General features: G+C 68.7%; 90 protein-coding genes (2 of these 90 only partly in view). 44 read left to right on the top strand and 46 right to left on the bottom strand.

Annotated elements, in window-relative coordinates:
• Both PFX91_RS07455 and PFX91_RS07450 read right to left on the bottom strand, forming a co-directional pair.
• A protein-coding gene (locus PFX91_RS07455) for an outer membrane protein assembly factor BamB family protein (RefSeq protein ID WP_285730418.1) crosses the window boundary here: on the bottom strand, positions 1-923 show its 5' portion. The gene continues 331 nt to the left of window position 1, outside the view; the window shows 923 of its 1,254 coding nt (coding positions 1-923); its start codon is at positions 921-923; its stop codon lies beyond the left edge, outside the window.
• A gap of 119 nt (positions 924-1,042) precedes the next feature.
• Complete coding sequence (locus tag PFX91_RS07450; RefSeq protein WP_285730416.1) at positions 1,043-1,171, bottom strand: hypothetical protein; 129 nt, start codon at positions 1,169-1,171, stop codon at positions 1,043-1,045.
• 248 nt (positions 1,172-1,419) lie between these two features.
• Between PFX91_RS07450 and PFX91_RS07445 the strand changes: the two genes are divergently transcribed.
• Together PFX91_RS07445 and PFX91_RS07440 are read left to right on the top strand one after the other, a co-directional pair.
• Entirely contained in the window at positions 1,420-1,683 is a 264-nt protein-coding gene (locus PFX91_RS07445; protein ID WP_285730414.1) for a hypothetical protein, read from the top strand.
• Positions 1,684-1,765: 82 nt separating this feature from the next.
• Positions 1,766-2,128, top strand: coding sequence for a nucleotide pyrophosphohydrolase (locus PFX91_RS07440; RefSeq protein ID WP_285730412.1), 363 nt, complete (start codon positions 1,766-1,768; stop codon positions 2,126-2,128).
• 139 nt (positions 2,129-2,267) lie between these two features.
• Here PFX91_RS07440 and PFX91_RS07435 read toward each other — a convergent pair whose 3' ends face one another.
• From PFX91_RS07435 to PFX91_RS07420, 4 genes are all read right to left on the bottom strand, one after another.
• A complete protein-coding gene (locus tag PFX91_RS07435) occupies positions 2,268-3,197 on the bottom strand; it encodes a type IV toxin-antitoxin system AbiEi family antitoxin domain-containing protein (protein WP_285730411.1) in 930 nt (309 codons plus the stop codon).
• Between the two features lie 180 nt (positions 3,198-3,377).
• Positions 3,378-7,664 (bottom strand): BREX system serine/threonine kinase PglW, encoded by a 4,287-nt coding sequence (pglW, locus tag PFX91_RS07430; protein ID WP_285730410.1) that lies wholly within the window; start codon positions 7,662-7,664, stop codon positions 3,378-3,380.
• Between the two features lie 110 nt (positions 7,665-7,774).
• Positions 7,775-9,751, bottom strand: a complete 1,977-nt coding sequence (locus tag PFX91_RS07425; RefSeq protein WP_285730409.1) for a UvrD-helicase domain-containing protein — start codon at positions 9,749-9,751, stop codon at positions 7,775-7,777.
• Positions 9,748-11,859 (bottom strand): ATP-dependent nuclease, encoded by a 2,112-nt coding sequence (locus PFX91_RS07420; protein ID WP_285730408.1) that lies wholly within the window; start codon positions 11,857-11,859, stop codon positions 9,748-9,750. The genes PFX91_RS07425 and PFX91_RS07420 overlap by 4 nt, the downstream gene beginning before the upstream one ends.
• Before the next feature lie 462 nt (positions 11,860-12,321).
• Between PFX91_RS07420 and PFX91_RS07415 the strand changes: the two genes are divergently transcribed.
• Positions 12,322-12,684 carry a nucleotide pyrophosphohydrolase gene (locus PFX91_RS07415; RefSeq protein ID WP_285730407.1) on the top strand — a complete coding sequence of 121 codons (363 nt, stop codon included), beginning with the start codon at positions 12,322-12,324 and terminating at the stop codon, positions 12,682-12,684.
• Between the two features lie 203 nt (positions 12,685-12,887).
• On the opposite strand, the gene PFX91_RS07410 is transcribed toward PFX91_RS07415, so the two are convergent.
• Positions 12,888-13,088, bottom strand: a complete 201-nt coding sequence (locus PFX91_RS07410) for a hypothetical protein (RefSeq protein ID WP_285730406.1) — start codon at positions 13,086-13,088, stop codon at positions 12,888-12,890.
• Positions 13,089-13,320: 232 nt separating this feature from the next.
• Between PFX91_RS07410 and PFX91_RS07405 the strand changes: the two genes are divergently transcribed.
• Entirely contained in the window at positions 13,321-14,475 is a 1,155-nt protein-coding gene (locus PFX91_RS07405; protein WP_285730405.1) for a hypothetical protein, read from the top strand.
• A 464-nt stretch (positions 14,476-14,939) separates the two neighbouring features.
• On the opposite strand, the gene PFX91_RS07400 is transcribed toward PFX91_RS07405, so the two are convergent.
• Positions 14,940-15,257 carry a TetR/AcrR family transcriptional regulator gene (locus tag PFX91_RS07400; RefSeq protein ID WP_502888272.1) on the bottom strand — a complete coding sequence of 106 codons (318 nt, stop codon included), beginning with the start codon at positions 15,255-15,257 and terminating at the stop codon, positions 14,940-14,942.
• Positions 15,258-15,502: 245 nt separating this feature from the next.
• On the opposite strand from PFX91_RS07400, the gene PFX91_RS07395 reads away from it, so the two are divergent.
• From PFX91_RS07395 to PFX91_RS23105, 3 genes are all read left to right on the top strand, one after another.
• Positions 15,503-16,963 (top strand): MFS transporter, encoded by a 1,461-nt coding sequence (locus tag PFX91_RS07395; RefSeq protein ID WP_285730404.1) that lies wholly within the window; start codon positions 15,503-15,505, stop codon positions 16,961-16,963.
• Complete coding sequence (locus PFX91_RS07390) at positions 16,960-17,532, top strand: TetR/AcrR family transcriptional regulator (RefSeq protein WP_285730402.1); 573 nt, start codon at positions 16,960-16,962, stop codon at positions 17,530-17,532. The genes PFX91_RS07395 and PFX91_RS07390 overlap by 4 nt, the downstream gene beginning before the upstream one ends.
• Positions 17,533-17,747: 215 nt before the next feature.
• The gene (locus PFX91_RS23105) at positions 17,748-17,909 is read left to right on the top strand and encodes a hypothetical protein (protein ID WP_352231637.1); all 162 of its coding nucleotides are present in this window, start codon (positions 17,748-17,750) and stop codon (positions 17,907-17,909) included.
• 533 nt (positions 17,910-18,442) lie between these two features.
• Here PFX91_RS23105 and PFX91_RS07380 read toward each other — a convergent pair.
• Positions 18,443-19,387, bottom strand: a complete 945-nt coding sequence (locus PFX91_RS07380) for a DUF1963 domain-containing protein (RefSeq protein ID WP_285730398.1) — start codon at positions 19,385-19,387, stop codon at positions 18,443-18,445.
• Positions 19,388-20,022: 635 nt separating this feature from the next.
• Positions 20,023-20,733 (bottom strand): DUF5710 domain-containing protein, encoded by a 711-nt coding sequence (locus PFX91_RS07375; RefSeq protein WP_285730397.1) that lies wholly within the window; start codon positions 20,731-20,733, stop codon positions 20,023-20,025.
• 542 nt (positions 20,734-21,275) lie between these two features.
• On the opposite strand from PFX91_RS07375, the gene PFX91_RS07370 reads away from it, so the two are divergent.
• Both PFX91_RS07370 and PFX91_RS07365 read left to right on the top strand, forming a co-directional pair.
• Positions 21,276-23,183, top strand: coding sequence for a DUF2075 domain-containing protein (locus PFX91_RS07370; RefSeq protein WP_285730395.1), 1,908 nt, complete (start codon positions 21,276-21,278; stop codon positions 23,181-23,183).
• Positions 23,184-24,070: 887 nt separating this feature from the next.
• The gene (locus tag PFX91_RS07365; RefSeq protein WP_285730393.1) at positions 24,071-24,769 is read left to right on the top strand and encodes a hypothetical protein; all 699 of its coding nucleotides are present in this window, start codon (positions 24,071-24,073) and stop codon (positions 24,767-24,769) included.
• Between the two features lie 150 nt (positions 24,770-24,919).
• Here PFX91_RS07365 and PFX91_RS07360 read toward each other — a convergent pair whose 3' ends face one another.
• Both PFX91_RS07360 and PFX91_RS07355 read right to left on the bottom strand, forming a co-directional pair.
• Positions 24,920-26,752, bottom strand: a complete 1,833-nt coding sequence (locus PFX91_RS07360) for a DNA/RNA helicase domain-containing protein (RefSeq protein WP_285730391.1) — start codon at positions 26,750-26,752, stop codon at positions 24,920-24,922.
• A 68-nt stretch (positions 26,753-26,820) separates the two neighbouring features.
• Complete coding sequence (locus PFX91_RS07355; protein WP_285730388.1) at positions 26,821-27,780, bottom strand: hypothetical protein; 960 nt, start codon at positions 27,778-27,780, stop codon at positions 26,821-26,823.
• Between the two features lie 201 nt (positions 27,781-27,981).
• Between PFX91_RS07355 and PFX91_RS07350 the strand changes: the two genes are divergently transcribed.
• A complete protein-coding gene (locus tag PFX91_RS07350) occupies positions 27,982-29,805 on the top strand; it encodes a DUF2075 domain-containing protein (RefSeq protein WP_285730387.1) in 1,824 nt (607 codons plus the stop codon).
• Positions 29,806-30,438: 633 nt separating this feature from the next.
• Positions 30,439-32,520: a plasmid pRiA4b ORF-3 family protein gene (locus PFX91_RS07345; protein WP_285730386.1), complete on the top strand. Its 2,082-nt coding sequence runs from the start codon at positions 30,439-30,441 to the stop codon at positions 32,518-32,520.
• Positions 32,521-32,731: 211 nt separating this feature from the next.
• Here the strand turns inward: PFX91_RS07345 and PFX91_RS07340 are convergent, their stop codons facing one another.
• Complete coding sequence (locus PFX91_RS07340; protein ID WP_285730385.1) at positions 32,732-33,313, bottom strand: hypothetical protein; 582 nt, start codon at positions 33,311-33,313, stop codon at positions 32,732-32,734.
• A gap of 137 nt (positions 33,314-33,450) precedes the next feature.
• Positions 33,451-36,558: a HelD family protein gene (locus tag PFX91_RS07335; protein ID WP_285730384.1), complete on the bottom strand. Its 3,108-nt coding sequence runs from the start codon at positions 36,556-36,558 to the stop codon at positions 33,451-33,453.
• 530 nt (positions 36,559-37,088) lie between these two features.
• Here PFX91_RS07335 and PFX91_RS07330 point away from each other — a divergent pair.
• Positions 37,089-37,532, top strand: coding sequence for a hypothetical protein (locus PFX91_RS07330; RefSeq protein ID WP_285730383.1), 444 nt, complete (start codon positions 37,089-37,091; stop codon positions 37,530-37,532).
• Positions 37,533-37,742: 210 nt separating this feature from the next.
• On the opposite strand, the gene PFX91_RS07325 is transcribed toward PFX91_RS07330, so the two are convergent.
• The 3 genes from PFX91_RS07325 to PFX91_RS07315 form a co-directional block, all read right to left on the bottom strand.
• Entirely contained in the window at positions 37,743-38,756 is a 1,014-nt protein-coding gene (locus PFX91_RS07325) for an alpha/beta hydrolase (RefSeq protein WP_285730382.1), read from the bottom strand.
• A gap of 281 nt (positions 38,757-39,037) precedes the next feature.
• Entirely contained in the window at positions 39,038-40,474 is a 1,437-nt protein-coding gene (locus PFX91_RS07320; protein WP_285730381.1) for an outer membrane protein assembly factor BamB family protein, read from the bottom strand.
• Between the two features lie 169 nt (positions 40,475-40,643).
• Positions 40,644-41,327 carry a hypothetical protein gene (locus PFX91_RS07315; protein ID WP_285730380.1) on the bottom strand — a complete coding sequence of 228 codons (684 nt, stop codon included), beginning with the start codon at positions 41,325-41,327 and terminating at the stop codon, positions 40,644-40,646.
• A 337-nt stretch (positions 41,328-41,664) separates the two neighbouring features.
• Between PFX91_RS07315 and PFX91_RS07310 the strand changes: the two genes are divergently transcribed.
• Together PFX91_RS07310 and PFX91_RS07305 are read left to right on the top strand one after the other, a co-directional pair.
• On the top strand, positions 41,665-42,564 hold the full coding sequence (locus PFX91_RS07310) for an alpha/beta hydrolase (protein ID WP_285730379.1): 900 nt from the start codon (positions 41,665-41,667) through the stop codon (positions 42,562-42,564).
• A 37-nt stretch (positions 42,565-42,601) separates the two neighbouring features.
• Positions 42,602-43,402, top strand: a complete 801-nt coding sequence (locus PFX91_RS07305; RefSeq protein ID WP_285730378.1) for an SDR family NAD(P)-dependent oxidoreductase — start codon at positions 42,602-42,604, stop codon at positions 43,400-43,402.
• A gap of 240 nt (positions 43,403-43,642) precedes the next feature.
• On the opposite strand, the gene PFX91_RS07300 is transcribed toward PFX91_RS07305, so the two are convergent.
• On the bottom strand, positions 43,643-44,446 hold the full coding sequence (locus PFX91_RS07300; protein ID WP_285730377.1) for a M23 family metallopeptidase: 804 nt from the start codon (positions 44,444-44,446) through the stop codon (positions 43,643-43,645).
• A 779-nt stretch (positions 44,447-45,225) separates the two neighbouring features.
• Here PFX91_RS07300 and PFX91_RS07295 point away from each other — a divergent pair.
• Complete coding sequence (locus PFX91_RS07295; protein ID WP_285730376.1) at positions 45,226-47,535, top strand: HelD family protein; 2,310 nt, start codon at positions 45,226-45,228, stop codon at positions 47,533-47,535.
• Between the two features lie 163 nt (positions 47,536-47,698).
• On the top strand, positions 47,699-48,697 hold the full coding sequence (locus tag PFX91_RS07290) for a formylglycine-generating enzyme family protein (RefSeq protein WP_285730375.1): 999 nt from the start codon (positions 47,699-47,701) through the stop codon (positions 48,695-48,697).
• A 37-nt stretch (positions 48,698-48,734) separates the two neighbouring features.
• Here PFX91_RS07290 and PFX91_RS07285 read toward each other — a convergent pair whose 3' ends face one another.
• Complete coding sequence (locus tag PFX91_RS07285; protein ID WP_285730374.1) at positions 48,735-50,996, bottom strand: hypothetical protein; 2,262 nt, start codon at positions 50,994-50,996, stop codon at positions 48,735-48,737.
• Positions 50,997-51,959: 963 nt separating this feature from the next.
• On the opposite strand from PFX91_RS07285, the gene PFX91_RS07280 reads away from it, so the two are divergent.
• The 5 genes from PFX91_RS07280 (at position 51,960) to PFX91_RS23095 (ending at position 58,606) form a co-directional block, all read left to right on the top strand.
• Entirely contained in the window at positions 51,960-53,687 is a 1,728-nt protein-coding gene (locus PFX91_RS07280; RefSeq protein WP_285730373.1) for an ABC transporter family substrate-binding protein, read from the top strand.
• Positions 53,688-53,836: 149 nt separating this feature from the next.
• Positions 53,837-55,348 carry an ABC transporter permease gene (locus PFX91_RS07275; RefSeq protein WP_285730372.1) on the top strand — a complete coding sequence of 504 codons (1,512 nt, stop codon included), beginning with the start codon at positions 53,837-53,839 and terminating at the stop codon, positions 55,346-55,348.
• Between the two features lie 17 nt (positions 55,349-55,365).
• Positions 55,366-56,388 (top strand): ABC transporter permease, encoded by a 1,023-nt coding sequence (locus PFX91_RS07270; RefSeq protein ID WP_285730371.1) that lies wholly within the window; start codon positions 55,366-55,368, stop codon positions 56,386-56,388.
• Entirely contained in the window at positions 56,388-57,596 is a 1,209-nt protein-coding gene (locus tag PFX91_RS23100) for an ABC transporter ATP-binding protein (protein WP_352231636.1), read from the top strand. Before PFX91_RS07270 ends, PFX91_RS23100 begins: the two co-directional genes overlap by 1 nt.
• Positions 57,593-58,606: an ABC transporter ATP-binding protein gene (locus tag PFX91_RS23095; RefSeq protein WP_352231635.1), complete on the top strand. Its 1,014-nt coding sequence runs from the start codon at positions 57,593-57,595 to the stop codon at positions 58,604-58,606. The genes PFX91_RS23100 and PFX91_RS23095 overlap by 4 nt, the downstream gene beginning before the upstream one ends.
• A gap of 148 nt (positions 58,607-58,754) precedes the next feature.
• On the opposite strand, the gene PFX91_RS07260 is transcribed toward PFX91_RS23095, so the two are convergent.
• Together PFX91_RS07260 and PFX91_RS07255 are read right to left on the bottom strand one after the other, a co-directional pair.
• Positions 58,755-59,432, bottom strand: a complete 678-nt coding sequence (locus PFX91_RS07260; RefSeq protein WP_285730370.1) for a TetR/AcrR family transcriptional regulator — start codon at positions 59,430-59,432, stop codon at positions 58,755-58,757.
• Between the two features lie 51 nt (positions 59,433-59,483).
• Entirely contained in the window at positions 59,484-60,266 is a 783-nt protein-coding gene (locus PFX91_RS07255; RefSeq protein WP_285730369.1) for a hypothetical protein, read from the bottom strand.
• Positions 60,267-60,606: 340 nt separating this feature from the next.
• Here PFX91_RS07255 and PFX91_RS07250 point away from each other — a divergent pair, with 340 nt between their 5' ends.
• Positions 60,607-62,412, top strand: a complete 1,806-nt coding sequence (locus tag PFX91_RS07250; protein WP_285730368.1) for a SpoIIE family protein phosphatase — start codon at positions 60,607-60,609, stop codon at positions 62,410-62,412.
• A 97-nt stretch (positions 62,413-62,509) separates the two neighbouring features.
• On the opposite strand, the gene PFX91_RS07245 is transcribed toward PFX91_RS07250, so the two are convergent.
• Together PFX91_RS07245 and PFX91_RS07240 are read right to left on the bottom strand one after the other, a co-directional pair.
• Positions 62,510-63,739, bottom strand: a complete 1,230-nt coding sequence (locus PFX91_RS07245) for an acyl-CoA dehydrogenase family protein (RefSeq protein ID WP_285730367.1) — start codon at positions 63,737-63,739, stop codon at positions 62,510-62,512.
• A gap of 141 nt (positions 63,740-63,880) precedes the next feature.
• Positions 63,881-65,320 carry an XRE family transcriptional regulator gene (locus PFX91_RS07240; RefSeq protein ID WP_285730366.1) on the bottom strand — a complete coding sequence of 480 codons (1,440 nt, stop codon included), beginning with the start codon at positions 65,318-65,320 and terminating at the stop codon, positions 63,881-63,883.
• Positions 65,321-65,534: 214 nt separating this feature from the next.
• Here PFX91_RS07240 and aceA point away from each other — a divergent pair, with 214 nt between their 5' ends.
• From aceA to PFX91_RS07225, 3 genes are all read left to right on the top strand, one after another.
• On the top strand, positions 65,535-66,833 hold the full coding sequence (aceA, locus tag PFX91_RS07235) for an isocitrate lyase (protein ID WP_285730365.1): 1,299 nt from the start codon (positions 65,535-65,537) through the stop codon (positions 66,831-66,833).
• A gap of 369 nt (positions 66,834-67,202) precedes the next feature.
• Positions 67,203-67,406: a hypothetical protein gene (locus PFX91_RS07230; RefSeq protein WP_285730363.1), complete on the top strand. Its 204-nt coding sequence runs from the start codon at positions 67,203-67,205 to the stop codon at positions 67,404-67,406.
• Positions 67,407-67,659: 253 nt separating this feature from the next.
• Complete coding sequence (locus PFX91_RS07225; RefSeq protein WP_285730362.1) at positions 67,660-68,478, top strand: CPBP family intramembrane glutamic endopeptidase; 819 nt, start codon at positions 67,660-67,662, stop codon at positions 68,476-68,478.
• Here the strand turns inward: PFX91_RS07225 and PFX91_RS07220 are convergent.
• Positions 68,447-69,733 carry a CynX/NimT family MFS transporter gene (locus PFX91_RS07220; RefSeq protein ID WP_502888271.1) on the bottom strand — a complete coding sequence of 429 codons (1,287 nt, stop codon included), beginning with the start codon at positions 69,731-69,733 and terminating at the stop codon, positions 68,447-68,449. The two genes, PFX91_RS07225 and PFX91_RS07220, sit on opposite strands and share 32 nt — an antisense overlap.
• Before the next feature lie 169 nt (positions 69,734-69,902).
• Between PFX91_RS07220 and PFX91_RS07215 the strand changes: the two genes are divergently transcribed.
• Positions 69,903-70,607 carry a FadR/GntR family transcriptional regulator gene (locus PFX91_RS07215; RefSeq protein ID WP_285730360.1) on the top strand — a complete coding sequence of 235 codons (705 nt, stop codon included), beginning with the start codon at positions 69,903-69,905 and terminating at the stop codon, positions 70,605-70,607.
• 73 nt (positions 70,608-70,680) lie between these two features.
• Here the strand turns inward: PFX91_RS07215 and PFX91_RS07210 are convergent, their stop codons facing one another.
• Together PFX91_RS07210 and PFX91_RS07205 are read right to left on the bottom strand one after the other, a co-directional pair.
• The gene (locus tag PFX91_RS07210) at positions 70,681-71,472 is read right to left on the bottom strand and encodes an RraA family protein (protein ID WP_285730359.1); all 792 of its coding nucleotides are present in this window, start codon (positions 71,470-71,472) and stop codon (positions 70,681-70,683) included.
• Between the two features lie 227 nt (positions 71,473-71,699).
• Entirely contained in the window at positions 71,700-72,608 is a 909-nt protein-coding gene (locus PFX91_RS07205; RefSeq protein ID WP_285730358.1) for an Lrp/AsnC family transcriptional regulator, read from the bottom strand.
• 487 nt (positions 72,609-73,095) lie between these two features.
• Here PFX91_RS07205 and PFX91_RS07200 point away from each other — a divergent pair, with 487 nt between their 5' ends.
• The 3 genes from PFX91_RS07200 to PFX91_RS07190 all read left to right on the top strand — a co-directional run bounded on the left by PFX91_RS07200 (position 73,096) and on the right by PFX91_RS07190 (position 76,437).
• Complete coding sequence (locus PFX91_RS07200; protein WP_285730357.1) at positions 73,096-74,646, top strand: LCP family protein; 1,551 nt, start codon at positions 73,096-73,098, stop codon at positions 74,644-74,646.
• A gap of 125 nt (positions 74,647-74,771) precedes the next feature.
• On the top strand, positions 74,772-75,509 hold the full coding sequence (locus PFX91_RS07195) for a cell wall anchor protein (protein WP_285730356.1): 738 nt from the start codon (positions 74,772-74,774) through the stop codon (positions 75,507-75,509).
• A gap of 139 nt (positions 75,510-75,648) precedes the next feature.
• Positions 75,649-76,437: a VldE C-terminal domain-containing protein gene (locus PFX91_RS07190; RefSeq protein ID WP_285730354.1), complete on the top strand. Its 789-nt coding sequence runs from the start codon at positions 75,649-75,651 to the stop codon at positions 76,435-76,437.
• An 85-nt stretch (positions 76,438-76,522) separates the two neighbouring features.
• Here PFX91_RS07190 and PFX91_RS07185 read toward each other — a convergent pair whose 3' ends face one another.
• Positions 76,523-76,732: a dodecin gene (locus PFX91_RS07185; RefSeq protein WP_285730353.1), complete on the bottom strand. Its 210-nt coding sequence runs from the start codon at positions 76,730-76,732 to the stop codon at positions 76,523-76,525.
• Between the two features lie 554 nt (positions 76,733-77,286).
• On the opposite strand from PFX91_RS07185, the gene PFX91_RS07180 reads away from it, so the two are divergent.
• Together PFX91_RS07180 and PFX91_RS07175 are read left to right on the top strand one after the other, a co-directional pair.
• A complete protein-coding gene (locus tag PFX91_RS07180) occupies positions 77,287-77,499 on the top strand; it encodes a hypothetical protein (protein WP_285730352.1) in 213 nt (70 codons plus the stop codon).
• Positions 77,500-77,795: 296 nt separating this feature from the next.
• Positions 77,796-78,278 carry a GNAT family N-acetyltransferase gene (locus tag PFX91_RS07175; RefSeq protein ID WP_285730351.1) on the top strand — a complete coding sequence of 161 codons (483 nt, stop codon included), beginning with the start codon at positions 77,796-77,798 and terminating at the stop codon, positions 78,276-78,278.
• An 80-nt stretch (positions 78,279-78,358) separates the two neighbouring features.
• Here PFX91_RS07175 and mobA read toward each other — a convergent pair whose 3' ends face one another.
• The 4 genes from mobA to moaA form a co-directional block, all read right to left on the bottom strand.
• Positions 78,359-79,039 carry a molybdenum cofactor guanylyltransferase gene (mobA, locus tag PFX91_RS07170; protein ID WP_502888270.1) on the bottom strand — a complete coding sequence of 227 codons (681 nt, stop codon included), beginning with the start codon at positions 79,037-79,039 and terminating at the stop codon, positions 78,359-78,361.
• A 3-nt stretch (positions 79,040-79,042) separates the two neighbouring features.
• Positions 79,043-79,480 (bottom strand): hypothetical protein, encoded by a 438-nt coding sequence (locus PFX91_RS07165; RefSeq protein WP_285730350.1) that lies wholly within the window; start codon positions 79,478-79,480, stop codon positions 79,043-79,045.
• A gap of 64 nt (positions 79,481-79,544) precedes the next feature.
• Positions 79,545-80,732, bottom strand: a complete 1,188-nt coding sequence (locus PFX91_RS07160) for an RtcB family protein (RefSeq protein ID WP_285730349.1) — start codon at positions 80,730-80,732, stop codon at positions 79,545-79,547.
• Positions 80,733-80,944: 212 nt separating this feature from the next.
• Complete coding sequence (moaA, locus tag PFX91_RS07155) at positions 80,945-81,952, bottom strand: GTP 3',8-cyclase MoaA (RefSeq protein WP_285730473.1); 1,008 nt, start codon at positions 81,950-81,952, stop codon at positions 80,945-80,947.
• Positions 81,953-82,317: 365 nt separating this feature from the next.
• On the opposite strand from moaA, the gene PFX91_RS07150 reads away from it, so the two are divergent.
• On the top strand, positions 82,318-83,172 hold the full coding sequence (locus PFX91_RS07150; RefSeq protein WP_285730348.1) for an alpha/beta hydrolase: 855 nt from the start codon (positions 82,318-82,320) through the stop codon (positions 83,170-83,172).
• Here PFX91_RS07150 and yczR read toward each other — a convergent pair.
• Entirely contained in the window at positions 83,163-84,629 is a 1,467-nt protein-coding gene (gene yczR, locus PFX91_RS07145) for a MocR-like transcription factor YczR (RefSeq protein WP_285730347.1), read from the bottom strand. The genes PFX91_RS07150 and yczR overlap by 10 nt on opposite strands.
• A 314-nt stretch (positions 84,630-84,943) precedes the next feature.
• Between yczR and yczE the strand changes: the two genes are divergently transcribed.
• The 4 genes from yczE (at position 84,944) to PFX91_RS07125 (ending at position 92,299) form a co-directional block, all read left to right on the top strand.
• Entirely contained in the window at positions 84,944-85,636 is a 693-nt protein-coding gene (gene yczE / locus PFX91_RS07140; protein WP_285730346.1) for a membrane protein YczE, read from the top strand.
• A 546-nt stretch (positions 85,637-86,182) separates the two neighbouring features.
• On the top strand, positions 86,183-87,973 hold the full coding sequence (locus PFX91_RS07135) for a glycoside hydrolase family 15 protein (RefSeq protein ID WP_285730345.1): 1,791 nt from the start codon (positions 86,183-86,185) through the stop codon (positions 87,971-87,973).
• A 219-nt stretch (positions 87,974-88,192) separates the two neighbouring features.
• Complete coding sequence (locus PFX91_RS07130; RefSeq protein WP_285730344.1) at positions 88,193-88,864, top strand: uracil-DNA glycosylase; 672 nt, start codon at positions 88,193-88,195, stop codon at positions 88,862-88,864.
• A gap of 144 nt (positions 88,865-89,008) precedes the next feature.
• On the top strand, positions 89,009-92,299 hold the full coding sequence (locus PFX91_RS07125; protein ID WP_285730343.1) for an NACHT domain-containing protein: 3,291 nt from the start codon (positions 89,009-89,011) through the stop codon (positions 92,297-92,299).
• Between the two features lie 317 nt (positions 92,300-92,616).
• Here the strand turns inward: PFX91_RS07125 and PFX91_RS07120 are convergent, their stop codons facing one another.
• Entirely contained in the window at positions 92,617-93,420 is an 804-nt protein-coding gene (locus PFX91_RS07120) for an SIR2 family NAD-dependent protein deacylase (protein WP_285730342.1), read from the bottom strand.
• A 191-nt stretch (positions 93,421-93,611) separates the two neighbouring features.
• Here PFX91_RS07120 and PFX91_RS07115 point away from each other — a divergent pair, with 191 nt between their 5' ends.
• The gene (locus PFX91_RS07115; RefSeq protein ID WP_285730341.1) at positions 93,612-94,496 is read left to right on the top strand and encodes a sulfotransferase; all 885 of its coding nucleotides are present in this window, start codon (positions 93,612-93,614) and stop codon (positions 94,494-94,496) included.
• 157 nt (positions 94,497-94,653) lie between these two features.
• Here PFX91_RS07115 and PFX91_RS07110 read toward each other — a convergent pair whose 3' ends face one another.
• On the bottom strand, positions 94,654-95,190 hold the full coding sequence (locus tag PFX91_RS07110) for a RidA family protein (protein ID WP_285730340.1): 537 nt from the start codon (positions 95,188-95,190) through the stop codon (positions 94,654-94,656).
• 83 nt (positions 95,191-95,273) lie between these two features.
• Here PFX91_RS07110 and PFX91_RS07105 point away from each other — a divergent pair, with 83 nt between their 5' ends.
• Positions 95,274-95,435, top strand: coding sequence for a hypothetical protein (locus PFX91_RS07105; RefSeq protein WP_285730338.1), 162 nt, complete (start codon positions 95,274-95,276; stop codon positions 95,433-95,435).
• 226 nt (positions 95,436-95,661) lie between these two features.
• Here the strand turns inward: PFX91_RS07105 and PFX91_RS07100 are convergent, their stop codons facing one another.
• The gene (locus PFX91_RS07100) at positions 95,662-96,489 is read right to left on the bottom strand and encodes an aldo/keto reductase (protein WP_285730472.1); all 828 of its coding nucleotides are present in this window, start codon (positions 96,487-96,489) and stop codon (positions 95,662-95,664) included.
• Positions 96,490-96,826: 337 nt separating this feature from the next.
• Between PFX91_RS07100 and PFX91_RS07095 the strand changes: the two genes are divergently transcribed.
• Together PFX91_RS07095 and PFX91_RS07090 are read left to right on the top strand one after the other, a co-directional pair.
• Complete coding sequence (locus tag PFX91_RS07095; protein WP_285730470.1) at positions 96,827-97,960, top strand: PucR family transcriptional regulator; 1,134 nt, start codon at positions 96,827-96,829, stop codon at positions 97,958-97,960.
• Between the two features lie 177 nt (positions 97,961-98,137).
• Positions 98,138-98,734, top strand: coding sequence for a Dps family protein (locus PFX91_RS07090; RefSeq protein WP_285730336.1), 597 nt, complete (start codon positions 98,138-98,140; stop codon positions 98,732-98,734).
• A 130-nt stretch (positions 98,735-98,864) separates the two neighbouring features.
• Here PFX91_RS07090 and PFX91_RS07085 read toward each other — a convergent pair whose 3' ends face one another.
• The 4 genes from PFX91_RS07085 to PFX91_RS07070 form a co-directional block, all read right to left on the bottom strand.
• Complete coding sequence (locus PFX91_RS07085) at positions 98,865-99,743, bottom strand: ABC transporter permease (RefSeq protein WP_285730334.1); 879 nt, start codon at positions 99,741-99,743, stop codon at positions 98,865-98,867.
• Entirely contained in the window at positions 99,733-100,509 is a 777-nt protein-coding gene (locus tag PFX91_RS07080) for an ABC transporter ATP-binding protein (protein WP_502888269.1), read from the bottom strand. The genes PFX91_RS07085 and PFX91_RS07080 overlap by 11 nt, the downstream gene beginning before the upstream one ends.
• Positions 100,510-100,514: 5 nt before the next feature.
• Positions 100,515-101,573, bottom strand: a complete 1,059-nt coding sequence (locus PFX91_RS07075) for an ABC transporter substrate-binding protein (protein ID WP_285730331.1) — start codon at positions 101,571-101,573, stop codon at positions 100,515-100,517.
• 259 nt (positions 101,574-101,832) lie between these two features.
• Positions 101,833-102,711 (bottom strand): MetQ/NlpA family ABC transporter substrate-binding protein, encoded by an 879-nt coding sequence (locus tag PFX91_RS07070; protein WP_285730330.1) that lies wholly within the window; start codon positions 102,709-102,711, stop codon positions 101,833-101,835.
• A 411-nt stretch (positions 102,712-103,122) separates the two neighbouring features.
• Here PFX91_RS07070 and xylB point away from each other — a divergent pair, with 411 nt between their 5' ends.
• Both xylB and PFX91_RS07060 read left to right on the top strand, forming a co-directional pair.
• The gene (gene xylB / locus PFX91_RS07065; RefSeq protein WP_285730329.1) at positions 103,123-104,508 is read left to right on the top strand and encodes a xylulokinase; all 1,386 of its coding nucleotides are present in this window, start codon (positions 103,123-103,125) and stop codon (positions 104,506-104,508) included.
• A 79-nt stretch (positions 104,509-104,587) separates the two neighbouring features.
• On the top strand, positions 104,588-105,547 hold the full coding sequence (locus tag PFX91_RS07060; protein ID WP_285730328.1) for an aldo/keto reductase: 960 nt from the start codon (positions 104,588-104,590) through the stop codon (positions 105,545-105,547).
• 64 nt (positions 105,548-105,611) lie between these two features.
• On the opposite strand, the gene metX is transcribed toward PFX91_RS07060, so the two are convergent.
• Both metX and PFX91_RS07050 read right to left on the bottom strand, forming a co-directional pair.
• A complete protein-coding gene (metX, locus tag PFX91_RS07055) occupies positions 105,612-106,748 on the bottom strand; it encodes a homoserine O-acetyltransferase MetX (protein ID WP_285730325.1) in 1,137 nt (378 codons plus the stop codon).
• On the bottom strand, positions 106,745-108,061 hold the full coding sequence (locus PFX91_RS07050; RefSeq protein WP_285730324.1) for a bifunctional o-acetylhomoserine/o-acetylserine sulfhydrylase: 1,317 nt from the start codon (positions 108,059-108,061) through the stop codon (positions 106,745-106,747). The genes metX and PFX91_RS07050 overlap by 4 nt, the downstream gene beginning before the upstream one ends.
• Before the next feature lie 427 nt (positions 108,062-108,488).
• Here PFX91_RS07050 and PFX91_RS07045 point away from each other — a divergent pair, with 427 nt between their 5' ends.
• Entirely contained in the window at positions 108,489-110,981 is a 2,493-nt protein-coding gene (locus PFX91_RS07045) for an ATP-dependent Clp protease ATP-binding subunit (protein WP_285730322.1), read from the top strand.
• Positions 110,982-111,494: 513 nt separating this feature from the next.
• Here PFX91_RS07045 and PFX91_RS07040 read toward each other — a convergent pair.
• The 5 genes from PFX91_RS07040 to PFX91_RS07020 form a co-directional block, all read right to left on the bottom strand.
• Entirely contained in the window at positions 111,495-111,671 is a 177-nt protein-coding gene (locus PFX91_RS07040; protein WP_285730321.1) for a hypothetical protein, read from the bottom strand.
• 55 nt (positions 111,672-111,726) lie between these two features.
• Entirely contained in the window at positions 111,727-112,692 is a 966-nt protein-coding gene (locus tag PFX91_RS07035) for a TIGR03557 family F420-dependent LLM class oxidoreductase (RefSeq protein ID WP_285730320.1), read from the bottom strand.
• Positions 112,693-112,754: 62 nt separating this feature from the next.
• Positions 112,755-113,900: an SDR family NAD(P)-dependent oxidoreductase gene (locus PFX91_RS07030; protein WP_285730318.1), complete on the bottom strand. Its 1,146-nt coding sequence runs from the start codon at positions 113,898-113,900 to the stop codon at positions 112,755-112,757.
• A 211-nt stretch (positions 113,901-114,111) separates the two neighbouring features.
• A complete protein-coding gene (locus PFX91_RS07025) occupies positions 114,112-114,516 on the bottom strand; it encodes a DUF2267 domain-containing protein (protein WP_285730317.1) in 405 nt (134 codons plus the stop codon).
• Between the two features lie 95 nt (positions 114,517-114,611).
• Positions 114,612-114,968 (bottom strand): DUF8129 domain-containing protein, encoded by a 357-nt coding sequence (locus PFX91_RS07020; protein WP_285730316.1) that lies wholly within the window; start codon positions 114,966-114,968, stop codon positions 114,612-114,614.
• Positions 114,969-115,262: 294 nt separating this feature from the next.
• Between PFX91_RS07020 and PFX91_RS07015 the strand changes: the two genes are divergently transcribed.
• On the top strand, positions 115,263-115,343 hold the beginning of the coding sequence (locus PFX91_RS07015) for an ATP-grasp domain-containing protein (protein WP_285730315.1). It continues 1,224 nt past the right edge of the window; only the first 81 of its 1,305 coding nucleotides appear in the window; it begins with the start codon at positions 115,263-115,265; the stop codon falls past the right edge of the window.

Genomic DNA, 115,343 nt, shown 5'->3' with positions numbered 1-115,343 from the left:
TACCAGGCCCGGACGCCCTCACCGGTACCCTCGGCACATCTGACGACGTAACCGTCAGAAAGCACGCGTACGGTGTCGGCCTCGCTCTCGCTCGGCAACGAGTCCGACAACACCCGTCCGGTGCGGGTGTCGATCACGACGCTGCCCCGCTCACGGGCAAGGTTCTGCAGGACCGCCACCCGTCCGACCACGGCGAACGTACCCGCATCCGAGCCCCCGTTCTCACTGAGATCGTCGGCGTAGTCCTCCTCCGGGATCAACCGCCACTGCTCCTCACCCGAGGAGGAATCCAGGCTCACCATGGCCGAGGAACCACCCGAACACCCGAAGATCACCACCACACCCGTGGGGGTGAGGAAACCGTCCTCGACACCGGTCCCCGCCGAACCGTCGCCACACAGCAGAGGACCCGCCGTCCAACCCCCACCCCCCTCACTCCAAGGACGCAGTGCCACCTCCAGGCCGGAACCGGCGTCCTCGGTGGCCGTCACCATGCCGGCGTCGGCCACCAGGCCCGCCCCCGACAGCTCCAGCCCTCCGCCACCGTCCGGGCCGTACTCTTCCCCAGTCGACTTCTCGCCCGTGGCCGAGTCCAGCAGCACCAGAGCCCCGTCCGCGCTCACCGCGACCACGGACCCGTCAGGGGAGACCGCCGCGTCGGTTTCCACCCCCGGAAGACGGAACGTCCACACCTCTTCGCCCGTCACCGGATCCAGGGCCACCACGCCATCGGTCAGACGCAGGACCGCACCCGTGGGAACGGGGAGGATCTCCTCCACCTCCACCATTCGCGGACTTTCCCATGTCCAGGCGGCCTCGGAAACGGTGTCCGGGACGGCACGCTCCTCCAGAGGGTGCTCGGCGACCTCGTGGGGCACCTCCGACTCCGGAAAGAGCCCGTCCCCCGTTCCGCTCCCTGACACGGAAGCACACCCGCTCACCACGGCGGTGAGAACAACAGCAACGGCAACGGCCGGAAGGGGCCTGCTGGTCACCGCAAACCACATCTTCACGGTTGGGACCGGAAAAAAACGCTCAGGCATCAGTCTTCCGAACCGGAAGCATCGTAGTTCTCGTCCATTCTTCCACGCTCGGTGTTGTAAGGCTCGGTGTCGGCGATGATGCCCGCCAGATGCCCGTCCAGGGTGGCGGGGCCTTGAGGTCCGCGCATGGGGCACAGCAGCCAAAGTCCGTGCGGGACACGGTCGGCCTCCCTCGCCTCTTGGACGAGACGGCCGAGCAGGGTACGGCCCGGTTCGTAACGGCCCAGAGGGTCGCCCGGTAGAGCACCACCACACCTTGACCGGTGAGTGAGTCCGCGCCGACGGCGCGTACCCGCTCGCCCAGGCGCTGGAAAGCCTCCTGGAGCATGGCCTCGAAGTGGCGGGGCCGGGGCCGGCTGTTGTCGGCCTTGGCCAGGTGGTCCCAGGTCGCCCCCCGCCCCTTGGCCGCCATGACCTCGTCCACGACCCGGACGAACTCCGTGGAGACGTCGAAGGGCACCGTGCCCGGCATACGGGTGAGCATCCGGGCCGAGCATTCGGTGCCGGGGCCGGGCAGGGCGTCGGAGTCGCCGAGATCGACCAGTGTGTCGGCCCGTTCACCGAGGAGTTCGTCGTAGTCGAAGAGGTCGCCTTCGACTGGGACGAGGGGGCGCGTGTGCCCCCGGTGAGCCTACGGTGACGGACAGGCGGGGTAAAGCCGTTGTGAAGGAAGCCTCCCACGTCCGGGTGGCGCGGTTTCAGGAAACTGATAAGGATCACGTATGGAAATCTCATCACTGCAGGCTGCGCTCGCCGCCTTCGCTGAAGAGCGGGACTGGCAACAGTTCCACACACCCAAGAACCTGGTCATGGCGTTGTCGGGCGAGGTCGGCGAGTTGGCTGCCGAGTTCCAGTGGCTGACCCCGGAACAGGCCGCCCAGGTCATGGACGATCCTGAGCGGGCGGAGGCGGTGCGCCATGAGCTGGCCGACGTGTTCTCCTACCTTCTGCGGCTGGCCGATGTCCTGGACGTGGACCTGGACGAGGCTCTGAGGGACAAGGTCCGCCTCAACCAGGAGCGCTACCCGGTGGCCAAGGCACGAGGAAACGCGCTGAAGTACACGGCACACCACGATGGGGTTTGAGGGAGGCCCATGCAAGAACCGGTGCCGGTATCAATACCCCGCGCCCCTTCCCTGTCCGACCCCGGGACCACCCCCGCCCGGGGCCACCTTCACCCGGTCCCGGTGGCCCCGGGTGGGGGAGCCTCACCGTCCTTCCTCGTCACCCCTCCCCACGTCCTCCCCCGGCCACCAGCGCCAGGATGTAGCCCGGCCTCCTCAGGTCCGCCCAGGTGAACCGGACGATGCGCACGTCCGGGTACAGCATCTGCAGGGCGTTTTGCCGCTCCCGGTCCCGGGTCAGGGCGCGCGGGGTACTGTGCGGTCCGAGCCCGTCCGCCTCTCCGATGAGCCGGGCCCCCTCCCACCAGAAGTCCACCACCGCCACGGTCCTGCCCTCCCGGTCGGTGAAGCGGCGCTGGAGTTCATCGGGAGGCAGACCCCCATCCCGGCAGATCAAACGGATCCGTGTCTCCAGCGGGCTCTGCGCCCGCCCGTCGGCCAGCTTCCACCACCGGCGCATGTCCACGCACCCCGCCCGCCCCCGCATCACACGGTTCATGGTCTCGATGTCCCGCTCTTTGAGCAGCCCCTGATTGAGGGCTGAATCCATCAGGCACACGGCGCTCTCGCGGTCCAGACCCGGGACGGTGTCGCGCAGGGTCCGTCCCGGGTCGGTGACCCTCAGCCCGCCGCCGAGCACGGCGACCTCCTCGGGGCGCACGTTCCAGCCGTGCAGGGCGACCCCGGCCAGTTTCCGTGGCCTCTTCAGGGCGGGGACGACAATGTGGACCCGGCGGCCGTCCCACCGCTCCAGGCCCCGCATGCCCCACAGCCTCGCCGCGGTCGCCCCGGCCGCGCACGCTCGCGGCCCCAACGCGAGCTGGGCGGCCATGACCAGGCAGCGCAACCGTTCGGGGGTGTCGGCCCCGGGCATGAGGCGGCGCACCACATAGACCTGAAGATGGGGGTGCAGCCACTCCCCGCGTCGGACCATCCGCCGAAGGTCGTACCTGTTCAACCCGCACTCGCGCGCCTGCGGCCAGGAGAGGACCCCGTACTGGCCGGCCGCGATCGCGACGGCCGCTTCCATGGGAGCCGGGCCGGGAGGGCTTGGCGGGCAGGAAGGCGGGAGGGCGGGACGTTGGGTGGGGCTCATTCCCCCACTATCCGCACGCCCCGCCCCTCACGCCATGGCCGGTTCGGCGCCTGTGGACAAGCCGCCCTTCGCCCCGTCTCCTCGGCCTCCCCCGTGTCTCGAACGGGCAGGGCCTCAGCCCACCAGGGACGCCTCCGGGGCGGTGAAGCCCCGGGGCAGCAGTACCTGTTCGGCGTCGGCGATGATGCCCGCCGGGCGCCCGTCCAGGGTGGCCGGACCCTGGGGTCCGCGCATGGGGCACAGCAGCCACAGCCCGTACGGGACGCGGTCGGCCTCCCTCGCCTCCTGGACGAGGCGGCCGAGCAGGGCGCGGCCCGGCTCGTAACGGGCCAGGGGGGTAGCCCGGTAGAGCACCACCACTCCCTGTCCGGTGGGCGAGTCCGCGCCGGCTGCGCGCACCCGATCGCCCAGGCGCTGGAACGCCTCCTGGAGCAGGGCCTCGAAGGGGCGGGGACGGGGCCGGCTGTTGTCGGCCTTGGCCAGGTGTTCCCAGGTCAAGCCCCGTCCCTTGGCCGCCATGACCTCGTCCACGACCCGGACGAACTCAGTGGAGACGTCGAAGGGCACGGTGCCCGGCATGCGGGTGAGCATCCGGGCGGAGCGCTCGGTGTCGGGCAGCCACGTCTTGAGTGCTCGGTATCCACCCCTTTGCACCGCCTGTTCCAGGCGTCGCCAGACCTGGAGGGAGGAGGCGTCCACCTGCTCGGACTCGGGGTGGTGTCCGGTGTGGGTAGAGGGCTGGTAGGTGGTGAGCTCCGGTTCCAGGTACCAGCAGACGGTGTCTGCGACCCGCTCCTCGCGGAGCTTGGGGTGGCGCTTCTTGAGCAGGTCGTGCAGCTGCTTGCGGCTGGGCTGCGCCAGCGCGGGGAAGCGTGAGCGGATCCTGTCCTGGATCTGTTCCGGGGTGATGCCGGGCCTGCCCAGGTAACCGATGGCCTGGGTGATGCGCAGGGCCCGCTCCAGGTCCAGGTCCAGGGGGTACAGCTCCAGGCGCGGGGTCGCCTCGGCCCGCGTCGAGGCGGCCGCGGCGATCTGCACCAGGGCGGTGTCGGAGAACGGTTCCATCCCCTCGGGCGCGGCCACACCGCGCAGTGCCTCGCGCACCGGGCCGGGGCCGGGCAGGGCGTCGGAGTCGCCGAGGTCGACCAGTGCGTCGGCCCGCTCACCGAGCAGTTCGGCGTAGTCGAAGAGGTCGCCCTCGACGGGGACGAGGGGGTCGTTGTCGATGACCTGGGCGACGATCACCTTGCGGGGGTAGCGGCGCGTGACGAACCGCTGTTCGGTGCGCTGTTCCTCGTACTCCACGACCGCGCGCACCGCGGCCAGGGCGTACACCGAGCGTTCCTCCGACTCCAGGGTGGAGCCGCGCAACGCGAGGAGCTCGGAGGCGATCTGGCGGACCTCGCGCACACGGCTGTTGCGCGCCAGGATGTCCACCACGTCCGCGCGGACCGAGCCGAGCAGGGAGGCCTTCTTGCTCCAGTGGGTGAAGGCCTCCTGTAGGGCTTGTTCCACCCGCTCCAGGGGCAGTTCCAGGCGCCGGGCCACCTCGCGGCGGGTGGGCCACCAGTCCAGGAGGCCCTTCCGGTCCTCGGGCAGGCCGAGGAGTTCGCGCACGACCCGGATCCACCAACGGTTGGCATCGGTGGTGTTGGGCAGGAACTGGCGGACCACCTGGTCGACGAGGGCGTTGCGCTTGGCCTCCTCGTCGGCTCCGCTGGGGAGCTGGGCCTTGGCGGGGACCGCGTACTCGGCCACGTCCAGGTGCTTGCGCCAGTAGGCGGTGGCGCTGCTCAGCTCGTTGCGGATGCTGCGAGTGCTGCCCCGCATGTGCGTGATGTCGCGGATCGGTGTGCGCAGCAGTTCCCCCACCGTCTCGCAGCGCAGGATCCGCTGGGCGGTGTCCACGGCCAGCGGGGTGAGCCCGGCCAGGTGGAGGGGGGTGTCCACCGTGGCGCTCTCCTGGTTGCGACGGCGGGTCTGCTCGTCCTCCACCGGGCTCTCGGCCGCCGGCCTGACGTGGAACGAGGCCTCCCAGGAGGTGCGCATGTCCGCCAGGGTGGCGAAGCGCTCCTCCACGCGCCGGTGCAGGGCCCGGTGGAAGAACTCCACCAGGGCCTCGCGGCTCTGCTTGGGAAAGGCCTCCTCGGCCAGGCGGGGCACGACCACGTCCTCAGCGAGGAACTCCGGGTCGACGCCCTCCTCGTCCCAGACCGGGAGTTCACCGGTGACCATCTCGTGCAGGGTGACGGCCAGCGCGTAGCGTTCGGCGAAGGCGTCGTAGGGGCGGTGCTCCCCCAGGAAGGGGTCCAGGTAGCCGCGGGTGCCCGCCGAGGTGTGGGTGAGCGGCGCCCTGGACAGGGAGAAGTCGAAGAGCATCAGGCTCCGGGCCTGCTTGGGGACCTCCCGCACACCCAGGTTGGCCGGTTTGATGTCCCGGTGCAGGACCTGCTTCTCCTCCAGGTACTCCAAGGCCTCGAACAGGTGCCGTCCGAAGGTGTTGAGTTCTCCGCTTGTGAGCGCGCCCTCCTCCCCGAGGAAGTCGGCGAGGGTCTTTTCTCCGGCCCGTTCCAGGACCAGGACGGTGCGGTCGCCGATCTCCTCGATCCCGGGGGCGGCGCCCTCCTCGGAGGAGGTCAGGGAGACGATACGCGGGTGCGCGCCCACTTCACGCAGGGTCTGGGCCTCACCTCGCAGGGCGGTGGCCGCCGAGTCGGTGTTCAGCGCCACCTTGTAGACGACCTCCCGACCGGTGCGGCTGTCGCGCATCAGCAGCGCCCGGGAGGTGGCGCCCTTGCCCAGGACCTTGCCGACCTTCCACCCCGAGGTGATCTCGTCCCCGGCACGGGCCTCGAGCGGGTCGGTGGTGACGTCGGGCAGGGTCAGGCGTTCCTCGACCTCGTCGAGCATGCGCAGGAACTCCCGCACCGTCGCCAACCGCTCACCCGGGGAACGCTGGGTGGCCTCGCGCACCAGCGTGTCCAACTGCGGCACGATGTCGTCGCTGACCGCGGCGGGGGTGAGGCAATCGTGTTCCTGGATGACCTGGCCCAGTTCGGCGCGGTCCTTGGCCGGCGGGCGTCCGGTGAAGATGAGGTAGGTGAGCGCGCCCAGCCCGAACAGGTCCTGGGCGGCGGCCCGACCGGTGTAGTCGGGGAACTCCGGGGCCAGGTAGGGCGCGGCGGCCTTCTCCACGTGGGCGGCCAGGGCGCGTCCGCCCAGGACGGCTTCCAGGTGTTCGGTGGCCCCGCTGCCGGAGGTGGTGTGGGAGGTGCGGTTGCCGCGCAGGCGCAGGCTCTCCCGGGAGGCCACCTGCCAGTCGGCGATGTACAGGCGGGGGTAGTTGCCGTCCATCTCCACCCACACGCTGCGGGCGGCCAGGGCCCGGTGGTAGAGCCGGTTGCGGTGGGCGTGGTTGACCGCCTCCGCCAGCTGGCGGACCATCTCCATCCGGGTGTCGACGTCCAGGCCCTCGCCGTGTTCGGCCATGAAGTGGTCCAGGCGCTTCCAGGACTTGTGGTGGCGGAAGGCGATGGCCGGGCCGAGGTCGGTTCCGCCCTCGTCGATAAGCCCGAAGTACTCGGCCTTGACGATGCCCTCGTGGGAGATCCCCTCCAGGGACATGTACTCGCGTTTGGCGGCTCGCTCCACCGAGCGGCGCTCGTCCTCGGTGGGTTTCTCGCCGTAGTGGTACAGGCGCACTCGGCTGACGCCGCCCAGCCGCCGATGCTCGGCCTCGAAGTCGGTCCAGGTGGGACCGCTGTCAAGGGAGCGCTTGTTCAGGGTGTACTCGCCCAGGTTCAGCGCCCGGTCCATGGGCGTGATGCCGATGGCCTCCATCAGGCGGCCGACGTGCCTGAGAAAGCCCGGGTCGATCCTGCTGTGCGGGGCGCCGAGCAGACCGTCCCACACCCCGGGAAGGCCGGTCTGCTTCTCCAGGCCGTCGCGACCGTAGACGTTGGCCTTCTGGACCTCGTCGAACCCGCACCGCAGGTCGGGGTCGGAGAGGAAGACGCCGGCCTCGATGAAGGGCACCCGAACATCGCGCAGGCCGAGGTGCTTGACCGCCCACTCCAGACGGTTCCTGAGTTCCTTGGCCTTGAGGTCGGTCAGGTGCAGGGGGTTGCTGATGGTCCTGCGTTGTCCGTGCCGGTCCGTGAAGGTCCAGTCGGATCCGCGGTTGGTGGCCTTCCCCGGATGGCTCTTGATCTCCACCAGGTAGGCGCCCGTGGGGGTGACGGCGAACAGGTCGCACTCGCGGATGCGCCGGCTGCGAGCGGTGAAGGTGAACCCGGCCCAGGCTCGGTAGTTGCCGGTCCTCGGGAACCGTTCCCGGATGTGTTCGAGGGCGGCTTGCTCCCAGGGGAATTCCGAGGGTCTTCCCCACCACCGGTTCGACATCCGATCCGCTCCCTGTCCAGCTTTGGCACCACACGGCTGCCCGCCCAGCATAGGACTTGTCCGCGACGAACGTGATGGCCCCGGAGGGACCGCCGGAACGCCGTGCGGTTTCAACCCACCAGGCCATACCCGGGGGGCCGCTGAGGTTCCAGATCATCGATCCCATGGACGTTCGCGGCAGGGAAGGGACTGTCCTTCCTCAGTGTCTCCAGCGCCTTCCGTGTGTCCTTGGTGAAGAGCACGACGGCGAGTGAACGCTCGGCACGTGAACAGGCCACGTAGAACAGCCTGCGGGTCCGTTCGAGTATGGTGTCCTCCCCCCGTTCCAGGTTCTCGATTTCCCTCTTGGTGGGCTCTTTGAGTCCGAAGAGCCTCTCGTAGGAGAACTGGTAGTGCTTGCTCCGGTCGTCCTCCAAGAGCACCAGGACCCTTTCGAATTCGGCCCCCTTGACCCCCTGGTGTGTCTGATAAGGCGTCCGGCCCGCGATGTAGTCCCGATAAGCCAGTACCTGTACCGCTGGACAGTCCAGATAGGCGACCATCGCCGCTTTCAGGTCTTCACCACTCCCCTCAGCCGGTTGTCCCGATCGCTCGTGTCCCATGTCGTCCTCCAGCACCTGCTCCACCTCAGGCCTTGCGACGACCGCACCCGCAGGGCCACGTCGTAGGTGGGAGGCGAGTCTCCTGTCGAAGCGGAGCAGACGACACTTCGTCACGTGTTCGAATACCTCACGTACGGTAGCCCGGCTCTCCTTCACCAACATGCCCGCCAGTTCCTCTGTGTCCTCCTTGAGACGAGGTAGGACCTCAGCGGACTCCGTTCCTCGTAGGAAGGGCTCCAGGCGCGGAGAGAACTCTCGCAAGAGTGCGAGTGCGGCGATGCCCTTCTTCTCATGGACCGCCTCGGCCAACGGGATGATCCTGGTCAGGAAGGATCTGAGACTCCAGTGATCACCCTCGACGAATCGCTCTGCCAGCCTGCGGTCCTTGCCGAACGCCTCGTGCAGTTCCTCGAAACCGAGCCTTCGAGCCGCGAGCCTGTGTTCCAGGACGAGCATCTTGACGTCCTGTTCTCCCACGCCGAGCCACGCGGGGTCGTTCTGTTCTCGGGAGAGGTGACCACGTACTCGCGCCAACTGCTCCTCTTCTTTTCCTTCCACGTCGAGAACGAAGAGGTCGGCGTTCCCGGAGATGTCCGGGGCTCCCGGGCCGCGCTCCTGCCGGGGTCCCCTGTCTCTGGGAGAACCGTCACGAATGTTGTTGACGACGTCCAGGACCCGCTGTGGACAGCGCCAGTTCTGTGGTTTGGGGATCTCCGACCAGGTGGGCTCCTTGTCGATGATCCCGACACCCGTGCCGTAGATCTGCTGCATGGGGTCGCCGAAGAAGCCGAGGCAGAACCGGCCGCGTTCGTGACGTTCGATGCTGGTGAGCGCTTCCACCACACGTGGAGCGGTGTCCTGGCTCTCGTCGACCAGCACGTAGGGGAAGGCCTGGGCCGTGATCACGGCGAGGTTGGGGTAACGCTCGATGAGGTCGGGGAACATCGCCACGACGTCGCTGTGGCCGAGGACCCCTTGGCCGTAGTCTTGAGCGGCTCCGTAGCGAAGACGGACGTCCGGCTCCTGCAGCTTCTCCAGGGCTTTCGTCAATTTGGCGACGGCACGCTCGTTCTCCACTCGCGTGGAATCATGGGTGCGTGGTTTGGCGTTGTGCTCCCGTTTCTCCTTCATCAGCTTTTCGATACGGCCCTGGGTCCACTGTCGCATCGCGTTCTGGAAGGGTTTGACCACCTCCCAGAGGAAACTGTGGATCGTGGAGACGTGAAAGAGATCGTCCCCACCGATGTCCTGTCGGATCTCTTCCACCGCGTTGTGCGTGTAGGTGATACAGGCGACCCGACGTCCCTCTCTCCGCAGACGGGCCCCGTGCCTGCGACCGATGTGGGCGAGGGCTTTGACGAGCGAGGTGGTTTTTCCCGACCCGGCACCGGCGATGACGACGAACCCTGATTTGATCGGGTGATCGAGCAACTCGCCGATTCGTTCGTCGGCCTCGGTGTTCTTCTGCTGAAGACGGTGACTCACAGGTTCGTCTCCTCCATCAGCTGGTCGTTGAGCCAGCGCAGCCCTCGTTTGATGTAACCGGGGGTTTCCCACGTGTCCAGGTCCAGCAACGTCAGGGCGAGATTCGTCTTTCCGCCTTTGGGTGAACGAACGAATTCATGGATCTGCCCCACCACCTCCTCATGGGTGGCGTCCGGATCAAGACTCAGAGCGATTTTTTCTCCGTGCTCTTTCACCCAGTCGAGGTTCTCCAACAGGAGGGCGTCTTCGAAGGTACGCCCTGCGACCTTGAGCTCATCATCGTTCCACACCGACCGCTCCCGAGCCTGATAGGCCACCCGCACGCGAGAGCGGGTCTCCCCTGATCCATAGACCTTCGTCTTGGCGTCCTCGGAAAGAGCGAGAAGTTTCTTGATCCTCTCTTCGCCCGGCAACCACTTCTTGAGCGTTTGGTTGCAAGTACGAGCCACGTCAACATCAGTTCTACATGCCCTCCACACCCTTTTCCCGCTTCTGTCCTCATCGGGACCCACACTGTCCAGGTCGGTGATGATCAGCGTGGGAAGGCCCAAGAACTCCACCAGCGGCCGGAAACGGAAGGCGTGGGAACCGCCGACCTCCAGGATCGAGACATGAGCGCGCTGGAGGTCTGTCAACCGAGGCATGTCCCGCTCGATCATCATCGGCAACAGTACCCGTTCGGCGTCCCCTTCCGCGAGCACCACCGCCTCGGAGAAGAAGAGGTGACAGTTCGTCAGTTTCAGGAACCGCCGCAGGAAACCACTGTTCCCACCCGTCTGGAGGTGAGACAGGTCCTTGATCTCAGTTGCTGGGACGCCGGACAGTCCCCCCAAGCGCCGGAAGTACCGGATGGGATTGAAGGAGGTGTTGTGGATGATGTGGGGCGAATGTGTGGTGACGACGAGTTGGGTGTGGAACCCGACCTCGGCCTTCTTCTCCACGTGCGAGCTCACCGCGTCGAGGAACGCCTGTTGAAGCTGGGGATGCATGTGCGCCTCCGGCTCCTCGATCATCACCAGGTGCAGCGCCGGACGTTCTGCCTCTTTCTTGGACCACTGCTCGTACATGTCGATGATCTCGATGAGCATGTAGAGCAGGTTCTTGTATCCCAGTCCGTTGTAGCGTTCGGGGAGTTCCCTCGGAATTCCGCTTTCCCCGGTCTCGGAGAATTCATAGTGAACGGAGGCACTGTCGGTGAGCAGCCCTTCGTTGTCGAAGCGGCTCCGCACGACCAATCTGGGCATGCTCTTCAGCCCCGGATAGGGAATGTCATGCACAGAGTCGAAGGTGTCCTTGAACGTCCGGTCCAAGTACTTCTCATAGCTGCGTTCTGACTCGTGCAACGCTTGCAGGGCATCGTGGTCGACCTCATCGGTATCGATGTTGCGCTGGTAGAACCGACGTAGGTGTCGAGACAGATCTCGTCCGTTCGATGTGGAGTCGTCGGACAGGAAGCGCTGAGCGTCCACCATGTCCACCCGAATCAATCGCTTGAGGAGGTTCTGTGCGGCGGTAGGTGAGTTCTCCAGCGGACCCACCACAACGCCGGGCTCCTCGTGGTGGAGCGAGCGGGGATCCAAAACGTGGTAACTCAACGCGTAGGATTCCTTGAGCATCTTGTCGAGGTAGTCCCACATGTTCTCGGGCCAGGGACTGTAAGGGCTCTTCTCCTTCGACCTGTCCAGGCCGGACTGCAAGGCCCGCCCACGCGCCTCCGCATACCTGGCCACAAGGGTGTCGTGATCCTCACGAGGGCCGAACTCCACACGTAGGGCGACTTCACCGATCTCCCGGTCCAGGTCTTGCAAAGTCATCAGTTGCACGACCCGATACCAGTCCTGCCGGTCAACTTCCAACAGAAGATCCAAGCGGATGACGGGAAAGGGGCACCCCTCACCCACCTGTTCGAACTCTTCCCAGCAGCCAGAGTTGAAGTCGTACAGCGTCAGGTCACTTCCCTTGTGCAGGAAGAAGGAGCGAAAGATATGCGTGATGGAGGTCTTACCGCTGTTGTTGGCACCAACACAGACGGTAGCTTTTTTGTCCAGGTCGATCTTGACCGAACGCAACCTGCGGAAGTTCTCGACGCGAACGGTCTTGATGCGCATGCACACCTCTGGGGGAAGGCCGCGCCCCGGGCACGGCGAAAGGGGACACCCGGATGAGTCACTCGGCTCCGGGCCGACACGAGTCGGATGAACGTTATACCGAGATCGGAGCCCGCACTCTGGTTTTGGAGAAAAAGGTCGTGGTAATCAGCGCCCTCTTCTGGCAACACGAGCCCCGCCCAGGATGAGCGGCGGGGCACCACGTACACCCCGGAGGGATCGCACTTCTCCAGGACGGCCGGGGTGCGGGGGTGATCGGGAACTCGGCCCGAGTTCTCTCAGGCGCTCGCCCAGCGTTCCGGACGGTGATGGGCAGGCGGGGTGAAGCCGCTGTCTCCTTCCGGTCACCCGCAACCCCGTACTCGGGATCCTCGTCACCGTGAAGGGACGGATCCCATCGGTGGTTCCTCGCGGGGATGTCTCAGGGCCGGCGCGGCTTCAGGAAACTGATAAGGATCACGTATGGAAATCTCATCACTGCAGGCTGCGCTCGCCGCCTTCGCTGAAGAGCGGGACTGGCAACAGTTCCACACACCCAAGAACCTGGTCATGGCGTTGTCGGGCGAGGTCGGCGAGTTGGCTGCCGAGTTCCAGTGGCTGACCCCGGAACAGGCCGCCCAGGTCATGGACGATCCTGAGCGGGCGGAGGCGGTGCGCCATGAGCTGGCCGACGTGTTCTCCTACCTTCTGCGGCTGGCCGATGTCCTGGACGTGGACCTGGACGAGGCTCTGAGGGACAAGGCCCGCCTCAATGAAGAGCGCTACCCGGTGGCCAAAGCACGAGGAAACGCACTGAAGTACACAGCACACCAAGACGGGACTTGAGGGCGAGCCGCGCGGAAACCGGTTCCGGTTCCCGGTCCGGCGAACACGCGCTGTTCCGCCGTTCCCCGGGACCACCCCCGCCCGGGGCCACTTTCACCTGCCTTCCGCGACCCCGGGCGGGGACCGTGACCGTCTTACGCGCAGGACGGTGGATCAGGTCGTCATCGCCTGGTCGGCGCGGAACGTAGTGGAACCCCACCTGGTCAGGAGCCTTGCGCACGATGCGCAACGTCGTGGCCACGAACCTCTCGGCCCCCAGGTGCCCAGGCCCCCAGGCGGGTGTCCGGGGAGGTGTGCCGGGCCAGTGCCTTGGCCGTGGCCTCCAGTGCCCGGCGTGCCTCCTCGCTGTCGGTGACGCTGCCTTCGCGGGCCATGTGTTCCATGAGTTCCTGGTAGACGATCATCGTTCCCCCTCGAATCGACTCCCCTCCTTTCCCTCACCTGCGGCTTTGCCACCAAGCCTCGGCCGGGACGGTGTTCGCGGATCGAGTACCACACGAAACCTCGACCCCCTTTTCATGAAAAATGGCACCTCTCCCCCACGGTCTTGTGAACACCGACCACCTCGTGTGCGTCTCCCTTGCGGGGGTTCACACGCTTTCAGGGAAATTACGCCCTCCAAAAAAGGAAACGTGAATGGGGCATGACGCGCACGCTCACCGCACACGACCCGGAAGGACACACCTCCTCGCGGCCGTGATGGCCGGGGTGGTGGGCATCTCCGGGGTGGCCTGCGCCGCCACCCCGGCCGTCCCGTCCGCCCCCGCCACCCCCACGCACACACGAACCACGTGGGACCGTCTGCGCGGCACGGAGCTGGAGGACGGTTTCCCCACTGCGGTCACGGCCACGGCCGCCGATGAGGTGTGGGTGTTCCACGGCTCCAGGTCCCAGGTCGGCTCGTCCTCGTGGCTCGTGCTCTGGGACGGCCGGGAATGGCGGCGGGAATCACTCCCGGACGCCCTGCGCTCGGCCCCCGTCCTCGCCGTCTCCGACGCCGACGGACGAGTCTGGGCCCTGGCCCACACCGTCAAGGAGGGCGCTTCGGCGATACACCACGACGGTGCGTCCTGGCGGATGTCCGAGATCGACCCCACCTGGGAGCCCACGGCGTTGGCCCCGGTGGGGGACGGCGGCGCCTGGATGCTGGGCCGCACCTCCTCCTTCGACACCTACGCGGCCCACTTCGACGGCCACGCGTGGAACCCCCGGCCGGCCCCGACCGTCACCTCGGGCCTGGATTCCTCCGAGGACGGGGAGGTCTTCGCCGTCGGTGACCGCAGCGGAGAACTGACCGTGGAACGCTGGGACGGTTCCGGCTGGGCCCCCGAGGAGATCCCCGAGGTGGACATCCCCGGGGGCGAACCCGGTGCGAGCTTCAACGACATACTCGTGCGCGCGTCCGACGACGTGTGGGCCGTGGGCGACATCAGTTGGAAGGACCCCGACGAACATAACCACCAGCGCCCGGTTCTGGCCCACTACGACGGCACCGAGTGGACCATCGAGGTCGGTGACGAAGAGGGGTCCTATGAGGCGGTCGCCGATGACGGTAGAGGCGGCCTGTACCTGGTCGACGGTCACTGGAACACGGTGATGGAACACCGCACGGCCGACGGAGAACGCACACGCCAGGAACTCGTCGCCACCGACCACGACATCGTCTTTCGCGGCTTGGCCGGTGTCCCCGACGGCGCGGGCGCGATCTTGGCGACCGTGGCCATGGACAAGGGCGACCCCGACGAACCGACCAGCCACGGCCGTGTGTACGGCACTGGAAGCTGGTACTGAACACCCCCGCGACCCCGGGCCCCGATGACCTCCCGGCCGGAAGAACCCTTCGGCCGGTTTCCTCGCCTCGGTTCACGCTCTGGCGAACCGGCACGAGGCACGCCCCGACAAGAGCGCCGGCACCAGTACGAGGGCCACGCGGGAGAGGAGACCCCGTTCGGCCGCGTCGGGCAAGCCGGCCGCGGGTGTGGGGGAAGGGTGCGGTTGTGGGCGTCCTCGTAGATCTCCCTCAAGCGGGGTCAGGCCTTGCCCCCTTCCGGGGCGGGTGGGGCGAACACCGACGGCAAGGGGCCGAACGGGCCGCGCGGCTACGACGAGACCGGCTTGCGTGCGCTCTGTCACGAACACCACTCCCAGCGCACCGTCACAGATCAGCAGGGAGGGTGGCACGCTGAGCAGCGTCACGGCGGAGCATGACAAGACCCCGGCCACACGCGGGGGCGTGGTCGAGGCCGGTGTCGGTTCTACTGCCGGCGGTTCTTCTCCGCCTGCTCGATCATGTGCGTTCGCTCCAGGGTGGCCCGGTGGATCCGTTCGACGGCGGAGCAGGAGTACAACCGTTCCCGGACCAGTTCCTCCAGCATCGGGTCGTACTCATCGCTCAATACCACGTCCTCCTTTGCGGGAAAGCAGCGGAAGAAGGTCATGTGTGACACACCGGCCTCCCGGGCGATCTGGACGACCGTGGTCGCCTCGTAGCCCTGTTGTTCGAAGAGCCGAAGTGCTGCCCGCTGGATGGCGGTCCTGTTGAGCCCTCTCCTCCGCGTTCGCCGATCCACCACGCCGACGCCCTCCCGGTTCCGCAGAGAAGAAGTGCCACTCGCTCACAGATGTGCGTCAACACCCTTTCCCCAGCGAGGAATCCCGCGAAGCCCCGCCGCTCCCGGGTCCGTCGGGAAGGCCCCCGCTGGGTGACGGGCGTTTGACGCAATGGGGTGAACAAGTGTTTACTCACAGGGATGAACACCTGTTCACCCCTTTTCTCATGGGCACACCCACCCTCGTTCGTCGCACTGGAGCTCAAAATATGTCCGTCCTGCGTGTGCCCTCCTGGGTCACCATGGGGATCCTCACCTTCTGCGGCATGGTCGTCTCACTGCAGCAGACACTCGTCATTCCCTTGCTGCCGGACCTTCCGAAGATCCTCGACGTGTCCGCCGACGACGCCTCCTGGTTGGTCACCGCGACCCTGCTCACCGCAGCCGTGGCCACCCCAATCGTCTCCCGCATGGCCGACATGTACGGCAAACGCCGCATGCTGCTGGTTTCCCTGGCGGTCATGACGGTGGGCTCGCTCATCGCCGCGATCGGCGGAACCTTCCTGTTCATGCTCGTCGGCCGCGCCATGCAGGGCTTCGGCGCCTCCCTGATCCCCGTGGGCATGGGCATCATGCGTGACCAACTGCCCCGGGAGAAACTCGCCGGGGGCATCGCCCTGATGAGCGCCACCCTCGGTATCGGCGGAGCCCTGGGGCTGCCGCTGTCCGGCGTGCTCTACAGCGCTTTCGGATGGACCTCGCTGTTCTGGACCACCGCGCTGGTCGGCACGTTCTTCCTCGTCGCCATCCCCCTGACCCTGAACGAGTCCACCGAGCGCTTCCCCGGACGCTTCGACATCGTCGGTGCGCTGCTGTTCACCGTCGTCCTGGTTTCCCTCCTGCTCCCTCTGTCCAAGGGGGCCACGTGGGGGTGGAGCAGCGGACAGGTCATCGGCCTGACCGTGCTCTCCCTCGTCTGCCTGGCGATCTGGATCCCCCTCCAACTGCGCGTGCGCGAACCCATGGTGAACCTGCGCACCGCGGTCCGCCGGCCCATCCTGTTCACCAACGTCTCCTCGTACTTCGTCGGCGTCGGCATGTTCCTGAACGGTCTGGTCACCACCCAGGAACTCCAGGTCCCCACCACGACCGGGTACGGCCTGGGCCTGACCGTGGCCGTGGCCGGGTTGGCGATGGTGCCCGGCGGCCTGATGATGCTCGCCTTCTCCCCCTTCTCCGCCCGCATGCTCAACCGCTGGGGCGGAAGGACCGTGCTGCTGATCGGTGGTGCGGTCATGGCCCTGACCTACCTGTGGCGGATGCTCAACAGCACCGCCCTGTGGGAGGTCGTGCTGGGCAACATGCTCGTCAGCGTCGGCAGCGCCATCGCGTTCGCCGCCATGCCCGCCCTGGTCATGGCGTCCTCGCCCCGCAACGAGACCGCGTCGGCCAACGGGATCAACGCCCTGGTCCGTTCGATGGGCACCTCCAGCGGCAGTGCCGTGGTGGCGCTGATCTTCGCCTCCCTGACCGTGACCGTGAACGGCGTGGTGCTCCCCTCCGCGCAGGCCATGTTCACCGCCCACCTCCTCGGCGCGGCCGTGTGCGTGGCCAGTGTGTTGTTCGCGCTCCTGGTCCCGGCACGGGGACGCGACGAGGAGGAAGGAATCGTCCCCGAACCCGCCCCCGCCACCAGGGCCACCCAAGATCAGGAGAAGATGAAGCCGTGAGCAGACCCGACAGTCGCAGCACCATCCTCGACGCGGCCCGAGAACTCTTCTCCGAACACGGGTATCAGGCGGTGACCATCCGCGACATCGCCACCTCGGCGGGGGTCTCCCCAGCCCTGGTGATGAAGCACTACCGGAGCAAGGCCGAACTGTTCAACGAGATGGGCCCCAACGACATCCCGTTGGCGGAACTGGACCTGCCCCGTTCCCAGCTGGGGCGCGCGTTGGTGCAGAAGATCCTCACCCGGAGGGAACACGGAGTTCCCGACCCCTTGCTGGTCGCCCTCTCCCACTCGCGCGAGTCGCCCGACCCCCAACGCACCCGCGAAGAGATTCGGGAACGACTTCTGCTCCGTGTCAGCGACCTGATCGGGGACACCACCCCCGACCGTCGGCACGCCAGTGCCGTGGCCTGTCAGATTCTCGGCCTGGCCGAAGGAGTCCGAGGCCTGGGCCTGTTTCCCGCAGAGTCGATCTCCCGCGACGAACTCCTGGACCTGTACGGTCCACTCGTCCAGCAGCAGATCGACGCCTGCCCACCCCCGGAGGAACCGCACCCCACGGACTGAGTGCCCTGCCCTTCCTCGGGGGAACAGGGCATGATCAGAGCATGGAACGCTGTGATTTCTGTGAACTCCCCATCGAGGGCGGCTGCGCGTGCTCACTCGTGAGCCGAGACCGCGGCCGATCCGGGCAAGGGCCCGAGACCACCTCCGAGGAGTCCCGTTTCCCTCGCGGCGCCATCCTCATCTCACCGAGGGGTATCGCCCACCGCCCGGGGTGCATGCACCAGTCCGACTCCGAGATCGCGGCACCGGCATGGGGCTGGATCAACGATCCCGACCCACTCCTGTGGCGCCGACTCAACGAGAGCTCCCCCGCCCGGGCCACGAAGGGCAACACCAAGCGGGTCGCCACCCGGCGTTGTCAAAGCTGCGACACCTGAGACACCGGTTCGCGGGCCCTCGTGAAGGGCCCGCGAACCACGGCGGGCTCGGTGGCCCACGAGCTGGGGGCGGCTCGTTCGCCCGGCGCCACGGTCCGAGTTATGCGGGGTTCCTCGCACGCTCCCCCACCCTCCCGCGCACGGCGTCGCCCCCGTGCGCACCGTCGCGGCCAGGCCCCGGCGGCCACGTCCGGTCGACCCGCCTCGGGCGAGCCCGCGACCGAGGGCTCCACGAGTGTGGGGGCGGCGTGCTCCTGGCCCGTCCCGGTATGGAGTCCCCACCCACGGCTGGAACGGCCCCGATCCCAGGTCACAACCCCGATCACCCAGCCGTGTTCTTACCCCTGGTAGCAAGCCCAGGACGGATGGCCGGTGGGCCGAGCCTCGCGGATCCTCTCGACGTACTCAGGAACCGACTCGGCCGGGACACCGCGGCCACCATCGCCGACAGGAGCCGAAGAGTGCCCAGCGCACCAACGTTCCTGCATTGCTCCACCTGGCCACAGCGACCCACCCGAAGACCGCAGCGAGAGTCATGGGGCATCGAAACCGGTGACGCTCAGCGCCTTGTCCCACCGAGCGGCGGCCAGGTCGTCGTGACGAATCATGAACTTCGTGTAGTGCTCCGCGTACACCCGTCCCTCATTGACGAGCGGTATCCAGTCGCAGGCCGACCGGAGCGCGTCCTCCTCCGGTAAAAAGGAAAACCGCCCTCCCCCGCCGAGGCTCTTCGCCGTGACGCCGTCCATCGTCACCTCGTCATCGGCGTACCCGCCGATGACGAGGTGGGCGCCGGACGACCAGAGGTCGTAGGCCAAAGACCGAAGTTCGTCCAGGTGCGGCAGTTCACGTTCCCTGTACCGGGCCAGCTGCTGTTGGAAGGAGGACATGTCGTCCCACTCGAGGTCCTCCCAGAATTCGTGCCAGTCCTCGTCACCCTCGTCCAACCACAGGGGGAGGTCGGCCCTGAGGTCGGCGTAGGCGTCGATCCGCCTGGTGACACACCCGGGGTCGGGTGGTTCCGCGATCGCGGTTTCGGTGCCGTCCGACACATACACGACTCGTGCGTACTGTCCCGAAGCGGCCCGGAATTCGTCGAAGTCCCTCTCTTTGTGAACAAAGAAGAGCAGCGTCCCGTCCGCTGGGAGATCGAATCCGTCGACCCTCGGCAGGGCCCCACAATTGACGGAGAGGAGCAACGGCAACGCGATGTCCCCGACGGAGGGCCACTTCATGCCCACCGGAAGTCGGGGCAGGCCACCGATATGCCCGACCGGAGGACCATCACCACGACCGGACAATCCGATCGCCAAACGAAGATACCGGCTGAACCTATTGATCTCGTCGTCCGGAATACCCGACTCAAGCGCTGCCCGACGAAACTTTCCTTGATGATCCATGCCCGAGAAGGTATCCCCTTTTCCACTTCGGCTGCGCCAACGGGGTGGTGGGTAGGGGCCGTACGTGGTGGATGCCAAGGGTCGATCATCGTGGCGCCTCCCAACGCTCCGTTACCGGGGAGTCGCGCATCTCCAGGGAAGGAGCGTTCGTCCTCTCCTGACACACGATCGGTTCTGCGTTCGAAGGGTCACCCATCGCGGGGGAAGGAATGGTGCGTCCCATGTCCGCTGGGCGCGGATCCCCCACGCTTGTCCGGGACCGTCACATACCTTTCCCAAAAGCGCCGGGTTCAGGCACCGTTCATCCACGGAAGCCCTTCACGAACTCCGTCAAAGAAACATCGCATTCGTCACCGCACCAACCGCGACCCGGGCTCGGTCGCATGCCTGCGGGGGAGATCTCGTGGGTGTGCGGCTGTTCCCGCCCACCGTCGAGGGTGCCCTCCGCGAGCACGCCGTGGCGACGCTCGTAGCCGCTCCTCGCACCCAGGTCACCGTGATCGCGCAGACGCAGGACCCCCCGGGGAAGCAGCCGTCACCGGCATCGCGTCCGCTGCACGAACAGCGATCTGGCGGATCGCCCACCCTTCGTCGTCGGCTTCGAGGAGAGCAGCGGACCCTCCTCGTCGTGGCCCCGGAACCAGCCGGTCATGCCGCCCTTCCCTCATGGCCGATCACTCGCCCCCTCCCCACGTCGCTCTTCCGTTCCTGGTTCACCACGACGCCTGGTGCCGTGTCAGCTCCCTCCGAGCTTCCTGGGCCCGCTCCCAGGCTTCAGGGGGCGGTTCGACGGTGACCCCCACATCCGTCAGCATGCTCAGGTCCAGTTCCCACACCACCCGCGACCGCCGCTCCCACAACGCGAACGCCTCATCGACGTGCTGCTGGGCCTGCGCGTGCGACGCTCCGGTGACCGCCACGAGATGGGCCATTGCCTCACTCGCCAGCCCGCGCACCTGGGCCAGACCGAAGTGGGTCACGGTGTGGCAGAGCGTGCAGACGCAGATCAACCGCCGCAGGATCTGGGTCCTGGTGTGCTCGTCGAAGACCCACCTCTCGTGCACCTCCAGCCAACGCCCGGCCTCACGGTCGGCGCTCGCCCCGCAGATCTCGCACACCTGGCCGGCCCGGTTCACGACCATGCGGCGCAACCGTTCCCAGTCCTGCTGGGACACGCACGAGCGCACGTTGGTGAACCAGCATGTCGTGGGGACCAGGTCGACGAACAACCCCGAGCCGAGCAAGCGGTCCTCCCCCGGCAGCGAGGTGGGGATGTCCGGCCGGGCCGCCCAGCGCTCCAGTCCCGCCATGCCTGGTCTGGGCGCGTACCACCGACGCGCTCGGGGGTCCCATCTCGCCCCTTCGGCCTTCGCCAGGTCCTTTTCCGCATAGGGGACGTCCAGCCAGATGCGTTCGGCAGGCACTGCACTCCTCGAGTAGGGGTGTGATGGCGCAGTGACTCTAGCGAGGGAAGCGACGGGAAGTCAGCCCGTGACGTGACCGGAAACGGCCACCCGCAAGGATTCCTCGAGGCCGCACGAGAGTCACCGCCTCCCCACGGCCTGGAGGGTCGGGGTTTCCCGGTGAGAACCCCGCCCACGGTCAGAATCCACCACTTTTTTGACCGTGGGAGGGGGTCTCGTCCGCCCTTGGAGCGGTCTCGCTCCCCACCGTGACGGCGTCGCCGGTTGCCGGGAACCGCTCCCGGATGTGTTCGAGGACGGTCCGCCCCAGTTCCGGGGACCCCGGCCACCGGCCCGACATGCGATCCGCCCCCGTCCAGTTCTTCGCGTGTCTCCCGTACCCCTACGCCTCACCGCCCAGCAGAGGACTCCAGTGAGAGGGGAGGGGCGGCAGTGGCTTATCAATCCGACTGCAGGAACTCAAAGCAGTGCCAAGGCGTCATAAGACCTGATTCAGGTTTTTGTCATGACATGACGCGTGAGAGATCCCTCAGGAGTCCTGCTTGTTCGCCCTTCGCCTGTCAGCCCACGAACTGTCTTCCCTCTCCGCCAACGAGATCGAGGAAAAGGTGTTCGAGGGTGTAAAACGAATGATTCTCCGGTCAACGGGACTTTCGGAGCGCAGGTCATGGGCGAACAGCCTCCCCGTGCTCGCCAACGATCTGATCCGAGCAGGGCTCGGTCAGGTCGAGGTGTTGATCGAGTACTCCATCCCTGGAAACAGTGAACGTGCCGACGCGGTCCTGGCGGGAGTCCATCCCGGTTCCGGCGAAGACAGCTTCTTGGTCGTGGAGTTGAAGCAGTGGCGCGAGGTACGACTCTTGCCCGACCGACCAAGGAAGGTCGATGTCACAGGTGTGCCAGGCAGAAAACGTGACCACCCCGGCCCCCAGGTGGAGAAATATTGCAAGAACATGAGAAAGAAGCTGGCTTGCTTGCACGAGGATCCAGAAAAACTACGCGGAATCCTCTATCTCCACAATGCCCCTCGTGAACAGATCGAGGATCTCTACAAGGAGGCCGACCAGCGGTACGGCATGGTCTTCAGTTCGAGCGAACGCGACCAGCTGACCGGCTACCTTCGCTCACGCTTCGCCTCCGTCTCGGGTGCGGCGAGCGCTGACAGGCTCCTCGGTTCCATGATCCGCCCCACACGGTCGACCACACAGCTCAGCGCACGCCAACTCGCCCGGAGAGGCCAGTTCGATCTGCTCCAAGAACAAGAGGAGGCCTATCTCCTTGCGTTGCGAACGGTCGAGGAGGCACGCGCCGACGACCATAAACGCATCGTGGTGGTCACCGGGGGCCCCGGCAGCGGCAAGAGCGCCGTAGCCTTGGAACTTCTGGGGGCCTTCATGCGCCGGGGGTACAACGTCCGACACGCGACCGGATCCTCCGCCTTCACCGAAACTCTCCGGACCGTGGTCGCGGGAGGCCCCGAGCAGAAGAGTCTCCGAGGGGTGTTCGACTACTTCTCAGGATACACCCGAGCACGCCGTAACGATATCGACGTACTCATCTGCGACGAGGCTCATCGTCTTCGGAAGACCTCTCATTCCTGGCGGACACGTAAGGACCTGCGTTCCGAACGCCCACAGATCGAGGAACTGGTGAACGCCGCCAGGGTTCCTGTGTTCCTTCTGGACGACCACCAGGTGATCCGCCCTACAGAAGTCGGTTCCTTGACCGAAATCCGGCGGTACGCGGACGAACGGGGTATCGAGGTACGTCATGTCCAGCTCAACGGTCTTTTCCGGTGTGGTGGGAGCATGGTCTACGACGAGTGGGTGAGGCGAACTCTTGGCATATCCCAAGATGAGTCGTTCAGGTGGGAGGACGACGGAGCCTTCATCCTTCGACTCGCCGAGTCACCGGCAGAGATGGAAGAGGTCCTCAGAGAACTCACCGAAAAGAGTCGGTCCGCACGTCTGACCGCGGGCTATTGCTGGCCATGGAGCGAGCCCGATGAGGACGGCACCCTACCCGACGACGTCCGCATCGGTGATTGGTCCATGCCCTGGAACAACAAACGGGACACGGTCCTCGGAGGCGCGCCACCGCGAACGCTTTGGGCCACCGACCCACGCGGGCTGGACCAAGTCGGGTGTATCTACACGGCACAGGGTTTCGAGTACGACTGGGCCGGGGTCATTCTCGGCCCCGACCTGAAGTTCCGTGACGGTGTGCTCACCACGGACAACCGGGAGAACAAGGACAGGAACCTTCCTCAGAGACTTCCCGCGGAGGAGGCGGGCACCTACATCCGCAACATCTACAAGGTGCTCCTGACCCGAGCGATGGAGGGCGCCGTCGTCTACGCCGTCGATCCCGAACTCCAAGAACATCTGAGACACCTGGTCCCCTCACTGTCGGACAGCCCCATCAAGGTCCCCGACAGGGCACGGAGTTGACACAGCGGACGTATCTGCGAAAGGAGACATCCGCCTTCCGTGGCCTTGGTCGGACACCTGAGATACCGGCCGATGGCCTCTCGGAAGGAGGAGAGGTGCGCACGGGACCGTGCTCGGGGAGGGCCGCCTCCTCCCCCGGGGAGGTACTTTCACCTTCACTCCCCACTACTCAGGAGTGCATGGAAGAACATGCGAAGGGTTCTGTTCCGCCTCAGGAGCCCGGGTTCCGACTCCAAGATCCCGTGGGGAACACCGAGACCACACGAGCAGCTGTAGTTGCTCACGTCAGCCTGTCGCGATGTGACCCTGCCACGTAGGCCTCAACCGCGCCCCATGGCTGTGCTCACTCGGGCAGCGACCCCTGCGCTCTTCCTCCCCAGAGGGAACCGCGCGGCCCACAGCGGTTCACCACGGTCCCTGAAAAGACCGGGGGCTTTCCACCACTATGTGTGCCTTCGTCGTGACTTTGGATCGAGTGACACACATCTATCCGAAAAGAAATATCATCCGACACCGCACTGCTGGTAGTCATATAAGCAAGAAGCTCGGCGGAGCCTCGAAAGCGAATCACTTATTGCGAATAATTACTTGCCATCGAAAAATCGAGGAGAACTAGAGCCCCACCTACGAAGTTGTCAGCCCCTGAAGCCGCTGACCTGACCGCATCGAGCAGGACCCTTCAGAAGAAGAACACCCTTGAATGAGGAGGCCGGTTGTCGGACGCACCTTTCACACCTCCCCGGCACAACGCAGCGTGCGAAACAGCTGAACAGGCGGACTGCCATTGTCACTGCCGTGGCGCCGGGCATCAGAGAGACCTCATCATACGAGCATCCAGTTGTTCCGACTCCGAGAAATACAGAACCCTTCGCGAATCTCTACAGAAAGTGTTCGGCGGGTTCCATGAGAACACGCGAGACACCATCACCAAAACACGATCCGCTCGCAACGTTCCCGACCGGAATGAGATAGAGTTCCTCTCTCTCAACAAAAAGAAAGGAGCCACCTGGTACGAGACACTCCTTGTCGACGAGGCACTTCATGCCGTCTTCATCAGGCAGGCGAAAGCGAGTATTTCCGGAACCACAGCACTGAGAGAAGAGCAGGAATGTTTTGTCGACAGAGTCACCCTGGGCGCCCGCGAGATAATTGAGTCCAAAGTCACCATAAAGAACGTTGTCGAGGCGCACGTCTGGTGCAGCATCGTCTCAGAATTTCTGGCCGGCTTGAGTCCGCACACGGCTTCGTCTCCAATCTCACCTGACTTCGCAGCCATCTGCTATCCACGAAAGACCAAGGCCAGGACTCCCACCTCCTTGGCAGAGGTGCGGGAACGAGGGCTCCAACACCTTTCCGTCACGTTCAGCACTACCCGGGACATCCCAGATACCGAGAAGCTCGCCCTCCTACGCCTCGTCGGGGCCGCCACCTGCCCCGACCTGTGGCGCCACGCCGCCGCTGTCCGTTACTGCCTCGCGCCCTTCGTCCAAGAGGAATCCTGGCCACCGGAGAACACCACGAAGGTCGCCGTACTACCGGATTTTCGTCAACTCCAGCTCAGGTGGAGCCGCAGGGGCCATTGGTGACAGAAGCAGAGCGCAGGCTCATGGAGTGGTTCGAGCTCACTTCTGCCGAAGGCGTCACGAGACGGATCTCGGGAGGAACTCTTTCCATGAGAGGAGGTCGCTCTCGTGCTCTGAGACGGGTGGTGGGCACATACGCCCACCACCCGGAGATCACCTTGAGGCCGACGGAACGAGGGAGGTCAGGAACTCCTGGGTCTCCTCGTCCGTGGAGTAGAGGCGACACGATCTCATACCCCGGGTCATGAGTACCCGGTAGATGTTCTTTGCGAGTGAGAGATACTCCCTGCTCTCCACCCCCCGCATCCCCCGATCCCGACTCTCCTCTGGGTGGGCCTCCCAACGGTCATCACGACGAACGAGGTCAGGGCCGAGGATGACGCCCGCGTCGTGGTACTCGAGCCCTTGAGCCGTGTAGACGCAGCCGATCTGGCGTTCACCTCCGGGGCCTGTGGCCCACAGCCAGCTCTCCGGTCCGACGAACTCCCCGTCAGCGGCGATCGTCTGGTCCTTGTGCAGGTTCCACGGGCGTTCCCACTTCCGGGTCTCTCCGTGAGACCCGTCCTCCCACTCGATGCTGACTCCGGGTAGTTTCTCGCCCAGTCGGACCTCCTCCCACCCCCAACAGAACCCGGCGCTGATCCGGGCGGTTCGCTCCTGTTCCAGAGACTCCTCCAACCACTGCTCCATCTCCGAGGGATCGAGGCTGACAGCCAGGTCGTAGTCGGTCCCGGTCCATGGTCGGGGCTGTTCGTAGAGGAGGTCGTCGACCCAGGAGTTGAACTCGCGAGAGCCGTTACAGCGGAAGTTTCCGTTGAGGTTGTGCGTGACGACGTTGATGGGCGGTGTGGCGTTCTGGGCGAAACCGCGGATCTCCCGTTCGGTCACGCCCTCCCTGGGACGGACTCTCTGGCGTTCGTCGAGGAAGAGCACCACTACCGGTACCTCGGCCAGGTTCTTGAGTACGTAGGTTCCTAGACCACCTCCGCCGCGGTGGTAGCGGTGGACCTCGTCGATGATCAGCAACCGTGAGTCCCTCACCTTGTTCTTGGGAAGCTGGAACAAGGGGTTCGAACCGGGGACCTCCAGGATCTCCCGCAGGTTACGTGTCAGTGCTCCGGAGGGGGTTCCGTAACGGGCACGAACAGCCGGGTTGTTCACGTACTCACCGAGCAGCCGCATGGCCAGCACGGTTTTTCCACTACCCGGTCCACCTTGGACGACGATGACGGTGCGTCGGCCACTGTCCAGCGCTTCCTGCACGCGGGCCCTGATGTCCAGCAATGCCGTCTGCTGATCTCCGACGAGCTTGAACGAGGGGGCTCCGTTCACCGCTGCGGCCACACTGTCCAGAAGCGGCTCACTCCCCCGCCACCTGGCCTCGGTGAAACTCGCGAGGTCACGCTCGTCGGGTCCTTGGAGGTCACCGCACTGGAAGAGTCCACGCAGTTCGGCCGGTCCCGAAGAGGCACGTGTGTCCTCACCGCTGACCACCGGTACCCGGTATCCGTGAGGGAGCACCCCGCTCTCCTGGACCCTGGCCGCTTGCGAGCGGGTCGCATTGTGGAGGAAGACGACACCGCGCGTCTCGAGGTCGACGGCGTCCGACTCGAACCATTGGTCCAGGAAGGCCATGTACCCGACGGTCTGAGCCAGCGGGTGCGTCCACAGCCGTTCGTCGCCCGGCAAACGCACCAGGTTCTTGGCCACGGGAACCGCCTCGGTCCACTGCTTCAACTCCACCACGGTGGCGGCGAGTTCACCGGAGCCACGTCGGCCGATAAGCAGGGCGTCGATACGGCTTTCGGTATCCAGGGTCGCGAACTCAAGGTAGATGTACAGATCCTCCAGTCCCGCGCTGACCAGCGCGTCGAGGAGTGGCGGCCAACTGTTCCGCCAGCTACGGATCTCGGACTCTTCGGGTTCACCGAACCCGGCCTCGCCGTACGCCAGGACGCAGCGCTCGACGAAGTCCGGCTTTCTCACGTCTTCGTCCGCGTCGCCGACCCGGCCGGCGTGGACGTACCGGAGTGGGTTGGGGGGTGTTTGCGGCATCATCTCTTTTTCACGTTGGCGATGTTCTCGCGGTGCCAGGCGAAGTAGTGGGCGTTCTTCTGCGAAAAGGCCGAGCAGCTGCCGCCCAGGCGCTCGACGGCCGTGGTGAGGGCATCGGTTCTGACCTGCTCCGAGGCGTGGATGTAACCGTCGACATCCACATACACGAAGCCGTGTTCGAAGAGGGAGTCGCAACCGAGCACGCAGGCGTTCATGACGTTGCCCAGGTCACCGCGCTCTTGAGGGGAGCTCGCGCTGCGGCGCTTGATGTGCGCGGTGTGCACCAGCCTCGTGGGCAGGACCATCTGGCACAGGTCGCAGGGCACCTCGGTCCTGCCTTCGAGCTTCTCGGCTCGCAGCCTTTTCTGCTCGGCTCTGGCGTAGACGTAGGCGGGACGGTCCAGGACCGGGGGAAGGTCGAGGTTCCTCTGGTCCGCGGGGTCCTCGGGATCCAGGAGGGTGGTGCCCTTGTGTGCCTCGATCGCTTCGTTCAGCAGCTGTTCCAGGACGGACTCGCGGTTCTCGGGGAGCTTGGGCCCGCCCTTGCCGCTGGCGGACTTGCGGAGAGCCTCGATCGCTTCGGGGCCGATGTCGTCTTTGGTGACGTCGTACCGGGTGCCCTCGACGGTGAGGGGCACCCGGTAGGGGTACACCTCGTCGTCCCAGACGTGTGATCCGTCTTCGTACAGGCCCCCGGTCAGCCGGGTGGTCACGAGCCTGGCCACGGTCCGGCTCTGGGCCTCCGGGCCGGGGATCCTGCCCAGTCCCAGGTGACCGAGGTGGAGAAGATCCCCTTTCTTCAGGGACGTGAGCACCTCATGGTGTTCTCTCTCCTCCGCTGTTTCGGTTTTCCACCCCCAGACCGACTTCTCGATCCCCCGGTCCAGATTCACCGCTCCCGCCTTGCCGACGTAGACGTAGACCTCGGTGGTGTCCTTCTTCCCCGCCGCGCCCTGCACAGCCCTCCCTCTGTTTTCCCCGTCTCCTCACGGGAACCTTCTTCCCGACCGCTGACTCTCGAGTGTCAGGCGTCCTTATGCTACGTAGAGTCGACGACATTCGGCGTATTTCTCGCAAACCTCCTGAGTACAGTCATTTCGGAGTGTGAATTGACGGCCTATCGCCGATCCGCAGCGTCCCTGTCCACGTACGGCTCCTCCTTGGAGGCAGAGCTCGGAAAACTCATCTCCGAACATGTGCGCCACACCTTCAAGTACACCCCCGGCCCCGCTGAGGTCCGCTCCTGGGAACGGAGCATCCCTACCCTCGCCAACGACCTGGTCGACGCCGGCCTGGGCGAGGTCGAGATGCTGATCGAGTACAAGCTGCCGATGTGCAGCAAGCGCGCGGACGTGGTTCTGGCCGGGCAGCACCCCGAGACCGACGAGCCCAGCTACGTCGTGGTCGAACTCAAGCAGTGGAGCGAGGCCGAGTCCTGGGAGGACGACCCCGCCATGGTGCTGGTCCCCAACCAGCCTGGAGGCCCCAAGCTCCACCCGCTACTGCAGGTCCGTGGCTACTGTGACCAGATCGGGGACTTCGTGGCCTCGATCGAGGATCCGGCGAAACAGCTGCGGGGTGCGGCCTACCTGCACAACGCCCACGAACCCGCCGTGCGCGACTTGTTCGACCTGCCCCCGGACGACCAGGGCAGGCTCTTCACCGCTCAACGCCGTGGAGACTTCCTGGACTTCCTCCGCAGCAGGTTGGCGCCCAGATCCGGTGCGGAGGCGGCGGACCGTCTGCTGTCCGGAAGAATCAGACCCAGTCGACAGCTGATGAAGGTGGCCGCGGCCGAGGTCAGGGAGCGTTCCCAGTTCACGCTGTTGGATGACCAAAAGGCGGCCTTCCAGACCGTCATGCACGCCGTCCAGCGCGCCCACGAGGACGACCGGAAGACCGCGGTGATCATCAGCGGAGGTCCTGGCAGCGGCAAGAGCGTCATCGCGCTGTCCCTGCTCGGTGAGCTGTCTCGCAACGGCACCAGCGCCCTGCACGCGACCGGTTCGAAGGCGTTCACCACGACGATGCGCCGGGTCGCGGGACACCGGCAGCCACGCGTCAAGAAGATGTTCCTGTACTTCAACAGCTTCATGACGAGCTCCCCGAACCAGTTCGATGTGCTGATCTGTGACGAGGCCCACCGGATCCGGGAAACCTCCGTGAACCGGTACACTAGGCGCGAACTACGCACGGACCGGCCACAGGTCGACGAGCTTCTCGCCGCAGCGAGGGTGCCGGTCTTCCTGCTGGACGAGCACCAGGTGGTGCGCCCCGGGGAGATGGGCACCGTGGAGACCATCCGCGAGCACGCCAGAGCCCGCGGGATGGAGGTACACGAGATCAGTCTGGCCGGACAGTTCCGCTGCGGTGGCAGCGCCCGCTACGAGGACTGGGTACTCCGGTTGTTGGGCTTGGCCCCTGACGGGCCCGTCCCCTGGGAGGGTGACGAGGCCTTCGAGTTGGGTGTGGCCTCCTCCCCCTCCGAGATGGAGGACCTCCTCCGTCCGGCCTTGGACCGGGGCGAGTCCGCCCGGCTGAGCGCCGGTTACTGCTGGCCGTGGAGCAAGGCCGACAAGAACGGACCGTTGGCCGACGACGTCCGTATCGGTGACTGGGCGCGCCCGTGGAACAGCCGCCTGGACACTTGGTTGCCCGACGCCCCTCCGAGCGCTCTGTGGGCCACCGAGGAGGGCGGATTCAATCAGGTCGGGTGCGTGTACACCGCCCAGGGGTTCGAGTACGACTGGTCCGGGGTGATCCTCGGCCCGGACCTGGTGTTCCGGGAGGGCCGTCTGGTGGTGGACCGCAAGGCCAGCCGCGACCCCGAACTCCTCAGGAAACCGACTGATCAGGAGGCCGACTCCCTGATCCGCAACACGTACAAGGTCCTGCTCACCCGGGGCATGCGCGGCACCCTTCTGTACTCCACCGATCCCGAGACCCAGGGGTTCCTCACCTCCCTCGTCCACGGAACAGGCTGAAAGTCTTCGCGCGGGCCGGGAGACGGAGGCCCACAACGCTCGCAGCGTCGTGAGCGCCCGTTGGCGACCCCTCCATGCCTTCGGGGACGGTCGGCATACACGGGTGCCCCTGCGGAGCGAAGGAACCAAGGCGCGATCGACAGGAGCCAGGGGCCGGCCCCGCTTGCCCCTGGTCCAGACGGCGATGCTTCTCGATAAGACTCTCTCCTGTGGACGGAATCGAGGGTGGGAGAAGGTCTCACCTGCTCCAGCGGGTGCCTTGTTCACCACAGCCACACGTTTCCACGGACGGAACCACATGGCTGCACATGGGCGACCACACCTTCCCTGTCCACGGTTCCGACGCCAACGTGATCCTCGCTCCTCAGGAGCGAGGGCTCCATCGGTAAGGAGACCGTCCGACAATCCGGAAAGAGCAGTCCACACTCCGGTTTCATCGACGCCGATCTTGTCCTTGTGATCACTGTCGGCGGAGTGCTGCCAACCGGTGAGTGCAAGTACAAGATCACAGAGAAAAGCGCGCGACCCCTACGCTTCTCTCGAAGCCGCTGATCTGAGCGAAACGGTCCCCCGCAACACCCCCAGGCGATAGGAAGTGAGTGCGCACACCACGACGGGAAGCAGGGAACGAAGATGGCACCCCGAGGTCTGGCACACCGGGCCCACCGGATCAGGATCGCTTTGGAAGGCACCCGGCCACAGGTCTGGCGCCGGGTCGAGGTGCCCGCCGTCACCCGGTTGGGCGATCTGCACACGCTCATCCAGGCCGTGATGGGGTGGGAGGACGCGCACCTGCACTCCTTCGAGTTCTCCGGACGGCGGTACAGCGAGAACGAGGGGCTCGGCCTCGGCCCTCCCGACCACGACGAGCACGGGACCAGGATCGGCGACGTCCTACGCCGCAGGAACGCCACTGGTACCTACACCTACGACTTCGGCGACGACTGGTCCCACACACTCACCGTGGAGGAGATCTTCGACGCCGAGCCCGGCGCCGTCTACCCCCGGCTTTCGGACGGTCACGGCTGCCCTCCTCCCGAGGGCTGCGGGGGCGTAGCGGGGTTCGAGCACCTGCGCCGCCTGCGCGACCACCCGGAGGAGATCACCGGCGGGTACTTCGGGGGCGCTGAGGAGGAGCGGTCCTGGGTGAAGCTTCTCGGCCCCGACAACCTCGACTTGGAGGAAGAGCGGCGGCGTCTGAGGAAGGTGTTCGGGCCGCTGCCCTGGGAGGAGAAGCCCGCCCCTCCGGAAGAATCCCTCACCCCGGCCCGCCCGGTGTCACTGCCCCCGGAGGAGGAGCTGGCGCGCACGGCCGTGGAGACCGCGCCGCTGCGCGACCTGCTGCGGTTGGCCCGGTGGTTCGGGCCGGGGAGGAAGCTGACCGGGACACGGGTGCCCCGCCCCGCCGACGTGCGCATCGCGGTCGAGGAACTCGGCCTGCTACCGCCCGCCTCCGGAAAGAAGGCCGCCGAACGGGCCGAGAGGTTGAGGCGGCTCCGTGCCGCCCGGGATCTGCCGGGCTTCCTCCCCCTGTGGAACTCGGCCGTGGGCCTGGGGCTGATCGAGGTCGGTCCCGGCGGAGCGCGCCTCGCTCCTGATGTCGTCGAGGGGCCGGCGCCGACGAGGATCCTGGAGTTGTGGACGGAACTGTTCGATGACGCGGTCAACGACGACTCGCTCGAAGGTGGGACGTCCGGTTTGGGCCGCCTTGAATCGGACCTGCTCCCACCGGCCCTGCGCATGCTCTATGAGGTGCCCGACGACACCGAGCCCTCCCTGGAGGACCTGGTGTCGGCACTGCTCGACCACGTCACCTTTGTGAGCGCCTCGGTCCCCGAGGAGTCCGCACAGTTTCGCGGATACCTCACCGCGGCCCTTTACCGGGTCCTATACCGCCTGGCGGGGACTGGTGGTGTCCACCTGGTGGACAACACCCCCGAGGAGGTCTCCGCGAAATATCGGGATGACCGCTTCGGGGCGCGGCTCCTGTTCGGGCTGGACCTCGACCTCGACCGGTTGGGGGCGGACATCGACTGTTCGGTCGCCCTCACCCCGCTGGGCCGGTACGGGGTCCGCCAGACCCTGCTCGGGGAAGGTGTGCCGGCTCCGCTCAGCGGACACCTGGCCGGTGTCGACGCCGCCGAACTCCTCGACGCGCTGGCGGTGACGCCTGCCGAGAACCACCTCGCCGAGATCACACCGTGGCTGGCCGGGCGCACGGCGAGCGAAGCGGTCAGGGAGGTCGTCGAGGTCGCCTCCTCGCCCACCGGGACCGGTGCCGTGCGGCGTGCCGTCGGCACGGCGATCCTGCACGAGGTGGGCGAGCAGGCACTGCCGGAACTGCGTGTGCTGCTCGGCTCGGACCGCCCCGAGGTGGCCGGCCTGGCCGCCGGTGTGCTGCTCTCCTCCAGGTCGCTCTCGGAGGAGGAGCACGGGCGGCTGCTCACCGAGTACGGCCCCTGGCTGGCCATCGATATGGTTGCCGGGCCGCTGGAACTGGGCGGAGACGAGCACCTCTCGTTCCTGCTCACGCTCGACGCCGACGAAGGCGCGGGCCGCATCGGACGGCTCGTGCTCGACAGCACCGACCGGCTGTGGAAGACCGGTCATCCCGCGACCCTGCCGGCCCTGGAGGCCCTAGGACGGCTGCACCCGGACAAGAAGGTCGCCAAGGCGGCTCGGCGGGCGGCCCACAAGGCGCGCAACCAGGGCTGACCAGCACGCGGCCGACCAGGACCGGGTCCCGTCTCCGATGCGCCAATCGGCCGGGTACTCCCCGGCGAGACCCCCTACCTACGGTCACCGTCGACCGCTTTTTCGACCATAGGAGGGGGTCTCGTCTGCTCGGGAGGTCCTGTCCCGACCGCCGGTGTCATGGCCGACCCGGCGGTCGACTCGGTTCACCGCAGCACGAAGGCTCTGCCGCTCACAACCAATGGACGTGCCTCAATGTCGGTACCACGCGGGTGACGGCGTACAGCGCGACGGGAGCCACATGACGATTCGGGTCGAACAGCGCCCGAAGTCCGTTCTTGGTGCGGTCGTTGTCCTCAGCACCCAGGAGTTCCGCTTTGGTCCCAAGGGAAACGATCCCTTGGGCGATCGCGGCTTCGACACGTTCCTTGCCGCAGATCTCGTGGAGACCCTCCAGCGACGGCGAGGTCCGTGACGGCCACTCGTCCTTTCCCGGCCGGACGGTGTCCACGGTCATCCAGGAAAGCTCCTGCCGATGAGAGACCTTGTAGATTCCGGCACGGCGCTTTCCGTGCAGGAGAGCAAGAGCGAGCGGGATATCGGCGGATCCGGGTTCCGGCATCATGGGGCGTAGATCTCGTTCCCCGTTTTCCCAGTGGGTGTCTCTGATGGTGAGACTCGCGTGACCCTCGATACCGAGGGTCCAGTCATGGGCCGACCCTGCCGAAAGTTTTTTCTGAGAGGTTTGGCCTTCCACCCGCACGGCCCGAGCGGGAGGGGCGAGGGTGAGGCCTTCACCGAGAACGACGGACAACAGCGGACCACTCTTTCCAAGAGATCTGTCAGGTCTTCGAAGATCCGGAGAAAGGGAAAGGAAACGGTATCCGGATCACGTCTCGAAACGGCATCGCTTCGAGCACGGCGAAAGGGCGTACATGTCGTTACCCGGTCTCAGCCGGCCGCGCTCCCCTGAAGAGAGCCGAGGGCATCACCCCGCCAGGTGCCCTCCTCCGGCCAGATGACCGCCACCCCGAGGGCCCCGGCGAGCGCCGCGGCCGCCCATTCCTCCTTCGGGGCGGCCGACAGGACCAGACACACCCGGTCGGCGTCCAGGCCCTGGGACCAACGCCTCTCCAACGCCTCCGTCGCGGCTTCGCGCAAGCGCCCGTAACCGGTGTCCGCGTCGGGCAGGATCCGGTACAGCACCGACCCGTCGGTCGAGACGCGGAGCACGTCGCCACCCTCCGGTTCGATCGGGAGGAATCCCGCCTTGTACAGGTCCGCCATGAGACTGTGGCGCAGGAAACCGGCCGCGCTCTGGTCGTGCGGCTCTCTTCGCTGTTCGATCTCGGACAGGAACGACGCCAGGTGTTCGGCGGCGGGGTCTTGAGGACCGCCTTGTGCTGGAACCGGTGGGGTGTGCGCGCTCATCCGCTGTTCTTCCGTTCCCTCGTCGGTGATTCTCGCGCGGGCGCCTGAGGAGGCCCTTGGGGCGACCCCGGCCTGGTGTTGAAGCCAACTGCGTTCGGCGTGCACGGTGTGGTAGTCGAGCACGCGAGTCGCTGCGCGGTCCAGGGTCAGCCGGTAACCCTCCTGGTCCACACACCAGAGGCCGTCCACGCGCCGTGTCTGACGTCCTTGGGCGAGGAAGTCCGTGAGCATGGCGCGGATCTCGGCTTGGGCGTCCCACGCGTCCGCCCTGTGCAGGACCGCGAAGCGGGCACGTGCCGAGGCGTCGACGGTGATCTGCTCCGCTCGCACGCCTTCCTCCAGACGGGCGGTGGTGTCCGCTCCGGGGGGCGTCTCCAAGGCGGAGGACGACGGTTGCGGAAGCGGGGGCCGTTCGGTGCGATAGCCGTCGCATCCCGGTTCCCCGCACCATCCGTCCAGGGAGTTCGTGCGGTTGCCGCACCGCCTGCCGTCGGCGTGGTGACGTGTGCAGGCCCGTTCTCCGTATCCGTCCGGGGCGTCGGGGTCGAACAGGCTCTCGGGCAGCGTCTCGGCGTACAGGACCGACAGTGTCTGGGTGCATCGGGTCAGCGCCACGTAGAGCCGCCCGTGCCCTCCGGGCCCTGAGCGGGTGATCTGGCGAGGTTCCACCAGCACCACGTGGTCGAACTCCAGACCGCTGACGGCGGACGCGCCGAGGACACGGACGTGGTCACCGGTGAGCGTGGGGTCGGCGTCCAATGCGCGGGCGATCGTTTCCCGGTGGGGAGAGGCGTCGTCGACGATGACGGCCACGGAACGCTCTCGCGCCTGGGCCGACAGCTCGTGTACGCGCCTTCGTACACGATCGACCAGGTCCTCCCGCCCCACCCGGGTCATGGTCACTTCCCCGTCCCGGGGTGCGCGAAGGGTGGTGGGGAAGGTCGTCAGGTCGGAGGCGGCCACGGCGGCGGGGACGGCGGTGTGCATCACCTGGCTGGGAATCCGGTATCCGAGGGTGAGTTCCTGCTGTTCCCAACCGTTGGGCAGGTCCAGGTGTTCGGTCAGTGTCGACCAGTCCGGATAGCGGTGTGCTCCGGTGGACTGCGCCAGGTCGCCCAGGAGGGTGAAGGAGCCGTTCGGGCAGCGACGGGCCAGGGCGCGCAACTGCATGGGGGTGAGGTTCTGCGCTTCGTCGACGACGATGTGTCGATAGCGTTCGGGGGTCTGCCCGCTGAGCAGGATGCGTAGCTCTTCCAGGCAGGGTAGGTCCGCGCGGGTCCAGGACTCCTGACTGGCCGGTCCGACCGCACGTCGGTGCAGGGCCGAGCGCTCGCGGTCGGTGAGAAGGCCTTCGGACACCCGGGCCAGCAGTTCGGTGTCGTCCAGGAGGCGGCGGTACAGGCGGCTCTCGGAGATCTTGGGCCAGGTGGCGTTGACGGGGCCCGCCAGCGAGGCCGTGATGCGCTGACGCAGTATCCGGCCTTGTCCGCGAGGGCGGTAAGGGAGCTGGTCGATCATGTGGTCGGCGAGCAGGTCGGTGAAGCGCTCGCGGCGGACGTCCAAGGGCTCGTCCAGGTCCCGCGCCTGCTCGAAGAACCGCTGGACCTGAGAGGTGTCCGCGGCCAGGGTGTCCCCATCGATCCGGACCACGAGCCGACCCTGGTCGAGGAACTTGGTCCAGGCTCCCTCGTTCACCGTGTCGTGGACGGCCCGGCGCAGGACCTGCGCCATGCGGATGTCGGACTTGATCCGATCCTGTTCGGTGGTGTCGTGGCCGCCGATCCGTCCCGGACACAGGTCGTCCACGCGCAGCGAGCTCACGCCGCGGGTGCCCAGGGAGGGCAGCACTTCGCTGACGTAGTCGAGAAAGTGCCTGGTGGGTCCGACGACGAGCATGTGCTGCGGCGTGAAGTGGTCGTTGTCCAGTAGCCAGGTGACGCGGTGGAGGCCGATGGCGGTCTTGCCCGTACCGGGTCCACCCTGAACCACCAGTGCGCCCGGCCTGTCGTGGCAGACCAGGTCGAGTTGGTCGCGGTGGATGGTCTCGACGATGTCGCGCATCAGTCCGTCGCGAGAGCGGTCGAGCTCCTCGTGGAGGAAGGGGTCCTCGGGCATGCCCGATTCCTGTTCCCTCCGGGCCTTGACGATGGCGGCCACTCGTGCGGGAGAAGGCCTGCCGTCGGCCGCGCCACCGACGTCGCGGACGAGTTCGTCGTGGTAGTCGACCACCCGTTCCCCGCGGCAACGCAGGCGTCGGCGCAAGGTCACCACGCCCTGGTCGCTTCCACGTTCGCGCCGCCAGCGCACGGCCGCGGGGTTGGTCCACTTGACGACGAAGACGTCCCCGTTCTCGTCGCGCACGGTCTTGCGTCCGATGTAGAAGGTCTCGGCCTCGCCCTTCTCGCTCAGATCGACCCGTTGGACGACGAGTTGGCGGCCGTCGAGCCGATACTGTTCCGCCCAGCGGGTGAACTCCGTGTGCTGAGCCACTCCGTCCTTGGCACTGGCCGCGGCGTTCGACTCGGCGAGCCGTTCGGTCTGCGCGCGTTGCCTCTCCAGGCATCGGTGGGCCCGATCCACCGATGCCTGCTCTTGTTCGATGATCCGCGCTCGGGCCGTACTCCCCATGCTGGCCTCCTTCGGCGAGGAAGATGCGCCGTGCGGCGCCACTGGGGGTCGGCGCCGTGCGGGGTCGAGGACCAGGGAACACGCCGGTGGTGTCACGTGCGTCCACTGATCACAGGATTCCTTGTCCACACTACAGCATGTCGAGTGTGAATATTGCCAACCATGATAAGTGTTCCTGGCGAGACCCCCTCCTGCGGTCACCATCAGCCGCTTTCTTGACCACAAGAGAGGGTCTCGCCCGCCTGGGAGATCTCTTCGGTCACCGTGGCCCCACTTTTCCCCCGGCCGGAACCACATGGCCGTGTGCGGGCGTCGGTTCTTCAGAGGAGGCATCGTCGTCCTCGTCCGCTCCCCCACCTTCGGGAGCGCAGACATCACCACGTCCCCCACGACACAAGCGAGGTCTTCATCCGATGTCACCCCAGGAATCCGCTCCGACCTCTCACCACATCCTCCCGACCACGGTTCGGGGGCCGACGTGTGCGGCGCTCGTCAGGAGAGCACGAAGGAGGACAGCGGCCACGACGCTCATGGCGGTCGCGGTGGGCGCCGCCACCACCGCGTGCTCCGTGCCCGGCCCGGGGACCGGCGAGGTCGCCGTCGTCGGGGAGGATCCCCGCATCATCGTCCACGATTTCTCCGCGGGGCCGGACATGGCACTGACCCTGGAACTGGAGTACCTGCCGGACGAGGGCTGCCTTGTGGCCCACTCCGGTGACGAGGACGCCGAAGAGGGCGTCATGACGATGGCTCCACTGTGGCCCAAGGAGGTCTCACCGCTGAACGAGGGCGGCATGGTCGGGGTCACCGTCGCCTCGGTCGGTCCCATCGTCAGCGGGGACACCTTCACCGCGGGTGGTGCGCCCTGGGACCTTCCCGATGGTGGACAGGAGATCGACCTGCCGCGGGCGTGTCTGCCGGAAGGCGGATTCGTCCTGGTGAACGAGGACTCCCTCAGCAGGGACACCGCCTGACGTGTGGCCCGCCCCTGAGAACCTCCCGGAGACGTGGGTCCTGTCCTCCTGACGCTGTCGGCACCACCTGGGGTCGCTCGGACGGAGCCGTAGGCGCGATGCCTGTCGACGGCAGTGATCACGGGACAAGACCCGGCCGGGCCCTCGCAACGGGCCCGGCCGGGTGCGCCACGGAAACCCTTCCGCGCGCAAGGCCTTACACGGACGCCTCTATCCGGCCGAGCGCAGACGGCCGATGATGCCGTCGAGGTCGCGCAGGAAGAGGTCGTGGCGGACGAAGTGGCCGCCTTCGGGCTCGTGCGCCTCGTAGGGGATGCCGGCGTGGTCCAGGGCGGCGCGGAACTCGCGCTGGCCGGCGAGCACCTCTCCCTCGTTGATGCTGTCGAACCAGTTGATCGGGTCGGGACTCCTGCCCGCCACCATGAAGATGCGCTTGCCGCGGTAACGCTCGATGTTCTCCACCGGGTTGTCGGCGCTCACCCGAGCCTCGGCCCACGGCACGCCGTAGACCGTGCCGCCGCCGAGCTCGAAGAGCGCGGAGGTGGCGTTGGCCCAGTGGGTGACCGCGCCGAAGTTGCGGCGTATGCTGGCCGGCCCCGAGTGGGAGCTCACCGAGGCGAAGTGGCCGTAGTACTTGGCCGTGTACTTGAGCGCGCCGAAACCGCCCATGGAGAAGCCGGACACGGCGCGGCCGTCGAACTCGGCGTACGTCCGGAAGTTGGCATCGACCCAGGGGATGAGCTGGTTCAGGTGGAAGTTCTCCCAGTTGCGGGGGCCGACGTTGGTGCTGACCGGGTTGCTGTACCACCCACAGGGTCCTCCGTCTGGCATGACGATGATGATCTGTTTGCCCGCGGAGAGATGGCGGATGCCCTCCCGGTCCCAACTGATGAAGTCCTGGCCGGGGCCACCGCCGTGGAGCAGGTACAGGACGGGGTAGGTACGCCCGTCGTTGCGGTAGCCCTCGGGGACCAGGACGTTGACGCCGGGGTTCCAGGCGATCTCGTCGGTCGCGAAACGGTAGTACCACATACGGGGGTCGTGCTCGTTGCGCTCCACGATGTCCAGCCCGAACCGGGTGGGGGCCGCGGAGTCGGGGGAGAGCTCGTCGGCGTGGGCCGGGGAGGTGGCGGCGAGGAGGCCGCCGGAGGCGGCGGCCAGGCCGAGGGAGAGACCGCCGACGCTCTTGAGGAGGGATCGTCGGCTGGGGGGGTACGAACTCACGTTGTCTCCTGGAGGAAGCGGGGGTATCACTCGCCAGACGCCGGGTCGCTCTCGTACCCGGGATCCAGGCCGCGGAGACAGAACACGGCTTTTCTCGCAAGTGTGGTCACTCCGTCGTGATCACCGGCCTAGTGAAACAGAAAATTACCGACTTCGAAACCCCCGTGATCGCACATAACCAACATAGGGCCCCGGACCTCGGAAGAACGGGCCTACCGGAGCGCGGGGAGGAAAGGAGAACCTTCCACCGGTGACGCCTCCGGCCGCCCCGCCTCTGCTCGCTAACCGGTGAAGCCCGAGATACGCGTCTGCGGACGCCCGTGCCGGTACTCGCGCAGCAGCACCGCGCCGGGTACCGCCACGAACGTCCCCGCGGGCCCCACCTCCATTTCCGCCTGCGTTCGTCCGGTCACCTCTCTGGTCTCCACCTTCACCTCGGTCGGGATGCGCGCGGTGGGTTCGCCCGTCCCGTCCCAGTCCAGGACCACCAGGTGGGGGTCGTCGGGGTCGGTCCAGTCCAGGCGGACGAGCGCGTCCTCCAAGGGCAGCAGCCCGTCGGCCTGGACGATCTTCGCGGGCACGGCCGCGCGCGCCCGTCCCGAGAAGTCGCGGAGCTCGTACCGGCCCCACTGTTCACCGTGCCTGGACAGTCCCGCTCCCGCGAGTGCCACGTATCCGTCGGACAGCACCCGCACGACGAAGTCGCTCTCCGTCGTGGCCATGAGGTGGGGAAGTTCGTCGGAGATCACCTCTCCGGCCACCGTGTCGATGACCAGGGTCCCCCTGTGCGGGGCGAGGTTCTGCCGCACGGCCACGCCGTCGAGCACCGCGAAGTGTCCGCCGTTGCCGGGGTTGTTCTCGTGGTGCTCGACCGTGAAGTCCTCCCCCGTCCTCAGACGCCAGAGCTCCTCGCCGTCGTTGGCGTCCAGGGCGACCAACTCCGACACCCCCGCGTCCTCGGCGGGATCGTCGGAACCCTTCGGCTCACCGCAGCCGTGCAGGAGCACCACGCCTCCAGGGAAGGCGAATCCGCCCTCGATCCTCGGCGGACTGATGCCCTCGTCGCACGCCCGGACCTCGGTGTGCCACCCCCGATCGTCGCCGTCGAACGCCCATGGGTCGAGGGTGACGTCGATGGCACCGATCTCCTGGGGTCGCGCGGACACCAGTCCGGCGTCCACCACCAGTCCCGCGGGGCCGTCGATCGCCAGGCGCGTGGGGCCGATCGTCCGCGGTCCGGGCTCGTACTCGTACACTCCGATCTCGGCTCCTGTAGCGGAGTCCAGCAGCACCACCGCTTCGTCGGCCACCACCGCCACCCTCCGCCGGTCCGGGGTGGGGGCGACGTCGGTGCGGATCCCGTGCTCCTGGAAGCGGAAGCTCCACACGGTCTCCCCGGTGGCGGTGTCCAGGCCGGCCACCCCGTCGTCCATGTGCACCACCGCGCCCGTGGGCACGGGGAGGATCCGCTGGATGTCGGAGCCTCCGGGAGACTTCCAGACCCAGGCGTGCGCGTCGACGGTCGTGGGAACGGCGGCTTCTTCGAGGGTCCGGTCCGCCGTCATGTGGAGGACCGGAAGACCGGCGACCTCGCGACGCTCTCCTTGGGCGAAGGGCCACGTGCATCCGGACACCAAGGCGAGGGCGAGCACGGCGGCGACCGCGCCGCCGTGGCGGACGGGCGGCATGGAACCGGTGAGGGGGACAGTACTGGACAAGGGGAACCTCCTGGGGTGTGAGACCCCTGAAGCGCCCGTCCTGTTCCACCTGATGCGGGGAAACGGCCTCAGCGTCCGAGCCGGTGGGGCACCGACGGCGACGTCGCTCCCCTGAAGCGGCCACGACCGAGGATCACGCGCACCTTCGTCCGAGCCTGGACCAGGGGCGTCAGGAGGGGGAGCCGCCCGGCCCGATCCGGCCCCTCCCCTCCTCCCCGCTCTCCGGCAGGGGTCGGTCGTCCTGTGCGGGACCTTCGGAGGTCAGCATCCACCGTGCGGCGTCGGCACGGAATCGGTCCCGCAGTCCGGGATCCTCGACCGTGTCGATGAAGGTGGTCACCTTCTTCCACCGGGCGTCCTCGTCGATCTGCTGCTCGATGCGGTCGATACGCGCTTCGAGGGCGGCGTCGGTCTGACGCACGTGCCCCTTCAGCCACCATCCGATCACCGCGAACGGTGCGCCGAACAGACTCACCAGCAGGGGCATCGCCTCCGCCCTCACCAACGCCACGATCAGGCCGGCGGCGACGATGGCGACCCCGATCACGATGAAGAGGATGCTGACCCAGAAGTTCACCTCGACATGTCTGGACTTCTGGTTCAGGACACGGAGATAGATGTCCTCCCGTTGCGAGCCCAGGTTTTCGCTCCTTCCCGGAGCGACCTGGGGCCTTGCGGTGACAGGCTCCTGTTTCGGGGACCCGACGAAGAAGGTCACGTTTCCGGAGGCGTTGCCGACATTGATGGCGCCTCCCTCGACGTCCGTGAAACGCACGTGCGTCTTCTCGTCGCCCTTGTGCTCGTCGTTCTGCTCGGGGAGTTCGTCATCCGGTCGGTCTGTGGTGTCCACCATGGGGGTCCCCTGCTGCCGCTGAATCCGTGCCGGTGCGCTTCAGAGTAGCCCCGCCGGGTGAGGCGGGCGAGCCGTCTTCTCGGACAGTCGGGCAGGGCCCGAGGGCGCCATGCCCGCGGATGTTCGGGGGTGCGTCCGCGTCCGCCCGGCCGTCACCGACGGCGCGTCCTCGGTGGACCCCCGCCCGCCCTTCGTCGAGCCGGCTCGACGACGCGGGAAGACGACTCGCGTGCCCGTGACCCAGAAACTACGGAGAGTGAGAATATGCTGACAGAGGTCCCTGGGTGAACTTCTGCGCTCCTTCGGGCCTGATACCGACCGACGAAGGAGATCCACGATGGCTCGCCGCGACATCGACTTCGACGCCGAGGGCGTCACCCTACGCGGATGGTTCTATTCCGCCGAGGGCTCGGATGCGGCCCGCCCGACCATCGTCATGGCCCACGGGTATTCGGCCGTCAAGGAGATGTACCTGGACCGATACGCCGAGGTGTTCGCCTCGGCGGGACTGAACGCGTTGGTCTTCGACAACCGCAACTTCGGTGCCAGCGACGGCGAGCCACGCCAGGAGATCGACCCGTGGCAGCAGGTGCGCGACTACCGGCACGCGATCACCTACGCCTCCACCCTTCCCGAGGTCGACGCCGGCCACATCGGTGTGTGGGGCAGCAGCTACTCCGGTGGCCACGTGCTCGTGGTCTCCGCCCTCGATCGCCGTGTGAAGGCCGTCGTGAGCCAGGGGGCGTTGGTCCACGGGTACCACAACCTCCGCCGACTCGTGCGACCGGACTTCCTCGACGGCTTCCGGGAGCAGTTCGACGCCGACCGTCTGGCCCGGCTCAACGGTGAGCCACCGGCGATGGTCCCCGTCGTCGACGAGGATCCCCTCGCCCCCTCCGCGCTACCTACCCCGGACTCCTACCGATGGTTCACCGAGAGCCACAGGACCATGGCGCCGTCCTGGCGCAACGAGGTGACCCTGCGCAGCGTGGAGATGCTCGGCGAGTACATACCGGCCTCCTACATCGAGTACATCAGCCCCACACCGCTGCTGATGCTTCCCGCCGCCCATGACGTGCTCACCCCGACCGACCTGGCGATCTCCGCCTACCAGAGGGCACGCGAGCCCAAGCGGATCGAGATCCTGCCCGGTGGCCACTTCGACATCTACACCACGGGGTTCGAGCGGTCGAGCTCGCTCGCACGTGACTGGTTCCTCCAGCATCTGGCCCCGTAGCGCACCCACGGCCGTTCGCACCGAAAGGACATCTCTGTTGGGAAACCGTCTGGAAGACAAGATCATCGTCGTCACCGGGGCGAGTTCCGGGCTCGGCCGCGGTATCGCCAAGGCATGCGCGAAAGAAGGCGCCAAGGTGGTGGTCAGCGACATCCGTGAGGAGCCCACCGCGGGTGGTTTCGAGGACGACGCGGCACTGACCACGGTCCAGTCGATCCGGGATTCGGGCGGCGAAGCCGTTTTCGTCCGGTGCGACGTCACCAGGTCCGACCAGGTCGCTCACCTGATCGCCGAAGCCGTGAAGACCTTCGGACGCCTGGACGTGATGGTCAACAACGCCGGTATCTTCCGCGCAGGCAAACGGATGCACGAGTTCGGCGAAGCCGATCTCGACGTGTGCTTCGAGGTCAACGCCAAGGGCACGTTCTTCGGCTCCCAGGAGGCGGTCAAACAGTTCCTCGCCCAGGGCGACGGCGGCAACATCATCAACATCGTCTCCACCGCCGGGCTTCAGGGCCACCCGAACCAGTCGGTGTACAACATCTCCAAGGGTGCCCAGGCGAACCTGACCCGGTGCTTGGCCATCGAGTACGGAAAGGACCAGATCCGGGTCAACGGCATCTGTCCGACCTACGCCAAGACCGCGCTGACACGCGAGTTGTTCAACGACGAGGACTTCGACAGCTCCTTCACCGAGTCCATCCCGCTCAAGCGGTGGGGGGAAGTCGAGGACGTCGCGAATCTGGCGGTGTTCCTGGCCTCGGACGAATCGGGATACATCCACGGAGACCTGATCAAGGTCGACGGCGGAGAGACCCTCAGCCGCTACTCCGTCTGACCGTTGTCCGGCCTGTGTGCGGCGGTGCCGGAACCGGTGCCGCCGCACACAGGTCCTCCTCGCCTATTCATGTCGTTCTTCTCAACCGGCCGACTCGACCGGGCGCGGAGTGCTGCCCTCCAGGTGGGAGAGCCCTCGGCGCACAGGAAACCTCCCGCTGGATACCCTCCGCCATCGGCGGACCGGGCCCGGCCACGCACGAGGCGAGAGGCCGGGCCCGGCACATGCGGTGATGGGGCGTCAGCAGTTCGGAATCACGTTGCCGTTGTTGTCACGCGCTTCGTCATTGCCCCAGCGCGACAACCAGTACGCGGAGACGTACGCCCCGCGCCCGTTCTTGCCCGCGTAGGTGGTGTCGAGATCGGTCTTCAGCCACCAGTGGTTGTAGGTGCCGTTCGCGCCGCGGATCTGCTGGCCCCACACCTTGCAGTACACGTAGTGGGTGCCCGCGTACAGCAGACCTTGCGGGTCGTTGGTGTTGGCCTGCGCGTAGCCCGTGGCGGTGGTGAAGGTGTCGACCCAGTACCTGTTGGTGCTACAGCCGTTGTCGCTGGTCAGGTGGTGGCTTCCGTACGAACCGGGGTAGGCCAACGCGATGCCGTTGATGCGGATGTTCTGGCCGACGCCGTTGTGGAGCTGCTCGTAGTGGATGTGCGCGCCGAAACTGTTGCCAGTGTTGCCGGTGGTACCGATCTGCTGCCCCTGCCCGACCCACGCGCCGTTGGCGACGGAGAAGGCGTTCAGGTGGAAGTAGTAGGTCTGCCAGCCACCGCCATGGTCGATGACGATGTAGTTGCCCGCACCGCCCGCCTGGTAGTGCCGGGTGGCGGTCCCGGCGGCCGAGGCGACGACGGGTGCGCCGTTCGTTGCGCCGCCGTCGCTGCGGACGAAGTCCAAAGCGCGGCGGACCTCGGCCGAGTGATGGCTGTACGTCCATTTCTGGCCACAGGGGAACGGAGCCTTGAAAAGGGGCGCGGCGTGAGCGGGGGTCGCCACGAGCAGGCTGCCCACCAGGGCGATGAGGGTCAGAAGGGCTATGCGCATCGATCGCATACTCTCTCCGAACTACGAAGTGCGTGGGGGTGGGTGTCCGCATGCGCGGACCGCCCCAGAGTGCCCCATGGTGATGCGCCCGCGATAGCCTCCTTGAGGAAATACCTCATGACGCACTCCGTCGTCGCAGGCCTCCGACACAGGGGTTTCTTCGGAGAAGAGAACGAGAGAACCAGAAAAAGCTCACAAAAGCGAAGAGTGCATATATTGAGGCTTTTTCTCCTGGCGCCAGAGGTTCTTTGCCGTCCGAAAAGAAGCCGGGAGGCCGACAAGGGGCTGTGACCTGAGCGTTCAGGAGAAAAGGTCCACCAACGCTCCCCCTGCTTGAGAGATCGCCCCTGTCCAGAAGTCAGCCGACGGGAACAGCGCTCGCCGCCTTCCACTCCTCGATCGGACGCCCGCTCGTCGAGGACCGAACGCGGCGGTCCCGCTCCTTCGCACACGAGCCATCGGATGTCCGCACCGGCCGAGTCCCCCGCTCGATCGCCACCCCCGGTGCGTCTTCGGGGGTCCTCACCTTGAGGACGCCCTCACCCGCCTACGCGACCCCGGGTCGGTGTCCGTGTCACTCACGTCACGCGGGCACGCCAGGAGACCCGACAGGAGGCCGGGACGGCAAGAACAACCGGGAAGGGGCACCCTCCACGGAGACGGAAAAGGGGGGTGGCATCGCGCTCGCGGAGGTACGTGTCCGTGTTAAGCTTCAGAGCTCTTATGTCAACTTTGGAAGCTACACACAAAAAGCCCAATGTAAGGATGATAACAAGCTGATGGAGTTCCGTCAAACCGACGCTCAGGACGCGGCGTCGGCCACCATGGCTGTGGAGCAGGCACGCGTCAGCGCGATGTACGAACGGCTGGACACCCTGCGCGAGAGCACCGCCCACCGGCTCGCCGCGGCCCACCTCCAGGAGCGTGGAGGCTTCGCGGCCATCGTGGAGCGTGAGACGCGCTCGTATGAGCAGGCACGTCGCCAGGCCCAGCTGGCCTCGGTCGAGGAGGGCCTGTGCTTCGGCCGGATCGACCTCGTCCACGGGAACGGGGACGGGGACGATGGGCGGGAGACCGAGACACGCTACGTGGGCCGGATCGGCCTGCGCGACACCGAGCACGAGACCATCCTCGTGGACTGGCGGGCCCCGGCCGCCCGACCGTTCTACGCCGCCACCCCCGGCGACCCGCACGGACTCACCCGGCGCCGCCACCTGCGAGTACGCCGCCGCAAGGTCATCGGACTCGACGACGAGGTCTTCGACCCCGAGGGTCTGACCGAGACCGACCGTCGCCAACTGGTCGGGGAGGCCGCCCTGTTGGCGTCGCTGCGTCGGGAGCGGACCGGCCGGATGGGCGACATCGTGGCCACCATCCAGGAGGAGCAGGACCGGGTCATCCGCGCCCGACTGGCCGGGGTGCTCGTGGTCCAGGGAGGTCCGGGCACCGGCAAGACCGTCGCGGCCCTGCACCGGGCCGCCTATCTGCTCTACACCCACCGCGACGTGCTGGAGCGGCGCGGGGTGCTGGTGGTGGGCCCCAACCCGGCGTTCCTGCGTTATGTGAGCGACGTGCTGCCCTCCCTCGGGGAGACCGACGTGGTCATGCGCACGGTCGGAGGACTGTTCCCGGGGGTGGAGGCCCACACCCACGACCCGCACGCTGTCGCCGAGGTCAAGGGCGCGCCCAGGATGGTCGACCTGGTACGTGAGGCCGTGGCCGACCGTCGGCGTACGCCCGCCGAGGCGTTCGGGGTCCCGGATCTGACCGTGGAGACCGACGCGGGACCGCTCACCGTGCCCGAGGCGCGGTGCGAGCAGGTGCTGCGCACCGCGTGGGGCCTGCGTCTGCCGCACAACGCCGCACGCAAGTACGTGGTGAACACCCTGCTGGCGGAGCTGGCCCGGGCCGAGGGCGAGTCGTTGGGGCGTCCGGTGGACGAGGAGGACCTTCCCTTCGTCGGGGAGCGGCTCTGGCACGAGGACCCGGTGCGCGAGGCCGTCGACGCCATGTGGCCGTACCTGAGCCCGCGACGGCTGTTGCGCGAACTGTTCGCCGACGCCGAGGCGTTGGCACGGGTCTGCGCGAGGGCGGGCCTGGACTCGGGCGCGTGCGCCGCTCTGGCCCGTCCCTCGGGGTCACCGTGGACGGTGGAGGACGTGCCGCTCCTGGACGAGGCCGCCGAACTGTTGGGGCACGACGACAGTGCCGAGCGTGCGCGGGCACGCCGGACCGAGGCCGCGCGGGCCGAGGAGGAGCGCTACGCCCAGGGCGTCCTGGAGTTCACCGGTCTGGCGGAGGAGCCGATGATGGACGCCGCGGCGTTGGCCGCCCGACACCGTGACACCGGCCCCGTCCTCACCACGGCCGAGCGCGCCTCCGCGGATCGGCGGTGGACGTACGGGCACGTGATCGTGGACGAGGCCCAGGAGCTGTCACCGATGGCGTGGCGTGCGGTGATGCGGCGGGTGCCGACCCGGTCGTTGACCGTGGTGGGGGACCTGGCGCAGACCGGCAGCGCCTGGGGGGCGCGGTCGTGGTCGGAGGCTCTGGGGCCGTACGTGCGCGAGGGTGTGCACGTGGAACGGCTGGTGGTGAACTACCGCACCCCCGCTCCCATCATGGCGGTGGCCGCCGAGGTGCTGCGCGAGGCCGCACCGGACCAGGAGGTGCCCGAGTCGGTGCGCGAGGAGGGGGATCCGCCGCGCGCGATGCGACTGTCGTCCGTGGCCAAGGACCTGCCCCTCCTGGTGAAGGAGGAGGCCGAGACGATCGGTGCCGGTCGGCTCGCGGTGATCACCGCCGACCGGCTCGTGGAGGAGGTGGCGTCGGCGTTGCCGAAGGCCGCCCGGCCCTCTGGAGGCGAAAGGGGGGTGAACGCCCTTGAGGAGACGGTGGTGGTGTTGACCGCGACCGAGGCCAAGGGGTTGGAGTTCGACGCGGTGGTGGTCGTGGAGCCGGACGCGGTGCTGGCCCAGCCGCGCGGCGCCAACGACCTGTACGTGGCGGTCACCCGCGCCACCCGCCGTTTGACGGTCGCCCACACCGGTCCGTTGCCGGGGCCGCTGGAGCGCCTGGCCGGCGGGTGAGAGGGGACGGCGGGGCGCCGCACCGGTGTGGTGCGCCCCGCCGCCTCGCCGAGGCCGGGCGGGTGCGGCGGCCACGACTTCGACACGCCGGGGGTCTCACCGTCGTGGGCCTGCCCTGTGTCACTCGTGGCCGCTGCCCTGGTGTTCGCGTACGTTCCACCCCATGGAATCGTTGGACATCACGGCGGCGGGCACGGGGCAGGGATCCTCTCCCTGCTGTGCTCCGTCCGGCTCGGCCACGGCCGGGCCGCACCGACCGGCGGTCGCCACCGCGCGACGCAGTACCCGGGGTCAGGTGAGACTGCCCGGTGGCGTCTTCATGATGGGCGACCACTTCGACGAGGGCTACCCCCTGGACGGGGAGACCCCGGTCCACCAGGTGCGGCTACGACCGTTCCACATCGACGCCACCACGGTCACCAACGCCGCCTTCGCCACGTTCGTCAAGGCCACCGGTCACGTCACGGAGGCCGAGCGTCTCGGCGTCTCCGCGGTGTTCCACTCGGCGTTCCACGGTGATCGGCGTGACGTGGTCGGCGCCGCGGACGGCGCCCCCTGGTGGCTGGCGGTCCGCGGCGCCTGCTGGCGTCGCCCCGAGGGGCCGGGATCGGGTATCGGCGACCGCCAGAACCACCCCGTCGTCCATGTCTCCTGGTACGACGCCCTGGCCTATTGCGCCTGGGCGGGCAAACGACTGCCCACGGAGGCGGAGTGGGAGTACGCCGCGCGCGGAGGGCTCCAGGGACGGCGCTTCGCGTGGGGGGACGACCTCCTCCCCCGCCGCAGGTGGATGCTCAACATCTGGCAGGGCGCGTTCCCGACGCACAACAGCGCCGAGGACGGATTCCTCACCACCGCACCGGTCAAGACGTTCCGTCCGAACGGACACGGGTTGTGGCAGATGGCGGGCAACGTCTGGGAGTGGTGTGCGGACTGGTTCTGCCCGGAGTACTACCGGAACTCTCCGACCATGGACCCGGCGGGTCCGGAGACGGGCGACCAGCGGGTCATGCGTGGTGGCTCCTATCTGTGCCATCACTCCTACTGCCACCGCTACCGTGTGGCCGCGCGTTCGTCGAACACTCCGGAGTCCACCTCGGGCAACCTCGGGTTCCGGTGCGCCAACGACGCGGTCGCCGTTTCCGGGGCCTCGGGGCGCTGATCCCGCGCGGGACGGCCACCGGTCGGGTCGGTCTCCCTCACAGGAGCCGACCCAGGAGAGCGCCGAGCAGGTCCACGGTGCCCGTGCCGAAGCGCGCACCGGCCTCCAGTCCGGTGGCCAGGAAGGCGGCCAGTATCACCAGGGCCAGGACCCGAGCGGGCCGACGGCGGGTGCGGCGCCCGGCGGGGGCGTCGTCGTCCCTGCCTCTTCCCTCCAACCAGGAGCGGTCCAGGCGGGCGACCTCGCGGCGTAGCTCCTGGACCTCGGTGTGGTAGTGGTCGCGTTCCTCGCGGACCCGCTGGAGTTCGGCCCGTTCGGCGCGGACGGCGGCGCGGGCGTCGACGATGTCGACGCGCGCGCCCTCGGGTCCGTGCCTGGAGTGCCAGCGTTCCAGTCTGGACAGGGGCAGGTCCGCGTACTGGGTCGGCCAGTTGTCCTCGGGGTCGGTGTCCGTGGAGATCTCGTCGATCCCCGGCTCCGTCTCGGTCGCGTAGTCCGGTGACGGGTTCGCCGAAGCGCCCGAGGCGACCGCGTCGTCGGTCACGGGGTCGGGAACGACGGGCAGGGGCGGTGCGTCGGCGGGTGTGCGGTCCTCGGGGCCGTCGGTGAGTTCGGGGCTCGTGGGGGGTTCGGTGTCCTTCCGTTCCTGAGGGAGGGGTGGGGTGTCCGGTCGGGTGGTGGGGACGCCCCCGTCGGGGGTTCGGGGTGGTTCCTGGGGAGCGAGCGCCTCCGGTGGCGGTGTCGTGTCCCCACCGACGGCTCCGCCCGTTCCGAAGACGTCCTGGGAGGGGGCGGGCGGGGCTTCGTCGCCAAGGTCCCGCGGGTCCTGGTCGGGGGTCGTGGAGGTCTCGGGGGTCGCCTGCGATCCGGGGGACCTACGGGGCCCGTGCGGCTCGGGCGCCGAGAAGATCCGGGGCGGCGCGATGCGCGGGCGCACGGCGAGCGGTTCCTCGGGTTCCGCGGGGTCGGTCGTCTCCGGCGGCGGTTCGGGGTCCGACCCCGGCCACAGCGCCTCGTTGTCCCGCCCGTCCGTCTCGTCCTGGGAGCGCGTCGGGTGGGGCGGGGCGTCGCCGCGGCCGTCGTGCTCCTTCGTCCCGTGGCCTTCGGCCTGGTCCAGAAGTCCCTTCAGCGAAGGCTGACCCCCCGGCACCGCTCCGGCCGGCAGGTATCGTCCGCTCCACCCCAGGGCGGTGCGGCCCGGCAGGGGGCGCGGTTCGACCGGTGGCAGCGGCCCGGTCTCCTCCTCCCCCGGCATCTCGGCTTCGGGCAGGTCGGGCAGAGAGTCGGGGGGATCCTCGTCCGGCGGCCTTTCGAGGAGGGGGGCCTTGGCGGCTCCGTCGGCGGTGGGCCGGGGCCTGGGGTCGAGCCAGTCGCGGAGCAGGTCGCGCCGGTCGGCGAAGGTGGGGGCCTCGGGTACGCCGCGTTCGCGCAGATGGGCGGCGAGCGCGTCTCCGCCCTCCTCGCGCAGCACGGCCACGAGCCTCTCCGCGACCCCGCGGTAGTCGGGTGCCGGAGGGAGGAGGAAGGGCGTGTGCGTGTCGGGGGCGGGTGGGCCGAAGGTCAGGTGTTGTCCTTCGGCGGCGCCCAGCACCGGGTCGTAGGTGGAGAAGGACCAGCTCCATCCGGCCGCGGGGATGGCGCGGGGCGGGGTGAGGACCTCGTACAGCGTCCGGTGCACGCCCCACAGGAAGCGCAGTTGGACCGCCCGCCACAGGTCTGCCAGCTCCGGTTCCAGGGCGATGTGGATCGGCTGGTCGGGGCGGTACAGGGCGGCGGCCACCGCGCCGACCAGGATCGGTTCGTCGCCCACGGTGACCTCGGCGGCGCGACGGTCGCGGGTGCGCACGGCTCCGGGGGTGGCCGTGCGCTCCCAGGGTTGGGGAAGGGGGAGGGGGTCCATGGTCGCCCAGCCGGGCTTGGGCGGTCGGCCGGCGGCGGGGCGGGTGTGGGGGTTCTCGTGGAGGGACAACACGTGTGGAAGGGTGAGCGCGTAGGTCGGTCCCACGATGGCCAGGGCGTGTGCGGATCGGACGTCGCCGGGCCAGCGGTAGACCAGGGCGGCCCGGCCGTCGGGGTAGGCACGGGCCCAGAGGCTCTCGGGGTGGTCGCTCGGGCCGTCGGCGGACGGGGCTGACCGGTGGTCGGCGGTGAGCGCGGGGATGAGGCGGTCGCGCCAGGAACGCAGGACGGGCTGCTCCGCTTCCTTGAAGGAGGAGGCGGCCGGCCCCGGGCCGACACGGCCGAGGAGGGTGGGCTCGGCCCAGGCGAAGTGGATCTGGTGGTACGTGCTGTCCGGCAAGTCGCCCCTCCCACGGGTTCGCGGACCGAGGCGCGCGGCTCCCGCCGCCGCCACTAGGCAAAGTATCCGGCCAAGGGACGATAAAAACAGCGGAAAGCCATGTATCGGGTGTTATGAGTGCTTCGTCCCGCACGTACTGACCAGTACCGGCCATTCCGGCGTGCTCCTTCCCAGGGCCCCCGCGTCGGCCGCGTGGGAGGCGGGACCGTGAGCGGCCCCGTGCACGACCGGTCCCTTCCCCGTCGGACACCTCCACCGGCCCTCATCGACTTCCCAGGCGGTGGCCTCACTCGCCTCGGGCTCCGTACCGGGAACGGCGGACCGCGCCGCGTTCCGGTGGCGTTCACGGCGTCATCGGAACGCTCCACTCGTCTCGACGGACCGCCCCTCGCGTGGCGGTGCGGTGCTCCGGGAGGACCGAAGCACTCGGTGACCTCACCGGGGCGGGGTGATTCCCCAGAGGAGCGAGCGTGTGGCCTGCAACGCACTCCAGGCCGGGCTCGCCGGGAAGAGGGCCCCATGGTCCCTCATCCGGACCTCGATGCCACCGAGCACCCTTGAGGTTTCTTTGCGAGATTTCCTCTTCTCTGCATTTTGGAAGGAATTTCTATGAATCAATACGGTACGGCGTACCTTTCCGTACCGTGACCCTTGAACACGACCTCGGTCTTTCCCTCGCACAAGACTTCTTCCCATCATCCAGTCATGGGATTATGGGGCGACCGTGCCTTCACGCTCCCGAGAGTTCGCATCGGCCACCGCACACCCGGAGATGGCACATGCGGGGAAGTCGATGTGTCACAGTTACATCACCAAACTTCCTCCTTTGTTCAGCTTCAGGCCCAAATCTGTCTCAGATGAGCAACACCCAAAGTCGGACTATTGCCTTCCGCCTGGAACCACGCCAAGAATCCTTGCTACCCCGATCTTGGACAAATCCCCCTGAAGGGCAGAGGAACCCCCTTGCGAAAAAACAGGAGAATCGTCAAGGCCACGGCCGTGGCCGCCGCAGGAGCGCTGGCGCTCTCCGCGTGCTCCGGAGGTGGCGGCGAAGGCGACACCGACAGCGCCTCCGGAGGCTCCACCATCACCCTGGCCTGGGACCAGGAGTACGACAGCTACAACAACACCACCGCCGGGGCCAACTCCAGCAAGAACGCCATCGTCAACCACGGCGTGACCAGCGGCTTCTGGTACTTCGGCGAGGGTGGCGCGGTCACCCCCAACACCGACTTCGGCACCTACGAGCTGGTCTCCGAAGACCCCCAGATCGTCGAGTACTCGATCCACCCCGACGCCGTCTGGTCCGACGGTGAGAGCATCGACTGCGACGACGCCATGCTGTGGTGGGCCCAGCAGAGCGGCAAGTACGAGTTCTCCGTCATCGGTACCGGCGGCATCGAGGACACCGTGATGCCCGAGTGCGAGGCCGGGGACAAGGAATTCTCGATCGAGTACGAGGTGCCCTACGCCGACTGGGCCAGCAACGGCCCCAGCAACGGCAACACCACCATGATGCCCGCCCACGTGGTGGCCGAGCAGGGCGGTCTGACCACCGACGAACTGATCGAGGCCATCCGCGAGGAGGACCACGACGCCCTCGCCGACGCCGTCGAGTTCTTCAACGAGGGCTGGACCATCAGCGGTTCGCTGCCCGACGAGGAACTCATCCCCTCCTCCGGGCCCTACAAGCTCGCCTCCTACGAGGCCGGACAGTCCCTGACCCTGACGCTCAACGAGAACTGGTGGGGCCAGCCCCCGGGCAACGACAGCATCGTCGTGCGCTGGATCGCCTCCGACGAGCAGACCCAGGCCCTGGAGAACCTCGAGATCAACGTCATGCGGCCGCAGCCCACGGTCGACCTGATCAACCAGCTCGACGGTCTGGCCGGGATCGAGTACGAGGTCTACGACGAGTACACCTACGAACACCTGGACTTCAACTTCGACTCCAGCCCCTTCGCGGAGTACGAACTGCGTGAGGCCTTCGCGCACTGCGTCCCCCGTCAGCTGATCGTGGACAACCTCATCAAGCCGATCCAGCCCGAGGCCGAGACGATGGACGTCCGCAACATCGCGCCCTTCGACCCCGGCTACGCCGAGGCCGTCGCGGCCAGCGGCGGCGACAAGTGGAGCGAGGTCGACCTCGACCGCTCCCGCGAGATCCTCGAAGAGCTCGACATGGTCGGCCAGGAGGTGCGCCTGGGCTTCATCGGCGGCAACCCCCGCCGCGCCCAGACCGCCGAGCTGATCAAGGACTCCTGTGACGAGGCCGGCTTCGAGGTCAAGATCAACGCCGAGGACACCTTCTTCGACTCCGACGGCGGCCTGTCGCAGAACACCTACGACGTGGCCATGTTCGCCTGGGCCGGCTCGGCCGAGGTCAGCGGCTGGAACTCCACCTTCCGCAGCCCCGAGGAGTGCACCCCCGACGGCAAGGGCAACAACAACGGCTGCTACTCCAACGAGGAGCTGGACGGGTTGTTGAGCGACATCCTCCAGGAGCCCGACTTCGACGCCCGTCTGGAGATCATCAACGAGATCGAGACGATCCTGTGGGACGACCTGGTGACGATCCCGCTGTTCAGCCACCCCGGCACCGCCGCCTGGAGTGACCACCTGGGCAACGTCACCCCCAACCCCGCGCAGACCGACATCGTCTGGAACCTGTGGGAGTGGACGGCCCAGTAGGCCGCACCGCCCACCGCGCGTGACCGGCCGTGCCGACCGATGGGACCCGTCGGTCGGCACGGCCCCCACCCGGGACCGGAGGCCGACGTGTCCTCCGGTCCCTTCGTCTTCGCGCGACCGTTCCCTGATCTCCTCAGGAGTCAGCACAAGTGCTCGTCTTCATCGCACGAAGACTCGTCGTCTCCGTCTTCGTCCTCTTCGTCGCCACCTTCGTGATGTTCGTCCTCGCGGCCAACACCGGTGATCCCCTGTCCGATCTCAGGGAACTCCCCGAAGACGCCCGCGAATCCGCGATGGCGGAGCGGATCGAACGCATGCACCTCGATCTGCCCGTCTACGCCCGCTACCTCCTCTGGCTCGGTGCGGCCTTCACCGGTGACCTCGGGGTCAACCGGCAGGGGCAGGACGTCAACATCCTGCTCGCCGACGCGATCTCGGCCACCATGCAGCTCGTGGTGGCGGCCACCGTCCTGGCCATCGTCATCGGCATCGCGATCGGCATCGTCTCGGCGCTTCGCCAGTACAGCGGCTTCGACCACGTGGTCACCTTCGGCGCGTTCGTGGCCTTCTCCCTGCCCATCTTCTGGGTCGGCGTCCTGCTCAAGCAGTACGGAGCCATCGAGTTCAACAACTGGTTGGCGCGGCCGACCATCCCCACCCTGGTCGTCGTCCTGGTCGCGGTGCTCGTCGGGGCGGCCTGGAGTTCACTGATGGTGGGCGACCGACGCACCCGGCTCCTGGCCTTCGTCGGGGCCGCCGGCGTCACCACCGTGCTGCTGCTGTGGATCTCGGGCACGTCCTGGTTCACCGACCCGGGCCTGGGGCCGGTGGTCATCGCGGTCAGCGCCCTCGGCGGTGCCGTGGGCATCTCGGTGCTGATCTCCGGACCTCAGCTGAACCGGCCGATGTACGCGGCCCTGACCGCCGCGGCGGTGGGCACCGTGCTCTCCTTCGTGCTCTCACCGGTGCTGGCCGATCCGAACCTGCTGGTGATCGTCGGTCTGGCGGTCACCACCGTCGTGGTGTGCGTGGCCATCGGCTACGGCTTCGGGGGCGTGCTGCACCGACGTAACGCGATCGCGACGGCGGTGTGGACGGGGTTGTTCACCGGCGGCGTGATCTTCGTCGACCGGATGCTCCAGTCCTTCGCCTCCTACAGCAGGTCGGTCCAGGGCCGCCCCATCTCCACCGTGGGGGCCCGCACACCGAACTACGAGGGCACCTTCTGGGAACTGACCCTGGACTCGGCGGGCCATCTGGCGCTGCCGACCCTGGCCCTGATCCTGGTCTCCCTGGCGACCTACACCCGCTACAGCCGCGCCAGCATGCTGGAGGTGATGAACCAGGACTACGTGCGCACCGCCCGGGCCAAGGGCCTGCCCGAGCGCACGGTCATCACCCGCCATGCCTTCCGCAACGGCCTCATCCCCATCACGACCCTGGTCGCCTACGACTTCGGCACCGTGATCGGCGGCGCGGTGGTCACCGAGACGGTCTTCGGCTGGCGGGCCATGGGCCACCTGCTGATCACGGGTCTGGACGAGGCCGACCCGGCGCCGGTCATGGCGTTCTTCGTGGTCGCGGGCGGCGCGATCGTCGTGTTCAACATGATCGCCGACATCGCCTACGCCTACCTCGACCCGCGGATCCGGCTCTCGTGAAGGAAGGAGAAGCACACATGACCGACCACGACCGGACTTCACCAGGGTCGCCGGACTCCGAGAACAGCCCCGGTGTCCAGGAGGTGTCGACCTCCGCCGAAGCCCAGGGCCTCAACATCGCCGCCCGTACCCAGTGGCAGCTCATCCGGGGCCGGTTCTTCCGGCACAAGGCCGCCCTGTTCGGCATGTTCCTGCTGGTGGGGGTGGTTCTACTGTCCTTCACCTCGGTGGGTATCGGACCTCTCCCCGGTTGGTGGGACAAGTCCCCTCTGGCGACCGGCCCCTTGTACAACGACGGGAATCCCACCCTGAGCCTGGTGCCGGAGTTCCTCGGCGGCGCCGGTCTGGCCCTGGGCGAGCACCCCTTCGGGCAGGACAACGTCGGCAAGGACTACTTCGCGCTGACCATGCGCGGCACCCAGGTGTCGCTGATCATCGCCTTCCTCGTCGGTATCGTGGCCACGATCGTGGCCACGGTGATCGGTGCCTGCGCGGGCTACTTCCGCGGCTGGACCGAGACCGTGCTGATGCGCATCACCGACGTGCTCATCGCCATCCCGCTCCTGGCCATCGCCGCGGCGGCGGCCAAGATCGCCGGCCAGGCGGGCATCCTCTACCTCGGCATCGTCCTGGGTCTGGTCACCTGGACACAGACGGCCCGGCTGGTCCGCAGCGCCGTGCTGTCGTTGCGCGAGAAGGAGTTCGTCGAGGCCGCCCGTTCCGTGGGGACGTCCTCGGCCCGCATCATCTTCAAGCACATCCTGCCGAACACGGTGGGCGTGATCATCGTCAGCGTGACCCTGGCCATCGCGGCCGCGGTACTGCTGGAGTCCGCGCTGTCCTTCCTGGGGATGGGCGTGCAGCCGCCCGACACCTCGCTGGGACGGCTCATCACCGACTACCGGAGCGCGATGGGCACCCGACCCTGGCTGTTCTACTGGCCGGGCCTGTTCATCATCCTGATCGCGCTGTCGGTGAACTTCATCGGTGACGGCCTGCGCGACGCCTTCGATCCACGACAGAACAGGGTGCGTGACTGATGACGCAATCCTTCGACATGCCCTTGCCCTCCGAGTCGGCACCGGCGGAAGCGACCGGCGGGGAGGCCTCCGTCACGACCGGTACCGAGTCGGTCCACACCGCCAAGACCCTCGCCGAGTCCAAGCCGCCGACCGACGAGGAGGTCCTGCGGGTCGAGAACCTGAGCGTGGACTTTCCCACCGACGACGGTGTGGTCAAGGCCGTCCGCGACGTCTCCTACTCGCTGCGAGAACGGGAGGTGCTGAGCATCGTCGGGGAGTCGGGGTCGGGCAAGTCGGTCTCCTCCATGGCGGTGATGGGCCTGCTTCCGCGCAGCGCGCGCATCAGCGGCCGTGTCCTCTACCGCGGCCAGGACCTGCTGGCCATGCGCGAGAAGGACCGGCGTTCCCTGCGTGGCCGTAAGATCTCGATGATCTTCCAGGACCCCATGACCGCCCTCAACCCGGTGCACACCGTCGGAGACCAACTGGCGGAGGCGGTCCTGGCGCACAGCCTGGTGCCGCCCAGGCAGGCGCGTGAGCGGGCCCGGGAGATGCTCGACCTGGTCGGTATCCCCCAGGCCGCGCAGCGTCTGCGCAACTACCCGCACGAGTTCTCCGGCGGGATGCGTCAGCGGGTCATGATCGCCATGGCGATCATCAACAACCCCGACGTGATCATCGCCGACGAGCCGACCACGGCCCTGGACGTCACCGTCCAGGCCCAGATCCTGGAGAAGCTCCTGGAGGTCAAGGACGCCGTCAACGCGGCGATCCTGCTGATCACCCACGACCTGGGCGTGGTCGCGGGCTTGGCCCACCGGGTGCTGGTCATGTACGCGGGCACCCCGGTGGAGGTCGGTGAGACCGACGACGTGTTCTACCGGACCCGCATGCCCTACACGGCCGGACTTCTCGGGTCGATCCCGTCGATGACCTCCTCGCACGGCGAGCGCCTGCGCCCCATCCAGGGAACCCCTCCCTCACTGATCAACCTGCCCTCGGGGTGCCCGTTCGCTCCGCGTTGTCCGTTGGCCGACGCCACCTGCCGTTCCTCCGAACCCCCGCTCGCGCCGGCCTACAACCCGGGTGAAGGAGGACGGAGGAGCGAGGGGCAGGAGGACACCGATCGGTACACCGAACACCTGACGGCCTGTCACCACTGGGAACGACTGGCCTCCGTCGAGGACCCGACGACCTTCTTCCGCAACGGGGGGCAGAACCCATGACGACGACCCGGCACGAGTCGGAGGAACGGCACGAGGCCGCTCCGGCGCTGCTCGAAGTCGACGACCTCGAAGTCCGCTTCCCCGTGTACGGCTCAGGTCTGCTGCGTCGTGTGGTGGGACACGTGCACGCCGTCAGCGGGGTGTCCCTGCGGCTCGCCGAACGGGAGACCCTGGGCGTGGTCGGGGAGTCGGGGTGCGGCAAGTCCACCACCGGCCGGGCGATCCTACAGTTGGTGAAGCCGACCGCGGGTTCGGTGCGCTACCGGGGCGAGGAGTTGACGTCGATGTCCTCCGCCGGGTTGCAGCGGGTCCGGCGTGAGGCGGGCATCGTCTTCCAGGATCCCTACGCCTCGCTCAACCCCAAGCTTCCGGTCAACGACATCATCGCCGAGCCGCTCAAGGTGCACCGCCGCTGGCGCGACGGGGGCCCCGAGCGCGTGGCCGAACTGCTGCGTCTGGTGGGGCTGAGCCCCGAACACGGCAACCGCTACCCGCACGAGTTCTCCGGTGGACAGCGCCAGCGGGTGGGCATCGCCCGGGCCCTGGCCCTGGAGCCCCGACTCCTGGTCCTGGACGAGCCGGTCTCGGCCCTGGACGTGTCGGTCCAGGCCGGCGTGGTGAACCTGCTGGAGGACCTCCAGGAGAGGTTGGGGCTGTCCTACGTCTTCATCGCCCACGACCTGTCGGTGGTACGCCACATCTCCGACCGGGTGGCGGTGATGTACCTGGGCCGCGTGGTGGAGACCGGGACGAGGGAGCAGGTCTACGAGAGTCCGTCGCATCCCTACACCCAGGCCCTGTTGTCGGCCGCGCCGTGGCCGGACCCGCGCCAGGAGCGGGTCCGCGAACGCATCGTCCTCACCGGTGACGTGCCGAGTCCGGTGAACCCGCCCAGTGGCTGCCGGTTCCGTACACGCTGCTGGAAGGCGCAGGAGGTGTGCGCCGAGCAGACGCCGGAGCTCACCGACCGGGGCAACGGACACCCGGTGGCCTGTCACTTCCCCGACTGAGGGGACGAGGGGGCGGGGCGGCGGAGTCCGTCCCGCCCCCTCGTCGTCCGAGGCCGGTGCCCTCGGCGTCCTCGGTCCACGGAGACCCGAAGGCGGGATCACCGCGGGTCGGATCCCTCACAGAACACCAGTGTGCGCTCTCGCCCCGTCAACGCCGACTGCCGCGGATGGCGCCGACCACCGCGTCGGTGAGGTCGTCGATGATCTCCTCCTCGCCGACCTCCGGGTGCTCCAGCCACCACTCCCCCGCCGCCTGCACCATGCCCACGATGGCGTGCGCGACGATCTGGGAGCGCAGGCGGTCGCCGATGCGCAGTTCGTCGACGAGCTGGTCGGCGAGTTCCTCTCCCAAGCGGCGCACCATCATGCCCAGGTCGCCGCGTGTGCGCGGGTCCTCGGAGGTGGCCCGGTCCATGAGGAACCGGTAGAGGTTGAGGTTGCGGGAGATCATCGACAGGTAGGCCCCGACCGTGGCACGGGCGCGCACCTCGAACGCGGTGTGCTGGTGCAGTTCGTCGCGGATGCGTTCGATGAGCGGGTCCACGTGGCGCCGGGCCAGCGCCCGGTACAGGCCGCTTTTGTCCCCGAAGTGCCGGTACAGGATCGGTTTGCTGATCCCGGCCTCGGCAGCGATGGCCAGCATCGACGCGTCCGGGCCGTCGCGCTGGATCACACGGTCGGCGGCGTCCAGGAGGGCGCGGCGTCGCTCGGGGTCACGTCCCCGCCCGCCCCGTCCGCCGCGTGCGGGGGGTGCCTCCGGCACGGCCGTGCCGGAGGCGTTACTGGTGTCGGTCGGCGCGGTCCGCCGCCTACGTTCGGGAGCCACAAGGCAACACCGTAGCGGCTGGCGCGGGTCGGGGGCGGTCCGGGCGGCCGATCAGCCCTTGAGGGCGATCCAGGTGGCCCGTGCCTGGGCCATGAGGCGACCCTGGCCGTCGTAGAGGGCGCTGCCGGTGTGGATCTTGCGTCCGTCGACCTCCTCCAGATGGCCCATCACCACGTGGGTCTCCCCCACTCGGGGCATGCGGTCGACACGGGCGGTGAACCGGCCCAGGACGGCCGGTCGCCCCGAGACGTCGCTGGACCAGCCTCCGGGGCAGTCCAGTGCCGCCCAGACCTGGGCCATGCCGACGCCGCCGTCCCCCTCGTCCAGCACGGGGTGCGGTGTCCAGGAGCAGGCGACGGTGTTGCCGACCCCGTCGGGGCCGGTGCCCGGGCGCACGGAGCCGGCGAACAGACGCAGTCCGTCGCCCTCGGCCCGCTCGGGCCCACAGCTGTAACAGCGGGGGAAGGGGTGGGCGTCGAAGCCCCCGTAGCGACGCTGGGCCTCCTCGGCCTCGGGCACTCCGACCGGTCCGCCGGGAATGACGGGGTCATCGGGGAGTTCGGTCACGGTCGCCTCGGCGATCAGTCGGGCGCGTTCCCGCACCGCGTCGGGGTCGATCAGGCGCAGCGCACCGCCGGGCCCCTCCTCCACGGTCATCGGACGACCCAGGGGCGGGGGGTTGCGCAAGGTGACCTGGACGGCCGGTCCGCCCGCGGTGGTGAGCCGGGCGGCGAGCAGACCGGAGGTGTAGCCGCCGTTGCCCGTCCCGTCGGGGCCGTTGTATCCGGCGGGAATGGTGAGGGAGGGGGCGCCGTTGCCCGTGGTGGTGTTCATGAGGCCAGGTTAGGGGGCGAGGGTTCCGTTCGGCCAGGGTCTGCCGGAGGCCGCTGGAGGCCCATGACCATGACATGCCGTCGGGTTCGAAATGCCCTTCTCCGGATAAGGGAGAGGCGACACTGTACTGCGTTGGTCACGGTCACGTCAGGAAACGGTGCGCGTACGGGAACACATGACGGGTGGTGGCTCCGACCTCATGGAACCGACGGCACGGGCGGAGGAGGACGTCCGTGTATCGACACGGAGGATCCCACAGGACCCGACATCCCGAGCACCGGTGCCCGTAAGTGCCGACGCGACGGCGGAAGCCGTGTGGAGAAGCCGGAAGTAGGCAGCGATGAAAGACATAGGCTGGCCGCTGGAGACCGGTCTGCTGCGCGCGGTGTTCGACAGTGTGGGCGCGGGGATGCTCATCGTCGACACCACCGGCCGCATCACCGCCTCCAACCCCTTCGCCCAGCACATCCTCGACCGGCCCGAAGAGCAGCTGCTGGGTTCTGACGCGCATGACCTGCTGCACCGGGACGAGGAGGGCAACAAGGTCCCGCGGCGGTCCTGTCCCATCATGGTCACGCTCGACAGCGGTCTGCCGGCCGAGGGGAGCGGCGAGTGCTACCTACGGGGGGACGGCACCCTCGTCCCCATCATCTGGGCGGCCACTCCGCTCCAGCACGCGGAGGGCAGGGACGGCGCGGTCATCGTCTTCCACGACTTCAGGGCGCATCGCGACGCCACCGAGCAGACCGCGGCGTACCTGGCGGCCTTGGAGGAGCTCACCGCCCGGCTGAGCATCGTGGCGGAGGTCTCGATGCTCTTCATCGCCAAGCTGGACATCTCCGAGATGTTGGACAAATTGGTCCGCCTTCTGGTGCACACCCTGGGCGACTGGGCGGCGATCGACCTGCTTCCGACCGGGGAGATACAGGAGGCTCGACGTGTCGCCGTGTACGCTCCGGGCGCCCACGACGCGGCCGAATCGCTGAAGGGTCCGCTCCCGCCGCTGCCGCGCGCCCTGTACAACATGCGCCCCCTCCTGCTCAACGCGAAGGACATGGCGGGCGAGACGAACAAACTTCGCTCTCGACCGCACCAGCGGTTGTTCGACCATCTGGGAGGGCACACCGCGGTGATGGTGCCTCTGTACACCCGCAGACAGGTCTTCGGTCTGCTGACCGTGGCACGTACGGGGCAACGCGCCGCCTACACCGACGCGGAGGCGCTGATGCTGGGCGACATCGGACGGCGCGTCGGTCTGATGATGGAGAGCACGCGGCTGTTCGAGGAGCAGCGCGATATCGCCGAGACCATGCAACGCCAACTCCTGACCCCGCTTCCCCAGGCGGGTCACCTCCGTTTCGCGGCCCGTTACCAGCCCGCGCAGAAGGCCTCCGAGGTCGGCGGGGACTGGTACGACGCCTTCCGTCTCGCCGACGGTGTCATGGCCATGGTCATCGGCGACGTGGTCGGGCACGATCTCCACGCCGCCGCGCACATGGCCGAGGTCCGCAACATGCTGCGCGCCCTGGCATGGGACCGTCGGGAACCCCCCAGCCTGATCATGCAGCGACTGGACGAGGCCATGACCAACACCAGCGACGCCCCCATGGCCACCGTCGTCTTCGCCCGTCTGGAAGGCCCCGAAGGCGGACCCTGGGAACTGCGCTGGGTCAACGCCGGGCATCCTCCACCGCTGCTCGTCACCGCCGACGGCCGCACCCGCTACCTCGAAGGCGGCCACGGCCCTCTTCTCGGCATGAGCGCCACCTTGCATCTGGGCCTGGACTGGCCCGACGCCCGTGAGGTGCTCCCCGCGCACTCCACCCTGCTGTTCTACACCGACGGACTCGTCGAGAGTCGAGGGCATCCCATCGACACGGGGCTGGACACCCTGCGCCGCCACGCCGCCGACCTGGCCCACGCCGACATCGAGGACTTCTGCGACGAACTCCTCAGTCGCATCGAGCCCAGCGGCGACGACGTCGCCCTACTCGCCCTACGCGTTCCGGAGGCGGGCGTGGGAGCCGGCGAGGGAGCAACGTCGGCCCCGCCGCAGCACGCGCACAGCCCCGCCGCCCCCGAGCGGGGCGCTCCCGGCTCCCGCGCACAGAACGCCGCGGTCAGGGACACCTCGGAACCGGCGTAGACGCGCACGCCTGTGACCGGGACCGCGGGTGCCCCCGCATCGGGAGCGGTCCGCTCGAACGCGGTGTTCGAAGGGACCGCTCCTGGACCTTCGGCTATCAGCGCACCGGCAGGCCGGTGACGGCGCGGCCGATGATGAGCTTCTGGATCTCGCTGGCGCCCTCGAAGATGGTGAAGATGGTGGCGTCACGGTGCCAGCGCTCGACGGGATAGTCGCGCGTGTAACCGTTGCCGCCGAGGAGGCGCACCGCGTTCTGGGTGACGAAGGTGGCGGTCTCGCTGGCGTAGAGCTTGCTCATGGAGCCCTGCGCGTTGTCGAAGTCCTTGTTGTTGCGCGCCATCCACGCCGCACGCCACACCAACAGTCTGGCGGCGTCGATACGGGTGGCCATCTCGGCCAGGGTGAAGGCCACGCCCTGGTTCTCACCGATCGGACGCCCGAACTGCTCGCGCTGGGTGGAGTAGTCGCGGGCGTACTCGTAGGCGGCTCGGGCACAACCCACGGCCATCGCGCCCACGCTCGGACGGGAGGCCTCGAAGGTCTTCATCGCCGCCTGCCCCTTGGACCCCTTGCCCTCGCGGGCGCGGGCCAGGCGTTCGTCGAGCTTGTCCTTGCCTCCGAGCAGGCACGAGCCCGGCACGCGTACGTCGTCCAGCACCACCTCGGCGGTGTGCGAGGCGCGGATGCCGTGTTTGGCGAACTTCTGTCCCTGGCTCAGGCCCGGGGTGCCCGGCGGCACGACGAAGGTGGCCTGGCCCCGGGAGCCGAGTTCCGGCTCCACGGAGGCGACCACCACGTGGATGTCGGCGATACCGCCGTTGGTCGCCCACGTCTTGGTGCCGTTGAGCACCCACTCGTCCTTGGACTGGTCGTAGACGGCCCTGGTCCGGATGGCCGAGACGTCGCTGCCCGCGTCGGGTTCGGAGGAGCAGAACGCGGCGAGTTTGACGTCGTCGGGGGTGCCGAACATCTGCGGCGTCCACTCCAGCAGCTGTTCCTGGGTGCCGTTGGCGGCCACCGACACCGCGGCCAGGCCGGTGCCGGTGATGGACAGGGCGATCCCCGGGTCTCCCCAGTACAGCTCCTCGAAGGCGACGGGGATGCCGATGCCACTGGGTTCCAGCCACTGGTTGGCGAAGAAGTCCAGGGAGTACAGGCCGATCTTGGCCGCCTCCTGGATGATCGGCCAAGGGGTCTCCTCCCGCTCGTCCCACTCCGCGGCAGCGGGCCGGATGACGTCGGCGGCGAATCCGTGTGTCCAGTCCCGGACCTCGCGGACGTCCTCACTCGGTTCCAGGCTGAAGGCGGGCTCGGGGGCCTCACTCATGCGCTTACATCCTTTGTCGGGCCCTCGGGGAGGGAGGGGCGGCCAGTTGTGTTACCAACGGTAACACCAGGATCGTACGGGGACAACGCTCGGTCGCACGCGACGGGGCCCGGTCCTGGAGCCGGGCCCCGTCACCGTGGATCAGTCGAGGGCGTGCTTTTCCAAGAAGGTGTAGACGTCGTGCTCGTCCACTCCGGGGAAGGTCCCCGAGGGGAGCGCGGAGAGCACGTGCGAGTGGGCCCGAGCCGAGGGCCACACGTTGCCCTCCCACCGGGCGGCCAACTCGGAGGGCGGACGCACGCAGCACTCGCCGGTCGGGCAGTTGGACTTGGTGCGGTTGGTGGTCTCGCGTCCCCTGAACCAGCGCGACTCCTTGTAGGGCACCCCCAGCGTGATGGCGAAGTTCCGCTCGCGGCTGGGGTCCACGTGCGCCACGCACCAGTGGGTGCCGTTGGGCTTGTCGGTGTACTGGTAGTAGATCGAGTAGCGGTCGGGCGAGGCGAAGACCTGGCGTCCCGACCACTGACGGCACATGCGCTGACCCTCGATCGCGCCGGTCTCGTCGGTGGGGAAGATCAGTCCGTCGTTCTCGTAGGCCTTGTAGATGATGCCGGTCTCGTCGTTGCGGATGAAGTGGCAGACCAGGTCCAGGTGGCGGTGGGCCAGGTTGGTGAACCGATGCGCGGCCATCTCGTAGGAGACCGAGTACACGTCGCGCAGGTCCTCCACCGACAGGTCCCGCGCCTGCTTGGCCTCCTGGAGGTAGCGCACCGCGGTGGACTCGGGTATCAGGACAGCGGCGGCGAAGTAGTTGGCCTCCACACGCTGGCGCAGGAAGTCGCCGAAGTCGCGCGGTCGGCCGTGGCCCAGCACGACGTGACCCAGGGTCTGCAGCAGGATCGTGCGCGGACTGTGCATGCCGAGGGTGGTCTCGCGTTTGAGGTAGATGCGCCGGTTGACGTGGTCGGTGAGGGAGCGCACCGAGCGGGGAAGGTCCTGCACGTACTTGAGGGAGAAGCCGTGGTGGGTGGCGATCGCCAGGATCTGACCCTGTGACAGCGCCCCCGCGGTGTAGTTGACCGCGTCCAGGGTCTGGGCCGCGGCCTTCTCGATGTGCTCGAAGTAGTTGCCGCGCTCACGCATCTGGCGGCGCAGTTCGGCGTTGGCCCGGCGGGCCTCCTCCGGACTGGCCGTGGGCTTGGCGTGGCGGCGCTTGAGCTCTTCGTACAGGCCGACGATGTGTTCGAGCACGTCGTTGGGGACCCGCTTGCCGACCTTCAGGTGCGGCAGGTTCAGCGTTCGGTAGAGGGGGTCGCGCTGGGCCTCCTCCACCGCGATCTCCAGTTGCGCGCGCCGACTCGGAGGCTGCTTGGACAGCAGCTCCTCCATCGAGACGCCGAGCGCGGAGGCCAGGGAGGTGAGGAGGGAGAGCTTGGGCTCGCGCTTGCCGTTCTCCAGCAGGGAGAGCTGGGAGGGCGCCCTGCCCACGCGTTCCCCCAGGTCGGAGAGGGTGAGGCCGCGTGCGCGCCGCAGGTGACGAAGCCTCTGACCAAAGGTGACGAGATCTAGGTCACCTGTCAAAGACGGTATTTCTTCAGCGCCAAAGTACGTCATGGCTTCATAGTACGGAAAAAACTTAGCTTCTTCACCCGATTTCGAATGGAAAAGCCTTGGTTCTTGCCCAAGAATCATAGTTACCGGCGGGGAACACCGCCCCGGGCTCACCCCCTGGCCCGGGAGGACGTCTCTCGACCGGTGCGAACACCTTGGGGACTACACGTAAGGCGGGATCGAAATGGGCACCAGCGCTCGACGACAGGAAGCCAGCGCCGCACTTCAGCGCGACTGGGAGACCAACCCCCGGTGGGCCGGCATCGAGCGCACCTACTCCGCCGACGAGGTGATCAAGCTCCGCGGTTCGGTCACCGAGGAGCACACCCTGGCCCGTCGCGGAGCGGAGCGCCTGTGGGACCTGCTCCACACCGAGGACTACGTCAACAGCCTCGGCGCCCTCACCGGCAACCAGGCGGTCCAGCAGATCCGCGCCGGGCTGAAGGCCATCTACCTCTCCGGATGGCAGGTCGCCGCCGACGCCAACCTCTCCGGCCACACCTACCCGGACCAGAGCCTGTACCCGGCCAACTCGGTCCCGGCCGTGGTCCGCCGGATCAACAACGCGCTCCTGCGCGCCGACCAGATCACCTGGGCCGAGGGCGACGACGACGCCCCCGACTGGCTCGCCCCGATCGTGGCCGACGCCGAGGCCGGCTTCGGTGGCGTCCTCAACGCCTACGAGCTGATGAAGGCCATGATCACCGCCGGCGCCGCCGGTGTGCACTGGGAGGACCAGCTGGCCTCCGAGAAGAAGTGCGGCCACCTGGGCGGCAAGGTCCTCATCCCCACGGGCCAGCACGTCAAGACGCTGAACGCCGCACGCCTGGCCGCGGACGTGGCCGGTGTCCCCTCCCTGGTCATCGCGCGGACCGACGCCCAGGCCGCGACCCTGATCACCAGCGACATCGACGAGCGCGACCAGCCCTTCATCACCGGCGAGCGCACCGCGGAGGGCTTCTACCGCTTCCGCAACGGCGTCGAGGCCTGCGTCGCCCGCGGCCTGGCCTACGCCCCGCACTCGGACCTGCTGTGGATGGAGACCGCGACCCCCGACCTGGAGGTCGCCCGCGACTTCGCCGAGCGCATCAAGGCCGAGTACCCCGACCAGATGCTGGCCTACAACTGCTCGCCGTCCTTCAACTGGAAGCGCCACCTGGACGACGCGACCATCGCCAAGTTCCAGCGCGAGCTGGGCCACATGGGCTACAAGTTCCAGTTCATCACCCTGGCCGGTTTCCACTCGCTCAACTACTCGATGTTCAACCTGGCCAAGGGCTACGCCCAGAACGGGATGACCTCCTACGTCGAGCTCCAGGAGGCCGAGTTCGCGGCCGAGGCCGACGGCTACACCGCCACGCGCCACCAGCGTGAGGTCGGCACCGGCTACTTCGACTCCATCAGCACGACCATCTCGCCCGACGCCAGCACCACGGCTCTCACCGGCTCTACTGAGGAAGACCAGTTCTCAGCGGCTCACTGACACTGGTCTTCGATCCCCGGAGGCCGGCCCTCCCCGCTTTCGTGGCTGGGGCGGGGCGGGTCGGCCTCCACCCCCCTAGCCGTCGGCCATGCGCGTTCCGTGTCACACGCGCATGGCCGGCGGCTTTCTCCGTATCCGCACGATGCCGTCGCGCCCTGGGCGCCCCGCCTTCCCCTCCCACGCGGATCAAACCTCATTCATTGGCCACAACAGGCCACATCGCTCTCCGTGCCGCCCTGGTCACACAGGACGAGGACACCTAGTGTGGTGCACGCGTTGATCACAGGTACATAACGCCCGTCGTGAGACGGACCTCGCCGCGGCATAGGACCGTCCGCGGCGAACATCCCCGAACCGATGGAGTCGACAGTGGGACTTGAGAACATCAGCAAGGAGACCATGACCACCGTCCGCCGCGTGCTCGCTGGCGGGGCGATCGCCGCCGTCGCCGTGTTCGCGAGCGCGGCCTGTGAGGACCCGGCGGTGGAGGACCCCGGCGTGGAGGAGCCGGGTATGGAACAGCCCGGTATGGAGGGCGACCCCGGCATGGAGGACATGGAGGAGGGCGACTAGCACCCTCCGGGGGCCGTTCGGGCGCCCCGAAGGCGGGGATCTCGGTGCCCGAAGCACCTCCTCCCCGGTCCCCGCCTCGTTCGGCCCTGCGTCCGGGTACCGCCGAAGGGTCGGAGGAACCCTTCGGTCAAGGCCCCGCCTCCCGTGCCGATCCTCCCCGACCATGGACACCCCGCCCCGGGCGCCCCGTCCGCGCCGCCCGGGGCGCCTCTTCCGCACGCCTTCACCGGTCAGGACGCATACTCTTCAAGACGTGACCGACAAGACCCGTCCTCCGAGCTCTGAACCGTCCGCGGCCTCGTCCTCCTCCCCCACCGCACCCGTCGACCGGCGTCTGCTGCGCTGGGAGGTGCTGTGCGTGCTCGCCCTGTCCGTGGGCGCCGCGGCGGTCTCGGCGACCATCTCCTTCGTGGGCGTGCTCACCAGGCCGGGGTCCCTGGCCGAGCAGACCGCCAGCCTGGTACGCCCGCGGGCGCTGGACCGCCCCTGGCTCGATCTGTCCTTCCAGTTGTACGCGGTGGCCGCCGCACTGGTCCCCGTCCTGCTGGTGGCCTACCTCCTGCGCCGCTCGGGCGAGTCCTCGGCCACGATCGGCTTCGACCTGCGCCGCCCCGGCTTCGATCTGGCCGGCGGGGCCGCCTTGGCCGCGGCCATCGGAGCGGGGGGCCTGGTGGTGTACGTGGTCTCCTGGCACCTGGGGTTGACGGTCACGATCACGCCCAGCGCCTTGGAGGGCAACTGGTGGGACGTTCCCGTCCTGGTCCTCCAGGCGGCCAAGAACGGCGTCCTGGAGGAGGTGATCGTGGTCGGCTACCTGCTGCACCGGTTGGGACAGCTGGGGTGGACACCGTGGAGGGCCGTGCTGGCCACTTCGGTGCTACGCGCCTTCTACCACCTCTACCAGGGGGTGGGGATGTTCTTCGGCAACCTGGTGATGGGACTGGTCTTCGGCTGGTTCTACCTGCGCCACGGGCGTGTGATGCCGTTGGTGGTGGCGCACACGATCATCGACATCGTGGCCTTCGTGGGTTCGGTGTACCTCATCGGTCGGTTGGACTGGCTTCCCGGCTGAGGCCACGTGCGGCGATGACGTCCTCCAGGTAGCGGGGACGGCCCAGCCACATGCCCACGGCCAGGTTCGTCACGACCAGGAACACCACCAACAGCAGCGGCACGTGCCAGCCACCGCTGATCTCGTGCAACAGTCCGAACAGGAAGGGTCCCGCCCCGCCCATGAGGTAGCCCAGGCTCTGACTGGCGGCCGACAGCGCGGCCGTCCCACCCCCGGTCCGGGTGCGTAGCGCGAAGGCGGTCAGGGCGAAGACGAAGGTTCCCATGCCCACGCCCACGAGCGTGGTCCACACCCATACCCCCGACAGCGGCGCGATCCACAACCCCGCCAGGCCCGTCAGATAGAAGGCGGCGAACATGACCACGAAGGGACGCTGGTCCCTCAGCCTGGTCAACAACATGGGCAGCAGCAGGGACATGGGTATGCCCAGGAAGGCGAGGTAGGACAGTGCCAGACCCGCGTCCTGGGCTTCCATCCCCTGGTCCCGGAGCATCTGGGCGTACCAGCCGAACAGGATGTAGGCGATCGAGGACTGGGTGCCGAAGTAGATGACGGACTGCCAGCCCAGACCGGTGGACAGCACCTGCCGGAAGCCCAGGGCGTGGGAGGAGTCGCCGCGTGCGGGTTCGTGGCGCAATACCAGGAGCCAGGGCACGGCGGCCACGATCCCGAACAGGGCGTAGACGCCCAGGGCGGTACGCCACTCCCCCGTGGCCTGCTCCATGGGCACGGTCGCCGCGGCGGCGATGGTGGTGCCCAGGGCCATGGCCGTGGTGTACACGGTGGTCATCAGACCGACGCGTTCGGGAAAGTGCTGCTTGACCAGTACGGGCAGGATGACGTTGCCGATCGCGCCCCCGGACAGGGCCACGGCGCTCAGCACCAGGAACAGCCACGGGTCGGGGACCAGCGCCCTCACCGCGAGGCCGACGACCACGGCCGTCAGAGCGCAGACCAGCAGACGGTGCGGACCCAGGCGTCGGGCCAGCGCCGGAGTGAGGCCGCCGAAGAGCGCGAAGCACAGCACGGGCAGGGTGGTCAGCAGCCCCGCTCCGACCGCGCTCATGCCCAGTCCGGTGGTGATCTCGTCGAGGAGCGGACCCACACTCGTGATGGCGGTGCGCAGGTTCAGTGCCGCCAGGGCGATCCCGGCGGCGAGCAACAGAAGGATCGCGCGCGGCGGGCGGGCCGGTGTGGCAGGGCCTGCGAGGGGATCGCTTGTCACGGAGGAGCAGGGGCCTGGTCCGGCGGGCATAAGAGGCGACTTCCAGCGATAGATAGGATGACCCGATGTACTTCATGAGGATAACGCATTGCCGTTCGGAGCCGATTCCCGACGGTGACTGGTCTAAGCTCCGACCTTAACCGTCCGTACCTGTGCGCTGGCCCTGTCATCCGGCGACCCGCCCCCTAGGAGGTAACGCGTGCCCCTCGCCTCGACACGCCGGACCGGTCTCGTGGACCAGGTCATCAGTCAGTTAAGAGCCCAAATCGACTCTGGTGAGTGGGGCGTCGGTGACCGCATTCCCACCGAGTCCGAGCTCTCCGAACAGCTCGAGGTGGGACGCAACACCGTTCGTGAGGCCGTCCGCGCCCTCGCCCACGCGGGACTGCTGGAGATCCGTCAGGGAGCCGGCACGTTCGTACGCGCCTCCAGCGAACTCGGAGGGGCGTTGCGCCGCCGCCTGGAGCGCTCCCGACTGCGGGAGAACCTGGAGGTCCGCCGCGCGTTGGAGGTGGAGTCGGCCCGACTGGCCGCGCTGCGCCACAGCGAGGAGGACATGGCCAACATCGACCGTGCCATGGGACTGCGCGAGGAGGCCTGGCGCGCGCGTGACATGGGCGCCTTCGTGGAGGCGGACTTCGCCTTCCATCGGGCGGTCGTCAACGCCACGCACAACTCCCTGCTCATCGACCTCTACGACGACATCGCCCAGGCGGTGTACGCGAGCATCGCCCACACCGCCTACGGGCAGGACCCCGAGGCCACCGACCGGCCCTCCGCTGCCACCGACGGTGTGGACCACTCGAAGCTGACCGAGGCGATCCGCGACGCCGACGCCTCCAAGGCCGTCCGTGAGGCGACCTGTTACATCGACGAACTGCTCTCGCTCGCCGAGGACGACTGAACGGTCCCCCACGCCGAAGGCCCTGGACCCGCTCCGTGCGAGGGGTCCAGGGCCTTCGGTGTCCCCGGCGCGATCAGTCCCCGCGGTGTCCCTCGCCCACGACGGGACGTGACGACATCCGAGGGCGGGAGGTGGAGTGGCCCTCCGTGCCGCGTGCGGCGGTGTCGCGACGAGCACCGAGGGGCCGGGGCCGCCCCGCGCCGCCGAGACGGGGGCGGGGTTCGGCCTCCTCCTCCCAACCGGCGACCCGTGAGGGGTCCAGGCCGAGTAGGTCGAGGGTGCTCTCGCCCGCGTACACGGCGTCGATGATCTCGCGTTCCCGGGAGATGCTGTCCAGGGTTCGGGCGACGATGGAGCTCGCCTGTGCCCGGGGCAGGCACACCACGCCGTCGTCGTCGGCCACGATCCAGTCACCGCGGCGCACCGGCAGCGGCCCCGGCCCGCCCGCCGTCATGCTGATCTGGCGCCCGACCGAACCGCCCGCCTCGTGCGCGGCCTCACGGACCGCGACCCCCGCTCCGAACACGGGCAGGGCACAGCGGGCGATGGCGGCGATGTCGCGTACGCAGCCGTCCAGGACGATCCCCTCGACCCCCCGGGTCCTGGCGGCCACGGCGAGGATCTCGTCGACGTAGCCGTACTCGGTCTCGCCCGCGACGTCGACGACGAGGGCGGAACCGGGGGGAGCCTGGGCGACCGCGACGTGGATGGCCAGATTGTCCCCTGGGGTGCAGCGCACGGGGAAGGCGGTCGCCGCGAAGGCCGCCCCCGGCCACACGGAGAACAGGTGTGCCCCGAACGGCCGGCCACCGCACCGCGCCAGCGCCACCGTGCCCGCAGCCGTCAACGTATCCGCAAGCGCCACGTCAGCCTCCCCTTACACCCGCGCCCGGTGAGGGTCGGCACGAGACCGACCCCCTGTCCATACTCACGGGTAACTTAAGTGTGACGCAAGCCATGGGAACGGGAAACACGCAAAAATGTTACCGATGGTTACAGGTACGGGGAAGAGCACGGTGAGCCTGACGAGGAGCCGAACGCCTCCCGCCCTCGGCCGCCGACCGGTTCTCGCCCCGACCGCGTCCGGACCCGCTAACCGGAGACCTCCTCCATGGTGTGCCCTCCTCCCCTGCGCTCCTTGCGCACCGACAAGTGGTCCCAGCACTCCACATAGGCCACGCCCGGGGCCGCGCGCACCTCCTCCAGCGCCTCCACCAACCGGCGCCGGTCGGGCGCGGTGAGCGTGCCGAGGACGTCATAGCGACCGAAACCGGTGGACAGGAAGGAGATCCGGGGCATGTTCGCCAGTGCCGCCCCCAGCGACTCGGCGTCGCCCCGACAGCGCAGCCCGAAACCCAGCCGCTCCGTGGAGCCCAGCACGACGGGATCCACCAGCGCGGTCACATGCACCACTCCGGAGTCGAGCAGTCGTACCACGCGCGAACGCGCCGCCGCCTGGGACAGCCCCACCTGACGCGCCAGGTCGGCGTAGGAGGCCCGTCCGTCCCTGAGCAGGCGACGGACCAGGCGCCAGTCCAGGGCGTCCAGCTCCACGTCGCGCAGCTCCCGCACACTGCTGTACCCGTCCTTGAACACCGCGTTGGCGCGAAAGACCTCGACACCGTCCACGCCCGGCATCGACCGCAGCTCGGACAGCTCCTTGGTCAGGGCCGCGTCATCGGCCACCCGCACCTGCGCGACGGCGGGGAAGCGCCCCGCCGCCTGCGCCGCGAAGGTCACGGCCTCACGCTCCGCCAACGCCTCCAGCAAAGGCCCGACGGGTCCGCTGACCCGGAACGAGACATGGCCGAGGACGTCCATGCCCACCACTCCGGCGTGCAGCACCCCGACGATCCTGACCGCGCCCGAGCGCACGAGCTGTCGCACTCTGGCGCGCACCGCGGTCCTCGACAGGCCGACCCCGTCGGCCAGTGCCTGGAACGTCGCTCTGCCGTCCCCCTGCAACGCGCGCATGAGCGCGGCGTCAACCGCATCGAGCACGATGGCTTGCCTTTCGTTCCATGACGCCGTCCTTCCCCCGGGCGGCGCCCCCTCCTGCGGCCAGATCATCGCAGCTGCGGCGTCGCTTCACTACCGATCGCGAAAGAAATCGACTGATTCACCCCTTTGCTCATCCCGAAAGCGTCCTTCCCTACCCATCCACCACGTCCCCGTCACATAACAGACTTGTATAGAACATTCATCATCACTGAGCAGTAGTCCCCACAACTCCCACAAAGCGCCACACTTGTCAGGCAGGTCGGCACGACTCCCCGGGACTCCTCCCTCGTTCCTCGGACAGTCGAACGCATGACCCGCTCGACGCATCCGAGTACATGGACGCCACCCGGAGACGAATCGGAAGGGCCTTCTCGGACGCGCACACGACAGGGATTTCGAACAACACCACCACGGTCACCACTCTGCGCCGTGGCGGGACGACGAGGAACACGGGGCGCCCCGCCCCGCGGCTGGAGAGGAACCACCGGTGCCTGCGGAGGACGACAAGCGGGACGAGGCGCCCACGCGCTTCGGTACGGTCCGGGCGTTGCTGTGGACCGCGGCCTCGGTTCCCCTCCCGGGAGCGGCACATCTGCGGATGCGTCACAGGATCGCCGGCACGGTGATCCTGAGCCTGTACCTGTCCTCGATCGCGGCCCTGGTCGTCTGGGGTTGGCGTCTGGGCGCGGACGAGGCGGGCACCATGACGCTCCTGGCCCGGATGGCGGTGCAGAGCCAGTGGCTGTTGGGCGCCATGGGCGTGGTGTTCGCCGTGGCGGTGCTGTGGTCGACGGTGATCGTGCACTCATGGGTGATCACCAGGCCCACCGACGCCTCCTGGGGCCCACGACTCGGGGGAGCGGCCGTGGTCCTGGTGCTGTGCCTGCCCATCGCGGCGCCCTCGGCGCTGGCCCTGCACGGCGGCTACACCGCCTACCAGACGATCACCAACGTCTTCCACGCCGAGGAGGATCCCGAGCTGCCTCCCCATGACGACGCCGACCCCTGGAACGGGCAGGAGCGGGTCAGCGTGCTGCTGATCGGCGCGGACTCGGCGGACAACCGCTACGGCGTACGCACCGACACCATGATGGTCGCCAGCATGGACACCCGTACCGGCGACACCGTCCTGGTGGGACTTCCCCGCAACCTGGAGAACATCCGCTTCCCCGAGGACAGCGCCCTGGCCGAGCTCTATCCCGAACCGTACGGCTTCGACCTGTTGCTCAACGACGTGTACCAGACCGTCGCGGAGCAGCCCGAGGAGCTGGCGATGAACCCGGCCGTGGCCGATCCCCCCGCCGACACCCTCAAGAAGGTGATCGCCCACAACCTCGGCCTGGACATCGGCTACTACGCGATGGTCGACATGATGGGCTTTCGCGACCTGATCGACGCCATCGGCGGTGTGCGGGTGCGCATCGAGGAACCGATCCCCTACGGTGTGCACGGCGGGGTGCTGGAGCCGGGACTGCGCCGACTGAACGGCCACGACGCCCTCTGGTACGGCCGCTCGCGCACCAACAGTGACGACTACGGCCGGATGGGCCGCCAAGGTTGCCTGATCAAGTACGTCACCGAGCAGGTGGAACCGACCACCATCCTGACGAGCTACCGCAGGTTGGCGGGAGCGACCGAGCGCACCCTGAGCACCGACATCCCCCAGTCCAAGGTCCCCGCGTTCATCGAACTGGCGGACCTGGTCACCGACGACGGCCGGATGAGCACGCTCCAGCTGTCGCCGCCCCAGGTCAACACCGCCAACCCCGACTGGGAGGCGATCAGGGACCTGGTCGCCCGTGCCATCGACGTGTCGGAGGAGGTCGGCGACGACCTCGGGGGGTCCGACGACGACGCTCCGGACCCGTCCGCGGCGGAGTCCTCCGAGAACGAGGGCGAGCCCGGGGAGGAGATCGGGGGCGAGGAGGACGGTCGTACCGAGTGGCAGCGGTACACAGGGCTGGACCAGGAGGAGCCCGCCGACCCCGGCCGTCAGGTGGGCGAGGAGGCCACCGACCTGAGCACGCTGTGCCCCTGACACGTGCCGGGTGGACTCCGGCGGATCCTGCCCCGCCGGAGCGACCGAGAAACCCTTCTGACCGGTAGCGGCCAGGAGAGGTCCGGCCCTTGCCGCCCCTCCACGACCGTGTGAGCCTTACTGGCGTGACCCCCGCTCAGTTATGGACTCTCGTCGCGTTGGGCGCCTTTCACGGCCTGCATCCGGGTATGGGATGGCTTCTGGCCGTGAGCCGCGGGCTCCAGGAGGGCGGTCGCGCCCAGGTGCTGGGCTCCCTGCCCGCCATCGCCGTCGGGCACGCCCTGAGCGTCGGTGTCGCGGCCGTGGCCATCACCGTCACCGGGTCGGTCACCGCCTCCGTGCTCTTCCCGGTCGTGGGCGGCGTGGTGATCGTCCTGGTGGGACTGGTGATGTTGTTGTCGCGGCGTCACTTCCACTGGCGCGAGGTACGGCTGCCGCTGTGGCAGCTGACCGCGTGGTCGTTCCTGATGGCCTCGGCGCACGGGGCCGGACTCATGGTGATGCCGGTGCTCGCCGGTCGGCTCACGCACACGCACTCCGGCGGGCACGGGGCTCACGGGGCCGCCCAGCCCTCGGCCACGGAGGCGCCCCGAGAACCGGGGGGAGCGGACGCCGCCATGACCACGGCCTCCGACGGCGTGCCGGTCGAGGGGGCGTGGAGTCTGTGGGACGCGACGTTGGTGGGCCTGGCCGCGACCGGAGTGCACACGCTGGCGATGTTGGCCACCGCCGGGGTCGCGGCACTGATCGCCTACGACTTCCTGGGCGTGCACGCGCTGCGTTGGCGCGGGGTCACCATGGATCGGGTATGGGCGTTGACACTGGTCCTGGGCGGCCTCTTCGTCCTGTGGTCGATCCGCTGACCCACGGCAGGAGGGGACGCACGCGCGGCGGTGCGCGAAGGGCCCCGGTGTCGGAGGGCCGAGGGGTCCACGACGGTGAGGCCGCCCGACCATCGACGGGCGCCGTCCACGGCGTGCGGGTGAGGAGGAGCGGGAGGGCATGGCACACAGGGCCGGAGGGTTCAGGCGGCGCCGAAGCGGGGCGGTCACCGTCACGGCGGTCCTGGCCGTCGTGGCGATCGCGTTCGTCGTGGGTGGTCTCTGGCTGGTCCGTGGCACCGATGTGCCTCCCCTGTCGACACCGTGGGGTCCCGACTGCGCGGTGTCGACCGACGAGGGGCAGATCCGGCTGGACCGGGACCAGGCTCGACGGGCCACCACCGCCGCGGCCGTCACCGTGCAGGGGCAGGACGCCCCGGTCGAGGCTCCTGACACCGAGGACATCCCCGACGCGGTGATGACGCGTCTGGTGAAGGGCCCAGAGGAGGACGCCGGACCCTCGCTGACCTGCCGTTCCACCAAGGACTCCGGACTCGCGGTGGAGGAGGGGTTGGAGCCCTCCGGTCTGACCCCGCGCGCCGAACGCCTCAGGAACGGTCTGGAGGAGCACTTCTCGGACCTGAGCCTGGGAGGCTACCGGCCGGGAGGCTACGACACCGGGCACGGCGAGGAGTCCGCCCACTATGAGGGCAGGGCGATCGACATCTTCTACCGACCCGTCGGCGAGGAGAACCGTCGTGAGGGGTGGGTGATGGCGCACTGGCTGATCGCGCACGCACCGGACTACGCCATCGACGTGATCATCTTCGACGACCGGATCTGGAGCACCGCCTACCCATCGCTGGGGTGGCGTCACTACGAGGCCGATCCCGACAACGAGATCCTGCGACACCTGGACCACGTGCACGTGGACGTGCAGCGTGGCCGGGACCCCTCCGACACGGGATAGGGGGCCACGGGAGCGGTCTCGGTCGAGCCAGGCCGGCGCGACGACGGCGACCGCCGCCGCGCCGGTACGGTCGCGCGGGGAGACGCTAGTTCTCCAGGCGGAACCCCACCTTGAGTCCCACCTGGAAGTGCGCGACCTCGCCCCCCTCGATGTGCCCCCTGATCTCGGTGACCTCGAACCAGTCGAGTTCGCGCAACGTGGCCGAGGCCCGGTCGATGCCGTTACGGATCGCCTGGTCGACCCCCTGCGGTGAGGTTCCGAAGATCTCCGTGACGCGGTAGGTGTTGTGGGACATGTGAACCCCCTGATGTGTCGGTTACGCGGTCGCCTTGGGTGCGACCCCTCGTTTCCTGCCTCTCCCCGCAATCCCCTGTGAGCACACGGAGCACTTCTGAGGTACCGGTCCGTGAACACGGAAGGGGAGGCGCCACTTTGCCTCCGCTTGACCACATCATGGAGAGAAATGGGTCTCTCTTGACCCAGGAGCGGGGCGGGAGGCCCGAAAGGGACTCATGGCACCGTGGACGAAATGCCATATAAGTACCGATTTGGGACTTAAGACCTCTTTCTGTGGGACCCTCCCGAGACAACGTCGTAACTCACTCTTGACGTACACCGGGGGGCATCGGTGTACATTGGGTTCTAGCGCTTCGGTCCCCCGTCGAGGCGCGGGAGCGATGTTTCGAGCCCCCGTCGGAACATCGCCTGCGACGCCGGGTGGTTTGCCCCCGTAACCACCCGGCGTCGCCTTGTGTTCGAACCCGACGGTCACATGGCCCGCCGGGGAGGAAGACCCGGTCATGCCTCTGGCTTGACCTGGAGGGCCGATTCGGGGAGCGGGGGTCAGCATTGGGTAAACCGGAGAGTCGCCCGCAGTGCTCGCGACGCGGGTGCCGCGCCGAGGCCGCGTGGGCGCTGGTGTGGAACAATCCTCGCCTGCACACCCCCGACAGACGCAAGGTCTGGACCGCCTGCGACGAGCACCGGGAGTACCTGTCCCACTTCCTGGGCATACGCGGCTTCCTGCGTGAGACAGTCCCCATGGACGAGTTCGAGGGCTGAGGCACGGGACGGCGGGTCCGCCCCCCGTGCCGACGTACGGTCGGCGGGTTCATCGGGACGCACACCACCATGACGACCTCGCTCTCCCCGTGCCGGAGGGAGCGGGTGACCGAGGGCGTCGGAGCGTGCGCGCCGGCCCTCGACGCCCCACTCCCCCGGCGGCGGGAACGGGACCGCCGGGGTTCTCCAGAAGGCACGGGTTCGTCACGGGAGCGGCGGCGGCCGGTTCGAGGCGATACTGTTCCGGGATCGCCCTGAATCGTCTATGGCCCCCCGCTGGGAAGAAGGCACCCCGCATGTCGTACCGCATCGAACGAGTGACCGAGACGACCTTAGGAGACGTCCTTCCACTGATCGCCGAGTACCAGCTCTTCTACGAGTGCGAGGTCGACGAGGAGCGCAACCGCCGGTTCTTCGGCGAACTGGTGGCGGACGACGCCCACGGAGTCCAGTTGGCCGCGTGGAAGGGCGACGAGGCCGTCGGGTTCACGACCCTGTACTGGGTCCGGTCCTCCACCCTGGCCACGACCGTGGCACTGATGAACGACCTCTACGTCCTTCCCGACCACCGCGGCGGCCGGGACAAGGGCGTGGGGGCCGAGTTGATGCGGGCGGCCGCAGCCGAGGCCGCCGAGCGTGGATGTCCGTCGATGAACTGGGAGACCGCCCCCGACAACACCTCGGGGCAGAGACTGTACGACCGTTTCCTCTCCCAGGCACCGACACCGGGGAGCAGGACCCGGTGGGTCCACTACGGTTATCCGCTCACCGCGCCCTGACCTTCCGAACCGGCGGCCTCGACAGACGGCGTACGGGTCGCTTCGAGGTGATGGAGGAGTCTTCGTCCATGGGCGGAGGTTCAGCCGGGAGGCTCCAGCAGGCGACGGGCGCGGACGAGGTCGTCGGGGGTGTCGCAGTCGTCCACGGCCAGGTCGTCGGTCGGCGACACCGTGCGGGGCCCGAGGGGGCCGAGCACCCCGTACAGGGAGCGGCCCCGGTACCCGACGAGGGCGGCACGGACACGAGCGGTGCGCCACACTCCGGTGAGCCACTGCTCGTGTCCACCGGAGTCCACGAAGACCGCGCCCGCGCCGTCGGCCTCCGCGGCCAGGGCGGCCAGGTGGGCGGCCTCCAGGTGGGGCAGGTCGGCCGCCAGCAGCGCGAACCAGGGGGCGCGCACGTGTGCCAGCCCAGCGCGCAGCGCCGGCACCGGGCCGGCTCCGGGCGGGTCCTCCCGGACGTAGAGGGCGCGAGGGCTCGGACGGGGCGGGCCGACCACGATCACGCGTCCCCGCTCCGTGGTCTTTCGTTCGGGACCGTCGTCCCATCCCTCGCTCATCGATCCGCCGGGCCCCGCCTGTGGAACACCCACCACCCCGGCCACGCCGGCGTTGTGGACGCGGATCGCGTCGGTGACCCGTTCCAACAGGGTGCGCCCGCCCACCTCCAGGCCGGGCTTGTCCAGGCCGCCCATGCGACGGGCCGCGCCTCCGGCCAACACGACGGCGTCCAGGATCGTGTGCACCGCTCGTCCCGCCATGCCTCAGCCCTCCATCTCGGCCAGTCCGTCCATCAGGTCGTCCAGAACGAGCCCGCGGTCCTCCACCGGCATCAGCCTCAGTTCCTTGAGGGCGGGTCCGGTCTCCACGCCGGCTCCCTGTGGTCCTTGGACGGTGCACATCCGCATGCAGTGCCGGGTGGGCTCCCGCCAGAAGTCACGCTCGTCCACGGGGGCGATGTGGTACACCGTGGCCGGGTGACCGACCGGTCCGCTCGACGAGTGCCACTGTCGGGCGCGGACGAGCACGAAACCCGTCAGGAGCGAGTCGAACACCCCACCGGGGGCCAGGTCCGCCAGGGCGTCCCGGGCCCCCTCGTACTGACACTCCTCGCAACCGACCAGCGCGGCCCGCAGCAGCCGGCGGGCGCGTGCGTGACCCACGTCGGAGTTTCCGAGTCTGCTCGGGTGGCGGTGTCCCATGAGGGGAAGGGTACGCGCCGGGGTGAGGGCGGGCCGCCACCGGCGGCACCGCCCTGCCTCCGTCTCAGCCCTTGACGCACACCACCTGGCGCAGGTGTGCGACCACCTCGACCAGGTCGGTCTGGGCCTCGATCACCGACTCCAGGTCCTTGTAGGCCGCCGGGATCTCGTCCACCACGCCCAGGTCCTTGCGGGACTCCACCCCCCTGGTCTGCTCGACCAGGTCCTGCCGGGTGAAGGTCTTACGTGCCTTGTTACGGCTCATCCGACGACCGGCCCCGTGGGCGGCGGAGTTGAACGAGGCCGGGTTGCCCAGACCGCGCACGATGTAGGTTCCCGCCGCCATGCTCCCGGGGATGATCCCCAAATCGCCCGCTCCGGCGCGGATGGCGCCCTTGCGGGTGACGAGCACGTCCACCCCGTCGTAGGTCTCCTCGGCCACGTAGTTGTGGTGGCAGGAGATCCGCTGTTCGAAGCGTGTGCCCGGGAACTGCTCGGTCATGACCTGGTGGACCAGCCCCATCATCACGTCGCGGTTGCGCCGTGCGTACTCCTGGGCCCAGAACAGGTCGCGACGGTAGGCCTCCATCTCCGGGGTCCCGCCGACGAACACGGCCAGGTCCCGATCAGGCAGGTCCTGGTTGTGCGGCAGCCCCCGGGCCTGTTCGATGTGGTGATCGGCCAGTTCCTTGCCGATATTGCGCGAACCGGAGTGCAGCACCACCCACACGGTGTCCTCGTCGTCCAGACACACCTCCAGGAAGTGGTTGCCGCCGCCGAGGGTGCCCATCTGGCGCTGGGCGCGGGCTCTGCGGGAACGCACGGCCGGAGCCAGGTCCTCGAACCCGTCCCAGAACGCCGACCACTCGGTGCTGCGTACGGCCGGGACGGAGTCGGGGTCGACCGGCTCCTCATGGGCCTGGAAACCGACCGGGACCACGGCCTCCAGCGCCGAACGCAGGCGTCGCAGGTCGTCGGGCAGTCGCTCGGCGGTCAGGTCGGTGCGCACCGCGGTCATGCCGCAACCGATGTCCACCCCGACCGCGGCGGGGCTGACGGCGTCGCGCATCGCGATGACGGAGCCGACCGTGGCGCCCTTTCCGTAGTGGACGTCGGGCATGACGGCCAGACCGTGCACCCAGGGCACACGGGTGACGTTGCGCAGCTGCTCCATAGCCGCGCCCTCGACCTCCTCCGGCGCGGCCCACATGCGGATGGGGACCCGGTCTCCGGGGATCTCGGTGTAGGGCATGGACAGGCACCTCCTCTTCCTCTCAGAGCCTGTCACGCGTCGATCATGGACGCGGCCGTCGCGCCACCGGACGGTGTCCTCGGCGGATCCCGCACCGTGTCCGGCGGCCTTCGATGACGAGAACGCCCGGTGGTCGAACGGCCTTCCCGGGCGGTCTTGGGAGGTCACGCCGAGGCGGGGCGCCACGTCCTCCGCCGCCCTCGATGGTGGGCTCAGCCTCCGATCGCCGACATGGGCCTGGAGGGTTGCAGGAAGCTGGGATCGTTGATGCCGTGTCCGGGCAGTTTGACGGCCACCGCCTCGCTCCAGCGTCGGGCGATCTCCTCATCGGTGGCGCCGCCGCGCAGCAGGGAGCGCAGGTCCGACTCCTCCCGGGCGAAGAGGCAGTTGCGCACCTGCCCGTCGGCGGTCAGTCGGACCCGGTCGCAGGCTCCGCAGAAGGGCCGGGTGACCGAACCGATGACGCCTACGGTGGCCTGTTCTCCGTTGGGGAAGCGGACGCCGCGCACGTGGAAGAGCTCGGCCGGGGCGCTGCCGCGCGTGCCGGCGTCGGCCTCCTCCAGGACGAACTCGGCCCTGAGGCCCGCCAGGATCTCCTCGGCGGTGATCATGGTGTCGCGTCGCCAGCCGTGCTGGGCGTCCAGTGGCATCTGTTCGATGAAACGCAGCTCGTAACCGCGTTCCAGACAGTAGTGGAGCAGGTCGGTGGCCTCGCCGTCGTTGACGCCGCGCATGAGGACGGCGTTGACCTTGACGGGGGTGAGCCCGGCGTCGGCCGCACCGGCCAGGCCGTCGAGGACGTCGGAGAGGCGGCGGCGTCGTGCCAGTGTCTCGAACACGTCGGGCCGGAGGGTGTCGAGGGAGACGTTGACCCTGTCCAGGCCGGCCTCCGCCAGCGCGGGCGCCATGCGGGCCAGTCCGATGCCGTTGGTGGTCAGGGCGGTGCGGGGCCGGGTCGACAGCTCCGTGGTCCCGGCGATGATGCCGGGGAGTCCACGTCGGAGCAGGGGTTCGCCGCCCGTGAAGCGCACCTCGGTGATGCCCAGGAGGTCCACCCCGATGCGGATGAGGCGGAGGAGTTCGTCATCGGTGAGCAGTTCCGGTTTGGGCAGCCACTCCAGTCCTTCGGGAGGCATGCAGTAGGTGCACCTGAGGTTACAGCGGTCGGTGAGCGAGACCCGCAGGTCGGTCGCCACTCGCCCATAGGAGTCGGCCAACACGGGCGTCACCCTCTCCAATCCGAATTGACGGGTGGTTCGCATGAGAAGGCACCCACACGAGACATACCCATAGATAAGCGCAGAAGATCCCTCTTTAACGACGAGCAACCACAATCGCACCATATGGCGCTATTCGTGGTCGAACACGAGAGCACGTCGCCGCAGGGGACGCCTGCACGGCCACGATCGTCACGGACCCGGTGGGCACCGTTGCCTCCACGGTGCCCACCTCCATCCGGGCTTGTACGAAGGTCTGCTACCGCCCTTCCCCGTAACGCGCCCTCCACACCGTAGGGTGACTCTCCCGGCGCACGGGGACCGACCCCGGTCGCCACGAAGGCACGAAGATCAGGAGGCGGGACACGGTGATCACCACACGCGAATGGGCCCTGGCCGGCGGGCCCGACGGTTCCGGACGGCTGGCGGCGCGGGCATGGGCCCCCACCGGGGACGAGCCGACCTGGCTGGCGGTACTGGTCCACGGCTACGGCGAACATCTGGGCCGCTACGGCCAGGTGGCCGCCGACCTGGTCGCGGCGGGCGCGGTGGTCTACGGCGCCGACCACCGCGGACACGGACTCTCCTCCGGCGAGCGGGTGCTGATCGACGACTACGCGGGCGTGGTCGAGGACGTGCACCGCCTCATCACCCAGGCGCGCACCGCCTACCGGACCCTTCCGTTGGTGCTCATCGGCCACTCCATGGGCGGGCTGATCGCCGCCCGCTACGCCCAGACCCGTCCCGAGGAGCTCAGCGCCCTGGTGCTGTCGGGTCCGGTCCTGGGCCGGTGGTCCTCCCTGGAGCGGATCGCCGCGGCCGAGGAGATCCCCGACACTCCCATCGACCCGTCCACGCTCTCGCGGGACCCCGCCGTGGGCGAGGCCTACACCGCCGACGAACTGGTCTGGCACGGCCCCTTCAAACGCCCCACCGTCCAGGCCCTGCTCACCGAGATGGAGCGGGGCATGCGGGCCGGAAGCCTGGGAAGTCTGCCGCTGCTGTGGGTGCACGGATCCGACGACCGACTCGTACCGGTGCGGGACACCGAGGTGGGCATCTCCTCCCTCATGGGCGAGGACCTCACCGCACGCGTCTTCCCCGGGGCCCGGCACGAGGTGTTCAACGAGACCAACCGCGACGAGGTGCTCGACGAGGTGGTGCGCTTCGCCCGAAGGTTCGTCGTCCCGTCCGGGACCCGTCCGGGACGCTCTCAGACGTAGAGTCCGCCCCGCGGCTGCGCCGGGTGGGCCAGGGTCTGGGTGTAGGCGGTGGCCAGGCGCTCCACCGCGTCCGCGAGCACGTCCGGCGGCCGGGTGTAGGCCAGCCTCAGGTAGTGCTCCAAGGTGCCGTCGACACCGAACACCGGACCGGCCGCCGGGTGCACCCCGTGGCGGACCGCGGCCGCGGACAACTCGGTGGCCACCGGATGGGGCAGCCTCGCCCACAGCACCAGCCCTCCCCCGGGCACGCTGGAGCGCCAGTCGGGCAGCCGTTCACGCAGGGCGTGCAACAGCGCGTCGCGGTTACGGCGCAGTTGGCGGCTGCGCTCGGCCCGGATGCGCATCACGTCGGAGAGCAGGTGGGTGGTGGTGAGCTGGTCCAGCACCGCCCCGGCCAGGTCGAAGCGCTGTCGGGCGGCCATCAGCCTGGACACCATCGGCGCCGTCGTGCGCACCCACCCCACCCGCAGTCCGCCCCACAGCAGCTTGGCCACGGAGCCCACCATCAACACCCGGCCCTCGGTGTCGTGGGCGGCCACCGGCGCGGGCAGGTCACCGGAGTCGATGGCCAGCTCCGCGACCGACTCGTCGATGACCAGGTGGGTGTCGGCCCGGCGCGCCTCGCGTACCAGGACACGGCGTTCGTCGTCGTCCATCAGGGCGCCGGTGGGGTTGTGGAAGTCGGGGATGAGATAGGCCAGTCCCGGCTTCCACTGGCGGAAGGCGTCGACGAGGTACTCCATGTCCCAGCCCTGTGGGGTCACTCCGACGGTGCGGATCCTCGCCCCGCTGCGCCGGGCGGCGTCCAGGGCGTGCGGGTAGGTCGGCGACTCCACCAGGACCTCCTCGCCGGGTTGCACGAGCAGGTCCATGGCCAGCGCCACGCCCTGCTGCGCGCCGTTGGTGACGAAGATCTGCTCCGGGGTGGTGGGCAGCCCCCGCTCGACGTAGCGGCGGGCGATGGCGTGCCGCAGTTCGGGAAGTCCGTAGGGGTAGTAGCCCAACCCTCCCACGTGCGCGGCCAGTTGCTCGGCCGCCTGGAAGGCCGCCGCGCGCAGCCCTTCCACGGCCGGCGGCGCGGCCACGCCCAGGTCGATGTGCTCGGTGGCGGGGAGGAACGGTGAGGGCCGTCCGCCACCGGAGTCGGGCAGGACGGTCCAGCTGCCGGCGCCCTGCCTGCTCTCCAGGTACCTGTTGTCGCGCAACCAGGCGTAGGCCGCGGTGACGGTGTTGCGGCTGACGCCCAGGGCCTCGGCGAGGTCGCGTTCGGCGGGCAGCCGTGTGTTACTGGGGACCCGGCCGTCCAGGATCAACCCGCTGACGGCGCGGGCGATGGCCAGGTAGTAGGGACGCTCCACCCGTGCCTCGCCGATGAGGCGGGCCAGGAGGCGGCCGTTGATCCGCCGGGTCCCGCCCCCGGAGCGCTCCGCCGCGCGGTGCGCGCTCTGTCGCGCCACCCTTCCCCCCTTGCCTTCCACGAACCAGGCCACTTACTCGAAATTGGCACTTCTCCTGAAGCGCCATACTCGTCACGATACCGAAGTGGCCTCTTATCGGCCCCTATGATGCGAGGAGGAGACCGCGTGGGAAGACCGCGGACCCGGCGCCCCGCCCCCACCGTGGGCAGGGGCTCTTTCCGTGCCACCCCGACGATCGGGGAACGTCCTCCCCGACCCGACATCGTGGACCGCGCACACCGTGGCTCCTCCTCGGCCCCACTCCCTCGTACGAACGCTCGTCCGATGACCCCAGGAACGAAAGGCGGGTATCCGTGAGCCGACAGCCCCGTCCCGGCCGTGGCTCGGCCACCGACCTCCTGGACCGGGTGTTGATCACTCCGGTCCTGCCCCGCCCCCGGCTACGACGTCTGGTCCGGTTGTACACGGGCCTGGTCCTGTACGGCCTGAGCGCTGCCCTGCTCGTGCACGCCGAGTTGGGCTCGATGCCCTGGGACGTGCTGCACCAGGGCCTGTCCCACCAGACCGGGTTGTCCATCGGCACGTGGAACGTGCTCGTCGGCGCCATGCTGATGCTGCTGTGGATTCCTCTGCGTCAGAAGCCGGGGTTGGGCACGCTGAGCAACGTGATCATGGTGGGTCTGACGATGGACCTGTTCTTGAGGTTGCTGCCCGAGAGCGACTCCCTGCTGGTGCGAGTGGCACTGCTGGGACTCGGAGTGGTGGTGTGCGCGGTGGCCACAGGCTGCTACATCGGAGCCCGGTTGGGCCCCGGTCCCCGGGACGGGCTGATGACCGGTCTGGCCGCGCGGGGGTGGTCGGTGCGGCTGGCCCGGACGGTGATCGAGGTGACCGTCGTGATCACCGGGTTCCTGCTGGGAGGGACCGTGGGAGTGGGGACACTGGTGTTCGCCCTGGCCATCGGCCCCTTGGCCCACGTGTTCCTGCCACTGCTGAGCATGCGGGAGCGGACCGTGCACGCCGCTCCCGACCCCTCGACCTCCTGAACGACACCGGACCGCGACCACTGGGAGGACCGGGCGGCGAAGGGCGCGCCCTGAGGACGATCACCGGGCCCGCCTCCGGAGCCCGACCACAGCAGGGTTTCGGCCGAGAACAAACCGTCCGATGGTCGGGATTGATCACTGCGTCATAACTTCTGATCCAGAAGGAATCCCCGCATTCCGCGACATACGTCGTCATGCTTTCCGGTGCACGTGCACGCACCGGTGGAATGTTCCTCTGGAAGAAGAGAAGATGAGGCCCGGTGAACGGGAACGGACCATGTCCGGACCGGTTCCCGGGCTCCGGCCTTTTCGGCCGCCTTCACCTGGGCACATACCCGGTTGTAGGGCGAGCGGCGGCTGGTGCGGAGGCAGAACGTGGTCCGAACGGCGCCCCTTCCCGGCAGCGGGTCCGCTCCCGGTGACGGGCTGGGTAGGAGGACCCTGGTGGGGCGCACGGAAGGGCCTGCGCGCGTGGGGACGCGGGGCGGTGCCACCCCACGAAGCGCCGACCACAGCGACCATGACGATGTGACGGGGGTGAGCCGCGTGCCCGGCTGGATTGAGGACTACGCCATGATCGGCGACATGCAGACCGCCGCGCTGGTCGGGCGTGACGGTTCCGTCGACTGGGCCTGTCTGCCCGACTTCGACTCCGCGGCGGCCTTCGCCGCCCTGCTCGGCGACGAGCAGAACGGCTGCTGGACGCTTCGACCAGCGGAGGGCGACCCACGATGCACCCGCCGCCGTTACCGGGGCGACACGCTCATCCTGGAGTCGGAGTGGGACACCCCCGAGGGGTCCGTGCGGGTCATCGACTTCATGCCGCCCCGCGGCGGCGCACCCCACATCGTCCGCATCGTCGAGGGGCTGAGCGGCGCGGTACGCATGGAGACCACCCTGCGCATCCGCTTCGACTACGGCCACGTCGTTCCATGGGTGCACCGCGCGGGAACCGAACTGGTGGCCATCGCCGGCCCCGACGCCATCTGGCTGAGCACCCCGATCCCCCTCAAGGGCCACAACTTCACCCACGACGCCACCTTCACCGTCACCGCGGGCCAGCGCATACCGTTCGTGATGACCTGGCACCCCTCCCAGGTGGCGGAGTCGGACCACCTGGACGCGGAGAAGGCGTTGTCCCGCACCGAGCGGTTCTGGGAGAAGTGGGTGAACCAGTGCACCTACGACGGCCCCTACCGCGAGGCGGTCATCCGCTCCCTCATCGTGCTCAAGGCCCTGACCTACCACCCCACCGGCGGGATCGTCGCCGCCCCCACCACCTCTCTGCCCGAGGACCTGGGCGGGGTTCGCAACTGGGACTATCGCTACTGCTGGCTGCGCGACGCGACCATCACCCTGGAGGCCCTGATCCGCTCGGGGTACAAGGAAGAGGCCCTGGCCTGGCGTGAGTGGCTCGTGCGCGCGATCGCCGGCGAACCCCAGCTCATGCAGATCATGTACGGCATCCGAGGCGAGCGCAGACTCACCGAGTGGGAGGCCGACTGGCTGCCGGGCTACGAGAACTCACGCCCGGTGCGCATCGGCAACGCCGCCGTGGGCCAGTACCAACTGGACGTCTACGGCGAGGTCATGGACGTGTTGCACCTGGCACGCCGGCACAACATCCGTGGCGGGGACTACCTCTGGGGCCTACAGCGCTCCCTGGTCAACTACCTGGAATGGTGCTGGGACGAGCCCGACGAGGGCCTGTGGGAGGTGCGCGGGCCGCGACAGCACTTCGTGCACTCCAAGGTGATGGCCTGGGTCGCGGCCGACCGGGCGGTGCGCAGCATCGAGGAGTTCGGCAAGGAGGGCCCCATCGAGCGGTGGAAGGCCCTGCGCGCCACCATCCACGCCGAGGTGTGCGAGTACGGCTACGACCCCCAGCGCAACACCTTCACGCAGTACTACGGCAGCAAGGACCTGGACGCGGCGCTGCTGCTCATCCCCGAGGTGGGCTTCCTCCCCTACGACGATCCGCGGGTGATCGGCACCATCGAGGCGGTCCGCAAGGAGCTGATGGTGGACGGCTTCGTACTGCGCTACCGCACCGACGTGGAGACCTCCGCCGACCAGCTCCCCGGGGAGGAGGGCGCCTTCCTCGCGTGCAGCTTCTGGATGGCCAACTCGCTGCTGTCCATCGGCCGCCACGAGGAGGCACGCGAACTGTTCGAGCGACTGCTGTCGCTGCGCAACGACGTGGGGCTCCTGGCCGAGGAGTGGGACCCGCGCGAGAACCGCCAGGTCGGGAACTTCCCTCAGGCCTTCAGCCACGTGCCGCTGGTGACCACCGCCCTCAACCTGTCCGCTCGCCAGGGAGCCTGGCGCGCCGATTGACGCGACCCCCTTTTCGGAACGGACCGTCCCCCTTCGGCGAAGGGTTCCGCCCCAGACCTCGACGGTGCCCCGCGGCGCGACGCGGGGCACCGTTCTTCTCGTGTCGCGCCGGTGACCCCAGGCCATGGGGCGACGACCCATGAAACCCCTCGACCGAGGAGACGCGGCCAAGGGCCGAAGCGGGCGTGGATGTCGCCGTGTGGCGCTAATGTTCTGGCCATGCCCAAGGACCTGAAGGAAATCATGGAGAACGGCTGGGCCGAGGCCCTGGAGCCGGTCGCACCGCAGATCGCCGCGATGGGCGACTTCCTGCGCAAGGAGATCGCCGAGGGGCGCACCTACCTGCCCGCCGGAGAGAACGTCCTGCGGGCCTTCAAACAGCCCTTCGAGGACGTGCGCGTGCTCATCGTGGGTCAGGACCCCTACCCGACCCCGGGCAACGCGGTGGGGTTGAGCTTCTCCGTCGCTCCGGACGTACGTCTGCCCGCGAGCCTGCGCAACATCTACAAGGAGTTGGTGGACGACCTCGGTGTGCCCATGCCCTCCAACGGCGACCTGACCCCGTGGACCGAGCAGGGCGTGCTGTTGCTCAACAGGGTGTTGACGGTCGCGCCCGGCCAGGCCGGTTCGCACCGGGGCAAGGGGTGGGAGGCCGTCACCGAGCAGGCGATCCGGGCGCTGGCCGCACGCGACAAGCCGCTGGTGGCGATCCTGTGGGGGCGTGACGCCCGCAACCTGCGCCCGATGATGCCGGGGGTGCCGTGCGTGGAGTCGGCGCACCCGAGCCCGCTGTCGGCCAAGAACGGGTTCTTCGGTTCCCGACCGTTCAGTCGGGCCAACGAACTGCTCAAGGAGCAGAACTCCGAACTGGTGGACTGGGAACTGCCCTGAGTGCCCCGGGCGGCGGCCCCTCCGCCGTCCTCCCAAGGACCTCCCCGATCACCGATCCCCTTTGACCCGCGGACTCGGCGCCACCTCGGCACCGGGTCCGACCCGTGTTTCCACCCCTCGAAACCGGAAAGGCAGTCCACCCCCATGGCGAAAAGGCTCACCTACGCGGACGCCCTGAGAACCCTCGGACAGAACGACTCGGAGGTGCTCGACCTCGCCGAGAAGCTGGCCGACGGCGGACTGGGACTGATGGGGGTGCCCGACCTCTTCGGCGCGCGGGGCCTGTTGGTGAGCAAGGGACGGCAGGCCATCGAGGGGATACGGGACAGGCTCAGGGGCCAGAGTCGCCTGTCCCGCACAGAGAGGATCGAGGCCGCGCACCGGATCCTGGTCCTCGTCGCCTTCTTCGAGGCCCTGGAAGGCGCCTGGGAGAAGGCCGAGGCCCCGTTCCCTCTGACGGAACTGGAGATCACCGCCGAGGAGCAGCTGTCCTGGTTCGCCCCACTGCTGTCCGGTTCCTCCTCCGCGTCCCCTCCCCTCATGCCGGTCACGCCGGACACCGAGGACAGGGCGACCCCGACTCCGGCCGCCTTCTCCCTCCTCTTCTCCGCCATGGCCGAGACCTTCGTCGGTACGGTGCCCGGTTTCGCGGTGGCCGAGACCCATGGGATCACCTCCCGGGAACACCCGTTCCTCCGGCGGGTGACCGAACTCGCCGTCGTCCTGTCCGCCGCACGGTACGAGGAGCACTACCGCCGCCTGGCCGCCGAGATCCCCGAGTTCGGTATGTGGGTGCACCTGGACGAACACCGCCGTACACGCCGTGACCTCTCCGAGGGACTAGGAGAGCTGCACAGGCTGTTGGAACAGGTCGGCTCCCGGCGGCCCGTGGACAGGCGTAGACAGGAACTCTCGGCCTCCTATCGGGCGGTGCTGCGCCAGCCGGTCCTGCGCTCGGACGACGCCCCTCCGGGCCTGGCCCTGCCCACCCTGGAGGAGGCCTACGTCCCCCCGCGCGGCCGGGTGATGAGCGCCCACCCCCACAGTTCGCCCGCGGCCGAGGAGACGTGGGCCGAAGCCCTCGCCTTCGCCGACCTCCAGTCCTTCGTCGCCGCCCACCTGGTCCACCCACGCGCCACCGCGCTCCCCACCGTCGTCCTGGGCCACCCGGGCGCGGGCAAGTCCAAGTTCACCGAGATGCTGGCGGCCCGGCTTCCCGCCCCCGACTTCCTGCCCATCCGGGTGGAGCTGCGCGCGGTCCGGCCCAACTCCCCCATCCACCTCCAGATCGAGGAAGGGCTGGCCGCCACACTCCACACCCAGGTGCCGTGGCGCGAACTCGCCGAGTCGGCGGACGGCGCGCTGCCCGTGATCATCCTGGACGGTTTCGACGAACTCCTCCAGGCGACCGGGGTGGACCGCTCCGACTACCTGGAGCGGGTCCAGGAGTTCCAACAGCAGCAGGAGGCCCTCGGCCGTCCCGTGGTGGTGATCGTCACCAGCCGCACCGTCGTGGCGGACCGGACCCGCTTTCCCGACGGCACCACCGTGATCCGCCTGGACCCCTTCGACGAGGCCCAGATCGACCGCATGCTCCAGGTGTGGAACGGGGCGAACACCCGGGCGTTCACGGCCAGGGGCCTGGAACCACTGACCACCGACGTCCTCATGCGGTACCGCGAACTGGCCGAGCAACCCCTCCTCCTGTTGATGCTGCTCGTCTACGACGCCGGTGACAACGGTCTGCGACGCGCCTCGAAGGCACTGACGCACGGCCAGTTGTACGAGCGGCTGTTGACCATGTTCGCCAAACGGGAGGTGGACAAGCACCATTCCTTCCTGAACAGGCACGACCTGGAGGAGGCGATCGAGGGCGAGCTGCGCCGCCTGGAGATCGCCGCCCTGGCGATGTTCACCCGCCGTAAACAGAGTGTGGGCGCCGACGAACTGGACCGGGACCTGGCGGTCCTCATGCCGGAGGCGGCGTTGCGCCCCTCCGACACCGACCTGCACGGACGGATCGCCCCGGCCCACCAGGTGCTGGGCCGGTTCTTCTTCGTCCACGAGGCCCGCGCGAAGGTCGCCGACGGCGACGCGAGCGTGTTCGAGTTCCTGCACGCCACCTTCGGCGAGTACCTGGTGGCCCGGGCGGTGGTCGCCGTGCTGGACGACCTCGACGAGTCCCGGTCGCGCTCGTACCGGCGCCGAGGCCGCGCCGCCGCGCGGGTGGACGACGGAGAGCTGTACGCCCTGTCCTCCTTCGCCTGCTACTCGGGCCGGGAGAAGGTCGTGGACTTCCTGGCCGAACTCCTGGAGCGTCGGTTCGAGGAGGAGCCGGAGGCCCGCGAGGACTACGGCCGGCTGCTCGTGGAACTGTTCCAGGAGGCGCCCTTCCCCGCCGCCAACCGCTCCTACACCGACTACGAGCCCGTACGCCTTCCGCTGACCCTCCGGGAGGCGAACTACACCGGCAACCTCATGATCCTGCTGTGCCTGGTGCGCGAGGAGCCGGTCGAGGCCCGGGAGCTCTTCCCCGACACCGACGAGCCCGACCAGAAACTCCAGCGCACCAGCACACTGTGGCGCACCCTGCCGGGGTCGGAGTGGTTCGGCCTGCTGACCACACTCCGTGTCCGCCACCTGGACGGGTGGGGCGAGGACGGCCCCATCACCGTCATCGAACGCGAGGACGGCTCCCCCGTCAACGTCGGGGAGTGCCTGGGGTTCGAGCTCCGGATGAACCAAGGCCACGATCTGGACGTGACCGATCCGTACGAGGTCACCGTGCCGTACGAGTCCGTCACCTCACGCCTGCTGCGGTCGATGTCGCTGCGGGTCAACGGCACCGCGGCCCGCTTCCTGCTCGGCATGCTGCCCTACCTGCGGCACGTCGGCGACGACCTGGCGACCTGGTATTCCGACTCGTCCATCCCAGGAGAGGGCACCATCTGGTCGGAGGTGCACGAGGTCATGCGGCTGCGCATGGAACCTCCGGGCCACGACCCCCGAGGCCGTCTGCTCGGCTACCGCAGGCTGCTCTTCCCCTCTGGGCGGGTTCTGGGCCGAAGGGAGCTCCTGGTCCTGAAACAGGCCGTGGAGGACCTCTCCCTGTCCACCGACGACGATTTCAAGGAGAGGTTGAGGGACGCGGTGGGCGCCTACCTCTCCCAGGTGGAGGAAGTGGTCACCGGTCCCCAGCTCGCGCCCACGACCGTCGCACCCGTTCTGCACGCGCTGTGGCCGCACATGAGAGACAGCGTGAAGCACCTTCTCGCCCTAGTCCACGGGGGCGAAGCCCTGGCCTCGCCGATCGCCGATACCGCCTCCTCTTCCTCCCCGCGCACGGCCGCCTCCCCTTCCAGCTCCCCCTTCAGCTCTCCTTCGAACTCCCCTTCCAGTTCCCCTTTCAGTTCCGGTGGGTCCTGCGGCGGTTGAACCGACCGGTGAATCTGGCAGGGCGCGCCCACCCCCACCTCCACCCCCGTGATCTTGCTCCCAGCGTCACCGGGAGCACCCGACAGTGGCACCCCGAGCAAGATCACCGGGAAAAGGCGCGCTTCTTCCGAACCCACCAACGCCAACAGCCTGAACCAGTGGATCTTGCTCCCAGCGTCACCGAGAGCGCCCGACAGTGACACCCGGAGCAAGATCACCGGGAAAGTGGCACCCCGAGCAAGATCACCGCGGGTCGGGCTCCTTGCGCCGCACCGGTAACGGTTCGGGGTGTCCTCACCCGAACGGCCGCCCCGACCTCAGGTGGAGACCGCCCTCACCCGTTCCACCAGGGCGGGCAGGACGTAACCGATGGGGTCGTGGACGACCGCGCCGGCGAAGTCGTCGTAGGGCGTGGGCTCGGCGTTGACGATCACCAGCGCGGCCCGGGCCATCATGGCCACGTCGCACAGGCCCGCCACCGGGTGCACGGTCAGCGAGGTCCCCACGGCGAGGAACACGTCGCACTCCCGGGCGGCCCGCGCGGCCTCGTCGAGGATCTCGGGGTCGAGCCGCTGTCCGAAGGAGATGGTGTCCGACTTCTGGATGCCCCCGCACTCCAGGCACCGGGGATCGGACTCCTCGTCCAATCGGGTGAAGACCTCCTCGCTGGGGGTGCGCAGACCGCAGGCCATGCACACCACACGCAGCATGGTGCCGTGGACCTCGATGACCCGTGCGTCGGGGACCCCGCCCGACTGGTGCAGGCCGTCGATGTTCTGGGTGATGAGCGCCCGCAGACGTCCCGTGGCCTCCAGGTCGGCCAGAGCACGGTGCGCGGCGTTGGGGCGTGCGCGCAGCACCGGGTGGGTGCGGCGCTGGGACCACACCTGACGGCGCACGTTCACGTCGCCCATGTAGATGTCGATGTCCGACAGGGCCTGGGCGTCCGGGTCGGTCGTCCACACCCCGCTCGGGCCGCGGAAGTCGGGGATCCCGGAGTCGGTGGACACGCCCGCTCCGGTGAGCACCGTGATGCGCTCGGCGGAGGTCAGCAGGTCGGCGGCCCTTTCGAACCCCTCGGGGTCGGTGAAGGGCTCTGGATCGGTGGTCACGGAGGCCATACCCCATTCTTACAGCGCCGGCGGCTTCGCCCCTCGGTCCTGAGGATCGGGAGGCGTTTTATCCGCTTTGGCAGGCGACGGGCGCTTTCACACTTGCGGACACCGTAACCTCTGAGCCCGTGGGGTGTGGAGGCCGGATCCCCAGGCCGATGCACACGAGGTGGGCAAAGGGTGCCAAAATCAACGCAATCATGAAGCAGCCGTCCTACATTCTCGTAGTCAACGGGACCAAGGTCCAGCGACCGGTGTTCGTGCTGGGCGCCCCTCACTCGGGGGTCCCCGAGATCGCGCACGCCCTGTCCCGTGTGCCCGGGTTCCACCTCGGCGCGGGTTCCTCCGGCGTGCTCAACGCGGTCTACGCCGTGGCCAGACGTCCCTCCCTGGCCACGGAGAAGGCCGCCGGGACGACGAGCCTACTGCGCGAGGCCTACGCCGAGGCCTGGCAGCTCACTCCCTTGACCTGTCCCCGATGCCCGGGGCCGGGGGCGCGCGTGCCCGCCAACGCCTCGGCCGAGCCGTGCGAGCACAGCGCGGACGTGCGTCGCTACGGGGACGCCAGCCCCGACCTGCTCTTTTGCGCCACGGTCCTGCGGACGGCCTTTCCCGACGCGCTGTTCGTCCAGGTCATCCGGGACGGACGCGACGTCATCGCGGACATGATGGAGGACGAACGCTCCCTGGCCTGGCTCAGGCCGAGTTTCATGAACCTCGATCACGAGTTCCCCAACCACTTCTTCGGGCTGGAGGAGGAGTCCGACCTGGTCGCGTTCAAGGAGGGCTCCACCGCCACCAGGTGCGCGATGCGCTGGCGGGGCGCGGTGCGCATGTCCGCCCTGCTGCGCCGCAGTCTCGACACCGATCGACTGATGACCCTGCGGTACGAGGACGTGCACGGCGCGGAGGTGGACACGGCCGAGCGACTGAGGAGGTTCACCGGGGCGCGGGTGTCGGCCTCGGAGCTGCTGACCGGACGCTCCTGGGGGGTGGGGTCCTGGCGTGAGCGCCTGTCCCGTGAGCAGTACCAGGACGTGCAGGAGGTGGCGGGCCTGGAGCTGTCCCGCCTGGGCTACCGGTGATCCCCCGCCGGCGGGCGTGGCGGCTCCCCCTTCCCTCCGCTCCCGGCACCGGGACGGCGGCCCGGAGACGTCCCCGCCGGCCGAGTCGGCACGACGCGCCTTTGGGCCGTCTCGGGCGGTTCCTGCACGGTCGGCGGGCGTGGCGGAACAGGTCCGCTCAGAGCCGGTCGCGTTCGGGGCTCTGGTCGAAGTCCCCCGGATTCAGCGGCTCTCCGAACAACGCCTCCTCGGCCCGATCGAGCGGATCACGTTCCTGCTCGGCCCGCATGGGTTCGAACTGGGGCGTCTCGGGGACCACCGCGGTGCACGCCACCTCGATCAGGGCGTCGGGGGCCCACAGTTCGGTCACCCCGAGCACGCTCATCGGCGGATAGAAGCGGCCCATGTAGCGGCGGTAGACCGTGCCGATGGCCGCGCTGCCCGCCCGGTAGGCCTTCATGGCGGTGGTGAAGACGCGCATGTCCACCACGTGGACCGGTCGGGCGTCCGCCGCGCGCAGCGCCTCCACCATGTTGCCGAGCGCCTTGTCGAACTGCTCCACCACCCCGTCCCCGACGATCTTGCCGTCGGAGCGGCGCGCGTGCTGGCCACCGATGTGCACGATGCGCCCGGGGCCGGCCACGAGGGCGTGCGAGAATCCCACCGGTTGGGCCAGGATCAGTGGGTTGACGATCTCGTGCGGTGTACGGCTCATCGGCCTTCCCTTCCGTCGTCGCGCCCGCCGCCGTGTTGCGGCGCCCCCGTGAGGGCCCTCGCACGTGCGGCTACCATGAGCGCATGTCGATCACTGTGCTGCTGTCCACCGTCGTCTTCGCCGCCACGCTCGGGCTGTGCGCCGCCATCCTCGTCGGAGGCGCCCTCTACGTGAGGCGTATCCGACGTCACGGCCTCGAGGCCGTCCTGGCCGGCGCCCGCAGGCACCGGGAGTTGCGTGACTAGGCGGTCACGCAGGGTTCTGTCTCGCCCGCGCGCAAGGCACCCGAAGGCGGGCGGCCTTCGGCGCCGGTGTCTTCGGGTGACCGGACCGCTCCGCGGGACCCACGGACCACCCGGATCCGTGCCGTGATCCGGTGTCCCGGTGTCCGTGGTCCCTGTCGGATGTCGGGACCGGACGCGGCGCGGGGACCGGTGCGGGTGGAACCCCGCCACGTCCTCGAAGGGCGTGCTAGACGCCGTTGAACTCGTCGGGGTCGGGGCCGAAGCGACTGTCGGTGTTGAGGCCGCTTATCCGGTCCATGTCCCTCCTGGAGAGCTCGAAGTCGAAGATCTCGAAGTTGGACCGGATCCGTTCGGGGGTCGCCGACTTGGGGATCGCCACGTTGCCGAGCTGCATGTGCCAACGCAGTATCACCTGCGCCGGCGTGCGCCCGTGTTCCTCGGCGACCTCGACGATCGTGGGATGGTTCAGGAGCTTGCCGTGGCCCAAAGGTCCCCACGCCTCGGTGATGATCCCGTGTTTGGCGTTGAAGGCCCGGACGGCCTCCTGGGTGAGGAGTGGGTGCAGCTCGACCTGGTTGACCATGGGCGTGATGCCGCCCTCCTCCCGGACACGCTCCAAATGGTGACGCTTGAAGTTGGACACGCCGATGGCCCGGACCCGGCCCTCGGCGTACAGGCGCTCCAGCGCCTTCCAGGTGGGCACGTACTGATCGCGTCCGGGCAGCGGCCAGTGGACCAGGTACAGGTCGATCACCTCCAGGCCGAGACGCCTCAGACTGGCGTCGAAGGCACGCAGGGTGGCGTCGTAGCCCTGTTCGCTGTTGGCCAGCTTGGTGGTGACGAACACCTCGCCGCGTTCCAGCCCCGAGCGGCGCAGTGCCTCGCCGACCCCCTCCTCGTTGCCGTCGGAGGCGGCGGTGTCGATGCTCCGGTAGCCCGCGTCGAGCGCGGTGGACACGACCGACACGACCTGGTCGGGGGGTACCCGCCACACACCGAAACCCAGTTGCGGCATACGCAACCCGTTACTCAGTGTGAGCTCCGGAACGGTCATCTGCTGCATCTTTCTCATCCCCCGTCAGCGCTGAAGGGTCCTGCCTGGTCTTTCACAGCGTGCGGCCTTCCCCCTACCGCAGTCGCATACTGCCATGTCGGAGCGCGGTGTGGTCCCGGATGCGCCACGACGGTGCTGGCTTTTTACCGTTCGGGGCCGGGGCCGCTCGTGTCCCCGTCCCACCATCCGGACACGGTCTCCCTCCCCGCACTCCTACCCCGCGCCGGTCGGCCCTCCCACGATCAGGGGCGTGGCGGCTGTCGGTAGGCTTCCCCCACCGGGCTGGAGGTGGGGGTTGAAGGAACACGGACGACGCGCCCGGGTCATCGCCGAACTGATGCGGGACCGGGCCGGGCTGGTGGCGCGCATCGTCGCGGAGGTCCATGCCGAGGTTCCCGCCTACCGGGCTCTGCACGGTCCTCAGTTGGCCGAGGTGCGAGCGATCACCGGATGGCTGGTGAGCCGTTCCCTGGAGCTGTGGGCGGCCGGAGCCACGTACCTGCCTTCGGAGGACGTGGAACGGCTTCGGGACATCGGACGCTCCCGCGCGGCCGACGGACGCTCGATCGATGCCGTGATCCGGGCGCACCGTGTGGGGTCGGTGGCCGCCGTGCGCCTGGTGTCGGAACTCGCGGCCGACCGGCTCGACGCCACCGATGTGTTCGCTCTGGGCGAACTGTGGCTGACCTCGATCGACCAGATCTCCGAGAGCCTGTCCGCGGGCCATGCCGAGGTCGCCCACAGGTTGGACATCGATCTGGAACGCGCTCGTCGGGCGTTCCTGGACGACCTCCTCATCGGACGTCAGGCGTCGCGTGGGGCGATCAGGGACCGGGCCCGGACCTTGGGCATCACACCGCCCGACCCGGCGGTGCTGGTGGTGTCCCACAGCGGTGGCGGCCCCCCGGAGGTCCCCGCCACGGTGGCGGACGGAAGACGCCTGCTGGAGCGGGTCGGCGCGGTGGGCACCGACCCGCTGTCGACCACACGTGCGGGAAGGGTGGTCCTGCTGTTGTCCCCCGAGGACGCGGAGCGGGCGTCGACCGTGCTCGACGGCGATCCGTGGCGCGGGTGCGTGCTGGCACCGCGCGCGCTGACCGACATGTCGGCCGCCTACCGCCTGGCCGATGACGCGTTGGAGACGGCGCCGCTCCACGCCTTCGTCGGCCGGGGCCCTTTGGGGGACGCCGACGCGTGCGTCCTGGCTCTGCTCAACGGGGGCCCGGTCACCCCGGCCGTGGTCCGCCGCACCGTACTGGGGCCGCTCTTGTCGGAGGACAACGCCCATCTGCTTCGGACCTTGCGCACCTACTTCCGTGAGGGTGCGGCGACCACGGCCGCGGACGCGCTGCGCGTCCACGCGCAGACGCTGCGCTACCGGCTGCGCCGGGTGAGAGAGCTGACCGGCCACGACCCGCACCGGCCCTGGCCCCGGTTCATCCTGGAGACGGCCTGCGCCATCGCCCCCTGACCGGCCGGGCCCCGATCACCGCGCGGCCCACGGCGTACCCGCTGGTGGAGGGACGCGCCCGGAGCCCGGCGGTGGGTTAGGACCCCCGGTGGTGGGTAGCCGGGACGGTCAGACGGAGCGCGCCGGCGTGCGCCACCGGCCGCGCCGCGAGTCACATCGACCGGAGGGGGACCAGACGTGACGACCTCAGACCACAAGACGGGGAGTGCGCCCAAGCCGAGGAGCAGCCAGCCATGGCTGCACCAGAGCGGCGAGGAGATCCAGGAGTTCGGAACGGTCCGCCAGTTCCCGGTGGGACTGTCCTACGACACCCGGATGTACTCGTGCCAGCGGCTCAACCAGGTGCTGTGCGACACACGCATCCTGCACGACCTGTACAAGAAGCACCACTGGCTGATGCGAGGGGGCACCTTCTACCAGCTGCACCTGCTGATGGACAAGCACGCGGACGAACAGGCGGAGCTGATCGACGGTCTGGCCGAGCGTGTACAGACCCTCGGAGGTGTGGCGGTCGGCGACCCCAGGCACGTGGCCGAGATCACCAGCATCCCGCGCCCGCCGAACGGCGCCGAGGAGGTGCCCGCGATGCTCTCCCGCCTGTTGGCGGCGCACGAGACGATCCTGGAGGACGCCCACGACGCCGCCGCGCGCACGCAGGAGCTGGGCGATGACGGCACCAACGACATCATGGTGTCCGACGTGATCCGCACCAACGAGCTCCAGGCCTGGTTCGTGGCCGAGCACCTGGTGGACACACCGCTGGTGCGTTCGTAGACCACGGCCGTGTTCGGTGGGCCGGTCGAGGGCGTCTCGCCCTCGACCGGCCCACCGGCCTGTGCGGCCCGGGGGCGGCCCCTGCCCACGCCGTCCCTACGCCCGGTGGCCAGGCCCCGCCCGGGAGGCCTCAGGAGGCGGTGACCCCCCAACGGTGGCGGATGGTGCGATCGGCCCGTTCGAAGAACACGTCGATGAGCACGCCCACGCACAGGACGACGATGACGTAGGCCAGCAGGCCCTCGGCGTCGTTGAACTGTCGCGCCTGGCTCAGCGCCCAGCCGAGGGAGTGCTGTTGGTCGATGACGACCAGCAGTTCTCCCGCCATGAGCGAACGCCAGGCGAAGGCCCATCCCTGTTTGAGTCCGGTGACGAACATCGGCAGGGCGGCGGGGACGATCAGCAGCGTGTACCGCTGGACGCCGCGCAGCCCCATGGCCCGTCCCGCGCGCAGCAGTTGCGGCGACACGTAGTCGATCCCCGAGGTCAGACCGCCCGCGATGGAGGGCGCCGCGCCCAGGACGATCACGAACATGATGGCCGACTCGCTGATGCCGTACAGCAACATCGCGATGGGGAACCAGACGATGGACGGCATCGTCTGCAAGCCCGTGATGAGCGAGCCGATCGCCACGCGCAGGGGTGCGAACCGGGAGACGGCCAGGCCCACGGACACACCCACCACCAGCGCCAGCGCGAAACCGCTGAGGGCACGCCGCATGGTGACCCCGAGGGCTCCCCAGAACTCGCCGGAGGACAGTTCCGTGAACAGGCGGGGCAGGACCTGGTCGGGCCCCGGCAGGACGTAGACCGGCCGCCAGCCACTCCACACCACCACCTGCCAGGCCACGACGACCAGGACCACGGCGGCCAGCTTGGGCCAGGTGGCGGCCCAGACCCTGGCCGCCGCACGCCGGGTCCCGGGTCGGCCGGCCCCGCCCGAGGCGACCGTCTCCAACGCGTCGAGCCCCCGCAGATGTCGGTCCCGCACGCTGGGGTCACCCGGCATGGCGCGCCACCTCCGCCCGGAGCCGGTCGGTGATCTCGGCCGCGCGGGAGGCGATCGAAGCGGAGTCGATCCGGCGGGGTCGCTCCTCCTCGACCGTGAACTCCTCGATGACGCGTCCTGGGCGGCTGGACAGGAGGATGACGCGGTCGCCCAGTCGCACGGCCTCGCGCACGTTGTGCGTGACCAGCATGACGGTCAGCGACCTCTCCCTCCAGATCCGCTCGATCTCGTCGTGGAGGATGTCGCGGGTCATCGCGTCCAGGGCGCCGAAGGGCTCGTCCATGAGCAGCACGTCGGCGTCCTGGGCCAGGGCGCGTGCCAGGGCGACGCGTTGGCGCATGCCACCGGAGAGCTGGTGCGGACGCTTTCGGGCGAAGCCGCTCAGACGGACCAGGTCCAGGAGTTCGGCCACACGCTCCTTGCGACGGGCCCGGGGCACCCCGTTGACCCGCATGGGGATCTCGATGTTGGCGCCGACGGTGAGCCAGGGGAAGAGGGAGGCCTCCTGGAACATCATGGCCACGCGGTGTCCGCCCACGTCCACGGTTCCGTCGGTGGGGCGCGTCAGTCCCGCCACGAGTGAGAGCAGGGTGCTCTTACCGCAGCCGGAGGCGCCCACGAGCGCGACGAACTCGTGGGGCCGCACCGAGACGGACATGCCGTCGATCGCGGTCAGGGCGCCGGGGCCCTCACCGAACACCTTGGAGACCTGGTCGATCTCGACCGCGCTGGCCCTTTCGGTGCCCGTGTCGAGGGTTTCGGTCATGGTCGTCACTTTTCCTCCCGGGGTCCGGCGACCTCGTCCCGCCCGTCCTCGCGGAGCAGGGCGTTGAGCGGGTCGAGGACGTAGATGCCGTTCAGGTCGACCTGGTCGAGCAGGCCCACGGCCTGGGCACGTTCGGCCCCCTCCAGCAGGGACGGGGCGATCGGATCGACGGTGAAGGTCATGTTGTCGAAGGCGGAGGCGACGACCTCGGCGTCAGGTCGGGCCCCGGCCAGGTCGGCCAGGTGTGCGGCGGCGATCTCCTGTGCCTCCTCGGGGCGGCTGTTGATCCGGTCCACTGTGTCGATGTGGCCTCGAAGGAGTCCTTCGACCGCCGCCGGACGCTCCCGCAGGAAATCGGCGTTGACGATGAGGTGGGTGGTGACGAAGTCACCGTCGGTCCGGGGCCATTGCTCCGCCTCGTCCAGCAGCAGTTCGCCTCCCGCCTCGACCAGGAGCCGGCTCAGGTGCGGTTCGGGGAGCCAGGCCCCGTCGATCTCACCGAGCGCGAAGGCGTTCACGGTCTCGGCGTTGTCCTGGGGGATGATCGACAGGTCCCCGCCTCCCGCGGTGTCGGTCCGCCAGCCCCGCTCTTTGGCGAACCAGCGCAGCGCCACGTCCTGGGTGTTGCCCAGTTGGGGTGTGGCCAGGGTGCTCCCGGCCAGGTCCTCGACGTCCTCCACCCCCGGCCTCACCACCAGGCCCGCGCCGCCGGAGGTGGAGCCTGCGATGACGCGCAGCGCGGCGCCCTCGGAGCGCGCCCAACCGTTGACGGTCGGGCCGGGTCCGAGGAAGGCGGCGTCGATCTGGCCGGAGAAGAGGGCGTTGATCGCGTCGGGGCCGGCGTTGAAGCTCTGGGTGGAGAGGGGGACGTCCTCGCCCAGGGCCCGCTGGAGGAGGCCGCTCTCCACTCCCACCAGCGCCGGTGTGTGGGTGAGGTTGGGGAGATAGCCGAGGGTGAGACCTCGGTCGTCGTCCCCACCGCCCGGAAGCGCGCACGCGGTGGCGACCGCGGTCAGGGTCAGAGCCGCAGCGGTGGCGCGGACCAGGGTCATGGGCGCGAACATGGGGATCCTCACGGGCTGCGGATGTGCGGCTACCACGGACTGAACTCTACTTAATAAGTAGGTTTTGTGAAAGTAGGACGCCCCATGCTTTCACCACAGAGCGGAGCACGCCGACGACGGGGAGGGCGGTCGCACGCCGGGCACCCGGCCTCCGGCCGAAAACGTCCAGGGACTCGAACGCCGTGGGGCGGTGGAGCACCGGTGCTCCACCGCCCCACGGCGGAAAAGTATCGCGGACCGGCCGGGAGGACCGACTCCGTCACTCCTGGACGGCGCCCTCGGTCTCGACGATCTCGCCTTCGGCGTCGACCGGCAGGACCACGCCCTGCCAGGACTCCTGGACGAACTCCAGGACCCGCTCGTCGTGCAGCAACTCGACCAGCAACTGGACGCGCTCGTCGTCGGCGTTCTCCGCCAGGGTCACCAGACCGTTGGCGTAGGCCTCGACGTAGTCCTCGCCCTCGGGCTCCCAGGCCAGGACGTTGGCCTCCTCGGCCAGGTCCGCCTCGATGGCGTAGTTGCCGTTGACGACCGCCGCGTCGACGTCGGAGATCGACCTGGGAAGCTGGGCGGCCTCCAACGGGGTGACGGTGATGTCGCGCGGGTTGTCGGTGATGTCGTTCTCGGTGGCGGTCTGACCGGCCTCCGGGTCGATGGTCACCAGGCCCTCGGTCTCCAGGATGTTCAGGGCGCGGCTGAGGTTGGCCGGGTCGTTGGGGACCGCGATCTCCGCGCCCTCGGGCAGGTCGTCGAGGCTCTCGACGTCCTCGGAGTACAGGCCCAGCCGCTCGATGTGCACGTCGGTGAGGTACGTCAGGTCGGCGTCCGGCCCGTTGGCCACCCACTCGTTGAGGAAGGACCGGTGCTGGAAGTAGTTGGCGTCCAGCTCCCCCTCGACCAGGGCCGCGTTGGGAGTGTTGTAGTCGGAGAACTCCCGGATCTCCAGGTCCAGACCCGCCTCCTCGGCGAGGTTGTCGTCGATGAAGGAGAGGATGTCTCCGTGCGGCACGGGAACGGCGCCCACACGCAGTACGTCCTCCCCGTCACCGGACCCGCCGGACTGCTCGCTGGGCGCACCGCAGGCGGCGAGCGCCAGCGTGAGGGCCGCCGCCCCGAGGACGGCTGAGGTCGTGCGCATGGTGCACTCCTTCGTGATCGTGGGATGGAGGACTGCGGAGGTCACGGTGATCGGCGTGAGAACCGCGCGGCCCGCGACCCCCCGTCGGGGTGTCGCGCCGCTGATCAGAGCCTATCCGACTCTTTTGGTAGGAATTATCCGTTTCAGCTTTCTCCATGGGTGGTGTCGGCCACATGCCCACCGCCCGGGAAGGCTCCGACGATCGCATGGGACCATACCCGGAGTGCTCTTCCCGATGCACGAGCGCGCCGCGTCGCCCCACGAGGCCCCCTCCCTCTCCCCTGCCCCCGCTTTCCCACGCGGGCGGAGCGGAAAGGGCCGAAGGGTGACAGCGCTTTCCCCACCGCCCCCCATCACCTAGGTTGTGGAAACAGCCACCCCACCGACCCACCGACCCACGGAGTGAGAACAATGCCCTTGGTCGCCGGAATCGACAGTTCGACCCAGTCCTGCAAGGTCGTGGTCTGTGACTCCGACAGCGGAGAGGTCGTGCGCGAGGCACGGGCCCCGCACCCCGACGGGACCGAGGTCCACCCCGAAGCCTGGTGGTCGGCCCTGAACCAGGCCTCCGACGGTCTGCTCGACGAGGTGGCCGCCGTCTCCGTCGCCGGTCAGCAGCACGGCATGGTCGCCGTGGACGAACTCGGCGCCGTGGTACGTCCGGCCCTGCTGTGGAACGACACGCGCTCGGCGGGGGACGCGCAGGACCTGATCGAGGAACTGGGCGGCCCCGCCGCATGGGTCAAGGCCGTGGACAACGTGCCCAACGCCAGCCTGACCGTCAGCAAGCTGCGCTGGCTGGCCCGCAACGAGCCCGACCACGCGGCCCGCACGACCGGGGTGATGCTCCCCCACGACTGGCTCACCTGGCGGTTGACCGGCGCCGGGGCCGAGCCCACCACGGACCGAGGGGACGCCTCGGGGACGGGCTACTGGTCCGCCACGGAGAACGCCTACCGCCCCGAACTGCTGGAACGTGCATTCGGGCGCCGGATCCAGGTACCGCGTGTGGCCGCGCCGGGTGAGGCCGTGGGGCGCACGCCCTCGGGCGCCCTCGTCGCTCCCGGGACCGGCGACAACATGGGCGCCGCCCTGGGGCTGGGTCTGGGTCCGGGTGACGCCGTGGTCTCCCTGGGCACCAGCGGTACCGTGTTCGCCGTCAGCGACGGCGCCACGCAGGACCCCGACGGGATCATCTGCGGGTTCGCCGACGCGACCGGACGGTTCCTGCCGCTGGTGTGCACGCTGAACGCGGCCCGTGTGCTCACCGCCGCCGCCTCGATGCTGGACGTGGACCTGGCCGGACTGGACGCGTTGGCCATGGCCGCCGAGCCGGGGGCGGAGGGGGTCGTGCTGCTGCCCTACCTGGACGGCGAGCGCACCCCCGTCCTGCCCGACGCCGCGGGTTCGTTGCACGGGTTGCGACGGTCCAACATGCGTCCGGAGAACATCGCCCGGGCCGCGGTGGAGGGGATGCTGTGCGGGCTGGCCGACGGCCTGTCGGCGATGACCGACACCGGGATCCCCGTCAACCGGGTCCTGCTCGTGGGCGGGGCCGCTCGTTCGGCCGCGGTACGCGCGGTCGCGCCCACCGTCCTGGGCGCCCGGGTGGTCGTGCCCCGCCCCGCCGAGTACGTCGCGTTGGGCGCCGCACGGCAGGCCGCGTGGGTACTGGCGGGGACCGCCGAGCCGCCGGTCTGGGACACCGGAGAGCCCGAGGCCGAGGCCGAGGCCGTCGACGCCCCCCACGTGCGCGACCGTTACACGAAGGCCCGTCGGGCGGTGCACGGCGTGTGACGTCCGGGGGGCGGTGGATCCCCGGGGCCCGGACGGTTAACCTGGCCGCTGCATCCAGCACGTGAGAGAACCGGTGACCATGAACGACGTAAGCCTGCGCCCGCTCGGCCGCTCGTCCCTGCGCGTGTCCCCCCTGTGTCTGGGAGGGAACGTCTTCGGTTGGACGGCGGACGAGCGCGCCTCGTTCCGGATCCTGGACGCCTACACGGCGGCGGGTGGGAACTTCGTCGACACGGCGGACTCCTACTCCGCCTGGGTCGAGGGGAACCGGGGCGGGGAGTCCGAGAGGATCATCGGACGCTGGCTGGCCTCCCGAGGGCGTCCCTCCGACCTGGTGATCGCCACGAAGGTCAGCCGGCACCCCGACTTCCCCGGACTGTCGGGCGCCAACATCGAGGCCGCCGCGCAGGCCTCCCTGGAGCGGCTGGGCGTGGAGACCATCGACCTGTACTACGCCCACTTCGACGACCCCGAGACCCCTGTGGAGGAGAGCGCCCGTGTCTTCTCCGCACTGGTCGACGAGGGCAGGGTGCGCCACGTGGGCCTGTCCAACCACGGCCCCGAGCGCATTCGCGAGTGGCTGGAGGTCTGCGAGCGCGAGGGGCTGCACGCCCCGGTGTGCGTACAGCCCCCGTACAACCTGATGGAGCGCGGGATCGAGGCCGACCTGGTGCCCCTGGCGCAGGAGCACGGTCTGGCCCTGCTGCCCTACTACGGCCTCGCCCGCGGCTTCCTCACCGGCAAGTACCGGCCCGGTGCCGAGGTCGACAGCCCGCGGGCGGGGAAGGCCCGTCTCCACCTTGAGGATCCGCGTGGTGAGAGGGTCCTGGAAGCGCTGGACACCGTGGCGAAGCGGAACGACGTCACCCCGGCCGCGGTGGCCCTGTCCTGGCTGGCCGATCGGCCGGCCGTGGTGTCGGTGCTCGCCAGTGCCCGTGATCCCGAGCAGCTCGCCGATCTGCTCCCGGTCCACCATCTGCGGTTGGACGACGACGCCACCGCCCTGCTGACCCGGGCCTCCGACCCCGCGCGTACCTGAGCCGCCTGTGGCCGGTGGCGGGCGTACCGCCACCGGCCACAGGGGACCGTCGTGTCCGTCGCGGTCAGCCGGCGTCCGCCATCAGTTCCTTGATCAACGCCGCCACCTGGTCGACCTGGACGAGGAACCCGTCGTGTCCGTGGGGTGAGGTGATCACCCGCGCCTTCCCTGGGACGGGAAGGTGTCTGGCGATCTCCTCCTGCTGCTCCAGGGGGTACAGGTGGTCGCTGCTCACACCCGCCACCATGGTCCGCTCGGGCATCCGGCGCAGCGCCTCGGCCACACCGCCCCTGCCCCTGCCCACGTCGTGGCCGTTCATCGCCTCGGTCAGCAACACGTAGCTGGCCGGATCGAACCTGCGGGCCAGCTTTCCCGCATGGTGGTCCAGGTAGGACTCCACCGCGTAACGGCCGCCGTGGTCGGGGTCCTCCCCCTCCTGCGGTCTCCTGCCGAAACGGGTGTCCAGCTCCTGGGCGCTCCGGTAGGTGATGTGCGCGATGCGACGCGCCACCCCCAGTCCCGACAGCGGCGACCGGCCGGTGTCGTGGTAGTCGCCGCCGAGCCAGTCGGGGTCGGAGCGGATGGCGTGCAGTTGGGGTGCGGCCCAGGCGATCTGCCAGGCGGTGCTGGCCGCGGAGCAGGCCAGCACCAGGGCCCGGTCGACCCTCTCGGGGAACGTGAGCGCCCATTCCAGGACACGCATCCCGCCCATGGACCCACCGACCACCGCCGCCCAGGAGTCGATTCCCAGGGCGTCGGCCAGTACCTCCTCCGCTCGTACCGTGTCGCGGATGGTGATCCTGGGGAACCGGCTGCCCCACGGCCGCCCGTCGGGGGCGGGTGAGGAGGGGCCGGTGCTCCCCTGACAGCCGCCCAGCACGTTGGGCGCCACCACGAAGAAGCGGTCGGTGTCCAGGGACAGGCCGGGTCCCACCAGGCCTTCCCACCAACCGGGGCTGGGGTGGCCCGGGCCGATGTCCCCGGCGACGTGGGAGTCGCCGGTCAGGGCGTGCAGTACCAGTACCGCGTTGGTGCCCTTGGAGTCGAGCCGGCCCCAGGTCTGGTAGGCGATGCGCACGTCGGGCAGCGACTCCCCCGACTCCAGCTCCAGGGGCCTGTCCCACTCCACCCAGCGTCGTCCGCCGACCGGGTCGCCGTCCCGCCACCCACCGGTGGCGGGATAGCCGGGGATCTCGGTCACTGGAGTGCCTTCACCGCCTGAAAGCCCAGTTCCAGGTCGGCCTTGAGGTCGTCCAGGTGCTCCAGCCCCACGGCCAGACGGACCAGCCCCGGCGTGACTCCGGCGTCCACCAGCGCCTCGGGGGACAGCTGGCTGTGCGTGGTGCTGGCCGGGTGCACGATGAGGCTGCGCACGTCACCGATGTTGACCAGTCGGCTGAACAGCTCGGTGGCGTCGACGAAGGCCCGTCCGGCCTCGACACCGCCCTTGAGGTCGAAGGAGACGACGGCTCCCGCGCCCAGCGGCATGTACGTGCGCGCCAGCTTGTTGAAGGGGCTGGAGGGCAGTCCGGCGTAGTAGACCTTCTCCACCTCGTCGCGTGCCTCCAGCCACTCGGCGAGGGCCTGGGAGTTGGCGACGTGCCGCTCCATGCGCAGGGACAGCGTCTCGATGCCCTGGATGATGAGGAAGCTGTTGAACGGGGCGATGGCGGCACCGGTGTCGCGCAGCAGTTGCACGCGCAGCTTCGCGGCGTAGGCGCCCGGGCCCAGGGCCTCCCAGTACTTGAGTCCGTGGTAACTGGGGTCGGGCTCGACGAAGCCGGGGAACCGGTCGCCGTGGGCCCCGAAGTCGAAGGTGCCCGCGTCCACGACCACACCGGCCATGGTGGTGCCGTGCCCGCCGAGGTACTTGGTGGCCGAGTGCACGACGATGTCGGCACCGTGCTCGATGGGCCGCAGCAGGTAGGGCGTGGGCACGGTGTTGTCCACCATCAGCGGCAGACCCTGCTCGTGCGCGGTGTCGGCGATGGTGCGCACGTCCAGGACGTTACCGCCGGGGTTGGCGAGCGTCTCGGCGAAGTAGAACGCGGTCTCGGGCCGGGTGGCCGCACGCCAGGCCTCGGGGTCGTCCTGGTCCTCGACGAAGGTGACCTCGATGCCGAGCTTGGGCAGCGTGTAGCGGAAGAGGTTGTAGGTACCGCCGTACAGAAGGGGGCTGGCCACCGCGTGACCGCCCGCGCCGACCAGGTTGAACACCGCGGCGGTGAGCGCGGCCGAACCGGAGGCGAAGGCCACGGCCGCGACGCCGCCCTCCAGCGCTGCGACGCGCTGCTCCAGGACGTCCTGCGTCGGGTTCATGATCCGCGTGTAGATGTTGCCCGGTTCGGCGAGGCTGAACAGGTCGGCACCGTGCTGGGTGTCGCGGAAGACGTAGGAGGTCGTCTGGTAGATGGGTGTGGCTCGAGCGTTGGTGGCCGGGTCCGGCTGGGCCCCGGCGTGGATCTGCTGGGTCTCGAAGGACCAGGCCTTCTCGGGGGTGCCGTCCGTGGTCATGACAAACCTCTGTCTTTAATTACAGGTCGGAAATATAGGGATCTGCATTGGCGGACGAGCCTTGACTCCTCCGCACCTCGGAGTCAGGGGCGACAGAGCATGCTGGCCACCCGCGCGTGGTCGACGTGAAGTCGTCGGATGAGCACGGTCATGATCATGAGGCTAGCACCTCGTATCAACAGCCGACCAGCGCGTCTCGCATTCTGGAAGCCCCCGACCACCGGGACCTCCGTCCGACCCACGGTGTTACCCACGCGCCGAGCCGGGTAGCGGGCGGGGCGGGGCTCGGGGCCGCACGGCCTCGACTCCGCCCGGGGCCCTCCTGTGCGGACATGCGCCGTCCCACACCGCAGCGGCTCCCGACCGATCGAAGGCCATTCACTTATGGTGAACGAGTCACTACCGCGAGCACGGGGGTCCGGACGAGATGACACACGACTTTCCCGAAGACCATGGTGGCGATCCGGGGTCGTTCGACGAGTTCCTGGCACGCTTCCTCGGCGCACGCGGGCCGGTGCGCCACGTGGACCTGTCCAAGCTGATGAGCCCTGAAGCCCAGCAGGTCACCGACGCCGCGGTGAACACCGCCCTGGAGACCGGCGGCGCCGACGTCGACTCGGTCCACCTGTTGTGGTCGCTGCTGCGCTACCGGCCCACGCGGGAGCTGGTGGAGCGCGTCAGCTCCACGTCCCAGCAGATCCTCGACGTCGTCGACCAGGCCGTGACCCAGGCCCCCAGGTCCGTGCGCGGATCGGTCAGACTGACCCCCTCCGCCAAGAGGGCCCTGTTGGACTCCCTGCAGATCGCACGGGCCACGGGAAGTTCCAGCATCACGCCCCAGCACATGCTCTTCGCCTTGGCCGTCAACGCCGACAGTGCCGTCGGTCAGCTCCTGAACGGCTCGGGGATCACCCCGCAGGCCCTGCGGCGGACCGCCGGAGCCCCTTCCCCCACGGCTCAGGGCGAAACGGAGCCGTCGCCCACCCCCACCCTGGACGAGTTCGGCACCGACATGACGGCGTCGGCCCGGGAGGGCCGTCTGGACCCCGTGGTGGGCCGTGAGGACGAGGTCGAGCAGTGCATCGAGGTGCTGGCCCGGCGGCGCAAGAACAACCCCGTCCTCATCGGTGACCCCGGCGTGGGCAAGACCGCGATCGTGGAGGGCATCGCCCAGCGCATCTTCGACGACGACGTCCCCGAGATCCTGCGCGGCCGCCGCCTGGTCCAGCTCGACCTGGCCGGGATCGTGGCGGGCACGCGCTACCGGGGCGACTTCGAGGAGCGCATGAACAAGATCGTGGAGGAGATCCGCGCCGAGGCCGGCCGGTTGCTCGTCTTCATCGACGAGATCCACACCATCGTCAGCGCCGGGGGCGCCGAGGGCTCCATGAACGCCGGGAACATCCTCAAGCCCGCGTTGGCCCGCGGCGACCTGCACGTCATCGGCGCGACCACCCTGGACGAGTACCGCAAGCACATCGAGAAGGACGCGGCCCTGGAGCGCCGCTTCCAGCCGATCCAGGTGCCCGAACCCTCGGTGGAGGACACCATCGAGATGCTGCGCGGGCTGCGCGACCGCTACGAGGCCCACCACCAGGTGCGCTTCAACGACGAGAGCCTGGTGGCCGCGGCCGAACTGTCGGACCGCTACGTCACCGAACGTTTCCTGCCGGACAAGGCCATCGATCTCCTCGACCAGGCCGGTGCCCGGGTGCGCCTGCGCCTGAAGACCTCCGACTCCCGACTGCGGGAGTTGGAGAACAGACTCAAGGAGCTGGAGGAGGAGAAGGACAAGGCGGTCCAGGAGGAGGACTACGAACGCGCCTCGACCCTGCGTGACGAGATCGCCTCCGCCAAGGGCTCCGTCCACCAGGCCCGCGGTACCGGCTCGGCGGTCCCGGAGGTGACCGGCGACGACATCGCCGAGGTGGTCTCGCGCAGTACCGGCATCCCGGTGGCCCAGCTCACCCAGGAGGAGCGGGACCGACTGGTCAACCTGGAGGAGGTCCTGCACCAGCGGGTGATCGGACAGGACGAGGCGGTCACCGCCGTCTCCGAGTCGATCCGACGCTCCCGCGCGGGCCTGGGCGACCCGGACCGACCGGTGGGCAGTTTCCTGTTCCTGGGTCCGACCGGTGTGGGCAAGACGGAGCTGGCCAGGGCGCTGGCCCAGGCCCTGTTCGGGTCGGACGACGCCATGGTCCGCGTCGACATGAGCGAGTTCCAGGAGCGGCACACCACCAGCCGCCTGACGGGAGCCCCTCCGGGGTTCGTGGGCTATGAGGAGGCGGGCCAGCTCACCGAGGCGGTACGCCGTCACCCGTACTCGGTGGTGTTGCTGGACGAGATCGAGAAGGCCCACCCGGACGTGTTCAACCTGCTGCTGCAGTTGCTGGACGACGGACGGCTGACCGACGGGCAGGGCCGCACCGTCGACTTTCGCAACACCGTGATCATCATGACCAGCAACCTGGGCTCGGAGGTCATCACCGGCGGCGCCCCGATGGGCTTCACCTCCGGCGGCCACATGGACCCCGACACCGAGCAGCGGGTGATGCGGCGCCTGCGCGAGGAGTTCCGCCCCGAGTTCATCAACCGCATCGACGAGGTCATCGTCTTCAAGCAGTTGAAGGAGAAGGAACTGGGCCAGATCACCCGGTTGATGTTGGAGCGCACCGAGGAGCGGCTGAAGGCACGGGACATCGACGTGCGCTTCACGGACGAGGCGGTGGGGTGGCTGTCCGAGCGTGGCCACCAACCCGCCTACGGCGCGCGGCCGATGGCGCGCACGATCCAGCGCGAGGTCGGCAACCGGCTCTCACGCATGATGCTGGACCAACAGATCGTGCCGGGCGACAACGTGCTGGTGGACGTGGACGAGGCCGACGAGCTGCGTATCTCCACCGTGTCCTCCTTCTGAGCCGCGAGGACGGCCACCGCCCGGGAAGGAACACCGCGCCCCGGGCGGTGGTCTCGGCCCTCCGCCGCTCCTTTCGCTCACCTCCGTTCGGCGACCCATACGGACGGCTTTCGATGGCGTCGACCGGGCGGGCCCCGGCTCTCGCCGGGAGAGGGAAAGGACCACGGCGCCGAACACGGCCGCGCCGACGGTGTCCGCCGTGGAGGCTGCTCTCACTCTCTCGGGGGCGCCCCTCGCCGACGTCACCCGCGCACGTCCGCCCGATACCCCGAGTACATGTAGGCCCCGGACGGGGCGCGGCATCGCCCGTATGAGGGGCGGGCGTCACTCCGCCCGCCCCTCATGGGCCGACACCGAGACCGTCCGGCGTCGCCGGAGGCGTGTGGGAGGCGAGCCCACCGAGTGCCCCGGTGCACCCGAGCGACGGGGGCGGACCTCACCGGCAGGGCGCCGAGACGATCCACGGGCGCCGGTGTCGTCCGGGCGGGGCCCACGTCCTCGGGCGAGGGACTCTCAGACCGGTTGGGGTTCGGGCTCGGGCCCGGGCGGTTCGGGGAGCGGCCCGGGGCCGGGAGGCTCGGGCGTGGGTTCGGGTTCGGGCGGGGGCGGCGGCATCGGCGCCGGAGGGAACGGGTCCGGCGGCATCGGATCGGGCTGCCGCGACACCCCGTCACGGTTACGGGCGTACATGCTTCCTCCTCACTGGACGGCGCGTGGACGCGGGCGTCCGCACGCCGTACGGGGTTCACGCCTCGGCTCGCAGCCGTGGCAGGACCTCGTCGGCGTAGAACTCGAAGAAGCCCTCCTGGTCGTCGCCGACCTGGCAGACGTAGACCTCGTCCACACCGGCCTCCAGGTACGGTCTGATCGCCGCCACGTGCACCTCCGGGTCGGGACCGCAGGCGATCTCGTCGGCCACCATCTGTTCGGTGACCAGACCGTCGGTGAGCTGTTCGAAGTGACGTGGCAGGGGCAGCAGTTGGGGTGCCTCGCCCGTCAGCGCCTCGTTGGGCCATCTGTGATGGGCCACCCTGCGGGCCTCCTCCTCACTGGGCGCCCAGCAGACCTTGAGCCCGCCCTGGACGGGTTTGCCCTCGCCGCCCTTGTCCCGGAAGGACTCGACGGCCTCCTCGGCGGGCGCCACCTGGATCAGGCCGTCCGCCTCCCGCGCGGCCAGACCGAGCGCTTTGGGGCCGAACGCGGACATGTAGACCTTCGGCGGTTCCTCCGGCAACGTGTACAGGCGTGCGGTGTCGACCTCGTAGTGCTCGCCGCGGTGGGTGACGAGTTTTCCGGTCCACAGCTTGCGCATCACCTCCAGGGCCTCCTCCAGCATCGACAGGCGCCGGGAGGCGGGCGGCCAGGCAAGGCCGAGGATGTGCTCGTTGAGTGCTTCGCCGGTGCCCACGCCCAGGGTGAACCCGCCCCTGACCATCACCGCCGCGGTCGCGGCGGCCTGCGCCACCACCGCCGGGTGCACGCGCATGATCGGGCAGGTCACGGCCGTGGTGACCGGCAGGGACGTCACCTGTCCGATCGCGCCGACCACCGACCACACGAACGGGCTCTGCCCTTGGGAGTCCAGCCAGGGGTGGTAGTGGTCGGAGATCCACAGGGCGTCGAACCCCGCCGCCTCCGCGCCCTGTGCCTGGCGGACCAGTTCCCGGGGCCCGTGCTCCTCGGTGGCGAGAAAATATCCGAAACGCGTCACGTACCGCTCCCCCGTTCGCCGTCGTGCGTGTCCGCCCTCGTACCCCCTCGCGGGAGGCGGGGTCAGGCGGGTCTCTCCTCGTGCGGTCCCTCTCCTCGCGGCCCCTGGTTCAGGCGCCTGCTCGCACGCTCGTTGAGCCCGGTGACCACCTTGAGCGCGCGGTTGACCGCGCCCCCGTCCGCCCGACTTCCGGGCTTTTCCCGCGTCTCCCCCGACGAGGCGGGCAACACCCTGTTCATCACGCCCATGGCGTTCTGGAGCAGGGCGGGGCTCAGCCCCCGCGCGGCGATGACCGCCCTGGCCAGCGGTGTGAGCACCACGTAGCCGCGTCCCCGTGCGGCCGACTCCACGATCCGGCGGGCCGCGCGCTCGGCGTTGACCGAGATCAGCGGCAGACCGGCGCTCAAGGAGAACCAGGTGTACTCGCGTTCGGGAACGCCGGAGAACACGGCGGCCTTGTGGGAACCCGTGCGCATCAGCCCCGGCACCACCGTGGTGACCCGCACGTTCCTGCCGGCGACCTCGGCGGCCAATCCCTCCGAGAGGGCGACCTCGGCGAACTTGGCGCAGGAGTAGGGCAGCAGGTGCGGCACGCTCAGGTGGCCGCCGATCGAGGTGATGTTGACCAGGGAACCCCCCGTGGCCTCCAACGGGCCGAGCGCGGCCCGGGAGATGCGCAGCGGCGCCCAGAACATCGTCTCCATCGCGTCGCGAAAGTGCCTTTCGGAGAAGGAGTCCTGCGGCCCGACCTGGATGATGCCCGCGTTGTTGACGACGAAGTCCAAACGTCCGAAGACCCCGACGGCCTCCTCCACCAGGTCCGGCACACGGTCGGCGTCACGGACGTCGCACTGGATCCCGTGCGCACGCACTCCCCGTGTCTCCAGGTCCGCCACCGCCCGGTCCAGCTCCGCGCGGTCGCGCGCGCAGATGACGACGGACGCGCCGCGCGAGCCGAACTCGCGTGCCATCTGTAGACCGAGACCGCGAGAGCCGCCGGTGATCAGCGCGACCTTGCCGGTCAGCCTGGCGGTGTACGGGCCCGTGCCCATCGCCGCGGCACCGACTCCCAGCGCGGCGCCCGCCAGGGCCCAGGCGGCGGTCCCGTCTCCCCGGCGGTGGTCGGGGGCGGGTTCGTTCCTGCGGCGGAGCCGTGACATCGCCCAACCCGCCGCCGCCAGGGCCAGGGACGTCTTCGCGCGGGTCATCGGTCGCCCCGTCCGTCATGGCCGAAGACTCGGCGCATGGTCGATGGCACTGCCATGTCGCTCCTGTTCGTAGAACGGTCGAGGGATCTGGGCCTACGGCTACCCATGGTGAGCGGGCGAAAACCGTACACGTCCGGGCACGGGCGGGTGCGGTCCCGGACAGTGGGATCCGCCCCGCCCTTGTCGTCCACGTGTGCGGGCGCCTACGGCGTCAGCCTTCGCTGCCCTGCGTGGCGAGCTGCCTCAGGTCCTGGGGCAGGGCCTGACGGACCCGGTCCATGACGCCCCCGGTGGTGGCCTCGTCGAGGAGTTCGAACACCGCGCGGGCGTTGTGCGAGGCCTGGGGCGGGTCGCTGTGCGAACGCTGGGCCACCCTGCTGAGGAACTCCTCCTGGTCGAAACTCTCGGCGCCCGGCCCCTGCTTCGTCTGACGGGTCACCCGGAGCATGTTCTCGCCGATCTCACGCGGCAACTGGGCGGCGAGGTCCTCCCCGAGACCGGGATCGACCCGTTCGGCGAGAGTCTCCAGCGTGGCCCTCGTGGCCTCCTCCGCCGCGCCTCTGCTGTGCAGGTGCGCGCGTGCCTGTACCTGTCCGATGAAGGCGTCGTGCTGCATGGTCCTCTCCCTTCTGCCACCGCCGCGGACCCACGGAGGGCGAGGCCGCCGGGAGCGGCCCGTGTCACCCGCGCGGGCCGCGACGGCCGGTCACTTCACTGGCCGCCGGGCTGGTAGTCGCCCTTGGGCTTGGCGGGCTGGTTGGGCACCCCCTGCGGAGGCGGACTCGACGCCGGGGCGGCCGTGTCGGCGCTCACCGGTGAGCCTCCGGTCGGCGGTCCGGGGCGTTCGGGCTGGAACTCCTGCGACCCCTCCGAGGGTTCGGCCCCCTCCTCCAGGGAGTGCAGCCGGTTGCGCAGCAACTCCAGGACCCCGGTCCGATTGGCGTGCTGTTCCTCATAGCCGATGAGCCGCCTCATCTGCTCGGTGTCGAGTGAGCGGACGCGGTGCTGAAGCGTGGCGATCGGAAGCCCCTCATAGCCCTCGATCGGGGGTGTGCTCTCATCGTGCATCGACGTTCACTCCTGTTTTTCGCCGGAGTCGGGATGTAGGGGCACAGCTACCCGTGACCGCGGGCACGAAACAGCAGGTGGGTGCCGGTCCCCAAGGACGGTGGGGCCGGGTCCTCCCCGTACGGAACGGGCCCGCCGAGCCGGCCCGATGCGGTCGCGCACACGGTGTCGGGACGCCCCTGCGCGGAGGAGAGTGGCCTGTCTCTCCCCTCGGTTTGACGTCGGGGGCACGGGTAGGCGCACCTGTACCCCCGAACATCACGGTCCTATGACGAGAATGGTGAGGCGAAGATAGTGAAGAACGTGTTCGTGATCGGCCTGGACGAACGTAACCTGCCGATTCTGCGCAGGACGCCGACCGGACAGAACTGCCGA

It is taken from the genome of Nocardiopsis sp. ATB16-24, from assembly GCF_030271535.1.
In the GTDB taxonomy this organism is placed as follows: Bacteria; Actinomycetota; Actinomycetes; order Streptosporangiales; family Streptosporangiaceae; genus Nocardiopsis.
Note: the sequence above shows the minus strand (reverse complement) of the source record. Positions and strands in the feature narration are given on the sequence as shown.

What these genes read in the sequence shown, in the direction of transcription:
- PFX91_RS07450 (WP_285730416.1), bottom strand. Translation starts at nt 1,171, where the DNA reads ATGCGCGGACCTCAAGGCCCCGCCACCCTGGACGGGCATCTGGCGGGC.
- PFX91_RS07440 (WP_285730412.1), top strand. Translation starts at nt 1,766, where the DNA reads ATGGAAATCTCATCACTGCAGGCTGCGCTCGCCGCCTTCGCTGAAGAG.
- PFX91_RS07435 (WP_285730411.1), bottom strand. Translation starts at nt 3,197, where the DNA reads ATGGAAGCGGCCGTCGCGATCGCGGCCGGCCAGTACGGGGTCCTCTCC.
- pglW (WP_285730410.1), bottom strand. Translation starts at nt 7,664, where the DNA reads ATGTCGAACCGGTGGTGGGGAAGACCCTCGGAATTCCCCTGGGAGCAA.
- PFX91_RS07420 (WP_285730408.1), bottom strand. Translation starts at nt 11,859, where the DNA reads ATGCGCATCAAGACCGTTCGCGTCGAGAACTTCCGCAGGTTGCGTTCG.
- PFX91_RS07415 (WP_285730407.1), top strand. Translation starts at nt 12,322, where the DNA reads ATGGAAATCTCATCACTGCAGGCTGCGCTCGCCGCCTTCGCTGAAGAG.
- PFX91_RS07410 (WP_285730406.1), bottom strand. Translation starts at nt 13,088, where the DNA reads ATGATCGTCTACCAGGAACTCATGGAACACATGGCCCGCGAAGGCAGC.
- PFX91_RS07405 (WP_285730405.1), top strand. Translation starts at nt 13,321, where the DNA reads ATGGGGCATGACGCGCACGCTCACCGCACACGACCCGGAAGGACACAC.
- PFX91_RS07395 (WP_285730404.1), top strand. Translation starts at nt 15,503, where the DNA reads ATGTCCGTCCTGCGTGTGCCCTCCTGGGTCACCATGGGGATCCTCACC.
- PFX91_RS23105 (WP_352231637.1), top strand. Translation starts at nt 17,748, where the DNA reads ATGCACCAGTCCGACTCCGAGATCGCGGCACCGGCATGGGGCTGGATC.
- PFX91_RS07345 (WP_285730386.1), top strand. Translation starts at nt 30,439, where the DNA reads ATGGCACCCCGAGGTCTGGCACACCGGGCCCACCGGATCAGGATCGCT.
- PFX91_RS07335 (WP_285730384.1), bottom strand. Translation starts at nt 36,558, where the DNA reads ATGGGGAGTACGGCCCGAGCGCGGATCATCGAACAAGAGCAGGCATCG.
- PFX91_RS07330 (WP_285730383.1), top strand. Translation starts at nt 37,089, where the DNA reads ATGGCGGTCGCGGTGGGCGCCGCCACCACCGCGTGCTCCGTGCCCGGC.
- PFX91_RS07315 (WP_285730380.1), bottom strand. Translation starts at nt 41,327, where the DNA reads ATGGTGGACACCACAGACCGACCGGATGACGAACTCCCCGAGCAGAAC.
- PFX91_RS07310 (WP_285730379.1), top strand. Translation starts at nt 41,665, where the DNA reads ATGGCTCGCCGCGACATCGACTTCGACGCCGAGGGCGTCACCCTACGC.
- PFX91_RS07300 (WP_285730377.1), bottom strand. Translation starts at nt 44,446, where the DNA reads ATGCGCATAGCCCTTCTGACCCTCATCGCCCTGGTGGGCAGCCTGCTC.
- PFX91_RS07295 (WP_285730376.1), top strand. Translation starts at nt 45,226, where the DNA reads ATGGAGTTCCGTCAAACCGACGCTCAGGACGCGGCGTCGGCCACCATG.
- PFX91_RS07290 (WP_285730375.1), top strand. Translation starts at nt 47,699, where the DNA reads ATGGAATCGTTGGACATCACGGCGGCGGGCACGGGGCAGGGATCCTCT.
- PFX91_RS07270 (WP_285730371.1), top strand. Translation starts at nt 55,366, where the DNA reads ATGACCGACCACGACCGGACTTCACCAGGGTCGCCGGACTCCGAGAAC.
- PFX91_RS23100 (WP_352231636.1), top strand. Translation starts at nt 56,388, where the DNA reads ATGACGCAATCCTTCGACATGCCCTTGCCCTCCGAGTCGGCACCGGCG.
- PFX91_RS23095 (WP_352231635.1), top strand. Translation starts at nt 57,593, where the DNA reads ATGACGACGACCCGGCACGAGTCGGAGGAACGGCACGAGGCCGCTCCG.
- PFX91_RS07255 (WP_285730369.1), bottom strand. Translation starts at nt 60,266, where the DNA reads ATGAACACCACCACGGGCAACGGCGCCCCCTCCCTCACCATTCCCGCC.
- PFX91_RS07250 (WP_285730368.1), top strand. Translation starts at nt 60,607, where the DNA reads ATGAAAGACATAGGCTGGCCGCTGGAGACCGGTCTGCTGCGCGCGGTG.
- PFX91_RS07245 (WP_285730367.1), bottom strand. Translation starts at nt 63,739, where the DNA reads ATGAGTGAGGCCCCCGAGCCCGCCTTCAGCCTGGAACCGAGTGAGGAC.
- aceA (WP_285730365.1), top strand. Translation starts at nt 65,535, where the DNA reads ATGGGCACCAGCGCTCGACGACAGGAAGCCAGCGCCGCACTTCAGCGC.
- PFX91_RS07220 (WP_502888271.1), bottom strand. Translation starts at nt 69,733, where the DNA reads ATGCCCGCCGGACCAGGCCCCTGCTCCTCCGTGACAAGCGATCCCCTC.
- PFX91_RS07190 (WP_285730354.1), top strand. Translation starts at nt 75,649, where the DNA reads ATGGCACACAGGGCCGGAGGGTTCAGGCGGCGCCGAAGCGGGGCGGTC.
- PFX91_RS07185 (WP_285730353.1), bottom strand. Translation starts at nt 76,732, where the DNA reads ATGTCCCACAACACCTACCGCGTCACGGAGATCTTCGGAACCTCACCG.
- PFX91_RS07175 (WP_285730351.1), top strand. Translation starts at nt 77,796, where the DNA reads ATGTCGTACCGCATCGAACGAGTGACCGAGACGACCTTAGGAGACGTC.
- mobA (WP_502888270.1), bottom strand. Translation starts at nt 79,039, where the DNA reads ATGGCGGGACGAGCGGTGCACACGATCCTGGACGCCGTCGTGTTGGCC.
- PFX91_RS07165 (WP_285730350.1), bottom strand. Translation starts at nt 79,480, where the DNA reads ATGGGACACCGCCACCCGAGCAGACTCGGAAACTCCGACGTGGGTCAC.
- PFX91_RS07160 (WP_285730349.1), bottom strand. Translation starts at nt 80,732, where the DNA reads ATGCCCTACACCGAGATCCCCGGAGACCGGGTCCCCATCCGCATGTGG.
- PFX91_RS07130 (WP_285730344.1), top strand. Translation starts at nt 88,193, where the DNA reads ATGCCCAAGGACCTGAAGGAAATCATGGAGAACGGCTGGGCCGAGGCC.
- PFX91_RS07125 (WP_285730343.1), top strand. Translation starts at nt 89,009, where the DNA reads ATGGCGAAAAGGCTCACCTACGCGGACGCCCTGAGAACCCTCGGACAG.
- PFX91_RS07120 (WP_285730342.1), bottom strand. Translation starts at nt 93,420, where the DNA reads ATGGCCTCCGTGACCACCGATCCAGAGCCCTTCACCGACCCCGAGGGG.
- PFX91_RS07115 (WP_285730341.1), top strand. Translation starts at nt 93,612, where the DNA reads ATGAAGCAGCCGTCCTACATTCTCGTAGTCAACGGGACCAAGGTCCAG.
- PFX91_RS07110 (WP_285730340.1), bottom strand. Translation starts at nt 95,190, where the DNA reads ATGAGCCGTACACCGCACGAGATCGTCAACCCACTGATCCTGGCCCAA.
- PFX91_RS07105 (WP_285730338.1), top strand. Translation starts at nt 95,274, where the DNA reads ATGTCGATCACTGTGCTGCTGTCCACCGTCGTCTTCGCCGCCACGCTC.
- PFX91_RS07100 (WP_285730472.1), bottom strand. Translation starts at nt 96,489, where the DNA reads ATGACCGTTCCGGAGCTCACACTGAGTAACGGGTTGCGTATGCCGCAA.
- PFX91_RS07095 (WP_285730470.1), top strand. Translation starts at nt 96,827, where the DNA reads ATGCGGGACCGGGCCGGGCTGGTGGCGCGCATCGTCGCGGAGGTCCAT.
- PFX91_RS07085 (WP_285730334.1), bottom strand. Translation starts at nt 99,743, where the DNA reads ATGCCGGGTGACCCCAGCGTGCGGGACCGACATCTGCGGGGGCTCGAC.
- PFX91_RS07080 (WP_502888269.1), bottom strand. Translation starts at nt 100,509, where the DNA reads ATGACCGAAACCCTCGACACGGGCACCGAAAGGGCCAGCGCGGTCGAG.
- PFX91_RS07075 (WP_285730331.1), bottom strand. Translation starts at nt 101,573, where the DNA reads ATGTTCGCGCCCATGACCCTGGTCCGCGCCACCGCTGCGGCTCTGACC.
- PFX91_RS07070 (WP_285730330.1), bottom strand. Translation starts at nt 102,711, where the DNA reads ATGCGCACGACCTCAGCCGTCCTCGGGGCGGCGGCCCTCACGCTGGCG.
- xylB (WP_285730329.1), top strand. Translation starts at nt 103,123, where the DNA reads ATGCCCTTGGTCGCCGGAATCGACAGTTCGACCCAGTCCTGCAAGGTC.
- PFX91_RS07060 (WP_285730328.1), top strand. Translation starts at nt 104,588, where the DNA reads ATGAACGACGTAAGCCTGCGCCCGCTCGGCCGCTCGTCCCTGCGCGTG.
- PFX91_RS07050 (WP_285730324.1), bottom strand. Translation starts at nt 108,061, where the DNA reads ATGACCACGGACGGCACCCCCGAGAAGGCCTGGTCCTTCGAGACCCAG.
- PFX91_RS07045 (WP_285730322.1), top strand. Translation starts at nt 108,489, where the DNA reads ATGACACACGACTTTCCCGAAGACCATGGTGGCGATCCGGGGTCGTTC.
- PFX91_RS07040 (WP_285730321.1), bottom strand. Translation starts at nt 111,671, where the DNA reads ATGTACGCCCGTAACCGTGACGGGGTGTCGCGGCAGCCCGATCCGATG.
- PFX91_RS07030 (WP_285730318.1), bottom strand. Translation starts at nt 113,900, where the DNA reads ATGACCCGCGCGAAGACGTCCCTGGCCCTGGCGGCGGCGGGTTGGGCG.
- PFX91_RS07025 (WP_285730317.1), bottom strand. Translation starts at nt 114,516, where the DNA reads ATGCAGCACGACGCCTTCATCGGACAGGTACAGGCACGCGCGCACCTG.
- PFX91_RS07020 (WP_285730316.1), bottom strand. Translation starts at nt 114,968, where the DNA reads ATGCACGATGAGAGCACACCCCCGATCGAGGGCTATGAGGGGCTTCCG.